The organism is Kitasatospora sp. NPDC057965 (assembly GCF_042887135.1).
Taxonomy (GTDB): Bacteria; Actinomycetota; Actinomycetes; order Streptomycetales; family Streptomycetaceae; genus Kitasatospora.
The window spans coordinates 169,914-277,930 of the sequence record NZ_JBHVPZ010000009.1 but is presented as its reverse complement, the minus strand read 5'-3'; the positions used below and the strand labels follow the sequence as shown (position 1 = coordinate 277,930).

Sequence of the window (108,017 nt, the reverse complement as noted above, 5' to 3'; positions counted from 1 at the left end):
CGGCGAGGAGCAGTTCGGCCCAGGTGGCGCGGGCGGTGGCGGCGGCGCGCTCCTGGCGGTCGCGGGTTCCGGCGGGCAGCTGGGCGGTGAGGCGCAGGGGGGCCTGGGTGCCCGGCGCGGGCGGCGGCGGGGTCGGGGCGGGCGGCGGGGCCTGCTCCGCGGTCGGCGCGGGCGCCTGGTCGGCGGCCGGCGCCGGGGCGGGAGCGGGGGTCGGGGCGGGCGTACCGGGCAGGGTGAGCACCATGCCCGGCGCCACGACGTCCGGATCGGTGAGCCGCTCGCCGTCCGGCGCCTGGGCGCCCTTGTTGGCCTCGAACAGCTGCGGCCAGGCCTCGGCGTCCCCCATCGCCCGCTCGGCGATGGCCGAGAGGCTGTCGCCCTCCTTGACGGTGACGGTGCCGCCGCCCTGGGCCGCACCGCCGGCACCGCCGGACGCACCGGTCTGCGGCGTCCCGGCCGGGGCCTGGGCCGGTGCGGGCGCGGGGGCCGGGGCCGCGTCGGGCTTGGCGTCCGCCGGCATCAGCAGCTTCCACCCGGGATGGATCGGCCGGTCCGCGTCGAACCGGGTTCCCGAATCGTCCATCGTCCGGCCGTCGTTGAGCTTGGCGATCTCCGTCCACCGCTCCCCGGAGCCCAGTTGGCGCTCGGCGATGGACCAGAGGCTGTCGGCGGGCCGGCTGTCGCGCACCGTGTAGCTCGCCTGCGCGTCGGCGGCGGGCGCGATCGACGGCGCGTCCTGCGCGGCCGTCAGCGCGGCGCGCTGCACACCGGCGGTCACCTGGGCCGTCGCGGCGGTGGCCGACGGCACGTGCTCGGCGGTGGCCGCGAAGGCCCCGCCGGCCACCGGCAGCAGGGCGATCACCGCGCCGACCAGACCGGCCGCGGCCCGCTGGCTCCAGCCGAAGGCCGGGATCCGCCGGGCCACCCGGCCGCGCAGCTGCGCCGGGATCTCCAGCAGCACGGAGAGCGCGAAGCAGGCCCAGCCGATCCAGCCGACCACGACCAGCAGCCACAGGAACAGCCGCCCGTCGTCGGGGCTGGTCAGCAGCGAGCCGACGCCGTCGGGGGCGATCGGGCCCATGTCGGCCACCGCCCCGGTGCCGTACAGCAGCAGCGCGGGGACGCCGACGAGCAGGCCGAGCAGGGTGATCAGGGCCGCGAGCGCGGCGAGCACGGCGCCGCCCCGGCCGCGCCCGCCGCCGCCCCGGCCACCGCCGCCCGCCCGATGGGACGGCCGCGACGCCGGCCGCCGGCCGGACGCGGGGGTGGTGGGCACACCCCGGGCCGGACGCCCGGCACGGGTCTGGTCCTTGACGCGTGGCGCGGCCATCAGTCGGTCTCCGCTTCCTTGACTCCGTGGACGAGGGTGGCTCTCCCCTTGCCCGTGACCTTCCGCTTCGCGAGCTCGCCCAGCATGACGGGGCGGAACTCGGCCTGCACCGTGATCTCGACGGTGGCGCCGCCGTCCAGGAAATCCACCTTGGAGGTGCTCAGGCCGTACAGCTTGAGGTAGCCGTTGGCCGCCTCCTCGACGTACGCCCGCTTCACCTTGTACCCCTGGCCCTGCAACAGGGCCGCCTCGTCGAGCTGTTGACCACCCACCCGGGCGGCCTCCTGGGCGTAGCCGTCCACCTGCTCCGCCAGCCGCAGCTTGCCGCCGGCGTCGATGACCAGCGCGATGACCAGCACCACGTAGCCCGCGCACATGGCGACGAAGATCGACAGCGCGCCCCGGTCGTCACGCCCGCCGAGCGGCCCGCCGAGCCGGGCGCGGCGGAACCGCCGCACCGCGCGTCCGCGTGCCATGGCGTTCCCTCCCCACCGGTCCGTCCGCCCTCCCCCGGGCGCCCTCCGCATGCGTCTCCCCCGCCCGACGGCTCCCCAACCCCCGTCCGGCCCGCTCGTGCTCACGACCCCGTCACCACCCGACCCACGACCTGACACATCTCCACCCCGTCCACGCCTCACTGGCCCCGGTACCGGTCGACCACCGAGACGAACCAGCCGGTGAGCGTCTTCGTCAGCGGCACGTCCGGCCCGCCGATCAGATCGCCCAGGCCGACCTCGCACCGCACCGTCACCTCGACCGTCGCCAAGGTCGCCCCGTGGCTGACCAGTTCACCGTGCCGGACCTCCACCTTGCTGGTCCGGCAGTGCACGCCCTGCTGCTCCATGGCGTGCTCGGCGGCGGCCTTCGCCGCGCCGTCCATCCCGTCGACGCTGCGCGCCAGCGACGCCGTCCGGGCGGCGGAGCGCGCCGCCGCCTCCACCGTGCCGCCGGCGGTCTGCACCCGGCCCGCCGCGACCGCGACCAGGATCAGCGCGACCACGGCGGGCGCGATGATCGCCGCTTCGACGGCGGTGCTCCCGCCGTCGCTCCGGCGCGCCGCCCGGGTGGGGCGGCGGACGGTGAACCGCCGCACCCACCCGGCCGGCCGCCCTGCCGAGCGCGCGGCCCGGTACCGCACCCGGGCGCTCACGGCTTCCCCTCCGTCGGCGGGACGAAGCGCTCGCGCGGCGCCTCGGCGAACTGGGTCACGGTCGGAGGAGTGATGAACGGCACGATCACCGGCGCCTTCACCTCCACGGTGACCCGGATCAGCACCGGCGAACTGCCGTCCGTGACGACCCGGTGGTCCGTGTCCCCCTGCCGGTCGAGGAAGTCCCCGGCCTGCCGACGCGCGGCCTCGTTCTTCTGCTCGTCGGTCCGGTTCCCCTGGATCCGCCCGGCGTCCACGCCCTCGCGGGCGGCGCTCAGCGCGAGCTGGCGGTGGTACCACCACAGCCCGGTCTGGGCGACGGCCAGGACCAGGATCAGGACGACCGGGAAGACGATGGCCAGACTCAGGCTCATCGACCCTCGGTCGGAACGGCGGAGGCGACGGCGGAGGATCATCAGGTGGCCGCACCACCGTGCGGGTAGTTCGGGTTCTCCTCGACCTTCTTGACGACGTTGTCCTTCAGGTTGACCAGCGCGACCGTCACCAGGCCCGCGATGAACACCAGGGCGATGACGGCCAGCGCGAGCTCGATGCTGATCGCGCCCTTGTCACCGCGCGCCCGGGCGGCCTTGGCACGGCCCATCCGGAAGTGGAACAGCATCAGGGCGAACTGGAACGGCAGCAGCATGGTGCCCGCCAATCGTCCGGCCAGTGACTTGAGGTGATGGTTCATCGGGTTCTCCCAGGGTGAGGTGTGGTGACGGAGGCGCTGACCTCCGCGACGGGACGGGACGGTTCAGTTGAGCATCTTGTAGAGCGCGGGGAAGATGATCAGAAGGGTCATCAGCAGGGTCAGGGCGGAGCCCGGCGCGACCATCCGCTCGCTGTCGGCGTTGGCCCTGGCGAGGTCCTCGGCCATCAGCTCGCCGCGCAGGCCCTTGGCGCGGGCCCGCAGCGTGTCGTAGACGGCGGCCCCGTCGGTGCCCGAGATCCGCATGATGTCGGCCAGGTCCTGGAGCGGGGTGAGGCCCAGTTCCACGGCCAGCGTGTCCAGTCCGGCCCACGGCGGCAGCCGGTCGGTGGCGGCCCGGTCCAGCGCGTCGCGGATCCGGCGGAACACCGCGCCCCGCCCGACCGCGGCGGCCCGGCGCAGCGCCTCGGCCGGGCCGAGGTCGGCGGCCCGTTCCATCGCGACCAGTTCCAGGTAGGCGGCGATGCCGTGCAGGTACTCGACCCGCGCCTCCTTGGCCTCGCCGCGCACGATCGCGTCCGGGACGAACCAGAGCATCGCGGCCAGCAGCGGCCCGACCAGCAGCGGCAGCGCGAACGGCAGGCTCAGGTCCATCAGCAGGGCCGCCACCACCAGGTACGGCGGCAGCACCAGCCCGAGCAGGGCGAACAGCAGCTTGTGCGCCATGAACCGGGCCGGGGTACGGCCGATCAGGGCGAGTTCCCGCTCGGGTACGCGCACCCAGCGCAGGCCGATCGAGCGCTCGCCGATCCGGTCGAACCAGCGCGGCCGCTCGTCAGGGTCGACCGGGCGCTCGGCCGGGGTGCGGTGCAGCCGGTCCAGCGCCTGGCCCAGGTCGGGCGGCGCGGGCCGGAGTTCGGCGATCAGCATGGCGACGCCGCCGGCCGCCACGGCACCGGCCAGTACGGACCACGGGGAGATCATCGCGCCTCCCCGAACAGTCGCACGCCGCCGTCGGCCCCGGTCACCGCGCCGGGCTCGGAGCCCGTGCCCGCGCCGTCCGCGCCGAGGGCGGCCGGGCCGCCCTCGGCGCGGCGGCGCAGCAGCCGCCGGTCGGTCCGGCTGCGCCGGTCCGCCTCCAGCAGCCGCGGCACCGGCGGGTACGAGGCCAGCGCCCGCATCCAGGCGATCACCCCGACGAACAGCGCGCAGACGATGCCGAGCACGATCTGCCCGAGCACGGTGCTGTACGGGCGGGTGTACTCGGTGTTGAACGAGCCCACCACCACGACCAGCAGGATGATGCCGACCAGCCAGCGGATGGTGGTGCGGTGCTTGGCCCGGTCGGCCTCGATGGTGCGCCGCTGGCGGACCTCCTCGCGCACCGACTCGGCCATGTCGGCCAGCGCCCGGGCCAGACCCGGTCCGCTGTCCCCGGCCCGCAGCAGCAGCGCGGCGAGCACCTTGTCGGCGGTGGCGTCGGCCATCGCGTCGGCGAACAGGCGCAGCGCCTCCTCCGGCCGCCAGCGGGCCTGCAGCCGGGCGGCCAGCTCGCCGACCTCGGCCTCGATCGCGGCGGGCGCGGTGCGCCGGCTGGTGACGATCGCCTGGTTGAGGCCGACGCCGAGCAGCAGCACGTCGGCGATCCGCTGGGTCCACTCGGAGAGCGCCTCCAGCCGCTCGATCCGGTCGGTGTCCGAGCGGGTGGCGTCGAACAGCCAGGGCAGCCCGAACACCGCCAGCGGCACCAGCAGCACGCTCAGCGGGATGCCGGTGAACAGCCAGCCGAGCGGCGCCCCGATCAGCGCGATCGGCAGCTGGATGCGGCGGATCCGGGCGACCCGGTGCGAGGCGGTGCCGGGCGCTCCGTACCAGAACACGTGCAGCCGGGAGGCCAGCGGGTTGAGCTCCGCCGCCTCCTCCGCCCCCTCCTCGGCCGGCTCGCCGCCGCGTGCCCAGAGCACCAGGACGACCAGGCCGGCCGCGAGGGCCAGTCCGCAGAGCACGAAGAGCGGCATCATCGGGCCCCACCGCCGATCCGCAGGTGCAGCGGGGCGGCCCAGGCGCCGTACCGGGAGCCGAGCAGCGCGGCGTCGAAGCCGGCCCGGCGCAGGTCGTCCAGGCACTGCGGCGGGGTGTGCGGGACGGCGCGCGGCTCGCCGAGGTCGGGGCGCGGCCCGAACACGGTGTTCAGCGCCGGCCGGCCGCTCTCGCCGAGGCCGGCGACCTCCAGGACGTGCGAGACGAAGCGGTGCCGGCGGCCGCCGACGGCCGTCTCGTCGACCATCGCCACGTGCACGATGAGGTCGACCGCGTTGGCGGTGAGCCGGTAGGCGAGCGCGTCGGTCATGTGCGAGCCGTACTCCAGGCAGAGTTCCGCGATGCGGTCGACGACCATGTGCGGGCCGCGCGCGTGCAGGGTGCACATCGAACCGCCCTCGCCGTTGGTCATGACACGCAGCATGGGGACGACCTCGCCGGAGCGGACCTCGCCGACGATGATCCGCGAGAGCGTCATCCGCAGCGCGGCCGGGATGAGGTCGCCGATGGTCAGTTCGCCCGCCGAACGCCCGTCCACCCGTTCGCCGTTGCCCTCACGGGCCTCCATCGGGACGACCTGGCGCAGGTGGCCGAGGGTGTGCAGCCAGAGCTCGAACTCCGACTCCAGGGTGCCGATCCGCTCGTCCGGCGGGATCTCGGCCGCCATCGCGCGCAGCAGGCTGGTCTTGCCGACGCCCTGGGTGCCGGTGATCATCACGTTCTTGCGGGCCCGGATGGCCGAGGCCAGGAACTCGGCCAGGGTGGTGTCCAGGGTGCCGAGCCGGACCATCTCGGGCAGCGTCGCCGAGGCCACCCGGTGCCGGCGGATCGCCACGTACGGGCGGGGGGTGACCTCGGTGAGCGCCTGGAGGCGCATGCCGCCCTCCAGGCGCAGGGCGAGGGTCGGGCTGGCGGTGGACAGGGTGCGCTCGCCGCCGCCGTGCTGGCGGGCGAGGTCCTGGAGCAGCTCGACGAGTTCGGCGTCGCTGTCGGCGACCGGCGGGACCTGGCGCAGCGGCTGGTGCACCCGGGAGATCCAGACGTCGTCGCAGCCGTTGATCAGGATGTTCTCGATCTCCGGGTCGTCGAGGTAGGGCTGGAGCCGCCCGGCCCGGAACAGCAGGTCGAAGACGGCCTCGGCGAGCGCGCGGTCCTGGTCCCGGGTCGGCGGGATGCCGTGGGTCTGCGCGTAGGCGTCGGACCAGCGGGCGACGGCCTCCTCGATCAGCGCGCGGCCGCGCTGGCGGCGGGTGGCGCGGTCCGGCTCGGTGCCGGAACCGGCGGTCAGCCGGGTGATCTGCTGGTGCAGTTCGGCGGCCACCTGGCGCTTGATCTCGCGCGCGACCTGCGGGTCGACGGCCGCCCGGGTGCCGGCGCCGCGCAGGTCGAGCGAGGGCAGCTGGGAGGGGACGGCGGTGGGGCCCTGGGGCTGTGCCTGGGTCTGTGCCTGGGTCTGGGCCTGTACGTGGGCCGCGGCGGCCTGCGGCTGCGGCTGTGCCGGTGGCTGGCCGGACGGGGTGACCCGGCCGGGTGTCAGCGGTTGGACCGGGCCGGGCAGCGGCGTCGTCCAGGGCAGCGCCGCAGGGTCGGTGGCGGGCTGCTGGTGCAGCGGGCTACCGCGCACGGAGCACCTCCCCGTCGACGGGCTCGTGGTGGTGGGGCTGGGCCGCCGGGGACGGCTGCTGTCCCGGGTACGCCTGCGCGTTCGGGTACGGCTGCGGGCCCGGGTGCGCGTTCGGGTACGGCTGGGCGGCGGCGTCCGCGCCCGGGTGCGGCGGCGCGCCGTGCCCGGGGAACGGCGCCGGGGCGGCCGGCTGCGGCGCCAGGCCGGCGAGCGGCGCCACCGGCCCGGTGGTGATCACCGGCGGCACCGGGCCGTAGGGCTGCTGCTGCGGCTGTTGGTGCTGCGGCTGCGGCTGTTGCTGTGGCTGATGCTGCGGCTGCGGCTGGGGCTGGTACTGGTACGACGGCCCGGACGGCGCCGCGGGCTGCGTCGGCCCGACCGGCCCGACCGGCCCCGGGTGGGCGTAGTCGTACCCGGCGGCGGCCGGGACGGCCGGTCCCGGCGCCGGGGCCGGCGGCGTCGCCGTGAGCTGGGCGGGCTGCGCCTGGGCGGGCGCGAGCCGCTGCCGCCGCCGGCGGACCGTCAACTGGATCTCGTCCGCCGCCGAACGTGCCGTCCGCATCAGCTCCGAGCGGATGAACCGCCGGTCGGTGACGTCCCCGCCGTCCGACAGCACCCGGGCCGTGCGCTGCGCGTGCGGCAGCGTCCCCAGCACCGGCAGCCCGAGCTCCCGGGACACCTCGGCCCCCGAGTACGGCCCCTCGGTGATCAGCAGCAGGCCCAGCGCGTCCGAGCCGGTGCCCGCCGTGGCGAGGTCCTCGGCCAGCGCGGCCAGCCGGGGCCGGACGGCGCTCAGCCCGCGCAGGGTGGTGCGCACCGTGGCGGCGACCACGTCCGCCCGGCGGGCCAGCACCGCGCTGGTGCCGCTCGCGCCGGAGCGGCCGAGGTCGAGGATCACGTCGTAGCCCTGCGGCTCCAGCCCGCGCAGCACCTCCACCAGCGGCTCCCAGGTGTAGGCGAGGCCGGGGGCCTGGACCGGGTCGGTGAGGCCGGGCAGCAGCAGGCGCTCGGCGTTGCCGTCCGGCGAGATGTCGATCAGTTGCTCCCAGAGGGCCTGGGCGAGCAGCCCGCGCCGGTCGGCCACCGCGAGGTTGCGCAGCCCGTAGACCGCCTCGACCCGGCCCTCCAGGGCACCGGCCAGGACGGCACCGCCGTCCGGGTCGCACTCGACGAGCAGGATGCGGCGGCCGGGCTGCAGCGGCCAGGCCAGCAGCAGCGCCAGCGCCGTCGTGGTCGCGCCGGGTGCCCCCGGAGCGCCGACCACCGCGATGACGGCCATGTCAGTTCCCACCCGCCCCGGTCGGGGCACCGGCCGCCGGCGTCGCGGGACGGCCGGCGGCGGGGACCCCGGAGGCCGGGGCACCGGCGGCGGCGGCCGACGGCGTACCGGCGGCCGGGGCGCCGGAGGCCGCGGCCCCGGTGGCCGGTGCGCCCGTTGCCGGTGTGCCCGTGGCGGGAGCGCCCGCCGAAGGAGCGCCGGCCGCGGGAGCCGGCGCGCCGGCCGCCGCACGCGGCGCCACCACCACCTGGATCCGCCCGGTGGCCACCCACGCGGCGAGCTTGCCGGCGTCCGCCTGGTCGACCACGGCGTCGAAGACCTGGCTGCCGTCGGTGTCCACCCGGCCCACGGTGTAGACGGTGGCGGCCAGCGTCTCGGCCCGCGAGCCGTCCGGGGTGTAGACGATGATCACCGGCTGGCCCGACTGGAGCCGGGTGGCCGGCAGCTGGGTGCGCCGGGCCGAGACGCCGACCAGCAGCTGCCCGGGGTTGAGGACGAGCGACTGCGCTAGGTCGGACTTGGTCAGCAGCCCGCCCCGGTGGAGGTCGGTGGTGGCCCGCATCCCGATCGCCTTGGTCCGGTCGGCGGCGTCCAGCGGCTTGAGTGCCGGATCGCTCGCGATCCGGACGACCACCAGGTCGGACTCGCTCAGCACCTGCCCCCACGGCACGTCGCGGGCGAGCGCCAGCACCGCGACCCGCTGACCGGTGCTGTTGTACAGCACCGCGCCGCCGAGCCCGCCGGCCGCTATCAGCGCCACCGCCATCGCCAGCACGGCGGGGCGCCGGCGCCGCGCGCCGAGCGTCCGCCCGGGCGTGCGCGGCGCCCCGCGCCGCTGCTCCGGCACGGCCGCCGGGGCGGTCGCGGCGGTGGCCGCGGTCGCCGTGGCGGACGCGCCGGGGCCGGGCGTGGCAACTGTACGGTTCTCCACCGGGCTTCGGCCTTCCTCGGATCGTTCGTCGGGGTGTGTTGTGCGTGCCGCCGTGTCCGGCGGGCTAGTTGAGGACCTGGACCTCGGCGACCCGGTAGCTGACGTTCCGCACGTAGACCCGGATCTCGATCGGATTGATCTTCGTACCGTCGGACACCGTCACGTCGTTCATCCACACGACCTCGACGTCGCCGGTGAACAGGCCGTTCTTCTTGGTGCCCGAACCGGTCTTGAAGACGTGGCCGCAGGTGGGCGACGGGCCGGCTCCGTACTTGACGTCGTACGGGGTGCCGACCGCGGCGGCGCCCTTGCAGGTCACGCTGGTCCCGTCGCCGAGGTCCCACTTCACCGAGGCCACCCGGGGGGTGACCGTCACCGTGAGGCTGCCGGCATGGAGCGGTTCCGTGGCCGGCTTCTTCGGGTCCGCCAGCCAGAGCCAGACGTTCCCGCCCACCACCGGGTCCTTCTTGGGGGCGACCCCCAGCTCCGGAGGTTTGAACTCCAGCCTGTCCTTGACGTACGCGGCGGCCATCGCCTTCGGGTCCGGCGGCGCGGGCACGGGCGCCTGGGCGAGGAACCTCGCGGCGGGCGCACCGATCGTGCCGTCGGCGAAGCGGCAGGTCACGTTGTAGACCGCCCCGTCCTCGGGCTTGTGGTTCTCCCAGCGCGCGTCCCCGGCCTCGGGCTGCGGGTTGAGGAGCCGGTAGTAGCAGCCGTCGCCGGCGCTGAACCAGCCCAGCTCCGGGTCGCTGCAGGCGAAGACCTGGTCGTTCCAGCTGCAGAGCTGCGGCCCCGAGGCGCCGCCGCCTCCCCCTCCTCCGCCGCCGCCCGAAGGAGGCGGGGTGCTGCCGCCGTGGCCGCCACCCGTGCAGATGACGGTGATCTCGCAGTGGGTGGCGCCCCCCGTGTCCGCGGGGGTGGGATCGGCCGCCGCAGGACCCGCCGGCGCCAGGAGCAATCCGGCGAACAGCGGCGTGCCGATGACCAATCGCCGTACCGGTTTCAGCATGTGCGTCCCACCTCCCGCTTGAACTCGTTGATCAGCCAGCGCGTCTGGAACAGTCGCAGGGAAACGGTCGCCACGTACCGGTTGAGCCGGTCGGGCGGATCCTTCACCGCGAGCGTGACGGCGTCCGCCTGGTGCCACCCGGACACGTCCAGGCAGTCCTCGATCACGGCGGTGTTCGGATCTGCGGTCAGGTCGACGGACTTCACCACCGCGGAAGTCCGCGGTTCACCCGTCATCACGAGTTTGGCTTCGTGCAACTGACGGAGATTCACCAGAGCCTCGGTCAGCGCCTTCCCGGAGGCGAAGGTGCCGAATCCGGAGCCGTCCGAGTCGGCCTGTCCGAACGCCTCCGCCTGAGCCCGCCACCAGTCCTGATAGGTACTCAGAGCGGATCTGGCGGCGGCCCCTTCAGGGCCGTCGGTCGGCGCGTTCCCGACGTTTGCGGAACCACCCGAAGGAGGGAGCGCGCTCACCCCCGCCACCGTGGGCGCATTCGTCCCCAGACGATCGGTGGAACCATCGGCCCCGCTGCTCGCACAACCGCCCAGCAGCAACGCCAGAACCAGCCCTCCGGCCCCAACGGCCCCAGGGCGCAACACAATTCCGCGCTGCCGCATCGCCCCACCTCGTCGCAGCCGACCCCGGGTGTGGACCGGGGCCGCCAGAAGAATTCCGCCGTACCGCCGGTGTTCCCCCGCGGGGATCGATTCTTCGCCAAACCGGGCCTTCACGGCAACACCTGAGGCCTCCTGACCTTACGCGGAAGGCGGATCCGTCGGCGCACTTTCCCGCCACAGAAGGGCCAACAGTTCCTCGGAAAGCGACAATCCGGCCAATGCCCCCCGAACCGCCGCCCGATTGCGCATCAGAAGGCGCCCGCCCTCCGGCGGTACGAGCAGGCGCACACCCGGCGCGTCGGGCTGGTTCGACGGCGCACCGGCGCCACCCGCGTCGTGCGGGGCGCCGCCGTCGAGCAGCGCGCCGACGGCCGGCTGCAGTTCGTGCGGTCCGACCGCCGCGGGCGCTCCCGGCACGCCCTGGCGCAGCACCGTGGTGAGCGACCGGCTGAACGAGCCGGGGCCGCCCGGCAGGACGGCGTCCCGGCCGCGCCGGCCCGGGGTGTAGCGGCCGGGCGCGTGCCGGCCGATCCGGCCCCAGAGCGGGACGCGCGAGTAGCTGAGCAGTTCGCCCGCGCCGTCCTCGCCGCCGCCGCGCTCCAGCGCCGCCCAGGTGTCCTTGTCCGCCACCGCGTCGACCAGCAGCAGCGCCTCCTCCTGGTCGCCGTGCACCATCGCGCTGACCACCCAGTCCCAGGCCAGCCCGCGCCGGTAGGCGTTGTCGGCGGTGGAGCCCGCCGTGACCAGGGCGAGCCGGCGCCCGCGCGGGTCGGCCACCAACTGGCCCACCAGGCAGACCAGCAGCCAGCGGCCCGGACGGGCGGCGGCCTCCCGGACGGCGGTGAGCATGGTGTTGGCGTCCGCGCCGGGGTCGACGACCGCGACCCGGCTGCCGGCCGCGCCGGCGTCGAAGCACATCCCCGGCAGCACATCGGCCAGTGCGCGGGCGCCCTCGGCCGCCTGCGCGGACCCGCCGAACGCGCGGTCCGGCCCGCCGTCCGCCCCGATGACCACCAGATCGAAGCCGCTAACCACCCGCACCGCCCCCTCCTGCCCGGCCCCGGTCTTCCGGGGCCGCCGAACCGTTCCGCCATCCGCCGCGCCGTCCGCAGCGTCGTTCGCTCCGGCCCTGCCCCGCGCGCCGTCCGGCCTTCTCGGGCGGCGCCGTTCAGTTCCCGGCACGCCCGGCGTGCCCCGGTGCCACCGCCGGGCAGGCTACCGTCCCGCGCCGTCGCCGTCGGGCCCTCCGGCGGCGTTCCGGGGCCGGGTCCCACGTCCGGCCGCCGTCCGGCCGCCGTCCGATCGGCTTCCGGCCGCTCCCCGGGGCCCTCCCGCGCGGTCCTCCGCGACCCCTCCGCCGGTGCCCAGGGACGGCCGCAAGGCCCTGTCGCACAGGGACCATGGGCCCTGTCGGAGCGCGCCCGGACGCGGGACCATCGGACCCATGGACCGTGACGATCCCCTGGAGGAGCTCGGCGCGGACACGTGCCTGCGCCTGCTCAGCACCGTGCCCGTCGGACGCGTGGTGTACACCGAGCACGCGCTGCCGGCCGTACTGCCGGTCTCCTTCGAGGTCGCGCCGGACGGGCGCCTGTTGCTGGCCGTGCGCCGGGGCAGTGCGACCGCGCGCGGCCTGGACGGCACCGTGGTCGCCTTCCAGGCCGACCAGGTGGACCCGGTCACCCGGACCGGCTGGAGCGTGCTGGTGCACGGCCGGGCGGACGTCCTGCGCGACCCGGAGCTGGTCAGCCGCGCCCTGCGCTCGGGTCTGCGGCCCTGGGTCGGCGATCCGGACCCGATGTTCGTCTCACTGGTGCCCGAGCTGATCAGCGGCCGCCGGCTGACCGCGGCCGGCCGCCCCGTCCCGCACTCCTGAGCCACGCGTCCGGTCCCCGCGCCCGGGCCCGGCTCCTGGACCGCGCACCCGGACGGCGCTCCCCGACGGCGCTCCCGAACCGTACGCGTGAACCCCGCCGGCCGCCCCGGGGAACGCCGGTTCGAGGACCGTCGGCCGTTCCCGGGCCGTTCCGGGGAAGCCCCTGACAGGTGACCGACGAGTAGGCATACTCTGCGGAGTTCGCAGCAGCACCCGCACCGCCGACCGTCCCGCCTGCCCCAGGAGTGCCCCCGTGACGACCTTCGCCTCCCTCGCCGAGCTGACCGCCGCCGTCGGCACCGAGCTGGGCACCAGCCGGTGGCACACCGTCGAACAGGCCCGGATCGACCTGTTCGCCGAGGCGACCGGCGACCACCAGTGGATCCACGTCGACCCGCAGCGGGCGAAGGAGAGCCAGTTCGGCTCGACCATCGCGCACGGCTACCTCACGATGTCGATGATCCCGGTGCTGGCCAAGGAGTGCTACGGCGTCGAGGGCGTGCGGATGGCCCTCAACTACGGATCGGAGAAGGTCCGCTTCCCCGCCCCGCTGCCGGTCGGCACCGCGATCCGGGCGAAGGCCGAGCTGGTCTCCGCCACCGAGGTGCCCGGGGGCGTGCAGGCGGTGGTCCGGTTCACCATCACCAGCGCGGAGAGCGCCAAGCCGCACTGCGTCGCGGAGACGATCACCCGTTTCTACGCCTGATCACGGGGGAAGGCCCCTGGTCGGCGGAGGGCGGCCGCCGCTCGCCGGGTCCGGAGAGCCGACCGCGAGTAATCTCCGACGAGATGGTCGTCGTACCGAACCGGCGTTCTGGTCGGCACGGTCCGCGCCCCGGCATGCCAGGTATCCGTTGCCGTCCTTGGAGGTGCCGTGCCCCGCCCAGCCGCCGCCCCCCGCCCAGCCGCCCCGTGGTACTCCCGCGCCCTCGGCGTGACCTCGACCCTGGCCTCCGCGGCGACGTCCGCCGCGGCCTCGGCCGCGGCCTCGGCGACCTCCGCCCTGGGCGCGTCCGCCGAGCTGGCCGGACTGCCCCGGGCGGCCTGGCACCGGGTCCGGACGGACGCCTTCGGCGCCGAGCCGCGCGGTGAACGGCTGGCCCGGATCCGCCGCTCGCCCCAGTTCACCGACGGCGCCTTCCGCAACCCGGTACCGACCCGCCGGCTGGTCTCCACGCGCAGCCCGCTGGAGATCGCCCGCGCCCAGCTGGCGGCTGACCGCACCCGGCGCACGCCCGCCGGCGCCGTGCCGCTGCACCGGCTGCTCCCGGCCGACCTCGCCGAACCGCCCGCCTCCGGCCTGCGGCTCACCTGGCTCGGGCACGCCACGGTGCTCGCCGAGATCGGCGGCCGACGGGTGCTGTTCGACCCGGTCTGGGGCGAGCGCTGTTCCCCGTTCTCCTGGACCGGCCCCAAACGCCTCCACCCGGTGCCGCTGCCGCTCGCCGAACTCGGCCCGGTCGACGTGGTGGTCGTCTCCCACGACCACTACGACCACCTCGACATGGCCACCGTCCGGGCCCTGATCGGCACCGGCGCGGCCTTCGCCGTCCCGCTCGGCGTCGGGGCGCACCTGGAGCACTGGGGGGTGCCGGCCGAGCGGATCGTCGAGCTCGACTGGTGGGAGTCGGCCGATGTGGCCGGCCTCACCCTGACCGCCACGCCCGCCCGCCACTACTGCAGCCGCGGCCCGCGCACCAGCCCGCTCTTCCTGTGGGCGTCCTGGGTGGTGGCCGGGGGCGGGCGCACCGTCTTCCACAGCGGGGACACCGGCTACTTCGCCGGTTTCACCGAGATCGGCCGCCGGCTCGGCCCGTTCGACGCGACGATGATGCAGGTCGGCGCCTACAGCGACTTCTGGCCCGACGTCCACATGACGCCCGAGGAGGGCGTACGGGCCCACCTCGACCTGCGCGGCGACGTGCTGCTGCCGATCCACTGGTGCACCTTCAACCTCGCCCCGCACCCGTGGGAGGAGCCCGCCGAACGGGTGGTCGCCGCCGCGCGGGCGCAGGGCGCGCGGCCGGCGGTGCCGCGTCCCGGCAAGCCCTTCGAGCCGGCCGAGCCGCCCGCGCTGCGGCGCTGGTGGCGGGCGGTGGCCGCGCCGCCCCGGGAGGGCGCGGCGCTGGTGGTGCCGGACGGCCCGACCGGCGCGGCCGACGGGTCGCGGCCCCGGGCGGCGGCCGAGGGCGACGGCGTGCCGGTCTGAGCGGGCCGCGCCCTCGCGCTGCCGTTCAGGCGGATCCGCGGTCCGCGGCGGCCTGGCGGCGGATGCGCCGCCAGGCGCCCTGCTGCACCAGCAGCGTGAGCACCCCGGCCAGCACGATCCCCGCCATGTTCAGCAGCAGCTGGAGGCTGGAGCCCCAGAACTGCCGGAAGTCCCCGTACCCGAGGGCGACCGCCGCGTTGGCGGCGGCGGGCACCGTCGTCACCGAGATCGCCACGCCGACCAGCATGCCCGCCTTGGACGAGGTCAGGGAGAGCAGACCGGCGATGCCCGCGAGGAAGGCCACCACGAACGAGGTGGCATCGGGCTGCCAGATGAACGAGGTGTTGGGCCGCGCCCCGTCGAACCTCCCCTGGCTGAACAGCCCCAGGCCGTCCATCAGCAGCGAGAACGCCACGGTCAGCGCCATCGCCACCGCGAAACCGGCGACCAGCGCGTTCAGCGAGCGCAGCGCCGGGCGCGCGCGCCGCTGCACCAGCGCCACGCACAGCCCGGCGAGCGGCCCGAACTCGGGCCCCACCGCCATCGCCCCGACCACCAGGATCGCGCTGTCCAGCACCGCGCCGCAGGCGGCCAGCATCGTCGCCACGGTGAGGAAGGCCAGGTAGACACCGGTGAGGGTGGACTCCTCGTGGGTGATCTCGGCGACCGACTCCCACACCAGCGCGTCGGCGCCCTCGCCGGGCGCGAGCCGCTCGGCCTCGTCGGCGGCGGCCGAGAGCGTCAGCCCGACCTCCTGGACGTCGATCGCGCCCCGCTCGGTCAGCCCCGTCGCCCGCAGCCCCGCCAGCACCTCGTCCGCCGACTCGCGGGCCACGTCGCAGAGCACCACGTCCCCGGCGGGCCGGACGGCCGCGTCGGGCAGCAGGACCACATGGGTCACGCCGACGCAGTCGTCCAGGCAGGTCAGCACGGTGTCGCGCAGGTCGACGGGGACGATCAGACGCAGGTGCAGCACGGGTGCTCCGGACGGGCGAGGCGGTGGGGGGTTCCGCTCACCCTAGACGGACGGACCGCCCCGTCAGGCGGCGGGCCGCTTGGCGTGCTCGACGAGGTCGACGGTGGCGCGCGGGTCGTCGACCTCCACGATCAGCCGGCTGTAGCGCTCGTCGGCGAGTTCTATCACCACGGCCTTGGCGGGGTTCTTGACGTCCCAGAAGACCCACTCGCCGCCCGAGCGGAAGGTGCCGGCGGTGATCAGCCCCGGGAAGTGGGTGCCGCCGACCTTGATCCCCTTGGGCTCCCGGAGGATCCCGGGGTCGACGGTCGCGCCCCGGACGTTGGCGAGCGGGATCTCGATGCGGCTGCGGATCGCCCAGAGCCGGTCGAGGCCCTCGATCTCGACGACGAGGTTCTGGTCGGTGGTGCTGACACGGGCCATGGAACTGTTTCCTCCCACTGATGGATGATCTGCTTCTGATCGGCGCCGGCCGAAGGTCAGCCGACGCGTTCGGCGAAGGCCAGGACCGCGTCGGGGGACGGTCCGGCGAGGCCGGCACGGGCCCGCAGCCGCAGGCCGAGGACGGTCGCGGCGAGCACCCCGGCGGTGGAGGCCGGGGTGCCGGTGGAGGTGCCGGCGGGGGTGCCGGCGGCCCGCTCGACCGCGTCGTCGAGCGCGGCCAGCCCCTCGCCGACCAGCGCGCCGACCTCCGGATCGCTCCCGGCCCGCTCCACGGCGGCCGACAGCAGCAGCCCGGCGGCCGGCCCGCCGTCGAACGCGGCCACCGCCTGCGCCAGCAGCGCACCGAGCCCGTCCGCCTCCCGCAGCGCCGCCGCGAGCGGCAGCACCTCCTCGTCGAGGTGCCGGCGCAGCGCGGCGAGGTACAGCCCTCGCTTGCTCCCGAACACCTTGTAGAGGCTCCCCCGGTGCACCCCGAGCCCGGTGACGAGATCGTCCACCGAGGTCCCTTCGTACCCGCGGACGGCGAACAACTCCGCCGCCGCCCGCACAGCCTGTTCCTCGTCGAAGGCGCGTGGTCTTCCCATGCCGAGGACTCTACGAGTTTGAGAACGTCCGGTCAAGAACGACCGTTCTCAAACTCGTCCCGCTGCGGTGTCGGGGGGAGGCGGCGGTATTGGTGGTGCGTCAGGAGCGCAGATGCCGCCGGTGGGCGAACGGGCGAGCAGTGGGCCGGCGGCGAAGCCGGGCGCGAGCAGGCGCCGACGGAGCGCAAGCGGGTCAGGGGGTGGCGAGGAGGTCGCGGAGGGTGCGGGACTCCTTCACGAGGCGGCTGGTGCCGGGGCGGGCGGCGGTGGCGGTGACCTCGGGGATCGGGCCGCGGGCGGCGCTGCGGCGGGCGGTGTCGGCGGCGAGGGCGAGGAGGTCCGCTGCACCGCGCGGCGGCTCGCCGCCGAGCAGGGACGGCAGGGCGGCGGCCAGCACGGACCAGACGGTGGCGTGGGCGCCGGTGTCGGCGGCGGCGGTCAGGGCCTGGGCGAGACGGTTGGGCTTCACGGTGCCGAGCGTCACCAGTTCGCCCAGTTCACGCCCGAGCAGGGCACCGTCCAGGTCGCCGCGGGCGGCCAGGACGAGCAGGGCGTCGACGGCGGCGGCGCGGTCCTCGGGGTGGCGGGCGCCCAGGCCGTAGGAGAGGGCGAGGTGGAGGGCGAGCCCGGCCGTGCCGCCGGCCTCGGCGAGCACGACCAGCATCCCGACGGTGCCGCGCCGGTCGCGGTCGGCGCAGTCGGCGAACCGGTCGAGCCAGCGGGCGGCCAGCTCCTCCCGGTGGTGCGGCAGCATCGCGGCCCAGTGCACGGTGGGCTCCCTGAGCCACTCGTCCGCCCGCCGCACCCGGGCCACACTGGGCTCGGTGCCCTCCAGCAGCACCCGGAACTCGGCGGCGAGCCGCTCGCGGGCCGGGCCGGCCGGGCCGGCGGTGCCGCGCTGGGTGACCACGATCCGCCGGAGCCCCTCCCACCAGCGGTCCCAGTAGCGCCGCTTGCGCTCGTACCCGGCGCCGGGCGCGAAGAGCACCCGCTCCGAGACCTGGACCGGCAGGCCGCCGTCGCGCAGCCAGGCGGCCGCCCACCGCCCGGCCGCCGAGGTCAGCCGGTCGGCCGCCGCCAGCACGGACGGGTCCGCCGTCGGGGCGGTCCGCAGCAGCGCGGCGCTGAGGTCCGCCGGGCCGGCCGTGACGCCCGCCGCCTCGTACCCGGCGAGGCGCTCCACCAGGACGGCCGCGGTGATCGCGCCGGTGGTGTCGGTCGGCGTGGCGAGCAGGTACGGCGGGACATCGGTGGTGACCCGCTCGGCGGCCTCGCCGATCCGGGCGGCCAGTGCGTTGCCGTACTCGGTGTTGTGCGTGCCGCGCAGCGGGTTGCGGCCCTTGCTCCGGAAGACGGAGCCGGGCCGGTGCGGGTCGGCCTTCCCGGCGACCACCACGGCGAGGAACAGCGCGTCACCCGGGCCGCAGTCCCGCCAGCGGCCGACCTCCTGCCACTGGTTCACCCGCAGCACCGGCTCCAGCGCCCGCGCGAGCGCCGCCCGGTCGCGGTGGGCGTGCCGGACCAGGCCGTCCAGGACGCGCTCGAAGACGGCGACGTCGGACCGCCGACCGGCCAGCAGCACCGCCAGCTCCTCGGCGACCTCCACCGGGTCGGCGAGGGGTTCGCCGAGCGGGGCCGGCACCGGGACCGGCGGCAGCAGTTCGGCCCAGGCGGTGTCGTCGTCCTCCGCCGCGCCGCCGACGGGTGCGCCGAACAGCTCGCCGGCCCGGGCGTGGTGGGCGGGGTTGAGCGCCTCGGCGGCGAGCAGCAGCTCCGGCAGCACGGCCTCGCCGGCGACCTTGAGCCGGCGGGCGACCAGGTTGAGCGCCCGTTCCTGGAGGGCGCTGTCGGGGTGGCCGAAGGCCCCGGCGGCGGCCAGCACCACCGGTCCCGACCGCTCGGGCGTGCGCTTCGCGGCCTGCTCCAGCCAGGAGAGCTGGGCGCGCACCAGCTTCTTCTCGCTGCGGAACAGCACCACCGCCGAGGCCTCGCCGAGCACCTCCGCTTCGATCAGCCCGGCCTCGTCCAGCCCGGTGAGCACCTGCTGGGCGTGGCCCGCCAGCGCCGAGGGCCCGTCGAGCAGCACCAGCAGGTCGCGGACCCGGGCCGCGTACTCCTGCGGGGTGGGCGCGAAGGCGGTCAGCACGGCGAGGAACGAGCGCTGGTCGGCGGTCTTTCCGCCGCGCACCAGCCGGGCGAGGCAGAGGTCGATCAGTTCCTCGCGACCGAAGTGCCCGGACTCGGCGAGTCCGGCGATGGCCGCCGGCCAGTTGTCACCCGATCGGGTGGTGTACGTGTTGTCGAGCGGCCAGGAGACGTCGTCGAGTTCGAACAGCCGGGGGAGCATCACGGGGGTGAAGGTGTCCGTCCGCAGCCGCTCCAGCAGGGTGGTGGCGGTGCCGCGCGGGCCGCGGTCCGCGCCGGCCGCCGAGCGCAGCCACTCGGTGACGAAGTCGTCGGAGGCCGGCACCGTGCAGCCGGTGCGCCGCACCACGCGCTCGATCAGCGGGTAGAGGTCCCAGCTCCAGCCGCTGCCGCGCTTGGCGGCGAGCCGGGCAACCACCTCGGTCTGCCACTCCACGGGCTGGGCCTCGACGACGTCGGCGAGGGCGGGGTGGCGGGCCCAGGAGCGGCCGGTGAAGTCCCGGGCGCCGATCCAGGTGGCGGCGCCCGCCGGACCGGGGTGGCAGCCGGCGCCGGCCACCAGCAGCGCGCCCATCCGTCGGTTGGCCTCCTTGGACCAGTCGCCGCGGCTGGTCCGGCGCAGTTCCTTGAGGGCCGGGAGGCAGGAGCGCCGCTCGGCCGGCCCGAGGGCGGTGAGCAGCCCCGGCACCTCGCCCGTCCGGCCCTCGCGGACCGCCGCCAGCAGGGCCTCCACCGCGTCCGTCGCGGCGGCCGCCGCCACCGTGTCCGCGCTCTTCGCCGTTGCGGTGCTCATCGCGCCGTCCCTTCCCGAAGTCCGTCTTCCCGAAGTCCGTCGACCGCCGCGCCCCGCGCCCGCGCCCCGCGGACCATGTCCACCGCCAGCACGTGCTTGCACGGCCCGCGCCCGCCCCGGTACTTCGCCCACCACAGGCAGGTGCAGCCGACCGCGCCGGCCGCGTCCGTCCGCACCCGCTGGACGTGGTCGTCCACCGTGACGACGGCCGTCGCGCCGCCCTCCTCCAGCCGCACCGCCGCGGCCTCGACCAGCGCCCGGGCCGCCTTCAGCCGCGGGTTGGCCGCCTCCGCGCGCCCCGCGTCGTACGGGAGCTGCCGGTGGAAGTACGCGGCCTCGGCGACGTCGTAGCCGATCTGTCCGGCGGTGCCGAGCCGGGTCAGCGCGGCCCGCACCCGGGGCGCGGTGAGCCCGGACTGCTCGGCGAGTTCGGCGATCTCGATCCGCGGCTCCCAGGCGAGCAGCGCCGCGACCAGGTCGGCGTCCTGCTCGGCGGCGCCGGTGGCGAGCGCGCCGAGCACCCCGCCCTCGCCGCTGAAGCCCCGTGAGGCGTCCGGCGAGAGGGTGAGGGTCAGCCGCATCCCGGGCAGCTCGACCTCCCAGGCGGAGGCCGCCGGGCCGCCCCCGGCGACCGGCGGGCCGTAGACCCGCAGCGCCCGGGCGTGCCGCAGCACCCGCTGCAGGGCGGCCAGCCGCTCGGGCCCGGGCAGGCAGACCGCGCCGGGCACCGGCCGGGTGGTGGGCCGCAGCGTGCGCCCGGCCGGCACCACCCACCGCGCGACACGCGCACCGGCCCGCCCGCCGCGCGGCAGCGAGCGCAGGAAGCGGACCGCCTCGACGGCGGGCAGCTCGGCGCGCAGGTCGAACCCGGCGGCGGTGACCTGGGTCTCCGCGAAGCCGCGCAGCCAGCGCTCCGGCAGCGGGACCTTCTTCTCGACGACCGGCCCGTCGAAGGTGGTGACCTCCAGGGCGTCCGGGCCGACGGCGAGGTGCAGCGGCTCGGCGGGGCCGATCCGGGTGAGCGCCTCGCGCAGCGGGTTGTTGACGTCGACGTTGGTGGTGCCGTGGCCGATCTCGTCGCCGTCCAGGCCCGCGGCGAGCACGTCGAGGCGGGCGTAGACGCCGCAGCAGCCGGAGAAGGACTCGAAGCGGAGCCGGTCGCCGTTGGCGGTGACCACCGGATCGAGCGAGGCGCGCAGCTGGGGCTGGTAGTAGCGGGCGGCGGCGACGTCGGCGACGGCGAGCAGCGCGGCGGCGGCCGGCGCGGGCTCGGCCAGGAAACCCGCGAAGAAGCGCGGATGGGCGGCCGCCCCGAGCGGGGTGGTGCCGCCGGAGGTCTCCAGGGCGAGGCGCCGGCCGGCCTCGCCGTCGAGGACGGCGGACGGGCGCAGATAGGCGTACGCGTGTGCGGATTGCGACATGCCGAGCACGTTAGGTCAGGGGACTGACAGTCGGCCTCGGAGTACCCCCAGGTCTTCGAATAGTGGAACACGTTCTAGCAAGCATGTTCGGCTCCGAGGTTGTCCAGGTCACACCGGCGCACGGCCCGCGTCTGCCAGTATGGGCCTGTGACAGAGCTGACCGAACAGGACAGACGAGCCACCGGCACGGTCGGCCCGTTCGCCGAACTGCTGCGGATCGAGCGCCTCGACGAGAACACGTTCCGTGGCTACTGCCACGCCGGTGCGCCGATGCGCGCGTTCGGCGGGCACGTCGCCGCGCAGGCCCTGGCGGCGGCCGGACGGACGATCGGGGCGGACCGCTCGGTGCACTCGCTGCACGGCTACTTCCTGACCCCGGGCGACCCGGACCGCCCCATCGAGTACCGGGTCGACCGGGTGCGCCAGGGCACCTCCTACGCCACCCGGCAGGTGACGGCGGTCCAGCGCGGCGAGGCGGTCTTCAGCCTCTCCGCCTCCTTCAAGCGCCCCGAGCCCGCCGCCGACCGGCACCGCGAGGTGCCGCGGCTGCCCGGCCCCGAGGAGCTGCCGGACGTCTTCTCGGCCTGGGACGACGAGGCCCGCGCCGCGCTGACCGAGAGCGGCTTCGGCGACCTGGAGATGCGGTTCGTCCCGCCGGACGCGCCGGGGGTGCCGCCGGCCGTGCCCGGCATGCCGCAGCAGTTCGTCTGGCTGCGCACCGGCTCGCCGCTGCCCGCCGACGACCCGCTGCTGCACGTCTGCGCGCTCGCCTACCTCTCGGACCTCACGCTCGCCTCGACGGCCGGACTGCACGTCCAGCCGAACTTCTTCCAGCGCACCGAGCCGCCCCGGCTGCTGATGACCTCGCTGGACCACGCGATGTGGTTCCACCGCCCCTTCCGGGCCGACGAATGGCTGCTGTTCGCGCAGCGCAGCCCCTCCTCCTCGGACGGCCGCGGGCTGGCGCTGGGCGAGTTCTACGACCGCGAGGGCCGGCTGGTGGCCTCCGCCGTCCAGGAGGCGCTGATCCGCGAACGCCTGGTCGCACCGCGCTGACCACGGCCGACCGGCCTTCCGCCGGTCGCCCGCCGGCCCCCTCCACCACCCGGTGGCCGGGGGGCGAACGGCGGGCGGCCGGTCGGCGTCATATTCCTGAGCGGCCCCGGCCCGTATCATGGTGCGGGTGACCAAGGTTGACCTGTCACCACGACCGGTGGAGGCGATGTCTCCGCGTCAGCTCGAACGCCGCGAAAGCCTGATCGCGACCGCGCTCGCCCTGGTGAACGAGATCGGCGTCGAACGGCTGCAGATGAAACAGGTCTGCGAGCGGTCCGGAGTCGCCCTGGGGACGGCGTACCGCTACTTCTCCTCCAAGGACCACCTGCTGGCGGCGGCGATCGCCGAATGGCACCGGCTGCTGCTGGCCGACCTGGTGGCGGAGCTGCGCGGACCGCGCGCCGGCCTGGGCGCCACGGACCGGGTGGTGCGGTTCGTCCGCGGCGGCATGCGGGCCTACCAGCGCCAGCCCGAACTGGCCCGGCTGCGGGTGGCCGTCGCCGCCTCCACCGACCCCTTCGCCAGCGAGGCCCTGCAGGGCATGGCCCGGGCCGACAGCGCGGCGCTCCGGGCGGTGATGGCCGACGAGGTGCCGGCCGCCGCGAGCGACCTGGTGCGGCACATCGTCGGCCACGCCTGGCAGGGCGAGCTGACGGCCTGGGTGACCGGCCGCACCACCCTCGGGGACGCCCGCCGGCGGCTGGAGGACGTGGTGCGGCTGGTGCTGACCCCGTACGAGACCGCCTACCCGGCCCCGTACGACGTCCCGTCCAAGGCCTGACGGCGGGCGGGTCCGCGGGCGGGTGACCGGGTGACCGGGGTCGTGGCGCTCCCCGGGCTTGACCTTGACACCGATGTGAAGTCCTACCGTGCGGAGCGGGTCGACCACGGCCCGATCCCCGCACCCCCGGACCCCCGGACCCCCGTCCGCCCAGGAGGACCCCCATGGCCACGCCCCCCGCCCCCGCGCCGCTCGCCCGGACCGTCCGGGGCACCGGCCCCGGGCTGCTGCTCGCCCACGGCGCGGGCGGCAGCGTCCACGACAACTGGGGCCCGCTGCTCGACGACCTCGCCGCCCACCGCACCGTCGTCGCCCCCGACTACCCGGGCTCCGGCGACAGCCCCGACGAGCCCGGCGCGCAGCACTCGCTCGACGAACTGGCCGACCGTCTGGTGGCCGCCGCCGACGCGGCCGGCCTCGCCGACTTCGACCTCGCCGGCTACTCGCTCGGCGCCGCCGTCGCCGTCCGGATCGCCACCCGCCACCCCGGCCGGGTCCGCTCGCTGCTGCTGCTCGCCGGGCTGGCCGGCGGCTCGCAACGGTTCCGGCTGCTCGCCGACCAGGCCGTCGCCCTCACCGCGCACCCCGCCCTGTGGGCCGACCACTCGGTGGCCACCGTCTTCGGCCGCAGCTGGGTGGACGCCCTGCCCGCCGCGCGCTTCGCCGAGCTGCGCGCCGGCCTGGCCGCCGAACCGGTCCCGGCGGGCTTCCGCTGGCAGTTCGAACTCGCCGCCCGCACCGACGTCCGGGCCGAGCTGGACCGGGTCGACGTGCCGACGCTGGTCGTATCCACCACCGAGGACGACCTGGTGCCGCCGGAGCAGCACCGGGCGCTGGCACTGGGCATCCCCGGCGCCCGGCTGACCGAGCTGACGTCGGGCCACCTGCCGATGGTGGAGCGGCTGCCCGAGCTGCGGGACCTGCTGGTCGGCTTCCTCACGGACACCGCCGCCCGATCGGCCGCCGCCGGATCCTGACGGCCCGCCGACCCGCGTGCTCGGCCTTCCCGCCCGCGGGTGCCGCCGAGGGGAACACCCTGTCGGGCGGGCGCGTTCGTCCGATCATGCGCATCGGAGAACTCGCCCGCCTCACCGGGGTGTCCACCCGTCTGCTGCGGTACTACGAGGAGCAGGGCCTGCTCGAACCCACCCGCTCGGCCGGCGGCTACCGCGAGTACGGTGAGGGCGACACCGTCCGGGTCCGCCAGATCCGCAGCCTGCTCGCGGCCGGCCTGCCCACCCGGGTGATCGCGCAGATCCTCCCCTGCGCGACCGGGCCGGTCCCCGCCCTGGAGGCCTGCCCGGATCTGCTCGGCGCCCTCCGCGGCGAACTGGCCGACCTCGACGCGCGCATCACCGAGCTGACCCGCAGCCGGCGGGCCCTGGCCGGGTACCTGGACGCCGCCGTGCCGCCGTCCCGCCCGTACGCGGCCGCCTGACGCCTGGCGCCCGCCCAGGTCGCGCCTCCCCGGCGCGCCCTGCCGCCTCTCCCGGCGAGAACTGGACATAGTGCGACATGTATCCCTATTTCAATCATGTCGTCGACACCTGCACACCGTCGGCCCGCCAGTTCGCCGCGAGAGGTACCCCATGACCAGTCAGCCGCCCGGGCCGCCGGACGAGCCCGCCGCCACCCTCCCCGTCGACCGGGTGGTGTTCGGGGTCGGCGCCGTCGCGGTGCTCGGGGTCGTCGCGTGGGGCGTCTTCGCCGAGGACTCCCTCGGCCGGACGTCCAGCACCGCCCTCGGCTGGGTCCTGCACAACTTCGGCTGGCTCTTCGTCGTCGCCGCCGACGTCTTCCTCGTCCTCACCGTCCTGCTCGCCTTCAGCCGGTTCGGCCGGATCCGGCTCGGGCGCGACGACGACGAACCGGAGTTCTCCACCACCGCCTGGGTCGCCATGATGTTCAGCGCGGGCATGGGCATCGGCCTGATGTTCTACGGCGTCGGCGAACCGCTCCAGCTGTTCGCCGCCCCGCAGCCCGGCTCCGGCCTCGAACCCGAGTCCGCGGCCGCCGCCCGGCAGGCCCTGGAGTTCTCGCTCTTCCACTGGACCCTGCACCCCTGGGCGATCTACGCGGTCGGCGGCCTCGCGCTCGCCTACACCACCTTCCGCAAGGGCCGGGGCAACCGGATCTCCGCCGCCTTCGTCCCGCTGATCGGCGAGCGCGGCGCCAACGGCTGGAAGGGCCGGGCGATCGACCTGCTCGCGGTGTTCGCGACCGTCTTCGGCTCCGCCACCAGCCTCGGCCTCGGCGCCCTCCAGGTGGCCGACGGGCTCGGCTACATCTCCGACATCGGCAACAGCGAGCGCACCCAGCTGGTGATCATCGGCGCGCTGAGCGCCGCCTTCGTGGTCTCCGCCTTCTCCGGCGTGCACCGGGGCGTCAAGTGGCTCTCCACCGCCAACGTCGTGCTGGCCTCGCTGATCATGGTCTTCGTGTTCCTCGTCGGCCCCACCGTCTTCGTGCTGGACACCATCCCCTCCACCGTCGGCGGCTACCTCTCCAACCTGACCGTGATGTCCACCCAGACCGGCGCCTTCACCGACGAGGACTGGCTCGGCACCTGGACCATCTTCTACTGGGCCTGGTGGCTCTCCTGGGCCCCGTTCGTCGGCACCTTCATCGCCCGCATCTCGCGCGGCCGCACCGTGCGGCAGTTCCTGCTCGGCGTGCTGCTGGTACCCAGCGGGGCCACCGTGATCTGGTTCTGCGTGATGGGCGGCACCGCGATCCGGCTGGACAGCACCGGCGCCGCCGACCTCGTAGCGACCATCCCGCGGGGCGCCGAGGCCTCGCTCTTCGAGATGCTGCGCGCGCTCCCGGCCGGCGCGGTGACCAGTGTGGTCGCGGTGCTGCTGGTGATGACCTTCTTCATCACCAGCGCCGACTCCGCCTCCCTCGTGCTCGGCTCGCTCTCCAGCCGCGGCTCACTGCACCCGCGCACCTGGCTGGTGGTGGTCTGGGGCGTGCTGATGGGCGGCGTCGCGGCCGCGCTGCTGCTGGCCGGCGGCCTCACCGCGCTGCAGAACGCCACCATCCTGGTCGCGCTGCCGTTCGTCGTGGTGATGCTGCTGCTGTGCGTCGCCCTGGTGAAGGAACTGCGCTCCGACCCCTCCGCCGGACCGCCCCGCTTCCACCCCGCCCACGGCCTGCGGGACGCCGTCCGGGTCGCCGTCGGCGAGGCCCTGGCCGATGTCCGACGGGGCAACCAGCGCCCCCCGACCGGGTGAAGAATCCCGGCCCCGGGGGGTCATGACCTGCGATGTTGCACATATCGCCCAAAGCGACGCCCACCTCCCATCCGGACTTCACCCGCACGTAGCGATCGTTCACACCGGCCTGGAAACCTCCGTGGCATGAACGCCAACCTCACGGCGACCCTCCAGGAACCGCGCTTCCCCATGCCCCAGCGCCACCGCCGCTTCCTGGCCTGCGCCGCCGTCCTCGCCTCCATCGCCCTCGGCACCCTCGGCGTCGGCGCCACCGTCGAGACCGTTCAGCACGGCACCATCGCCACGGCCACGGCCACCGTGCAGAAGTAGCCCCCGCGCCGCCCGCGCCCGCCGGGCACGAGCGAAGACGCGGCGGCCGAAATCGCGGGCCCGAGCCCGGCCGGCCTCGGGCCGACCCGCCGCGACCGGCCCACTCAGCGGCAAGGTCGGACGAGCCGGCCGCCTCTGGCGGACGCGAGGGCGGGGTGAAGATGCCGGCCTTCGGGCCACAACGAGCCCTGGCGACGTCAGGCGGGCCGGCCGGCTCCGGCAGAACACGGAGGCCGGGGTAGTGACCTGCGGGCTGCGCCCGGCACGCCAACCGGGGCCACGACGACGAGCCCAGACACCGAGCCGGCCGGGCAGCCAACGGGACGCAAACCGCGGCAGCAACGCTCGGGCCACGGCGGAAACGGGGGAGCCGAGCTCGTGACGGTGGCTCCTCGGCTCCGGCCCGGGACCGTGGCCGCCACGGCGCGGCGCACCCGCCCGGCGGCAAGGTCGGACGAGCCGGCCTGCGCGCTCGGGGGACGCGGGGCCGGGAGCGGGGCCGGACGGCGGTGGGGATCAGGCAGGCCGGCCGTGTCCGGCCGGACGCAGGGGCGAAGACGGCAGCCCTCGGCCATTGGGTGACCGGCGCAGGCCGGCGGGACACGGGGCCGAGGGCCGGACGGCGGGTGGGGTCAGGCGGCCTGGGCAGCTCAGGGGACGCAGGGCCGGACGGCGGCGGGGGTCACGCGGGCCGGCCCGGTCCGGCGGGACGTCGGGCGGGGGTGGCGGCGTTCGGGTCGCAGAGCGCCAGCGGTCTCGGGCGGCCGGGTGGCGGTCAGGCGGGTTGGCCGGCTCGGGGGGTGGTGGGGGCCGGGATGGTGAAGTCCGGGGTGGGGCGGGAGTGGCGGCCGGTGCCCGGGGTGGGGAGGAGGTCGGGGGCCGGGGCGTAGCGGGCGGCGGGGGCGCGCAGGAGCCAGCCCGCGGGGCGGGTGGCGATCAGGCCCATGCGGTGGAGCAGGTCGAGGGCGTCGCGGCGCAGGGCGGTGCGGTCGGCGAGGTAGTCACGGCGCCAGCCCGCCGGGAGGCCGTACTCGTCGGCGATGTCGCCGAGCACGCCGTCTATCAGCGCGTCCGGGACGGGCACGTCGGCGCCGGTGGTCTCGCCGGGCAGCGGACGGACCTCCTCGACCAGGCGCTCGACCAGCAGCAGCGCCGCCTGGGCGGCCGTCCCGACGCCGGACAGGGCGAGGTCGGTGAGTTCCTCCGCCGGGTCGAGGAGGGCGACGCCCTCGGCCCGCTGCTCCGCCTCCAGGCCGAGGAAGTCGGCGAGCGCGGCGGGGCCGGAGTGCCGGTGGTCACGCAGCCAGGCGCGCTGGTCCTCGGGCAGGTCGGCGGCCAGGACTGCGGGGGTCTCGGCGAGGCGGCGGCGGACGGCGGTGCCGGGCTCGGCCTCGGCGGCGCGGCGGATGAGGTCGGCGGCGTCGGCGGCGAGTGCGGGCGGGCCGGCCGGGACTGCGCGGGCGAGCTCCCGGTCGACCGTCAGCACGTCCGAGGCGTCACCGAGACCGGTGACGAGGCCGGCGGGAAGGTCGGCCGGAAGGTCGGTGAGCACCTGCCAGTCGGCGAGCACGGCGAACGCCATGGCGAGGTCGGCGGGCCCGGTCGACGGGCCGGGACCGATGCCGGGGTCGGCGGCGTCCATCGCGGCCAGCAGGCGGCCGAGCGGCAGGCGTTCGGGCGCGTCCACCAGCAGGGCCAGCGCGAGGGCGAGCCGGGCGTAGCCGCCGGGGGTGAACGGGGCGCCGGTGGCGGGGTGTTCGAGGCGGCGGACGGCGCCGGGGCCGGGGCCGGCCTTGTGCAGACGTGCGTGCCAGGGGCCGACCACCAGGGGGTAGCCGAGCAGGGTGTCGAAGCGCTCGGTGAGCCAGTCGCGGTGACGGCGGATCAGCGGGAAGCCGTCGGCGTGCGGTCCGGAGGCGGTGACCAGCGGGTGGGCGAGCAGCAGCCGGGCGGCGATCCGGCGTTCGGAGGCGGTGGTGACGGCGGAACGATCCTGCGGTACGACGGCGGCGGCCCGGGACTGTTCGGGTTTGCGGTGCCGTCCGGGCCTGCCGGGTTTGGCACCGGAGAGGACGACGGGCAGTGCGGCAGCGTCGCGGCGGGCGCGACGCAGGCCGGGGGCGGTGCGCGGTTCGCGGGTGCGCAGCGGCGTGGGGGTGTGCGCGGTGGGGCCGTGCCACCAGCTGACCTCGGCGGCGGCGGACGGTTCCGCGGGATCGGAGGGATCTGAGGAATCAGTGGGACCGGCGGGTTCGGCGGGTTCGGCGGCGGACGGTTCGGCGGGGGCGCCGAAGTGACGGGCCGGGTAGAGGCCGAAGGAGGCGGCGCAGAGGTCGTCGGCGGTGCCGGGGTCGGCCTCCGCGAACCAGCGTGCGAGCCGGAGCAGCGCCGGGTCGGGCGAGAGTTCCCCGGGTGGCGCGGCCGGGGCGTCCGGGTCCTGCGGGGCGTCAGCTCCGGTCGCGGTGCCGGGTACGGGGCCGCGGGCGGGTTCGCGTACGGCGACGACGGCGTCGGTGGTGCTCCGCCCCGCCCCGCCCGTGCGTCCGTCCGACGTGCCACCGGCCGTCCGTGCGGCGCCGGTCGCGTACTCCTGCTGCTTCATGTCGGGGACCAGACTAGACGCTGGACGCGGCCCCCGCTGGCAGCCGCCCGACGCGCGGCGACATCCGGCCGGAGACGGGGAGGACGGCCGGAGGGCGGCGGGAGGAGGACGGAAGGACGGCGACCCGTCACCCCGGTGGCCCCGCCCGTCCTACGCGCGGGTAACAATCTCTTCCGAACCCCCGTCCCGTCCCCTATCGTGCCCGGCACGGGCCACCCGCCCCCACCACCCGCTCCCCCACCCGTCCGGAGGACACCGCCGTATGAGCATCCGTACGACCACCCGCACCGTTCTCGGCGGCCGGCTGCGCTCGGCCTCCGGCGCGCTCGCCGGCTTCGCCGCCACCTCGGCGGTCCACCTGGGGGCGCTGCTGACCGACACCCCGGCGCTGCGGCACGCCACCAAGCCGGCGCTGATGCCGTTGCTGGCCGCGCACAGCGTCGCCAGTGCCGCCGCGGCCGGCCGGAAGGCGCCGAAGCTGCTGGCGCCGGCGCTGCTGGCGAGCGCGGGCGGGGACGTGCTGCTCCAGTTCGGCCAGGACGCGACGTTCCTGGCCGGAATGGGCTCGTTCGCGGCGGCGCACGTCTGCTACGTGACGATGTTCGCCGACCAGGGCGCGCTGACCGACCGGCGCCGGACGCTGGTGGTCGCGGCCGCGTACGCGACGGCCTGGGCGTCGATGGTGGCGCTGCTCTGGCCGGACCTCGGGGACCTGCGGATCCCGGTGGCCGGGTACAGCCTGCTGCTGGCGTCGACGGCGGTGACCTCGGCGGGGCTGGGCGTGCGGACCGGGCTGGGCGGGGCGCTGTTCCTGCTCTCGGACACTCTGATCGCCACCAAGCTGGCCAACTGGCGGGAGCTGCCGGGCCACGAGTTCTGGATCATGGCCACGTACATCCTGGCGCAGTACCTGCTGGCGACGGGCGCGCTGCGGGCCGCCGAGGCCCAGGAGGACCGGGAGGACCGGGAGGCCCGGGAGGCCCGGGAAGGCCTGGAGGACGGGAAGGACCGTCGGGCGCGGGAGGCCCAGCAGACCGTCTGACCGCGCGAAGGTGCCGCCGGACGAACCGTCCGGCGGCACCCGCCCGCGGGCCGCACCCGCGGGCACGTTCCTTCACGCGGACCCTTCAGGCGGACCCGGCGCCCGCGCGGCGCCGCAGCAGCCAGAAGCCGCCGATCCCGCCCGCGACCAGCAGCGCGCCGCCCGCCAGCTCCACCGGGTTCGCCGCGATCGAGCCGCCCAGGCCGGTCTTCACCGCGCCGTGCGGGGCGACCTGCTGGCTGCCGGCGCCGGACTGCCCGAGGGAACCGGCCCACTCACCGGCCGCCTGGCTCCACCCGCCGATCCCCGAGGGCGCGGAACCGCCGGCCGCGCCGGACCCGCCGTGCGCACCGGACGCACCGGAGCCGGTGGACACCGAGACCGTGGTCACCGTGACGTTGGTGGCGAACGCGGCGCCGTCGGGGCAGGTGCCGTCGATCTTGCTGTCGCCGCCGTGCTTGTCCGCCAGCCGGGCGGAGCCGGTGTGCTTGCCGTCGGAGCCGAGCGTGAGGGTGGCCGGGCCGCCCTCGAAGGCCTGGGAGTTGGCGGTGATCGTCTTGGCGTTTGGCTTGTCGGACTTCTCACAGGCGACCGTGACCGTCACGGTCTGGCCCGGTGCGGCCTGGGACGGGCTGACCGAGGCGGCGCCGTCCTTGGCCAACGCGAGGGGGGCCGTCAGGCCGGTCAGCAGCGTCGCGCCGATCAGGGCGGCGGCGGCCGTACGCGTGGGGCGCATACCGGAACCTCCGGAATTCTCTCGGGCGCGGCCGGGGACTCCGACGTCCACGTGATCGATCAACCGCACCCGGTCACTCACCGACGGTAGGCACCCGTTGCACACCCGGCCACCGCTCTGGCCCGTTCGAGCGAGACCCGGGCACCCCGCACGACCCGCGAGCCGTCACCCGCCGGCCCTCACCCGGACCAGGCCGGAGGGCCAGGTCAGAGGTCCAGGTCGACGATGACCGGGGCGTGGTCCGAGGTGCCCTTGCCCTTGCGCGCCTCGCGGTCGACGTAACTGTCGGTGACGGCGTCCACGAAGGGCTTGTTGGCGTAGGTGAGGTCGATCCGCATGCCCCGGTTCTTCGGGAAGGCCAGCTGCCGGTAGTCCCAGTAGGTGTAGGGGCGGTCGTACTTCAGCGGGCGCGGCACCACGTCGTGCAGCCCGGCCGCGTCCAGGGCGGCGAGCGCGGCCCGCTCGGCGGGGGTGACGTGGGTGAGGCCCTCGAAGGCGGCGATGTCGAAGACGTCCTCGTCGCTCGGCGCGATGTTGAAGTCGCCGAGCACGGCGAAGGGGCGCTCGCCGGCCGCGTCCTCCAGCGAGGCGAGGCGCAGCGCCTCCAGCCACTCCAGCTTGTAGCGGTAGTGGGCGTGGTCGACCTCGCGGCCGTTGGGCACGTAGACCGACCAGACCCGGACCGGGCCGCAGGTGGCGGCGACGGCACGCGGCTCGACGTCGGGCAGCAGGGCGTCGTCGGCGAGGTAGCCGGGCTGCCCGGGCAGGTCGCGCACCACGTCGTCGAGGCCGATCCGGGAGAGGATCGCCACGCCGTTCCACCGGCCGGTGCCGTGCGCGGCGGTCTCGTAGCCGAGCTCGCGGACCGGCTCGTACGGGAAGGCGTCGGCGGCGCACTTGAGCTCCTGGAGGCAGAGCACGTCGGGCTTGGCGCTCTCCAGCCATTCGAGGAGCTTGGGCAGCCGCGCGGTGACGGAGTTGATGTTCCAGGTGGCAATGCGGACGGTCACGGCGGGCGGCCTTCCCGGTGGCGGTTCGGTACGGGGGTGGACGCCCGCGTGGACGGCCGGCCCGTGGGCGGCTGCCCCGGTGGACCGGCGGCCCGATGGACGCCCACCCCGAATCTACCGAACGGCACCGACAGTCCCGCCCGGCCTCACGGCGCGGGCCGGACCACCGCCGCCGAGCCGCCGCCGCGGCGCACCGGTTCGGCGGCGGCCCGCCAGCGCCCGTCCGGCAGCCGCTCGACGCCGGTCGCGGCGCCGATCTCCGGCGTGGCGGTGAACACATGGCCGAGCGTCTCCAGCCGGGCCCGTTCGAGCAGGGCCAGGAAGGCCGGCTCGGCCTGGGTGGCGGCGGTGTTGCGCTGGCTGGCGCGCGGCGCGGCGATCGCCTGCTCCAGACTCAGACCCCGGTCCAGGCGCCCGAGCAGCACCTGCAGGGTGGTGGTGATGATGGTGGCGCCGCCGGGCGAGCCGGCCGCCAGCAGGGGCTCGCCGTCGCGCAGCACGATGGTCGGCGACAGCGAGGAGCGCGGCCGCTTGCCGGGGCCGGGCAGGTTGGGGTCGGGCACCCCGGGGAACAGCGGGGTGAAGTTGAAGTCGGTCAGCTCGTTGTTGAGCAGGAAGCCGCGGCCGGGGACGGTGATGCCGCTGCCGCCGGTCTGCTCCAGGGTGAGGGTGTAGGAGACGACGTTGCCCCAGCGGTCGGCCACGGTGAGGTGGCTGGTGCTCAGGCCCTCGTAGGGCTCGGCGGCGGGCGCCGGGGCGGCGTCCGGGCAGCCGGCCGGGTTGCGCGGGTCGCCGGGGGCGACCGGGCTGGTGAGCGCGCGGTCGGGGCTGATCAGGCAGGCGCGGGAGGCCGCGTAGCGCGCGGACAGCAGTTCCGCGGTCGGCACGTCGTTGAACGCCGGGTCGCCGACCCAGCGGTTGCGGTCGGCGAAGGAGAGCCGGGAGGCCTCCAGGAAGTGGTGGTAGTACTGCGTGGCGTCGTAGTCGGCGACCTCGCCGTCCTCCAGGATGCCGAGTGCCTCGCCGACGGTGGTGCCGCCGGAGCTGGAGGGGGCGATCGAGTAGAGGTCGTAGTCCCGGTAGGCGACGTGGGTGGGCTGCTGGCGGCGGACCCGGTACGCGGCCAGGTCGGCGGCGTCGACCTGGCCGGGGCGGGCGGTCCGGCCGGAGGCGGGCTCGACCGGCGGGTGCTGCACGGTGCGGACGATGTCCTCGCCGATCGCGCCCTGGTAGAGCGCCCCGGTGCCCTCCTTGCCGAGCTGGCGGTAGGTGGCGGCGAGGTCGGGGTTGCGGAAGGTGGAGCCGACGGCGGGCAGCGCACCACCGGGCAGGAAGAGCTTGGCGGTGTCGGGGAAGTCCTTGAACCGGGCCTGGTTGAGCGCGGTCTGGTCCTGGAAGGTCTGGTCGACGGTGAAGCCCTGTTCGGCGATCCGCTGGGCGGGCTTCAGCGCCTCGGCGAAGCTGCGCCGGCCCCAGAGCTCGACGGCGGTCTCCCAGGTGGCCGGGGAGCCGGGCACGCCGACCGACAGGCCGCTGGTGACGGCGTCGGCGAACGGCAGCGGTGCGCCGTTCTCCAGGAAGAGCGACGTGTCGGCCTTGCGGGAGGCGGTCTCCCGGCCGTCGATGGTGTGCACCCGGCCGGTGGCGTGGTCGTAGTAGACGAAGTATCCGCCGCCGCCGATGCCGGCCGAGTACGGCTCGGTGACGCCCAGCGCGGCCGCGACCGCGACCGCCGCGTCCACGGCGTTGCCACCCTTGCGCAGCACCTCGATGCCGGCCGCCGTGGCGTCGGCGTCCACGCTGGCCACCGCCCCGCCCCAGCCGACCGCCTCGGGCACCTTGGCCGGCGGCGCTGCCGCCCCGGCGGGTCCGGCGGTGGACCACACCAGGGCGGTGGTGAGCAGGAGCGGCGGGGCGATGCGGGCCAGTGCTCTCATCCGATACTCCTCTGAGTAGACGTCAACTCCGTTGTTTCACAGGAGGCATGGCCCCGACAACCGCGCCGCGTCACTACCAACGGGTAGTTGACAACTCCCGGGGAGGAGCCGTCGAACAGCCGATCACATGGTGGATTCAACTGGTCGTCGCAACACCTCGATTGTGGAGGTGTCGGTGGGGCGGCCTGCGGGATGGACGACGAAGGTGACGGGGCGTCCGGCGATGCGATCGCCGGGTCGGCCGCCGGTGCGTCGGGACGTGGAGCGCGCGTTCTGGTTGAAGATCGCCGAAGGACTCACGAGCGAGGATGCCGCGCTGGCGTGCGGCGTGTCCGGGCCGGTCGGTTCGCGGTGGTTCCGCGATCGTGGCGGGATGCCTTCGATCCAGCTCAGTCCGTTGTCAGGTCGGTATCTGTCGTTTGCCGAGCGCGAGGAGATCGCCCTGCTGAGGGCCCAGGACACTGGCGTGAGGGAGATAGCCCGCAGGCTGGGGCGCTCACCGTCGACGATCTCTCGGGAGCTACGGCGCAACGCAGCCACGAGGTGCGGGAGGCTCGACTACCGGGCCTCGATCGCGCAGTGGAAGGCCGAGCTGGCGGCAGGTCGGCCGAAGACCGCGAAGCTCGCGGCCGACGAGCGGCTGCGCGAGTACGTGCAGGACCGGTTGGCCGGCTTGATCCAGGCTCCCGACGGAAGGCCGGCGCCGGGTCCGGCGACCCAGGAGTGGAAGGGGCGGAACAAGCCCCGCCGTCAGGACCGGCGCTGGGCGACGGCGTGGAGTCCGGAGCAGATAGCCAAGCGGTTGCCGGTCGACTATCCGGACGACGAATCCATGCGGATCTCGCACGAGGCGATCTACCAGGCCCTCTACGTCCAGGGCCGCGGCGCGCTCGAGCGTGAGCTGGTTACGTGCCTGCGGACCGGGCGTGCCCTTCGGGTTCCGCGCTCGCGCGCCCGCCGGAAGGCGGCCGGTCACGTCACGCCCGACGTGATGATCAGCGAGCGTCCCGCCGAGGTCGAGACCCGGGCCGTCGCGGGCCACTGGGAAGGCGATCTGATCATCGGGACGAACCGGTCCGCCATCGGCACGCTCGTGGAGCGCACGACCAGGTTCACGATCCTGGTCCACCTTCCGCGGATGGAAGGCTACGGCGTCGAGCCGAGGGTGAAGAACGGCCCCGCGCTGGCCGGCTACGGCGCCGAGGCGATGCGCAAGGCCCTCACAGCCCAAATGGCCAACATCCCACAACAGTTGCGCAGATCGCTGACCTGGGATCGAGGTAAGGAGCTTGCCCAGCACGCCCAGTTGAAGGCCGACACCGGCATCGCCGTCTACTTTGCCGACCCGCACAGCCCCTGGCAGCGGGGCACGAACGAGAACACGAACGGGCTGCTGCGGCAGTACTTCCCGAAGGGCACGGACCTGGCCCGCTGGACCGCCCGCGACCTCGAAGCCGTCGCAGGCGCGCTCAATACTCGGCCGCGGAAAACACTCGGCTGGAGAACTCCTGCGGAGGCTCTCGGCGATCAGCTACTCTCGCTCCAAACCAGCGGTGTTGCAACGACCCCTTGAGCCCGGTCATTTCAAACCCGAACGAGTGAAGAAATGATCAGCTACTCATGCGGGCGATAGCTTGTGCTCGCACCGCATGCTTTCCGCCCACGCCGACGCCCACGCCGGTCCCGACCGAGCCGCCGGCGCCCGCTCCTGCGCCGGTCGAGACGCCGGCCCCGGCGGCGGCGCCCACGCAGTCGGCGGTCGAGCCGCCCGCGCCGGTGACCCCGACCCGGGCCCCGGCGGCCCCCACCTCGAAGCCGGCACCCAAGCCCACCCCGGCGGCACCCAACAGCAACCCGGCCGGCGGCTCGGCCACCGGCGGTGACGGCTCGACGGGCGGGACCTCGACCACCGGCGGTTCGACTACCGGCGGTTCGAGCACCGGCGGTTCCAGCAGCGGAGGCGGGACCGTCCACCCGGGCTCGTACTGCTCCCCCGCCGGCGCGACCGGCGTGACCAACGCGGGCACCCCGATGGTCTGCGGTCTGAGCTCGGACGGCCGCAGCCACTGGAAGTCGGCCGGCTGACAACTGACAGCTGACAACTTTCAGCTGACGGATAACAGCTGACAGATAACGTCATCTGTTATCTGTCAGCTGTTATCCGTCACTCGCCGGCTGTCATCCACCCCGCCGCTACGGCACGGCGCGCTCCACCCGCCGCCGCTTGATGGTGCGAAAGCGCCGGGCGACCTGGCGGGCCAGGTCCGCGGCGCCGACCAGCCCGGCCTCATTGCCGAGCGCGGCGTGCACGATGGCCGCCTCGGGCCGGAAGCCGCGGCCGGTGAGGGTGCGGCGGAAGGTGTCCCGGGCCGGGCCGAGCAGCAGGTCGCCGGCCTCGGAGACGCCGCCGCCGATGACGAAGCGGCCCGGGTCGAGGGCGGCGGCCAGGTTGGCGATGCCGACGCCGAGCCAGGTGCCGACCTCGTAGAGCAGCTCGGTGGCGGTCGGGTCGCCGGCCCGGGCGGCCTCGGTGACCAGCGGGCCGGTGATGCCCTCGACGGCGCCCCCGGCCCGGGCCAGCAGCGGCTGGACCACCGGGGACTCCTCGGCGACCAGCTCGCGGGCGTCGCGCACCAGCGCGTTGCCGGAGGAGTACTGCTCCCAGCAGCCGCGGTTGCCGCACGGGCAGCGGTGGCCGCCGGGCACCACCTGCATGTGCCCGAACTCGCCGGCCAGCCCGTACTTGCCCCGGTCCACGTAGCCGTCGCGGACGACGGCGCCGCCGATGCCGGTGCCGAGGGTCAGCATCACCATGTGCTCCTCGCCCCGGCCGGCGCCGAAGCGCCACTCGGCCCAGGCGGCGGCGTTGGCGTCGTTCTCGACGATCACCGGGAACCGCAGCCGGGCACTGAGCGCCTCCCTCAGCGGTTCGCCGCGCCAGTTGAGGTGCGGGGCGAAGAGCACGGTGGAGCGCTCGGCGTCGACCCAGCCGGCCGCGCCGATGCCGACGGCGTGCACGTCGTGCCGGTCGGCGAGCTCCAGCACCAGCTCGACGATGACGTCCTCGACCACCTTGGGGCTCTTGGACTTGTGGGGCGTGTCGGTGCGCAGCTTCTCCAGCACCTTGCCCTCGCCGTCGACCACGCCCGCGACGACCTTGGTGCCGCCGATGTCGACGCCGATGGTCGGCAGCCGCAGCACGCCGGCGGGCAGCGCCCGGCGGCGGCGCTCGGCGCGCGGGCCGAGGCCGAGCAGGGTGGGCAGGACCGGCGGCCGGTTGCCGCCGTGGGGGCTGGTCACGGCTGCGGACGCTCCTTGCCGGGATCGGTGGTCGGGCCGGCGGTCGGGTCGACGGGGCCGGCGGTCGGATCGGCGCCGCCGGGACCGGGGACGTCGGCCCGCGACAGCTCGTGGGAGAGCTCGGCAAGGTCGGAGCCGCCGGCCATCTCGGTGGTGAGCTGTTCGAGGCCGATCTCCGCCCTGGGGTGACTGCCGGCCATCCGGCCGCGCTTGAGCAGGGTGAAGTGGTCCCCGACCAGGTACGCGTGGTGCGGGTTGTGGGTGATCAGCACCACGCCGAGGCCCGCGTCCCGGGCGGCGGTGACGTACTTGAGCACCACCCCGGACTGCTTGACGCCGAGCGCGGCGGTCGGCTCGTCCAGGACGAGCACCTTGGCACCGAAGTGCACGGCGCGGGCGATGGCCACGCACTGGCGCTGGCCACCGGACAGGGTGCCGATCGGGCGGTCGACGTCGGGCAGGTCGATGCCCATGTCGGCGAGCGCCCGGCGGGTGGTGGCGCGCATGCCGTCGGCGTCGATCCGCAGCCCGCCCCAGCGCTTGTACCCCTGCTCGGAGCCGAGGAAGAAGTTGCGCCAGACCGGCATCAGCGGCACCACGGCGAGGTCCTGGTAGACGGTGGCGATGCCGCGGTCCAGGGCCTGGCGCGGGGAGTCCAGGCGGACCTCCTCGCCGCCCACCGTGAAGGTGCCCTCGTCGTGCCGGTGCAGCCCGGCGATGATCTTGATGAGGGTGGACTTGCCGGCGCCGTTGTCGCCGAGCACGCAGCTGATCTCACCGGCCCGCAGGGTCAGCGAGACGTCCTCCAGGGCGCGCACGGTGCCGTAGGTCTTGCCGACGCCGGTGAGCGCGAGCAGCTCGGCGGGCGGGGTCGGCGCGGCGGGCGGGGCCGGCTCCACGGGCGAGGTCGGCTCGATGGGCGAGGTCATCGGGGCCCCCGTTCGGCGCGGCGCTTGACCAGGGAGTTCAGCAGGGCGGCCAGCAGCAGCATCGCACCCAGGAAGAACTTGAACCAGTCGGGGTTCCACTGGGCGTAGATGATGCCCTTGCTGACCATGCCGAAGATCAGCGCGCCCAGCGCGGAGCCGACCACCGAGCCGTAGCCGCCGGTGATCAGACAGCCGCCGATGACGGCCGCGACGATGTAGATCAGCTCGTTGCCGACGCCCTCGCCGGACTGCACGGTGTCGAAGGAGAACAGCAGGTGCTGTCCCAGCACCCAGGCTCCGAAGCCGACGAACAGGTAGAGCACGGTCTTCGTCCGGGCGACCGGGACACCCACCGCGCGGGCCGCGGCCGCGTCCCCGCCGACCGCGAAGATCCAGTTGCCGAAGCGGGTGCGCAGCAGCACCCAGCTGCCGGCCAGCAGGAGGCCCAGCCACCACCAGACGGTCGCCTTGATCGTCAGCCCGCCGACGGTGACCTCGGAGGCGAACAGCCAGCGGCAGGAGGCGAAGCCCTGCATGTCGGAGATCGGCTTGGTGGAGACGGTGCCGGAGACCAGCTTGGTGACGCCGAGGTTGGCGCCGGTCAGCATCAGGAAGGTGCCGAGGGTGACGATGAAGCTGGGCAGCTTGGTGCGCGCCAGCATCCAGCCGTTGAACAGGCCGACCGCCAGCGTGACGGCCAGCGAGACCAGCACGCCCACCCAGGTCACCGCGGTGAGCTGGTAGGAGACCATCGAGGAGGTCAGCGCGGCGGTGGTGACCAGCACGCCGGCCGACAGGTCGAACTCGCCGCCGATCATCAGCAGCGCCACCGGCACGGCCATGATCCCGATGGTGGAGGCCGCGTACAGCACGGTGCCCAGCGAGGAGACCCGCAGGAACGGCTCGGCGACGGCGGAGAAGACCAGGAAGACCGCGGCGGCGGCGATCAGCGCGCCCAGTTCCGGCCGGCCGGCCAGTCGGCGCAGCGCGGCCGGGCGCTCCCGGCGCTCGGCGGCCAGGACGTCGGTGCTGCTCACCTGGTCCCCCTCGCGACGTACTCGGCGAGGGCGTCCGCGTTCTCCTTGGTGAGGATCTGCGGGCCGGTGGCCACCGGCTGGCCGCCGCCGAGCATGTTGAGGTTGAAGCGGTAGAGCCAGATCAGGTCGACGCCCTCGTAGCCCTGGAGGTAGGGCTGCTGGTCGACGGCGAAGCCGACGGTGCCCGCCTTCAGGCCCGCCACCACCTGGGTGCCCAGGTCGAAGGTGTCGAGCTCGACCGGGCGACGGGCGTCCTGGATCGCCTGCAGACCGGTGGCGGCCATCGGGCCGGAGAGGGTCAGCACGGTGTCGATCGCCGGGTCGGCCTGCAGCTTGGCGGAGATCGCCGCGCGGGCGTCGGGCATGTTGACGCCGTCGACGTACAGCACCTGGAAGGCGCCGCCGGCGGTGCTCTGCGCGCCGGAGCAGCGCTGCTCCTGGCCGACGTTGCCCTGCTCGTGGATCACGCAGAGCACGTTCTTGCGGCCGCGCTCGGACAGCGCGCCGCCGGCGGCCCGGCCGGCGGTGGCCTCGTCCTGGCCGATGTGGGTGAGCGCGCCGAACTTCGCGGAGAACTCCTGGCCGGAGTTGATGGTGATCACCGGGATGCCGGCGGCCTTGGCCTTGGCCAGCACGTCGGCCATCGCGTCGCCCTTGGCGAGGGTGACCAGCAGGCCGTCGACCTTCTGGTCGATGGCGGCCTGGACGAGCTGGACCTGGTTCTGGGTCTGCGCGTCGTTGGAGTACAGGAAGGTGATGTTGTCCTTGGCGGCGGCCTGCTCGGCGCCCTTGCGCACGGTGTCCCAGAAGGCGTCGCCGGCGCCCGCGTGGGTCACCATCGCGACCTTCCAGCGGGGGGTGGTGACGGCGCCGCCGGCGGCGGCCGCGGCCTTCGCGCGGGCCTCCTCGGCGCGTCTGCCTCCGGTGCTGCTGCAGCCGGCGACGGCGACCGTGAGGGCCAGGACGGCCAGCGCGGCGGCGGCGGGCCTCAGCCGGCGGACGGGACTCATGCGCGTTGTGCTCATCCCCATAGTCTCGCTTCCCCGCGGACGCGCGTTCGCACCGCCTCGCCCGGCGGGCCGATCCGTCCGGACGGTATCGTGCCCAGCGGGGGGATTCCTGGGAGTCCGCTGAGTACGGCGTCCGGGTGGAGCCCGTCAGGATGGCAGACTAGGGCGGACCCGAAAAGGGGGGCTTCGCGTGAACGTGATGTTCCTCTCAGGTTCCGCACAGATTCCGACGGCAACCGATCCCCGTTTCTGGCCGTCTGATGCCATTGAGGTGGCGGTCCGGGCGAGTGGGGCCCGGGCGGCTTCGAACCCGGATACGAGAACTTCATGCAACTGACAGGTACGCCATTCTTCATCTGCACGGTCGTTCTCGTGCCGATCTCCATCGCGGTGGCGATGTGGTTCTGGGGCCGCGTCAAGGGCCCCGAGCCGGTGCGCGTCCTGTCCAGGCTCGCCATGCTGGTGTTCTGCCAGGTCACCGCGGTGATCATGGTGTTCGTCATGGTCAACAACGCCAACCTCATCTACGGCAACTGGGACGACCTGCTCGGCACCGGCAACCACGTGCGGGCGGTGCCCTCCGTCCCGCCGCAGGAGCCGGCCGCGGCCGGCCAGGGCGCGGCCCCGGCGGGCGGCGGCGGCGGTGCGCCGGCGGGCGACGCGGCCCACCCGGCGGCCAACAAGGTCCAGCAGTCCTTCCGCGGCGTGGACGACCCGAAGGTGCCGGGCGACGTCCAGAAGACCGACCTCAAGGGCCAGCTGTCCGGCGTCGACGGCGAGGTGCTGGTCTGGCTGCCGCCGCAGTACAACGACCCGGCGTTCAAGGACAAGAAGTTCCCGGTGGTCGAGCTGATCCCCGGCTACCCGGGCTCCTCCTCCACCTGGTACGGCACGCTCAAGGTCTCCGAGCAGCTGAAGCCGCTGATGCAGCAGGGCAAGGTGGCGCCGTTCATCCTGGTCTCCCCGCGCACCCTGCTGCTGGGCAACCACACCGACGCGGGCTGCACCGACGTGCCGGGCAAGGTCAACGCGGACACCTGGCTGACCCGGGACGTGCCGCAGATGATCCTGGACAACTTCCGGGCCGACCCGTCCGCCGACCGCTGGGGCATCGCCGGCTACTCGGCGGGGGCCCACTGCGCCGCCAAGCTCTCGCTGGCCCACCCGAACCGCTACCGGGCCGGCGTCAGCCTCTCCGGCTACAACGACCCGGCGACCGAGAAGGACTCGCTGGTCGGCAAGGACGCCAAGCTGCGCGAGGCCAACAACCCGGTCAACATCCTGAAGGGCTCCGCCCAGCCGCCGAAGGTCTCGCTGTACGTCTCCGGCAACAAGGGCGACGGCTACGAGGACGGCCAGGCGATCGCCGCCGCCGCCAAGGCGCCCACCACCGTGCAGGTGGTCGAGACCACCGGCCCGCACTCCAGCGACGTGTGGAAGGACATGGTGCCGGGCGTCTTCGAGTGGCTGACCGGCGTCATCCCGGTCCAGTAGCCCGGTCGACGCGTTCGACACGTAGCGGCCCCGAAGCGGCCCCGGAGCGTCCTCGCGCTCCGGGGCCGCCGTCGTTCCCGCCCCGGCCGTCCACCGGCCGCGGGCCTACTGGGCCAGTTCCAGTGCCAGGTAGAAGTCCACCCGGTCCTCCAGACGGGACAGGTCGCGGCCGGTCAACTCCTCGATGCGGCCGATCCGGTAGCGCAGCGTGTTGACGTGGACGTGCAGCTGGGCGGCGCACCTGGTCCACGAGCCGTCCGAGCGCAGGAACGCCTCCAGGGTGCGGACGAGGTCCCCCTGGTGCTCCAGGTCGTAGGCGATCACGGTGTCCAGCAGCCGGCTGCGGAAGGCACGGCGGACCTCGTCCGGCACGGCCGCCAGCAGCAGCACGTGCGAGGCCAGCTCCTCCGGCCCGGCCACCCGGACCCGGCCGACCCGGGAGGCGGCGATCCGGCCGGCGTGCCGGGCCTCCTCCAGCGCGCCGCGCAGACCGGCCGCCTCGCGGGCGGGGGCGGAGACGCCGAGGGTGATCCGGCCCTCCGCGCCGAGCCCGGCCTCCAGCGGGGCCAGCAGCTCGCGCAGCGCCTCGGCGGCCACCGGGCCGTCCTGCGGCGCGGGCATCACCACCACCGCGCCGGTCCCGGCGCCGGCGACCAACGCGTGGTCGGCGGCACCGTCCAGCGCCTCCTCCAGGACGGCCCGCACCGCGCCCTCGGGCAGGCCGGTGCCCTCGGCGCTGAGCACCAGCCAGGCGCCGGCCGCCGCCGTCGCCCCGGAGCCGGGGCCCTCGTCGCGGGCGGTCATCGCCGAGGACGCGAACAGGGCGCGGCCGATCTCGGCCGGCTCGGCGTCGCGCCGCAGCAGGGCGAGCAGCTCGTCGGCGAGACGGCGGCGCAGCCGGCGGCCCTCGTCGCGGCGGTGGCGCTCGGCGGCGACCAGCCGGGCGAGGTTCTCGGCGAGCTGCTGGCGCTTGGCGGTCCACTCGGTGACGTCGCCGGCGACCACGAGCACCCAGTCGGCGAGCGGGGACGGGGCCGGCGTGGACGGCGCCGGTGCGGCGGCGGGCGCGGGCAGCAGCGAGTAGGTGCCGGCCGCCAGGCGCACCCGGTGCGGGGGGCGGCGGTGCTGGCGCCGGGCGGTGAGGTGGGCGCGCACCAGCTGGTCGCGGTCCCCGGCGGGCAGCCGGTCGGCGGGGCCGGCGATCACCGCGCCGGTCGGACCGAGCACCCAGCAGTCGAGGTCGAGGTCGCCGCCGAGCAGGTCGAGCACGGCGTCCAGGCCCCCGCCGCCGGCCGCCGAGACCAGCAGCCGGTGCCGGTCGACCAGGGCGGCCAGGTCGGCGGCCCGGTCCGCGGAGACCTGGCGGCCGACGAACTCGGTGACGGTGCCGAAGGCGATGTCGTCGGGCACGGCGAGCAGCGGCATCCGGTGCCGGCGGCAGGCCTCGACGAGGTCCTCGGGCACCGGCCCGACCTCCGCCTCGCCGGCCGCCAGGGCGACCGCGCCGCCGGCGGCCAGGGTGCGCACGAAGCGCTCGGAGTCCGCCGGGGCGGTGCGCCAGAGCATGCCGGTGAGGACCAGCTCGCCGCCGTGCAGGTACCGCCCGGGGTCGTGGAGGTCGGTCGTCATCACACCGCTGACCTGCCGGTCCAGCTCCTCCTCGGCCGCGAGCAGGCGCAGGCGCGGGGCGCCGGGGGCGAGCAGGTCACGGACGCGCATCCGCGGGCTCCTTAGGGCAAGGGGGTGGAGTGGGGGGTGGTCCGAGCGCTCGGTCCGCGGTCACAGTCTGCCCGAACATCCGTGCTCGGCGTGACGTCCGCGGGGTGCCCGGGTCGCGGGCCGTGGCCGGGGAATCACGGGCGGATCACGGTCGTAGGTGGGACCGGGAGCGGCCCGGCCGCGGCGCCGTCCCGCGCACGGGCCCCTTGGAGGAACGTACAGGATGCCGGACGGCGCGGCCGCCGGGGATTCATGCCATCGGTGACTGCCCCCGGCGGAGGTCACCGGGTTCACTGGCCGGACAGTGCCGCGAAGTGCCGGAGACGCCCCGCGACCGGATCCCGGCCGGGCCTGGACGGGCCTGGACGGGACGAGCCGGGACGGGACGGGCCGGGACGGGATGGGACGGGCCTGGACGGGCCTGGACGGGACGACGTGAGGAGGCATCCGGATGGAGTTCCTTCGCCCCTCCGACTGGGCCGGGGCGCTCGCGGCGAAGGCCGAGCACCCGGCCGCGCTGCCCGTCGCCGGCGGCACCGACGTCATGGTCGAGCTGAACTTCGGCCTGCGCCGGCCGCCCGCGGTCCTCGACCTGAACCGCGTCGCCGAGCTCGCCGAGTGGTCACGGGACGGCGCGGTGGTCCGGCTCGGCGCCGCCGTCCCGTACAGCCGGATCATCGGCGAGCTGTCCGGGCCGCTGCCCGGCCTGGCGCTGGCCGCCCGCACCGTCGGCTCCCCGCAGATCCGCAACCGGGGCAGCGTCGGCGGCAACCTGGGCGCCGCCTCGCCGGCCGGCGACGCGCACCCGCCGCTGCTGGCGGCCGGACGGGACGTGCTCGTCGAGGCGGCCTCGGTGCGCGGCACCCGGCTGATCCCGATCGACGACTTCTACCTCGGGGTGAAGCGCAACGCCCTGGAGCCCGACGAGCTGATCCGCGCCGTGCGGATCCCGGTCGCCGACGGCCCGCAGCAGTTCTCCAAGGTCGGCACCCGCAACGCGATGGTGATCGCGGTCTGCGCGTTCGGCCTCGCGCTGCACCCGCGCACCCGCACCGTCGGCACCGGCCTCGGCTCGGCCGCCCCCACCCCGCGGCGCGCCGTCGAGGCCGAGGAGTACCTGCGGGAGGTGCTCGCCGAGCGCGGCCGGTGGGACAGCGGCGAGCCGCCGGGCGCCGAGGAGCTGCGGCGGTTCGGCGAGCTGGTGGGCGCCGCCGCCGCCCCGATCGACGACGTCCGGGGCAGCGCCGACTACCGGCGCCACGCGCTCGCCGTGATGGCGCGGCGCACGCTCACCTGGGCCTGGAACGACTACCGCGAACAGATCGGGAGCGCGGCATGGGCATGAGGGTCACGTTCACCGCCAACGGCAGGCCGGTCGAGGCCGACGACGTGTGGGAGGGCGAGAGCCTGCTCCACGTGCTGCGCGAGCGGCTCGGCCTGCCCGGCTCGAAGAACGCCTGCGAGCAGGGCGAGTGCGGCTCCTGCACGGTCTACCTGGACGGCCTGCCGGTCTGCGCCTGCCTGGTCGCGGCCGGCCAGGCCCAGGACCGCGAGGTGCGCACCGTCGAGGGCCTCGGCACGCCGGACGGCGGGCTGGGCGTCGTCCAGCAGGCGTTCCTGGACGCCGGCGCCGTCCAGTGCGGCTTCTGCACACCCGGCCTGCTGGTGCAGACCGACGCGCTGCTGGCCCGGGACCCGCGGCCCTGCGACGCGGACATCCGCGAGGCGCTGTCGGGCAACCTGTGCCGGTGCACCGGCTACGAGAAGATCATGGACGCGGTGCGGCTGGCCGCCGCCCGCACCCGCGCGGGCCGAGGGGCCGGGGCGGACGGGGCGGACGCGGCCGATGCGGCAGACGGGACGGTGACCGGATGAGCGCGCGGACCGTGCAGGGCGAGAAGAACCTCCAGGACATCCGGCAGAGCAGCCCGCACGGTGTCGGCGGCTCACCGCTGCGCCCGGACGGCACGCTGAAGGTGCGCGGCGAGTTCGCGTACTCCTCCGACCTGTGGCACGAGTCGATGCTCTGGGGCACGACGCTGCGCTCGCCGCACGCCCGGGCGAACGTCCGCTCCGTCGACGTCTCCGGGGCGCTCGCCGTGCCCGGCGTGTTCGCGGTGCTCACCCACGAGGACATCCCCGGCGAGAAGTACTACGGGCTGGACGTCCCCGACCAGCCGGCCCTGGCGATCGACCGGATCCGCTACCACGGCGAGCCCGTCGCACTGGTCGCCGCCGACCACCCGGAGACCGCCCGGCGCGCGGCCCGGAACATCAGGGTCGACTACGAGGTGCTCACCCCGATCGTCACCGAGGAGCAGTGCCTCGACCCGCGGACGTACGGCTATGTGCACGAGCCGCACGAGTACCGCTCGCACGCCCACGGCAACATCTGCCACGAGCAGCGGCTGGTCCACGGCCTGGGCGTCACCGACGAGGTGCGGGCGCTGGCCGACGTGGTGGTCCGCGGCAGCTACGAGGTCGGCATGCAGGACCAGGCCTTCCTCGGCCCGGAGTCCGGGCTGGCGGTGCCGGCCGAGGACGGCGGCGTCGACCTCTACGTCGCCACCCAGTGGCTGCACGCGGACCGCCGGCAGATGGCGCCGGTGCTCGGGCTGCCCGAGGAGAAGGTCCGGCTCACCCTGGCCGGCGTCGGCGGGGCGTTCGGCGGCCGCGAGGACCTCTCGATGCAGATCCACGCGTGCCTGCTGGCGCTGCGCACCGGCCGACCGGTCAAGATCGTCTACTCCCGGGACGAGTCGTTCCTCGGCCACGTCCACCGCCACCCCGCGCGGATGACCTACGAGCACGGCGCCACCCGGGACGGCAGGCTGGTCTACTCCGACGCCCGGATCGTGCTGGACGGCGGCGCGTACGCCTCCACCTCGCCCGCCGTGGTCGGCAACGCGGCCTCGCTGGGCAACGGCCCGTACGTGATCCCGAACGTGCGGATGCACGCGCTCGCGCTGTACAGCAACAACCCGTCCTGCGGGGCGATGCGCGGCTTCGGCGCGGTGCAGGCGGCGTTCGGCTACGAGAGCCAGATGGACCGGCTGGCCGCCGAACTGGGCATGGACCCGGTCGAGTTCCGGCAGCTCAACGCCGTGCGGCAGGGCGACCGGATGCCCACCGGCCAGGAGATCGACGCACCCGCGCCGGTCGCCGAACTGCTGCGGCGGGTCAAGGAGATGCCGCTGCCCCGGCCGCTGGAGACGCGCGACCCCGACCTGCGGCAACTGCCCGGCGGGCTGTCCAACACCTCGCACGGCGAGGGCGTCGTGCGAGGCGTCGGCTACTCGGTCGGCATCAAGAACGTCGGCTTCTCCGAGGGCTTCGACGACTACTCCACCGCGCGGGTGCGGCTGGAGGTGATCGGCGGCGAGCCGGTCGCCCTGGTGCACACCGCGATGGCCGAGGTCGGCCAGGGCGGTGTCACCGTGCACGCGCAGATCGCCCGCACCGAGCTGGGCGTCGAGCAGGTGACCATCCAGCCCGCCGACACCCGGATCGGCTCGGCCGGCTCCACCTCCGCCTCCCGGCAGACCTACATGACCGGCGGCGCGGTCAAGCTGGCCGCCGAGGCCGTGCGTCGGGAGCTGATCGAGCGGGGCCGGCGCCGCTACGGCTGGACCGGGGACGACCTCACGCTCGCCGACGGCAAGGTCGTCTCCGCGTCGGCCGGGCCGCTGGCCGCCATCGCCGACCTGCTCGGCGACGAGGCGATCGACCTGACCCGCGAGCACCGCCACCGCCCCACCGCCCCGTTCGACCCGCAGACCGGGCAGGGCTTCGGCCACGTCCAGTACTCCTTCTGCGCCAACCGCGCGGTGGTCGACGTGGACGTCGAACTGGGGCTGGTCAAGGTGGTCGAACTGAGCGCCGTCCAGGACGTCGGGCGGGCGGTCAACCCGCTCGCGGTGGTCGGCCAGATCCAGGGCGCCTGCACCCAGGCGCTCGGGCTCGCGGTGATGGAGGAGATCGTCGTGCGGGACGGGAAGGTGCGCAACGCCTCCTTCACCGACTACCTCGTCCCGACCATCCTGGACACCCCGCCGATCCCGGTCGAGATCCTCGAACTGCCCGACCCGCACGCCCCGTACGGGCTGCGCGGGGTGGGCGAAGCGCCGACCGTCTCGGCCACGCCGTCGATCGTGGCGGCCGTCCGCGCGGCCACCGGGCTGGCGCTGAACCGGATCCCGGTGCGGCCCGAGCACCTGACCACCGAACGGCCCGGGACGGCGTAGGGCCGGGACGGCGCAGGCGCGGAGAGGCTGCGGGCACCGGAGAGGCTGCGGCCACCGGAGAGGCTGCGGGCACCGGAGAGGCTGCGGGCACCGGAGAGGCTGCGGTCTCCGGGGAGGCTGCGGGCTCCGGGGAGGCCGGCGCAGGCGCGGGGAGGCCGTGGGCGCCGGGCCGGCCGGTGCCGGGACGGTGCGACCTGGCCGCCCGGGTGCCCGCCGCCGTACGGGATCGTTCTCCCGTACGGCGGCGGTGCCCCCGGTGGCCCGGTCCGCCCACCCTCGACAGCGCGAAGGAGCTCCCGTCATGCAGGACATCGCCGAGCAGTTGCTGGCCTGGCACGCGGCCGGCCGCTCCTTCGCCGTGGCCACCGTCGTCGGGATCACCGGCAGCGCCCCGCGCGACCCGGGCGCCGCGCTCGCCGTCGACACGCACGGCGAGGCCGTCGGCAGCGTCTCCGGCGGCTGCGTCGAGGGGGCCGTCTACGAGCTGTGCCGGGCCGCCCTCGCCTCCGGCGAACCGGTGCTGGAACGGTTCGGCTACAGCGACGAGGACGCCTTCGCCGTCGGCCTGACCTGCGGCGGCGCCCTGGACGTCTTCGTCCAGCCGGTCGTGCCCGGCGCGGACCCGGCGCTGGACACCGGCATCGCGCTCATCGCCGCCGGCACCCCCGTGGCACTCGCCCGGGTCGTCGCCGGGCCGGCCGGACTGCTCGGCGCCACCCTCGCCGTCACCGCCGACGGCCACCACGGCGCCCTCGCGCCCGCCCCCGCGGTGTCGACGACGCTGGAGCGGGCCGCCGTCACCGAGGCGCGCGCCCTGCTCGACGCCGGTCGCACCGGACGGCTCGTCCTCGGCCTCGACGGGCGCCCCTGCGACGAGCGCGGGCCGGGCACCGTCACCCTGTTCGTCGAGTCGTACGTGCCCGCGCCGCGGATGCTGGTGTTCGGCGCGATCGACTTCGCCGCGGCGGTGGTGCGGATCGGCCGGTTCCTCGGCTACCACGTCACCGTCTGCGACGCCCGGCCCGTCTTCGCCACCGAACGTCGCTTCCCCGAGGCCGACCGGGTCGTCGTCGACTGGCCGCACCGCTACCTGGACTCCCAGCTGGACCGGCTGGACGGCCGCACGGTGCTCTGCGTGCTCACCCACGACGCCAAGTTCGACCTCCCGCTGCTGGAGCGCGCGCTGCGGCTGCCGCTCGGCTTCGTCGGGGCGATGGGCTCGCGCCGCACCCACCGCGAGCGGGAGGCGAAACTGCGCGAGGCCGGGCTGACCGACGCCGAACTCGCCCGGCTGCACTCCCCCATCGGCCTCGACCTCGGCGCCCGTACCCCCGAGGAGACGGCCGTCTCGGTCGCCGCCGAGATCGTCGCGCACCGGCGGGGCGGCGGCTGCCTGCCGCTCAGCGCCGGGGACGGGCCGATCCACCACGACCGGCGGGTGGTGGTGGGCGGTCCGGCGGAGGACCGGGCTGAGGGCCGGGTGGAGAGTCGGGCGGAGGGCCGGGCGGAGGGCCCCGGTGAGCCGCACGCCGCCTGAGCGGTGCGGCGTCAGCTCACGATGTTGTAGGCCTCGCAGATCAGCGGCGCGGCCGTCGGCACACCGACCTCGCGAAGGATCGGCATCAGCACCGCCGCGAAGTGCTCGTACGCCTCCCGCGACTCCCAGACGTCGGTGACGTGCCAGCCCTCGCCGTCCTCCGTCGGACCGGCCGCGTGCAGCAGCAGGCCGCGCACCGGCCAGTCCTCGGGCCGGTTCAGACCGGCGCCGCCGGTCAGCCGGTCCACCGCCTCCTCGTACTGCTCCAGGGTCACCCCGGGGAGGTCGAGCACCGCGATGATCGCCATGGGGCGGCTCCTGTTCCTGCCGGCGGCCCGACGGTCCGTCGCCGCTCGGTGCCTCCCAGTGCAGCCCGCCCGCCGCCGCGTCGGCCAACCCGGTACCGCCGAACGGGTGAATTGCGGGCCCCGCGCGGCGGCGGGAGGCTGGAAACGAGGACTCACCCGAGCCCGGGAAGGGGCACCGCCATGCGCGTGCTGCTGGAGATCGAACTCGACACCCAGACCGCCAACCGGGCCGTCGCCGACGGCGCCGTCGCGGAGAAGTTCGGCCGGATCATGTCCGACCTCAAGCCCGAGGCCGCCTACGCCTTCCCCCGCCACGGCCGGCGCTGTCAGATCATCGTCGTGGACGTGCCCGACGAGGCCGCCGTGGTGGCGGTCTGCGAGCCCTTCTGGCTGGAGTTCAACGCCCATGTCGACATGCACATCTGCATGGACCCGGAGCAGTTGACCGAGGGCCTGCGGCGACTGGGCCGCTGAGCGCCGCGGGCTCCCGTTCCGTTGCAGGAGCCCGTCCCGTCGCGTCCCGTCGCGTCCCGTCGCGTCAGTCGGAGACCGCGAGCTTCACGCCGAACCCGACCACCACCACACCGGTCACCCGGTCCATCGCCCGGCGCGCCGCCGGACGGCGCAGCCAGCCGCGCAGCACCCGGGCGAAGCCCACCAGCACCAGCGACCAGAGCAGTCCCTCCACCACGTGCACGCAGGTCAGCGCCACCCCGGCGGCGAAGTGCGGGACCCCCGCCGGAATGAACTGCGGCAGCACGGCCACGTAGAAGACGCCCACCTTGGGGTTCAGCAGATTGGTGAGCAGGCCGCGCCGCCAGCCGGACGCCAGTCCGCCCGCCGGGGCCTTCTCCTCGGCCTCCCCCTGCGCCTGCGCGTCCCCGTCCGCGTCCCCGTCACCGTCCTTGGCCCGGGCGCGGATCATCCCGATCCCCATCCACACCAGGTACGCGGCGCCCGCCCAGCGCAGCACCTCGTAGCCGACCCGGGAGGCGGTGAGCAGCGCCGTCACCCCGGCGGAGGTGAGCGTCCCCCAGAGCAGCGTGCCGGTCTGGATGCCCAGCACCACGCCCCAGGCCTGCCGCCGGTGGCCCAGGGCCGACGTCCGCAGGATCAGGGCGGTGTCCAGCCCCGGGGTGAGCGTCAGCAGCCCCACGACGAGAGCGAAGGACCAGAGAGCAGTCGTCATTTCCATGGACCCTCATCGTACGGGGGAACGGATCGTCGGCCGCACCGGTTTTTGACCTGCGGATTCCCAGAAACGGGGGTCGATCAGGCCGACCGGCGGACCCGCTCGGCGACCCGGCGACCCTCCTGCTCGGTCGGGTCGTACTCCACCCGCTGGCCCTCGGTCAGCACCCGGTCACCGTCACCGCCGCCGGCCGTCAGGATCGAGTCGAAGTACACGTACAGCGGCGGGCCGTCGTCGTCGGGGGTGATCAGACCGTACCCGTGGTTCGCGTGGTAGGACTGCACGGTGCCGGTGGCCATCGGGTCTCCTCGGGTCCGGTGCTGGGCGCGTGGGCCCGCACACCCCCCGGCCATCCATGATCGGTGCTGAACCGGCCGGGCGCGCGCCCCGGCCCCGAACGGGAGGACGGCCCGCCGATGCGCACCGCCCGGGCGATCTCGCTGCTCCTGCTGCTCCAGGCGCGCCGCAGCATGACCGGCGCCGAACTCGCCGCCGAACTGGAGGTCTCCGAGCGCACCGTGCAGCGCGACGTGCTGGCCCTGGCCGAGGCCGGCGTCCCGGTGTACGCCGACCGCGGGCGGGCCGGCGGCTACCGGCTGCTCGACGGCTACCGCACCCGGCTGACCGGCCTCGACCGCGCCGAGGCGGAGGTGCTGCTGCTGGCCGGACTGCCCGGGCCGCTCGGGGACATGGGCCTCGCCGATCCGGCGCTGGCCGCCCGGCTCAAGGTGGCCGGCGAACTCGGCGAGGCACCGGCCGCCGGGGCCCGGCGGTTCCACCTGGACGCGCCCGGGTGGTTCCGCGACGCGCCCGTTCCGTCGCTGCTGGCCGAGGTCGCGCGGGCGGTGTGGGGCGGGCGGCTGCTGCGGGTGGGCTACCCGCGGCGTTCCGGGGTCGGATCCGGGCCCGGCCCGGCTGTGGAGGCGATCACGGTCGAGCGGCTGCGGGTGCTGCGGCCGTACGGGCTGGTGCTGAAGGCGGGCACCTGGTACCTGGTCGCCCGGCCCGACGACGACGAGGCCGCCGCCCACCGGGTCTACCGGGTCGACCGGCTGGCCGCCGCCGAAGCGCTGGCCGACCGGCCGTTCCGGCGCGACGAGGCGTTCGACCTCGCCGCGTTCTGGGACGCCAAGGCCGCCGAGTTCGCCCGCTCACTGCTGCGGGAGCGGGTGACCGTCCGGCTCAGCCCGCACGGCCTCGACCGGCTGCCGCACCTGCTCGAACCGGTCGCCGTCCAGGAGGCGCTGGCCACCGTCGGACCACCCGACGCGCACGGCTGGGTGACGGTCCGCCTCCCCGTGGAGTCGCTGGACGTCGGCTACGAGGAGCTGCTGCGGCTCGGGCCGGAGGCCGAGGTCCTCGAACCGCCGGAGCTGCGGCGGCGGCTGGCAGAGGCCGCGGCCCGCGCCGCCGCCCGCTACGGCCCGCCTCAGCGGTAGCCGGCCGGGTCGACGGGACCGTCCGCCGCCTCCACGTCCACCAGGTAGCGCCAGGAGTCCGGCCGGCTGCCGTCCAGATCGGTGAAGCCGTACTCCAGTGCCAGCCCGCCGCTGGAGAACGAGCCGCCGTTGAACCGTGCCACCTCCGGGTCGGCGGCCAGCGCCACCACCGCGCGCCCGACGTACGCCGGGGACTCCGAGATGCCGAACTGCGGCTCGGCCGCCGTCGCCTCGCGCCAGGTCGCCTCGGTGACGCCGAAGTGCTCCAGCATCATCTCCGAACGCATCCACCCCGGTGTCAGCGCCACCGCCGTCGCCCCGCGCGGGCCCAGCTCATGCCCCAGCGCGAAGGCCATCCGCAACACGGCCGCCTTGGCGACGTCGTAGAAGAAGGAGTTCCGGTAGCGGGTCGCGTTGTACTCGGCGGTGCCGTCGGTCATCTCCACCACCAGCCCGCCGGGGCGGCGCAGCAGCAGCGGCAGCAGGTGGTGGCTGGTGACCGCGTGCGTCTCGACGGCCAGCCGCAGCAGCCGCAGTCCCTTGTCCAGGTCGTGCTCCCAGACCGGCTCCTCCCACCCGAACAGGTGCTCGCCGCCCCAGATGTCGTTCACCAGGACGTCCAGCCCGCCCTGCTCTGCCTCGATCCGCGCGGCCACCGCCGCGACGTCGGCGGGCACCAGGTGGTCGGCGCGCACCGCGATGCCGTGCCCGCCGGCCGCCGTGACCAGCTCGGCCGTCTCCTCCAGGGTCTCCGCGCGCCCGTACTCGCCCCGGTGCCCGCCTGCGCTGCGCCCCGTCCCGTACACCGTCGCCCCGGCGGCCCCCAGCGCCACCGCGATCCCCCGCCCGGCTCCCCGGGTGGCCCCCGCCACCAACGCGACCTTGCCCTTCAGCGGCTGCTCCGTCATCCCTCGCCCTTCCTCGCGGCCGGTGGTGTCTCCACCCGTCACCACCGATGCTCCCCCGGAATCCCGACACCTCCTGTCGGGATTCCTGGAGTGATCCACGATCCACCGAAGCCCCGGGACGTATGGCAGCGGCACCATAGGCATATGGCTCTCAAGCGCACGACCGTCTACGTCGAAGCCGAGGATCTCGCCGTGATCAAGGAGGCGGCGGCCCGGGAGGGGATAGCGGAGGCCGAGATCATCCGGGAGGGGATCCACCTCGCGGCGATGTCCAGGCGCACCTGGGACGAACCGTTCTTCAGCCGGACCCACCAGCCGATCGGTGAGGCCACCGAGGACGACGTCTGGGCGGACAAGGCGGCAGCCTACGAGCGGACGAAGCAGGCCCCCGTCCCGCCCGGGCAAGAGCGGGGCTCTGCGTGATCGTCGTGGTGGCGGACACGTCGGGCCTGCTCGCCGCCCTCGACGAAAGCCACCCGACCGGCCCCGCCGCACGCGAGGTCCTGGACCGCTCGGGCCTCCTGGTCGATTCCCCCGTGCTGCTGAGCGAACTCGATCATCTCGCCCGGCGGATCCTGGGAGTCGGCGCCGCACTCGGCTCGGTGAACGACGTCCTGCGACGGGTTCGGTCCGGACGAGCGGTGATGCCCGAGATCACCGCCGAGATTCTGGAAGCGGCGCAGGCCGTTCGGGCCCGGCATCTCGGCCTGCGCCTCGACCTGACGGACGCCGTCAACGTCGCCCTGGCCGCGCAATTCCGGACGGATGCGATCCTGACGCTCGATCAACGGGACTTCCGCGCCCTCCGCCCCCTGACGACCGAGCACAAGGCCTTCCGGATCCTGCCCTTCGACCTGTGAGTCGCCCTTCACCGCCCCCGGGTACGCGGTGTCACGCCGCGCCCCGGGTCTCGTCACCTCCACTCAGGTGACGTTGAGGCGGGCGGCGAGGCGCAGCAGGCCCGGGGCGAGGCGGCTGAGGAAGCGGGCGGCCTTGGCCTCGGGGGTGACGGGGACGACGGCCTTGCCGGAGCGGACGGCGGCGAGGACGGCGGCGGCGACCTTCTCGGGCGGGAAGCCCCGGCGGGCGTAGAGGCGGGCGGCGCGGGCCTGCTTGGCGGCCTGTTCGTCGGCGGTGGTGGCGGAGAAGGTGGAGGTGCGGGTGATGTTGGTGTTGACGATGCCGGGGCAGATGGTGGAGACGCCGATGCCGTGGCCGGCGAGTTCGGCGCGCAGGCAGTCGGAGAGCATGAAGACGGCGGCCTTGCTGGTCGCGTAGGCGGTGAGCGCCTTGGACGGCAGGTAGGCGGCGGCCGAGGCGAGGTTGACGATGTGGCCGCCCTCGTCGCGTTCGGCCATCAGGGTGCCGAAGGCGCGGCAGCCGTGGATGACGCCCCAGAGGTTGACGTCCAGGACCCGCTGCCACTCCTTCTCGGTGGTCTCCAGGAAGGTGCCGGAGTGACCGATGCCCGCGTTGTTGACGACCACGTCGGGCACGCCGTGCTCGGCGGCCACCTGCTGGGCGAAGGCGTCGACGGCGGCGCCGTCGCTGACGTCGACGCGGTAGGCGTGCGCGGTCGGGCCGAGCAGGTCGGCGAGTTCGGCGGTGCGGCGGGCCGCGTCGAGGTCGAGGTCGCAGACCACCACGCGGGCTCCCTCCTCGGCGAAGGCGAGCGCGGTGGCCCGGCCGATGCCACTGCCGCCTCCGGTGATGACGACCAGCCGGCCGTCCTCGGCGGTGGACGCGGTGGACGCGGCCGTGTCACCGGCCTCGGTGCGGGTGACGTGCTCGCGGACCATGGCGGCCACGGTGCCTCCCTTCTCCAGCAGCGCGGACCAGTGGGTGGCGCGCAGGGTGCGGCGGGTGAGCCTGGGCACCCAGCGCTCCAGGCCCTCGAAGAGACAACCGCCGACGTAGTGGTCCTCGGTGAGGGTGATCAGCTGGACCGGCACCTCGGTGGGGCGTTCGCGCGGGTTGCGCAGGGTGGGGCGCATGTTGGCCCGGTAGAGCTCGATGCCGCGCACCGCGTCGCGCCGCAGGGTGGGCTGCGGGTGACCGGGGCGCGGGGTGACGCCCTCCAGGTCGCGCAGCACCCGCGGCCAGGCGCGGGCGAGGCCGAGCCGCCAGACGCCGGGGGCGAGGAAGGGCAGGTGGAAGGCGGTGATGTACCAGGAGTGGGCGCCCTGGGCGAGCAGTTGCCTCAGGTGGCGCGGGGTGGGGCGGCGCAGGCGCTCGCGCAGCCAGAAGCCCGTGTGGTCCAGGCAGGGGCCGGACATGGTGGTGTAGGAGGCGAGGCGGCGTTCGGCGCCGGGGGCGGTGACGGCCTCCCAGGACTGCAGCGAGCCCCAGTCGTGGGCGACGAGGTGCACCGGGCGGTCGGGGCTGACGGCGTCGGCGACGGCGAACAGGTCGGCGGCCAGCTGTTCGAGGCGGTAGCCGGCCCGGTCGGCGGGGACGCCGGAGGCGCCGGCGCCGCGCACGTCGTAGCGGACCACGTGGTGGTCGCGGGCGAGGTCGGCGGCGACGTCGTCCCAGACTGCGTGGGTGTCGGGGTAGCCGTGGACCAGCAGGACGGTGGGCGCGGCCGGGTCGCCCTGCTCGTGGACGGCGAGCGGCAGGCCTCCGGAGTGGACCGTGCGGCGGCGGGTGGGCGTGCTCATCGGACGGCTCCCTCGGGGGCGGCGGTGGGCTCGGTCGGGTCGGTGCCGGTCGGGCCGGTCCCGGCCGGGTCGGTCGCGACCGTTCCGGTGCCGGTCGGGCCGGTGGTCCCGGTCGGTCCGGTCCCGGTCGCGGTGGGGGCAGTATTCCAGCGGCGGACGTGCGGGAGGTCGTCGTCGAGCCAGTAGGCGTCGTCCTCCGTCACCACCAGCAGCTCCTCGAACTTGATGCCGACCTCGCGGAAACCGATGTGCGGCTCCACCGCCCACAGGCCCGGGGTGGGCGCGTGCCGGGAGGAGCGGCCGTCCGCCCAGAGCGGCGAACGGCCGTGCAGGCGCTCGCTGACGAGTTCGCGGCCGAGCGTCTGGAGGGTGCGCACGCCGAAGCCGAGGACGTTCACCCCGGCCGGGCCGCGGGCCGTGGTCCGGGTGACCTGGTGGCCGATCACCCGGCCCGGGTAGACGCGGTGGCGGTTGTCGTAGCCGTGCGCCTCGATCTGCGCGTCGACGGCCGCGTACACCTCGGCGAGCGGCCTGCGGGCGCGGACCTCGGCGAGGATCAGCTCGCGGTAGACCCGGAGGTCGGCGGCGAGGCGGTCCCAGACGCGGTTCTCGCCGACCTTGCCGCCGTAGCCGATGTCGGCGGTGTAGCCGTCGACGACGGGCGCGCAGTCCAGCACGTACGGCATGCCTTCCTGGAGGCGGCGGTTGCCGGCGAAGAACTGCAAGGGGGTGTGGAAGTGGCGGAACGCCGTCCGGTCGCCGAACCAGGCGAACGGGACGTGGAAGAAGTCCTGGACCCCGGCGACGACCAGACGGCGGCGCAGTTCGGCGGTGGCCTGGCGTTCGGTGACGCCGGGTTCGATCCAGGCGGCGACCTGCTCGGCGCAGTCGTAGGCGAGCTGCTGGGTCTCGCGGAAGCGGGCGAGGTCGCGCTCGGTGAACGGGAAGGCGGGGGTGGCGGGGGTGGCGGGGGTGCGCGGCACGGCGGGGTTCCCTTCTAGACGTCGAGCACGAGGGTCTCGCCCCCGGCTGCGCGGGAGACGCAGGGCAGCAGGGCGCCGGCGGCGCGCTGGTCGGGGGTGAGGCGGCGGTCGCGGTGGTCGGGGGTGCCGGCCAGCAGGCGGACCTCGCAGGTGCCGCAGAAGCCCTGCTTGCAGGAGTAGGCGAGGCCGGGGCGGACCTCGCGGAGCACGTCCAGGGCGGAACGGTCGGCGGGGACGGCAAGCTCGGGGCCGTCGGTGCCGAGGCGGACGGTGAACGGCTCGCCGCCGATGACCGGGGCGGCACCGAAGCGTTCGAAGTGCAGGGAGGCTGCGGGCGAGGCGTCGAGGGCCTGCTGCACGGCGGCGAGCATCGGGGCCGGGCCGCAGCAGTAGACGGCGGCGCCGCGCGGCGCGTGGGCGAGCAGTTCCGCGCCGGTGGGCGGGGCGCCGTGTTCCTCGTCGGTGCGCAGGTGGACCCGGCGGGGGTCGAGGGCGCGCAGCTCGGCGGCGAACGGGAGGGTGTCGGCACTGCGGCCGGCGTGGACCAACTGCCAGTCCAGGCCGTGCCGCTGGGCCTCGCGGGCCATCGGGAGCAGCGGGGTGACGCCGATGCCGCCGGCCAGCAGCAGCACGGCCGGCTCGGCGCAGAAGGCGAAGCCGTTGCGCGGGCGGCGGACGGTCAGCCGGGTGCCGGGGTGCACGCTGTCGTGGATCTCGACGGAGCCGCCGCCACCGTCGGGCAGGCGGCGCACGGCGATCCGGTAGGCGGAGCGGTCGGCGGGGTCGCCGCAGAGCGAGTAGTGGCGCTGGCGGCCGGAGGGGAGCGTGAGGCCCAGGTGGGCGCCGGGCTGCCAGGCCGGGAGGAGGCCGCCGGAGGAATCGGCGAGGGTCAGCTCGACGGCGTCGGCGGCGACGGCCCGGCGGGCGGTGACGACCAGGTGGAGCGCCGGGGCCGGGCGGCCGAGGGGGCGTCGGGGGTTGCGGCGCAGGAGCGGGCCGCCGAGGGCGGGGCTGTAGCGGTCGCCGAACGCGGTGAGGAAGCGGAAGAAGGTGTCGGCCCGGGGACGGCCGTAGAGGTCGGGGGGCGGGGTGCGCAGGTCCATCCGGCGGGGTCCTTGGGGGCTCGGGTGGTACGGGCTCGGGTCCTGGGGGCTGGGGGTGGGGGCTGGGGCTTGGGGGCCTGACAGTTGACGGCTGACGACTGACAGCTGACAGATTTCAGCTGACAGATAACGTCAGCTGTTATCTGTCAGCTGTCAGCTGTTATCCGTCAGTCGTCAGCCGTTCTCCGTCGGAGCTCGACCGTCGGCTCCGGCGCTCAGCGGCCGGCGGCGGCTCGGGCGGCCGGGGAGGTCGCGAGGTAGCCGAGGGCCTGGCTGGAGGAGCCCTCCTGGGTGGGGTGGTAGCCGGGGCGCAGGTAGCGCAGGCCGGAGCGGAGCGACCGGACCGGGTCGGGCAGCAGGCCGCGCCTGGCGATCCGGCCGGCCTCTCGCCAGGTGGGCTTGAGCCGGCCGTCGAGGGTGGGGTCGGCGGCGAGCAGGAAGCGGGCACCGCGCACCCAGAGGTGGACCAGCAGCGGCCCGGAGACGAGCATGCCGCGGATCCGGCGCGCGTAGCCCGGGTCGAGGTGGACCATCAGGTCGAAGGCCACGCTGCGGTGCTCGACCTCCTCGGCGCCGTGCCAGCGCAGCAGGTCGAGCATGGTCGGGTCGGCCTTGGCGCGGTCCAGGCCCGGCGAGTTGAGCGCCCAGTTGCCGAGGAAGGCGGTGAAGTGCTCGATCGCCGCGACAAAGGCGACCCGCTCGATGAGGTTCTCGCGCTGCCGCGCGGCGGACAGGCCGGGCTTGTCGCCGAGCACCCGCTGGAACAGCCAGGCGATCTGGCGCACATAGGGGCGCGGGTCGAGGCCCTGGCCGAGCAGGTGGTCGAGGACCTCCTGGTGCGCCTCGGCATGGATGGCCTCCTGGCCGATGAACCCCAGGACCTCGTCCCGCAGTTGCTCGTCGCGGACCATCGGCAGGGCTTCCTTGAAGACCTTGACGAACCAGCGCTCACCCTCGGGCAGGAGCAGGTGCAGGACGTTGATGACGTGGGTGGCCATCGGCTCGTCGGGGATCCAGTGCAACGGCAGACCGGCCCAGTCGAAGCGGACGTCGCGCGGTTCCAGGACGAGGCCCTCGTGCACCCGGGCGGCGGGTGCGGCGAGGGCCGGGACGGGGGTGGGGCTGGGCATGGGAGGGCCCTCCTGACCTGCGGGTGGCGGCTCGACCCGGCACAACGTACTCGCGGGTAGCCATCGCCACAAGGGTTTCGGCGCGCCTTATCGACATCGAGTCTAATAAGTTCCGCCCAACACGGAACCTCACCCGGCCGCCCGGCGAACCGACCCCCGGAAACACGAGGACCCCGCCGGAGCGGGGTCCCTGGGCACGCGGTCCGGTCAGACCGCCATCGCGAGCATCAGCGGCGCGGCGCGGGCGGCGAGCAGTTCGGCCGCCGCCTTCAGCCGGTGCACGTTGTCCACCGGCATCGAGGTGGCGAGGCAGCCGACCGTGCTGCCGGCGGTCACCGGCACGGCCGCGCAGACCGTGCCGAGGGCGTACTCCTGAATGTCCAGCACCGGCACGGTGGCCGGCTGGCGCTCCAGCCGGTGCATCAGCTGGTCGGCGTCGGTGACCGTCCGCGAGGTGAGCCGGGCCACCGGATGGCGGGACAGGTGGTCGCGGCGCGCGTCGTGGTCGAGCTGGCTGAGCAGGCACTTGCCGATCGCGCTCGCGTGCGCGGTGGCACGGAAGTCCACCCACTCCTGCACCGCCGGTGCGCCGTCCGACGCCGAGACCGCCTCGACCGACAACTCCCCCTCGTGGTACCGACTGAAGTACACTGCGGCACCCAACTCGTCCCGCAGCTCGGCGAGTTTGCTGTCCAGCCGGGCGCGGACCAACTGCTCCCGGTTGTGCTGGCCGAGAAGGGCGAACGTCCCGCCGAGCACCCAACCGCCGTCCTGGCAGGCCAGGTAGCCCTCGATCTCCAGGATCTCCGCGAGCCGGCGAACCGTCGGCAGCCCCAGGGACGTCTCCCTCGCCAGGGTGACCAGGGTGGCACCGCCGGGGTGCCGGTCGACCGCCTCCAACAGTCTGAGGGCGTGCTGCAGGGAGGCGAACGAACCGGGCACGCCCTGCTCCGGTACGGCGTGACGGCCCGGGGCTGGTGTCGACATGTCGTCCCCTTCCGATGTCCCCCCGCGGCGTGACCGGCGGGTAGGGTCCAGCCTATCGACCGGCGGACGCCGCCATCGCCTCCTCGCGGGATATTCGGGCAGGCCCGGTGGAACACTTGACTGGCATATGCCCCACCGCGCCCCCTCGTACCCCCTTGCGGTCACGGGTGATCAGCAGCGCGGCACCACCGGGTCGTTGCTGCCCGTACCGGTCCGGGCGACCGAACCCGCGAGGTCGCGGAAGCCGAAGCCCGACCCGCCGGAGCGCCGCCCGGCCACTCGTAGAGCGTCACCGTGTCCCAGATCGCGCCGACGCCCTATCGCCCGTCGACCGCCGGGCCGCCGGGCCGGAAGCTGACCGACAGCCCGGTGTTGTACGGGAAGGCCGTCAAGCGCCTGCCGGACCAGGCAACCTCCAGGCGCCCGCCGCAGAAGCCGACCGCAGGTGGCCCATGACCGCCACCCCAGCCGGTGCGGACGATCGTCGCCGACAGCACCTGAGCCGACTCGCCCCGGCCACGGTCGCGGTCACCCGCACGGGGCCGAGGCGGAACCGGGGCGTTGGAGCTGGACGCCGAAGGGCTCGCCGGCGACGTCCACCACGCGGCCGCGCAGCCAGGTGGTGCGCACGGCACCGGCGAACGTGCGGCCCGCGTACGGGGTCACCGGGTGGCGGTGGTGCAACTCGGCGGCACGGACCGCGAACTCGCCGTCCGGGTCGAAGGCGACCAGATCGGCGTCGTGCCCGACCGCTATGGCGCCCTTCCGCCCGTCGAGGCCGGCCAGCCGGGCCGGTCCTGCGGACATCCAGCGGACCACGTCGGCGAGGGTGTGGCCGCGCCGTCGGGCCTCGGTCCAGACGGCCCGCAGGCCCAGTTGGAGCGAGGCGATGCCGCCCCAGGCCGCCGCGAAGTCCCCGCTGCCGCCGTGCGCGGGAAGTAACTTGAGGCCGGGCGTGGACGGCGAGTGGTCGGACACCACCGCGGCGAGCTCCCCCGCCGCCAGAGCCGCCCAGAGCGCCTCGCGGTTGGCCTCGTCGCGGATCGGCGGGCAGCACTTGAACGCGGTGCCGCCGTCCGGGACCGCTTCGGCGGCCAGGGTCAGATAGTGCGGGCAGGTCTCGGCGGAAACCTCGACGCCCTCCGCGCGGGCCCGGCGCAACAGTGGCAGCACCGCCGCCGAGGAGACGTGCAGGACGTGCACCCGGGCGTCGGTACGGCGGGCCGCCGCCAGCAGCCGGGCGACGGCGGCGGTCTCCGCGGCGGCGGGGCGGGAGGCGAGGAAGTCCCGGTAGCGGACACCGGGTTGTAACGGTGCCGCGGCCAGCACGGCCGGGTCCTCGGCGTGGACGACCGCCAGCGCGCCGAGCCGGGCCTGCTCGGCGAGCACGGCCTCCAGTCCGGCCGCGTCCAGGTGCGGGAACTCCTCGACACCGCTCGGCGCGAGGAAGGACTTGAAGCCGAACACGCCCGCGCGGTGCAGGGGTTCGAGATCGGCCAGATTGCCGGGGACGGCCCCGCCCCAGAATCCGAGGTCCACCCAGGCCCGACCCTCGGCGGCCTTCCGCTTGGCCGCCAGGCCGGCGGTCGTGGTGGTGGGGGGAACCGCGTTGAGCGGCATGTCGACGAGCGTGGTGACGCCGCCGGCCGCGGCGGCCCGGGTGGCGGTGGCGAAGCCCTCCCACTCGGTGCGACCGGGCTCGTTGACGTGCACGTGGGTGTCGACCAGACCGGGCAGCAGGGCGGTCCCGCCCAGGTCGGCCGTCGGGGCGCCATCGGCCGGGACGGAGCCGTGTGCGGCGATCCGCGCGATCCTCCCGTCGCGGACCAGCACGTCCGCGGGGCGTTCGCCGTCCGGTAGGACCACCCGACGGGAGCGGATCACCACGGTTTCACCCAGGGGCACGGGGACCTCCGAAGCCTGGACGAGGGCGGGTGGATCGAAGGACGGCCCGGAGCCTAGGCCCGCCTTCGGCAGACCGTCAATGGACCGGGCGGCGGTTCCGCGACTTCAGTGCCGTCATCCGGCGACGGGATCCAAGTCATGGACCAGGAAGTGGAGTTGCACGTCGTCGGTGGAATCCGCCCACAGCCCTTCCGCGTCGAGTACGGATGCCGCGACCATCCGGGCCTCGGCGACGAGTTCGGGGTGGTAGTCGAAGCCGGGCCACGGCAGGACGGGGTGACCGTTCTCCTCCCCGAACCGCCGAACCCGCTCGATCTCCCCCAGGGCCGCCGGCGGAAGCGACTCATTCGCCCACGACCACAGCCACGACTGCCGGGGGATGCTGACGCTGCCGATCACCGTGAGCCTGCCGGCGAGGAAGACCTTGCCGGCGCGCGACCACGTGATCCGCGCGTCATCCATCGACCACTCGTACCGCACGTCACCCGACAGTCCGAAGCGTTCGATCATGACGGCCTGCCGAGTGCGGGCGCGTTCGCGAGCCGCTAGCACGACCTCCTCCCATGCGGAGTGGTCGTGATGCGGTCGGTCGTCCACTGTGGTGTCCCCTCGTGCCAGAACGGTCGGCCAGATCCTCCCATTCGGCCCGACGGCCCAGGTCGGCGGGCCCGGATGTCGAACGCCGAGCTAGGCGCGCAGCAGCAGGGCCGCCGCCAGTCGCTCCCCCGCGACCTCGGCCAGCTCCCCGGCCCTGGTCAGGCTGTCGGCGGGGCCGTCACCCATCTCGCTCAGCGCGTAGACGGCGACGAAGCCGGCCGCCCGCCACTCGCGCTCGGACAGCTCCACCCGCCCCGCCACGGCGGCCACCGGCACCCCTGCCCTGGCCGCTGCCGCCGCGACTCCGGCGGGGGCCTTGCCGTGGAGCGTCTGCGCGTCCAGGCAGCCCTCGCCGGTGACGACGAGGCGCGCCCCGCGCACCGCCTCGTCGAAACCGAGCAGGTCGAGCAGGAACTCGATGCCGGGTCGCACGGTGGCGCCGAGCAGGGCCAGCGCGGCGAATCCGACCCCGCCCGCGGCGCCGGCACCGGGGGCGTCGCGGACGTCCCGGCCGACCGTGGTGCCGACCACCTCGGCGAACCGGGTCAGGCCGTCCTCCAGCACCACCAGGTCCTCGCGGCTCGCGCCCTTCTGTGGTCCGTAGACGGCCGCGGCGCCGCGCGGGCCGAGCAGCGGATTGTCGACGTCGCAGGCCACGACGACCTCGACGCCCGCCAGGGTGCGGGCCAGCGGGCCGGGGTCGATTCGCGCCAACCGGCGCAACGCGGCGCCGCCGGAGGGAAGTTCGGCGCCGTCGGCGTCCAGCAGGGAGACGCCCAGCGCCTGGAGCAGACCGGCCCCGCCGTCGGTGCTCGCGCTGCCGCCGAGCCCGAGCACGACCCGCCGGGCCCCATCACCGACGACCCGGGCGATCAGCTGGCCGACCCCGTAGGAGCCGGCCGTCAGCGGGGCGGTCCGGCCGCCGGGGAGCCGGGCCAGGCCCGCGGCCTGGGCGAGTTCGACGACGGCGGTGGTACCACGGACGGCGAGCGCGGCGTCCACCGGCAGGCCGGTCGGGCCGGCCACCTCGACGGGGACCCGGGCGAAGCCGGCCGCGAGAGCGGCGGCCAGGGTGCCCTCGCCGCCATCGGCGACGGGCAGTTCGCGCACCTCGGTGCCGGGCACCGCGCGACGGATGCCGGCGGCGATCCGGGCGGCCGCCTCGGCGCCCTCCAGGGTTCCCTTGAACTTGTCGGGAGCGAGGACCACATGGCCCTGATGGGGGGTGGCGGGCATGGTGTGGGCCTCACTTCCGAACCGGTCCGGCGATGGTTCACCAAGCATGAGCCCCGGCAGCCCCGGTCGACGCCTTGGGGCGGCTGACGGCTGACGGCTGACAGATTTCAGATAACAGATTGCAGATAACAGATTCTGTCAGCTGTCACCGCATGTCCTCCGGGCCGCCCAACGCCCGAGCCCCCGTGAAGCGAAGCACCGCCCCGGCCCGTGATCGCTAGAGTGAGCGGGTGCGATTGATGGTGGAGTTCACAACAGAACCGTTCCAACTGGACACGTTCCCGCCACACGCCGTGGCGGCCCGCCGGGCGGTCGACGAGGCCGGACTGGCCGTCTCGGTCGGCCCGTTCGGCACCGGCGCCGAGGGCGGGGCCGAGCAGGTCCTGGCCGCCGTGACCGCGCTGCTCCGGGAGAGCCTGGACGCCGGCGCGACCCGGATCTCGCTCCAGGTCAGCGTCCTCGGCCGGCCCGACGGCCGCCGGCCCGACGACGACGCGGCCTCCGGCGGCAAGCCGTGACCGAGCAGCCGCAACACCCGCTCGCCGCAGCACTCAAGCCGCTGCTGGACGCGGTCGGCGCGACGCCCGTCCCGCTGGGCGAGGCGAAGCCCGAGGACATCGTCCTGGAGTGGGAGGGCGAGCGGGCGCTGGCCGTCCGGCTTCCGCACCTCAGCAACGCACTGGACCGCCTGCTGGCCGAGATGACCCGCCGGTTCGACGGCCGGCCGCTGGCCGAACTGGACCGTGCGGAGAAGCAGCGCGTGGTCGCCCAGTTGGAGGAGCACGGCGCGTTCACCGTCCGCCACGGCGTGGAAACGGTCGCCACCGCGCTCGGTGTCAGCCGCTTCACCGTCTACAACTACCTCAACCGCCAGGACAGTTCGAAATCGGGCTGACCCGGAGCCGATCCGGTCCGCACGTCGCCGCGAACGGGTGCGCGCCGCGACACGCACCACCAACTGTTCAACAGAGTGTTGACGACCCGATCCCTCGGATCTAGCTTGTGCGGGTGGCACCACTCCCCGGAGGTCCATCCGTGACCGACCGTCCCCTCACGTTTGACTCCCTGGCGGCCACCGACGCCGGCGAACTGCGGAGGATCCTGCTGGACGTCTGCGCCAGCCCCGCCTGGGCCGACGCCGTCGCGGCGACCCGCCCCTGGCGGGACCGCCGGGCCCTGCTGGACGCCAACGCCGAGGCGATGGCGGCCCTCTCCATCACCGATCTGCACGAGGCGATGGCCGGCCACCCCCGGATCGGCGCACCGGAGCCGGGCCATGACGCCTCCCGGCGGGAGCAGGCCGCGGTCCGCGGGGCCGACGAGGCCCTGCTCGACGAGCTGCGCCGGGCGAACGCCGCGTACGAGGCCAAGTTCGGCCACGTGTTCCTGATCTGCGCGACCGGCCGCACCTCGGCCGCCATGCTCGCCGCCCTGCGCGAGCGCCACCCCAACGAACCCGCCACCGAGACGGAGATCGCCCGGGGTGAGCTGCGGAAGATCAACGACATCCGTATCACCCGCCTGCTCGACGGCGACTGACGCTCCATCATCTCCGACGTACCGCTGCCACCAGTTAGGCCACGTCCCCCATGACCGGCATCTCCACCCACGTGCTCGACACCAGCCTCGGCCGCCCGGCCCGTGGCGTCCCGGTCGAGCTCGCACTGCGCACCGAGGGCGGCTGGACGGTGCTCGGCACGTCCGCCACGGACGCCGACGGCCGGACCGCCGGTCTGCCGTCCGTCGAGGCGGGCTCGGTCGTCCGGCTGGTCTTCGACACCGCCGCGTACTTCGCGCGGACCACCGAGGACCCGCCGTTCTTCCCCGAGGTCTCGATCGTCTTCACGGTCGCTCCCGCACAGCACCACTACCACGTGCCACTGCTGCTGAACCCGTTCGGCTACTCGGTCTACCGCGGAAGCTAGACCGATCGATTGACAGGGGAACCGGGTCATGGCCCACGTGCTCGGTCAGAACCAGTACGGCAAGGCAGAGAACCGCATCGTCCGCGTCCAGCGGGGCTCCGGCCGCCACGAGATCAAGGACCTGAACGTCTCGATCTCCCTCTCCGGCGAGTTCGAGGACGTCCACCGCACCGGGTCCAACGCCAACTGTCTGCCCACCGACTCCGCCAAGAACACCGTCTACGCCTTCGCCAAGCAGTACGGCATCGAATCCGCCGAGGCCTTCGGCATCCTGCTGGCCCGGCACTTCGTGGAGGACATCGAACGCGGCGTCGTCCACCGGGCCCGGATCCGGATCGAGGAGTACGCCTGGGAACGGATCCCCGGCCCCGGCCCCGGCCCCGGCTCCGGCCCCGAGCAAGCCGGTCACAAAGGCCACGAAGGCCACGACCACTCCTTCGTCCGCACCGGCCAGGAGGTCCGCACCAGCGAGATCGTCTACGACGGCCGCTCCGTCCAGGTGGTCTCCGGCCTCAAGGACCTGGTCGTGCTGAACTCCACCGGCTCCGAGTTCCGGGGCTACCTCAAGGACGGGTACACCACCCTCCAGGAGGCGAACGACCGGATCCTCGCCACCCGGATCACCGCCCGCTGGAAGTACGGCTTCACCGGTCAGGGCGGCGAGTCCCAGCCCCCGTGGGACGACTGTTACGCCCAGGTGAGACGGCACCTGCTGGAGGCCTTCGCCGGCACCTACTCCTACTCGCTGCAGCAGACCCTGCACGCCATGGGCACCCGTGTCCTCGACCACCGCACCGAGGTCGACGAGATCCGCCTCGAACTCCCCAACAGGCACCACTTCCTGGTTGACCTGAAGCCGTTCGGCCTCGACAACGACAACGAGGTCTACTACGCCGCCGACCGGATGTACGGCCTCATCGAGGGCACCGTGCACCGCGAGGGCGTCGTCCCGGTCATCCCGGTCGCCTGACCCGCGGACGCCCCGTGCCCGCCCGGCCTCCCCCTGGAGTCACCATGGCAGTCCAGCACCCGCCCGCCGGCCGACGGATCGTCATCGAGAACGCGGCGATCGCCACCGTCGACGCCCACGACACCGAGCACTCCCGCGGACACGTGGTCGTCCGCGGCAACCGGATCGAGTCGGTCGGCGACGGCCCCGCCCCGGCCCGGCCGGACGGCGTGGCGCGCCGGATCGACGCCGAGGGCCACCTCCTCACCCCCGGCCTGGTCAACACCCACCACCACTTCTACCAGTGGATCACCCGCGGCCTCGCCCAGGACGCCAACCTCTTCGACTGGCTGGTCGCCCTCTACCCGACCTGGGCCCGGATCGACGACCGGTTGGTGCACGCCGCCGCCCAGGGCTCCGCCGCCGCGCTGCTCAAGTCCGGCTGCACCACCGCCGCCGACCACCACTACGTCTTCCCCCGGCAGGGCGGCGACATCCTCGGCGCCGAGATCGAGGCCGTCCGCGAACTCGGCCTGCGCTTCACCGCGCTGCGCGGTTCGATGGACCGCGGCGAGAGGGACGGCGGCCTGCCCCCGGACCACGCCGTCGAGGAGCTCGACGCCATCCTCGCCGCCTCCGAGGAGGCCGTCGACCGCCACCACGACGCCTCCCCCGACTCGATGCTGCGGATCGCCCTCGCCCCCTGCTCCCCGTTCTCGGCCTCCACCCGGCTGATGCGGGAGTCTGCCGAACTCGCCCGCCGCAAGGGCGTTCGGCTGCACACCCACGGCTCCGAGACGGCCCAGGAGGAGGCCTTCTGCCGGGAGCTGTTCGGCATGGGCCCCACCGACTACTTCGAGTCGGTCGGCTGGCTCGGCGAGGACGTCTGGATGGCACACGGCGTCCACATGAACGACGCCGACATCGCCAAGTTCGCCGAGACCGGGACCGGCGTGGCGCACTGCCCGTCCTCCAACGCCCGGCTGGCCGCCGGGATGGCGCGGGTGCCCGCCATGCTGGCGGCCGGCGTCCCGGTCGGCCTCGGCGTCGACGGCACCGCCTCCAACGAGTCCGGCGAACTGGGCACCGAACTGCGCAACGCCCTGCTGATCAACCGCCTGCACGGCTCGCCGCGGGCGCTCACCGCCCGCCGGGTGCTGCGGCTGGGCACCATGGGCGGCGCCCGGGTGCTCGGACGGCAGGAGGAGATCGGCTCGATCGAGGCCGGCAAGCTCGCCGACCTCGCGCTGTGGAAGGTCGACGGCCTGATGCACTCCTCGATCGCCGACCCGGTCGCCGCGCTCGCCCTCGGCGCGCTGCCGCCGCTGGCGCTGCTGCTGGTCGACGGCAAGTCCGTCGTCGAACGGGGGCATCTGACCACGGTGGACGAGGACCGGATCGCGCGGGCCTGCGCCCGCGCCGCCAGGGATCTCGCCGCGCGGAGGAACTGACGGGCGAACAGGCCCGCCAGCACCACCCAGCCGACCGCCCCGTGATCCACCGCCGTGAGCGTGACCACCAGCGGCCCGATCACGTGCGCGCCCACCCCAGGCAGCCGGCCGCCAGCAGCAGCGCCCCGCGCACACAGGCCCGCGCCGCCGAGAGACGTCCGTGACGCCCCGGCTCGCCCGCACCTGGAACAGCACCACCAGCGGGCAGTTGACCACGTTCACCGCCGCCACCGTCACCGCCGGAGCCTCGGTGCCGAGCACGGTCCACAGCGGCAACCCCACCGTCAGCACGGCAAATTGAAGCTCCAGGACGGCGTGCAGCGCGGTGACCGCAGATACCGCCGGTCCCGCAGCGCCGTCCGGCGCGCGCCCGGGCGGGTCAGCCCAGCAGCGGCAGCGCGGGCACGGTCAGGAAGTCCTCGAACTCCTCGCCCACGGCGACCTGTTCGAAGAGCCGCGCGGCCTCCTCCCAGCGCCCGGCGGCGTAGGCCCGGTCCCCGAGTTCGGCCCGCAGCGAGGTCAGCTCCTCGGCGACCAGTCGGCGGACCAGTTCGGCGGTCACCTTCTCCCCGGTGTCGGCGAGGACGACGTCGTTGTGCACCCACTGCCAGGCCTGCGAGCGGGAGATCTCGGCGGTGGCCGCGTCCTCCATCATGTGGAAGATCGCGACCGCGCCGAGACCGCGCAGCCAGGCCTCGACGTAGCGCACACCGACCTGGACGGCGTTGTGCAGCCCGGCGCGGGTGCAGCTTCCGCCGGCCCCCGCGACGTCGAGCAGCTGCCCGGCGGTGACCGCTCCGGCCGGCCCGGCATTGTCCTTCTGGCGCGGACGCTCGCCGAGAACGGCGTCGAAGCAGGCATGGGCGACCGGGACCAGGTCCGGGTGGGCGACTCCCAGGTCGGGGAAGTGGCGTCCTCGAAGTCGGCCAGCCACACCCGGGCACCGGAGTTGAGGGCGTTGATCACCGTCTTCCGGTCCGTGGGACCGGTGATCTCCACCCGCCGGTCCCACAGCGCCCTCGGCGCCTCGGCGACCCGCCAGTCCCCGGCCCGCACGGCGGCCGTCTCCGCCAGGAAGTCCAGGGTGCCGGTCCGGGCGATCTCGGCACGACGCTCGCGGCGGCGGGCGAGCAGTTCGCGGCGCCGGCCGTCGAAGGCACGGTGCAGACCGGCCGCGAACGCGACCGCCTCCGGCGTGAGCACCTCCTCGGCCCGCTCGACATGCGGACCCCTGACTGTGACGACCGGAGCGGCTGCGGGGGCTGCGGATCCGTGCTCTTCGGCCATCGGCAGGACTCCTCGATGGAGGGATCGATTCTGTAAGGTGGAGACTAGTTTCCGCGATACAGAATTCCAACGGGTGTGTTGAGAGGATCGCCGGGACCGTACTCCTCCCCCACAGCGAAGGGAACCGCCGGTGGCCCCGACCTCCGACAGCATCGAGAGAACGACCCCGGACCGCGCGAGCGGCGGCGTACAGTCCGTCGAGCGGGCCTTCCAGCTGCTGGAGGCGCTCGCCGACTCCGGCGGCGTGGCGACGCTCAGCGAACTCTCCACCTCCTCCGGCCTGCCGATGCCGACCATCCACCGCCTCGTTCGCACCCTCCTCCAGCAGGGCTATGTCCGCCAGGACACCGCCCGCCGCTACACCCTCGGCCCCCGGCTGATCCGGCTCGGCGAGACCGCCGGCCGGCTGCTCGGCAGCTGGGCCCGCCCCTACCTGGCGGAGCTGATGGAGGCCACCGGCGAGACCGCCAACCTGGCGGTGCTGGAGGGCGGCGAGGTGGTGTACGTCGGCCAGGTGCAGTCACGGCGTTCGATGCGGATGTTCACCGAGGTCGGCCGGCGGGTGCAGCCGCACTGCACCGGCGTCGGCAAGGCGTTGCTGGCGCAGCTGCCGGAGGAGGAGGCGCGCGCCGTCCTCGGCCCCGACCCGCTGCCCGCGCTCACCCCGCACACGGTGACCGACCCGCGGGAGCTGATGCGCCAGCTCGCCGAGGCGCGCGAGCGCGGCTACGTCGTCGACGACCAGGAGCAGGAGATCGGGGTGCGCTGCATCGCGCTCGCCGTCCCGGGCGCGCCCACTCCGACGGCGCTGTCGGTCTCCGGCCCCGAGGCTCGCGTCCGGGCCCTGGAGGAGCAGGCCGGGGCGGCGCCCCTGGTGCCCGTGATGCAGGGGATCGCGACCCGGCTCGGGCAGGTCCTGGCGCCCTGACGGCCCTGCGGCCGCTCGGAGGCCCCGGTGGGCCGGGCGGGCCAGGCGGGATGGGCGGGCTGGGCGGGCCGTGGCAGCCGTCGCGCGACTCGCACCGCTTCGCCCACGGACGGACAACTGTCGGTCAACGGTCGGGCGGGATGGATCAGTTGATCCGCCGCACGCCCCGGCGGGCGCCGGGCCGGCCGGGGGAACGGGGCCGCGGGGGTGTCCGGCGTGGCGGGTCCGGCGGGGAAAGTGCGCCGCGGGGGCGGGGTGGTCGGATAGGTTGGAGCTCCGTCCGCGCCGCCCGACAAGGAGATCCGCCCCACCATGACCGCGTCCCTGCCCGCCTTCGCCGGCCGCACCTACCTGTTCCGGGTCGACAACGGCGCGGCCTTCCGCAACGCCTACTCGGCCGACGGCAAGCGGCTGCGCTGGGAGGGGCTCGGCGAGTCGGCGGGCCAGTGGGAGGACGTGACCCTGCACGTCGCCGAGGTCGGCCCGCAGCTGTACTTCGTGAGCTGGACCGAGGTGAGCGGCATCACCGTCAGCCACGTCATGGACCTGGCCCGGATGACGGTCCGCGCGTTCTGGACCTACGAGGGCGAGGGCGGCCGGGTCGGCGAGCTGCACACCGGCACGCTGGAGCAGGTGGCCTGAGCCCTCGGCCGTGTGCCGGGACCGGTTCGGTTCCGGTCCCCCGGCGGTCCCGCGGCGGTCCTGCGGTGCCTCCGAGGTGCTTCCTTGCCGGTCCTGGGCCGGTACCGGGACCGGCCCAGGCCGGTCAGGCCGACTGGCCGGTGGCCGGGACGGACAGGTGCTGGGAGATCCACTCCAGTGAGGACGGGAGCAGCCTGCTCCAGGTCTCGAAGTTGTGGCCACCGGTCTCCAGCATGCTGTAGGAGACCTTCATCGGGCTGTGCGCGGCGGCCACGAACGCCTCGGTCTCGCGCCGGTAGTCGCCGTCGCCCTCCTTGGTGCCGGCCAGCAGCACCGCGATCTTCGGCTGCGGGAGGTTCTTGAGCCGCCACATGAGGTCGGCCTCGTCGCGCCGCTGGGCGCTGCCCTTGAAGAGGTCACCGGTGGTCGGGTCCTCGGCGGCCCGGTAGTAGCCGGAGAGCGAGACGGCGGTCGGGAAGACCTCGGGGTGGCGCATCGCCAGCTTGAGGGCGCAGTAGCCGCCGGTCGAGTTGCCCATGAACGCCCAGGCCTGCGGGTCGGCCGCCACCCGGAAGCTCGCCTGGACCGCCGAGGGCACGTCCTTGGTGAAGTAGGTCTCGGACTGCGCGCCGCCCGGGATGTCCTCGCACTCGGTGTCCTGCGGCAGCGCCGGCGAGGGGCGCACCAGCACCATCACGGTCGGCTGCATGCGGCCCTCCTGGAGCAGCTTGAGCGCCGCGCCCGGGTAGTTGAGCCGGGTGACGAGGTTCTTCGCGAGGCCCGGGAAGCCGGTGCTGACGATCAGCACCGGGAACTGCTTCTGCGCGTACTCCGGCTGGAAGTACTGCGGTGGCAGGTAGACGTAGCCCTCGGTGGAGAGCCGGGTGGTGGCGCCGTCGATCCGGACCTCGCGGATCTCGCCGGACTTCCCGGGGTCACGGCCGAGCGCTCCGCCGCCCTGCACCTCGGCGTGGCCGATGGTCTCGACGCGCAGCCGGCCGGAGGCGTCCACCTTGTTCTGGATGACCACCGGTCCGCTGTCGCCGGTGCCCAGCAGGTCGTCCCAACTGCTGTAGAACGCGAAGTAGTTGTTGGCCACCAGGCCGAGCGCGGCGAGTACCGTCAGCTGGGTGGCGAGCAGCGCGCCGATCCGGCCGAGGACCGCCTGCCAGCTGCGCTTCGACAGTCTCGGCCACAGCCAGACCGTCCCGGCCATCGCCGCGACGGCGATCAGGACGGTCAACGCCAGCACCTTGTGGCTCGTCAGACCCATGTCTTGTTTGCTCCCACGCCTCGTACTCCCCCACCCCCGGGGGAAGGACACCCGGGAGGGCCGCCCCGGTTCCCCCGTCCGCAGCAGGTTCGTCGCCCGGGCGCGACCACTCAGCCTAACGCCCGCGCGGACCCCGTCGCCCCCGCCGACCAGCGGTGACGGGCTCGACCCGGAGGACGAAGCCCCGCGCCGGCCGGCCACCCCGTCAGCCGAGGCGGCTCCAGAGGCCGAGACCCCCGGTGAGTTCGTGCACGCAGCGGGCGCCGAGCTCGCGGGGCGAACCCGGTCCGGTGGGCGGGGCGCCGGAGAACGCCCACTCCTCCAGGGCGACCCGGATAGCGGCGGTGGCGGCGGCAGCGGCGAGCCGGATCTCCAGGGCGTCGGTGCCGGGCGGGCAGCGGTCGGCGATCGCCGCCCGCAGTCGCTCCTCGGAGTCGGCGTGCACGCGCTGCCAGACCGAGGCGAGGCGGGGGTCCCGCAGCAGTTCGCGGGTCCAGCGCATGGCCTCGCCGTCCTGCGCGTCGGCCGGGCTCAACGACTCGGCCGCCGAGCGCTCCAGCGCCTCGCGGACAGGCAGGTCGGACGCGCTCTCGGCGAACAGTCGCACCCAGCGCTCGCCGCCGGCCGCGAGCAGCGGGGCGACGGCGTCCTCCTTCTCCGAGAAGTAGCGGTAGAAGGTGCGCAACGAGATGCCCGAGGCGTTGGCGATCTCTTCGGCGGTGGTGGCCTCGGCCCCGCGCGCGGCGAACAGTTCCGCCGCCGCCCGGGCGATCTCCAGCCGGGTGCTCTCGCGGCGGCGCTGGGTCAGGGTCGGGCGTCCGGTCACGGGCTCAGCGTACGCGAGTCGACACGTCGAGACTTTTTGGCACAACGTGTCACTTAGGCGTACCGTGCCAGTGAGGTTGCTGGACCACGAACGAGACCTCGACCACGAACGAAACGGAGCACCACCATGGAGCGCTTCACCGGGCGCAACGTCCTGATCACCGGCGGCGGCTCGGGCATCGGCCAGGCCACCGTCCACCGGATCCTCGCCGAGGGCGGGCGGGTCGTCGCCGTCGACGTCAGCGAGGACGGCCTGAAGGCCACCCTGGACCGCGCCACCGCCGACGGCACCGCCGACCGCCTCACCACGACGGTGCTGGACGTGTCGGACGAGGCCGCCGTCCGGGCCGGCGTCGCCGAGGCCGTGGCCGGGCTCGGCGGCCTGGACGTGCTGGTCAACGCGGCCGGCATCCTGCGCTCCGCGCACACCCACGAGACCAGCCTGGACTTCTGGAACAAGGTGATCGCGGTCAACCTGACCGGCACCTTCCTGATGACCCGCGAGGCGCTGCCCGCGCTGCTCGCGGGCGGCAGGGGCGTGGTGGTGAACTTCAGCTCCACCTCCGCGACCTTCGCCCACCCCTACATGGCCGCGTACGCCGCGACCAAGGGCGGCATCCAGTCGTTCACGCACGCGATCGCCGCCGAGTACGCCAAGCAGGGGCTGCGCGCGGTCTGCGTCGCGCCGGGCAGCATCGACAGCGGCATGACCAGCAACCCGGGCCTGCCGGCGGACGCCGACTTCAGCCTGCTCGCCAAGCTCTCCCCCGCGATCGGGCAGGGCTTCGCCGGACCGGAGACCGTGGCCGGCGTGATCGCCATGCTCGCCTCGGACGACGGCGCGTTCGTCACCGGGACCGAGCTGCGGATCGACGGCGGCACCCACATGTGAGGCCCGCGCTTCGCCGGACCTGGTCTTCGTCAGGTCCGGCCCTCACCGGGTCCGGTAGTCGCCGAATCTGGTAGTCGCCGCCCGGGCCGCCGGGCCGGGCGGCGGCGAAGACCCGGCCGGGGCTGACAGCTGACAGCTGACAGCTGACAAATGACAGATTTCAGATGACAGCTAACAGATTTCAGATTCTGTCATCTGAAATCTGTTAGCTGTCATCTGTCAATTGTCAGCCGTCGGTCGACGACCGCGCGCCGTCGGACGCCGCCCGCCACTCGGTCGCGAAGGCCCGGGCCGGGTTGGTGGTGAGGAGGCGGTGCGGGAGGTCTGGGCCGAACTCACGGGCCAAGCGGGGGCCGAGGGCGGTGAGGAGATGGGTGGGGCCGGGGGCGTGGCGGGCGGTGCGAGTGGTGGTGTCGCCGCCGAGAAGCAGGCGGTCGGCGTGCCCGGCCTCGACAAGAGCGGCCACCGTGTCGAAGAGGTGGTGGTCGGTCGCGTGGTGCGCGCGGGAGGGGCCGTCCAGGGCCAGGAAGGCACCAGCGGCGGCGAGTTCGCGGTGCAGGCGGAGATCCGGGTGCCGGTTGAGGTGCCCGAGGATCACCCGTCGCGGCGGGACGCCGTGCCGCTCGCAGAGCAGATCGAGGACGTCCGGCGCGGCGGTGCCGAGCTCGTGGTGGACGGCGATCGGCGCGCCGGTGGCGTGGTGCGCCTCGGCGGCGGCCGCCATGACCCACCGGGTGTGGGCGTCCAGGCCGTGGTAGTCGCCGGCCACCTTGATCAGTCCGGCCCGCACGCCCTCAGGTGCGCCGTGCAGCGCGGTGGTGAGCTCGGCGGTGAAGAACCCGGCGAGTCCGGCGTAGCGCCGATCGAGGTCCGCCGGATCGTAGTGGACGGCCTGGTGGAGCCCGGTGGCGGCGATCAGGTGGACCCCGGTGGCGCGGGACAACGCCGGCAGCGCGTCGGCCCACCGCCCCATCCCGGCGGGCGTCCACTGGACGAACGCCCCGCCGCCGGCCGCCGCGAAGGCGCGCAGCACCTCCTCGGCGGCGGCCGGGTCGTCGAGTTCCTCGCCCGGCAGCCTGGGGCTGCGCAGGAAGAGGTGGTCGTGGGCGTCGCAGACGCCGAGTTCGGCGGGGTCGAGATCGCCGAGGACGGTCCGGACGGCGCCCGTGGCGGTGTGGGTGCTCATGCACTCTCCGCGAAGGTCGCGGCGGCGATCCGGAGCCCGGCCAGCGCCTTGGGGACGCCGACATAGGGCGCGAGGTGGACCAGCACCTCGGTGATCTCCTCCCTGGTCAGGCCGATCCGCAGGCTGTTGCGGACGTGGTCGGCGAGTTGCGGTTCCACCCCGCCGAGCGCGGTGAGCGCGGCCAGGTTGGCCACCTGGCGGTCGCGCAGGGCGAGTCCGGGCCGCTGGTAGGTACCGCCGAAGAGCGCGGTGACGATCCAGTCGGCGAATCCGGGGGCGAGTTCGTCGAGGGGGCCCAGGGTGTCGGCCCGGGTCCCCGGCCCGGCGAGTTCGGCGAGCAGGGCGTAACCCGCGGCCCGGTCGAGCGGGGCGGGGGCAAGGCTCGCGGCATCGGGACCTGCGACGCCGGGGCCCTCGTCGTTGGGGCCCGCGTCGACGGGGCTCGCGTCGGTGTGCCTGCCGGGTCCGGGGGTTGCGGCCGGGTTCATGGGTCGGGGCGGTCCTTTCACCAGTGACGGCCGGCGGGAAGCCGGTCGAGTTCGGGACTGGAGAGGTGGTGCACGCGGTACCGGGTGCCGGGCACCGCGGCCGGGGCAGCCTCGCGCCAGAGGGCGAAGCGCAGCAGTTCCCAGCGGTCCGGGTCAACGGCGACGGCGGCGGTGTGCAGGTCGGGGTGGTCGGGCAGTTCGGCGAGGGCGTGTTCGACGGCCTCGGCCGGGTCGGTGCCCTCCGGGAGGAGGACGGCCTGACGGGTGGCGATGGCCGGTGCGCCCGCGGCAGGACCGCGGCGCAGACCCGCACCGAGCCAGTGGCGCACGACGGGACGGCCGAAGTCCGCGCCGACCCCGCGGAAGCCCGGCCCCCAGAGGAAGGCGTTCATGCCCTCGGCGGTGCGCCAGAGGTAGAAGGGGGCGTACTGGTTGACGGGCGACCCGTCGAGACCGCGTTCGCGCACCAGGTAGGCCTTGAGGCCGAGGCCGGGGTGGCCGTCGAGCAGGTGGCCCCGGGTGGCGATCCGCCGGTGGATGATGCCCATGTCGTAATCGGCGGGAAGCGTGATCTCGTACTGCATGGCGTGCACGGCGGGCTCCGGAAGGGGGTTGGGCCGACGGCCCGGTCCGCGCGACGGCTCGGCCGGTACGGCGACTCGGCCGGCGCGGGCCCGGTCGGCGATCGCTCAGTCGGTGCGGTGGGCGGCGAGCAGGGCGAGGGCGCCGCGGACGGCCTGCTCGAACGGTTCGGCGCTGTCGGCGGCGCGGGCGAGCACGTAGCCGCCCTGCACCACGGCGACCACGGCGGCGGCGAGGTCGGCGGGCTCGGCACCCGGCCGCAGGTCGCCGGCCATCTGCCCCTCGGCGATCACCCCGGCGAGCCGGCCGCGCAGCCAGTCGAAGGTCTCCTCGACGGGCGCCCGCAGCCGGGGATCGGCGACCACCTCCGGGTCCTGGGCCATCCGCCCGATCCGGCAGCCGCGCAGCACGTCGCGCTCGCGCCGCAGATAGGCGGCGACCCGGTCGTGGGCGGTGCCGGGGCCGGCGAGGTCGGCCTCGGCGACGGCGCGCATCTGCTCGGCGCTGCGGCGCAGGGCGGCGGCGGCGAGGTCCGGCTTCCCGTCGAAGTGGTGGTACATGCTGCCCTGGCCGACGCCGGCGCGCTGCTGGATGGCCTTCGGGCTGGTGCCGACGTAGCCCCGCTCCCACAGCAGTTCCTGGGTGCTCTCGATGAGACGGTCCTGGGTTGCCATGGCAAAGACTGTACCTACTGGTACAGCAGATGTACATACCAGTAGGTACAGTCGTCGCGGCGAGCCCGGGAAGGCCACGAGGCCGTGGGCCGCCCCCCGGCGGTCCACGGCCTCGTGTGATCGTCGTCCCCGCCCGCCCCGCGCGGCATTCCTCGACGGACGGTGGCACAGATCACCCCGGACGCCCACCGCCTGGCAGGATGGCCGCCATGACCTACCTCGCCGCGGATGACCGCTACACCTCGATGACCTACCGCCGGGCCGGCCGCAGTGGTGTGCTGCTCCCCGCCGTCTCGCTGGGCCTGTGGCACAACTTCGGTGACGCCCAGCCGCTCGACGTCCAGCGAGCGGTGCTGCGCCGCGCCTTCGACCGGGGTGTCACCCACTTCGACCTGGCCAACAACTACGGCCCGCCGTACGGCAGCGCGGAGCGCAACTTCGGCTACCTCTTCGCGCAGGACTTCCGCCCGTACCGGGACGAGCTGTTCATCGCCTCCAAGGCCGGCTACGACATGTGGCCCGGCCCGTACGGCGTGGGCGGCAGCCGCAAGTACCTGCTGGCCAGCCTGGACCAGTCGCTGGGCCGGATGGGCCTCGACTACGTGGACGTCTTCTACTCGCACCGCTACGACCCGGACACCCCGCTCGAGGAGACCATGGGTGCGCTGGACTCGGCGGTCCGGGCGGGCAAGGCGCTGTACGCGGGTATCTCGAACTACCCTGCGGAGCAGCACCGGGAGGCGGTGGCGCTCCTGCGCGAGCTGGGCACGCCGATCCTGATGAACCAGTGCGCGTACTCCGTCCTCAACCGCTACGTCGAGGACGAGGGCGTGCTGGACGCGGTCGCCGACACGCAGACCAGCCTGATCGCCTACTCGCCGCTGGCCCAGGGCCTGCTGACCGACCGCTACCTGTCCGGGCAGGTGCCGGCCGGGTCGCGGATGTCGATCGGCAAGTTCCTGCGCGAGGAGGCGCTCACCGAGGCGAAGCTGGAGCAGCTGCGGGCGCTGAACAAGGTGGCGGAGCGGCGCGGACAGAGCCTCGCGCAGCTGGCGCTGAGCTGGGTGCTGCGGGACCCGCGGGTGGTGTCGGTGATCATCGGGGCCAGCAGTGTGGCGCAGCTGGACCAGAACCTCGACGCGCTGGCGGGCGCTCCGCTGACCGCCGAGGAGCTGGCCGAGATCGACGTTCTGAGCCGCTGAGCCCTGGGGCGACGCTACCGACGACGGTTCGGACGGCGGTTCGGGCTCCGCTTCGGGCGAGGGTTCGGGCGAGGGTTCGAGCGAGGGTTGGGGCCGGGGCTCGGGCAGGGCGTGCCACGGTGCCCGGCCGGTCGACGCGTGACCGGTCGGGCACCGCGCTCGTTGGACCGCGCGTACGGGACCGTCCGTACGCGTCCTTCGAGACCTCGGGAGCCCGTCGTGCGGACGTACCTCCTCCGGGCCGTCGCCCGTTTCGCCCGGCAGCTGGCGCTAACCTCGCCGCTGCCGTTCCCCGTCCTGCCGGGCGCCCTGCCGAGTGTTCTCGCGGGCGCCCTGCCGGGTGTGGTGCCGGGTGTCCTACCGCCGGGTGACGCCCAGCGCCGGTAGCACCGTCTCGGCGACCCGGTGGGCCTCCTCCAGCAGGGGGTTGCCGGAGAGGATGAAGGTGTCCACGCCGAGCGACTCGAACTCCTGGAGCCGCTCGATCACCTGGGCCGTCGAGCCGACCACGGCGGTGCCCGGGCCGGGACGGAACAGGCTCATCCCGGGCCAGAGGTTGGGGTACGCCTCCAACTCCCGCGCCCGGGCGGGCACCTTGCCGCCGTGCTGGCGGAACTGCCGCTGCCAGCCGACCCCGTCCTCCCCGCGCACGCCGCCGAGCTGACGGGCGTAGGTGGCCTCGCTGGTGACGTCGAGCAGCCGGTCGGCAGCGGCCCAGGCCTCGTCCTCGGTGTCGCGGACGATCAGGTGCAGCCGCAGTCCGATCCGCAGGCTGCGGCCGTGCGCGGCGGCCCGCTCACGGACCAGGTCGAGCTTCTCCTTCAGCTGCTGCGGCGGCTCGCCCCAGGTGAGGTAGACGTCGACGTGCTCGGCGGCCATCTCGATGCCGGCCGCCGAACTGCCGCCGAACCAGAGCGGGATGCCGCCCGGCTGCACCGGCGCGAGTTCGCGCAGGCTCGCCCCGGCGTTCCGCAGATCGTAGAACTCGCCCTTGTGGTCGAAGACTTCACCGGCCGTGAGGCGTTTGACGATCGACCAGTACTCGGCGCTGAGACGGTAGCGGTCGTCGTGCTCGACGTGCAGGCCGTACTCGCGCAGCTGCTCGGTGGAGCCGTTGACCACGTTGAAGCGCAGCCGTCCGCCGTGCAGGTGGTCGAAGCTGAGCGCCATCTTGGCCAGCAGGGTGGGCGCGATCAGCCCGGGGTGGACGGCCAGCAGCGGCTTGAACGCCGAGGTGGTGGCGGCCGCCAGGGCGTTGCCGAGGTCCCACACGTCGTAGAGGTCGGTCGCCAGCAGCGCGCCGGTGTAGCCCAGGCGCTCGACGCTGCCGGCGAGTTGCTGCAGGTAGCGGATGTCGACCGGGCGGCGTCCGGCCGGCTCCCAGGGGTAGTGGCCCTCGCGCGGGATGATGTACCAGAGGACTTCGGAGGCCATCGGTCAGACCGCCTCGGTGACGGTGCCGGCCGGAGCGGCGACGGCCACAGCCACGGCAGTGGCCACCGGCGCCTCCAGCGCGGGCAGGTGGGCGTCGGCGACCGTCACCGCGCGGTCGATGAACCCGACCCGGTGGAAGATGTCGGCCGCCTCCTGCTGCTCGGCGACAAACGCGGCGGTCGCCGGTTCCAGCCGCCACGGCAGCCCGGCCAGCGCCGTCCGCCAGTCCTCGGCGCTGCCGCCCAGGTCGTCGGCGGCGATCGCGGCGGCCTCCGACAGGTGCCCGGCCACCCAGGCGTCCGCGCGGCGCAGGGCGGTGGCGATCGCGGCGACGACCTCGGGTCGGTCGGCCGCGAAGCCCCGGCGGGTGAAGAAGACCGAGCGGTCGGTGATCACGTCACCGGTGCGGACGAGTTCGCGGAACCCGCCCTCCCGCCGGGCCGCGGCCAGCTCGGCCCCCTGGGCGATCCAGCCGACGATCTCGCCCTCGCGCAGCCGCCGCGCCTGGTCCTCGCCGGCAGCCGGGCGGACGGCGGTGACGTCGGTGGCGTAGGAGAGTCCCTCGGCGTGCAGGGCCTTGGCGAGCAGGTGGGTCTGCCAGGAGCCGATGGCGAGGACGACGGTGCCGCCCTTGAGGTCGGCGACCGTCCGCACCGGGCCGTCGGCGCGCACCAGCAGGGCTCCGTGGTCCGGGCGGGGCGCGGAGACCGCCGCGTAGACGAGGTCGTGGCCGGCGGCCTGGGCGGTGACCGGAGGGGTGGAGCCGGTGCCGCCGAAGTCGATGGTGCCGTCGGCGAGGAGCTCGCCGGTGCGGGTGCCGGCGCTGTAGTGGTGGAACGCTCCGGTCTCGCCGAGTGGGGCCAACTCCTCGGCCAGGTAGTCGAGTCGGGAGAGGTAGTAGAGCGAGGGGTTGCTGGCGTGGACGCCGAGGGTGATGGCCATGGGGATCAACTCCTGTGGTGCGGGCGGTCGGACGAATCGGGGGGGTCGGCTTGTCAGCGGGGCTTCGGGCGGTTCGCGGGGCTCGGGCGGTTCGCGGGGTGGCCGGTCGGAGGGGTCAGTGAACGCCGAGGTCGGCGAGCAGGCGGCGGCGCAGCTCGGCGAAGGCCGGATCGGCCGGGTCGCGCGGGCGTTCGACCGTGACGTGTTCGTCGCGCACCAGGGCGCCGTCCCGGAGCACGGCGACCCGGTCGGCGAGCCGCACGGCCTCGTCCACGTCGTGGGTGACCAGCAGGACGGCCGGCCGGTGGCGGCGGACCAGGTCGCCCACGAGGTCCTGCATGCGCAGCCGGGTGAGCGCGTCCAGTGCGGCGAACGGCTCGTCCAGCAGGAGCAGTTGGGGCTCGCGGACGAGTGCCCGGGCGAGCGCCGCCCGCTGCGCCTCGCCGCCGGACAGGGTCGCCGGCCAGGCGTCGGCGTGCCGGTCGAGGCCGACCTCGGCGAGTGCCTTGAGCCCGGTCTCCCGGGTGGCGGCGCCGCGCGGCAGGCCGACCGTGACGTTGGCGAGCACCCGCTTCGAGGGGACCAGCCGGGGCTCCTGGAAGACGACGGTACGCACCGGCGGCACCAGGACGGTGCCCGCGTCGGCCCGGTCCAGGGCGCCGAGGATGCGCAGCAGGGTGGTCTTGCCGGTGCCACTGGCGCCGAGCAGGGCGACGAACTCGCCCCGGTCGATGGAGAGGTCGACGCCGTCCAGGACGGCCCGGGTGCCGAACACCCGGCGCAGGCCGCGCAGATGGACGGCGGGTACGGGTGCGGGCACGGGGCTCCCGGACGTTTCCGGGGCACCGGGCGCCGAGGTGGCGGCGGGTGCGGTGACGGGCACGGCGGTGGATGCGGTGACGGGTGCGGTGTTCATCGGGCGCCTCCGTGGACGGCCTTGCGCCAGGGCATCAGGAAGCGCTCTAGGAGGCGGACGACGCCGTCGGCGGTGAGTCCCAGCAGTCCGTAGATCAGGATGCAGACGGCGAGGACGTCGGTGCGGGAGTAGTTCTGCGCCTGGGCCATCAAGTACCCGATGCCTTCCGTGGAGTTGATCTCCTCGGCGGCGATCAGCGCGATCACGCTGAGGGTCATGGACAGCCGCAGCCCGGAGAGCAGCGCCGGCAGGGCGCCGGGCAGGACCACGGTGCGCACGATCGCCCAGCGGCCGAGGCCGAAGCTGCGCATCGCCTCGATGAGCTTGCGGTCGGTGTTCCGGACGCCCCCGGAGGTCGACACGTACATCGGGAAGCTGGTGGCGACGCCGATCAGCGCGACCTTGGCGGTCTCGGTGATGCCGAACCAGACCATGAACAGCGGGACGAGCGCGAGGAAGGGAACGGTGCGCAGCACCTGCACGGCGGAGTCCAGCAGTTCCTCGCCGAGGCGGAAGAAGCCGGTCACGACCCCGAGCACCAGGCCGGCGGTGGCACCGATCAGCAGGCCGAGGCCGGCCCGGGTGAGCGAGACGGCGAGGGCGTCGGTGAGTTGGCCGTTGCCCCACAGTTCGCCGACCGCCTCGGCGACCTGGGTGGGCGAGGCCAGCACGTCCTGGGTGAGGGCGCCGGTCGCGGAGGCGAGGGCCCAGCCGCCGAGCAGGGCGAGCGGACCGAGGGTGCGCAGGGTGAGGGCGAGCGCCCTGGGGCGCGGGGCCTGGAGGCGGGTACGGGGTTCGACCAGGCCGGCCGCGTGGGCGGCGGCGGTGCCGCGGTCGGCTTCCTCCCCGGCGGCCGTGCTGCTCAAGGATTCGGTGGTGGTGCTCACTTGGCACCGGTCCCGAGCTTGTCGACGTCGATCAGGTAGGGCTTGACGTCGACCAGCTGCTTGGTGACCTTCTGGTCGGCGAAGAAGGCGGCGACGGTGCCGAACCGGGCGATGTCGGCCTCGCCAATGGGGCCGGCGGCGGCGCCCTGCCGGGAGACCTCGATCGCGACGCCCTTCTCGGCCGGCGTGACGGCGGTAGGGCCGGAGTCGGTGAAGACGTTCAGGTAGGCGGCCGGGTCGGCCTTCTCCTTGAGGCCGTTCTCGCGCAGGTAGTCGTAGAAGGCCCTGACCACCTCGGGGTGCTTGTCGGCGAAGGCGTTGCGCACGGCCCAGACGGCGTAGTTGTCGGAGCCGACCTCCTTGCCGTTGACCAGGAAGTGGGCGCCGGAGTTGGCGATCGACGGGGTGGAGAAGGTGTTCCAGGTCGCCCAGGCGTCGACCTGGCCGGAGTTGAACACGCCCGAGGTCTGGTCGGCCCGCAGGTAGACCCGCTCGACCTTGTCCGCCGGGACGCCGTTCTTCTCCAGGGCCTTGAGCAGCAGGTACTCGCTGGTGCCGCCCTGGCTGACGGCGACCTTGCGGCCGACGAGGTCCTGCACGCTCTTGATCGGCGAGTCGTTCTTCACCAGGATGCCCTCGCCGACGCCGTCGGGGGTGGTCTGGGCGAACAGCTTGAAGCCGGGCTTCTGGGCGAGCGCGGCGACGGCGGAGGTGATCGAGCCCTGGGCGACGTCGAGCTGGTCGGCGGAGAGCGCCTGGGCGGCGGGCGCGAACGGGCCGGCGCTGCCGGTCCAGGCGACCTTGGCGTGGACGGTGGCCAGTGCCCGGTCCAGCGAGCCGTCCTTCTTGCCGAGGGCGAGGAAGCCGTTGTTGCCGGGATCGGGCACCCGGAGCACCACCTCGGCCTTGCCACCGTCGGCGGAGGCCTTGGCCCCGTCGGCGGACGAGCCGCAGGCGGCCAGGGCGGTGGTGGCGAGCAGTGCGGTGGCGGCGAGGACGAGGCGGGAGGGGTTCACGGGGTCGACTCCTGAGGACGGCGGGACGGGGGTGGGCGCGGGGCGGGCGGATGACGGGTGACGGTTGACGGCTGACAGATTTCAGCTGACAGATAACAGATGATGAAATCTGTCAGCTGTTATCTGTCAGCCGCCGTGCGTCCGCCCTTCGGCGCGGCGGGCGGCGAGCAGGGCGCGGGCGGCACGCAGGGGTTCGGGGTCGGTCCAGGCGTGGACGTCGACCGGACCGGCCAGGAATCCGTGCCGCTCAAGGAAGCGTTCCTGCTGCTCCAGGAGGGCAAGCCGCTCCGCGGAGAGATCGAGGTGCAGAGTCCGGTGGCCGCCCCGGGCGTACGCGCCGGCGACGCCCTCCTCCCCCGCACCGGTCTCGGCGCTGAGGATGCGCGCGACCTCCGCCGGGCGCCCGGCGGCCCAGTCGGCGGCCTCCAGCAGGACGGCCAGGAAGCGGGCCACCAGCTCCGGGTGCTCGTCGAGCAACTGCTGGTGGACGGTGATCGGCCGGGGCGTGCCGTTGTTCACCCTGGCCCGCCGGTCCGGCGCCTCGTCCAGGTCGACGGCGATCTCCGCGCCGATCCGGCGGGCCGCCTCGACCGCGAGCGCGCCCTTGACATAGACCGCGTCCACGACGCCGTCGCGCAGCGCCGCCAGCTCCGCGGCCCACTGACCGCCGTCCGGCACGGCCGGCACGTCCACCAACTCGGCGTCGTCGAGCGTGAGTCCGGCGAGCGAGAGCGCGCCGTGCAGGCCGGCCAGGGCCATCGCCCGCCAGAAGTCGATCGCGATCCCATGTCGTGGGACGGCGAGCCTGCGGCCGCGCAGCTGTGCGGCGCCGGTGATACCGCTGCCCGCCCGAACCAGGACGACCTGGCGCTCCTCGATCCAGGTGAGCCCGATCAGCCTGGTCCGCTCGCCGCGCGAACGGGCCCAGAGCGCCGGAACGTTGCCGCCCTCGCGGAACAGCCCGGTCAGGGCGTGGGTGTAGTGGTGGTCGGCCGCCACCTCCGGCGGAACGTCCTGGAGCGAGCGGACGGCGATGCCGTCGGCGGCGAACTCCCGGCCGAGCCAGCCCCGGTCGGCCGCGATGCCGGTCGCGGTGGGGACCGGGCAGCGGGTGAACCAGAGGGTGTCGGGCGCCTCGGGGGCGGACGTGGTCGGCGCGGCGGCGGTGGGGCTGTCGTGGCTGGGCACGGTGGGCTGGTCCTCTGCGGCAGGGTGCGGGCGAACGCGGCGGGCGCGGCGCGGCACGGGTCACCAGTCGTGGTGGGGCGGGGAGTCCGAGGGTGGTCGGCGCGGACGGAAGCGGCGCGTCAGCGACAACAGACGCAGGGGGCGGGGCACCGGCGATTCGTCACGGCGCTGCTCCTTCCTGCGGTCGGGGCGCGATGGACGGGGCTCGTCCGGTGCGCTGGTCCGAGCGTTCCACGGCGGACCGGCGACGGACAAGGGTTTGCCACATCATGGGATCGGTTGTTCATGAACGGCATCCTTTTGCAACGCCGTTGACACATTCCCGCAGCACGCGCTGCCATAGTCTGGGAGCGACTCCGGTGAATCGGCCGGAGCCAAGGACAGAACGAGAGGTGCCATGGCCGAGGCCGTCACCGCCGTCCAGAGCCCGCCGGCCGGCGCCCAGGCCGTTCAGCGGGCCCTCGGGTTGCTGCACTGCTTCCACGACAACGGCCCCGATCTGAGCGCCTCGGACCTGGCCCGCCGGATGGGCCTGTCGGTCTCCACCGCGCACCGGCTGGCCCGCACCCTGGTCAGCGCCGGGTTCCTGGAGCAGGACGAGCACACGGCCCGCTACCGGCTCGGCCCCGCCGTCGCCGAGCTGGGCCAACTGAGCTTCCACCAGCGGGGCCTGCATCTGGCAGCGCCCGAGCTCGACCTGCTGTCGCGCCGCACCGGTGCCGCGGCCGACCTGGCGATCCGCAGCGGCCCGCACGCGGTGATCCTGGTCGGCGCCTCCGTCCGCCCGGACACCGGGCTGGGGCTGCGCCGCCCGCTGCACTCGACGGCGCTCGGCAAGGTGCTGCTGGCCTGGCCGCGACCGGGTGACGCCGGGGTCTCGACACTGGGTCCGCTGCCACCGTTCACCGACCGGACCATCACCGAACCGGAGCTCCTGGACGAGGAGTTGGAGCGGGTCAGGACGGCCGGCCACGCGCTGAACGACGGCGAGTCGGCGGCCGGCGTGCGCACGGTTGCGGTGCCGGTGCTGGACGGCGCCGGGCAGGCCCGTTTCGCGCTCGCCGTCCGCTCCACGCCCGCCCGCCTCACCGACGAGCGGCTGGACTGGTTCCTCGGGCACGCGCGGTCCTGCGCCGGCGCGCTCGCCGTCCTCCTGCTGCCGCCGGACCAGCGGATATGACGGTCAGCCAGACACGCGCGAAGGGCCGGGTGTTCAGAAGAACACCCGGCCCCGTGGGCGAGGATCAGGCGACCGGGGTGTACTTGTAGCCGACCCGACGGACCGTCACGATGCTGTCGCGGTAGGCCACTCCGAGCTTGCGGCGCAGCCGGGCCACGTGCACGTCGACGGTGCGGCCGTCGCCGACGTGGCCGTAGCCCCAGACGGCGGAGACCAGGTGGTCGCGGGTGTGCACCCGCTGCGGGTGCTCGGTCAGGTGGGCGAGCAGCTCGAACTCCAGGTAGGTGAGATCGAGCAGCCGCCCGTCCACGTAGGCGTTGCGGCGTTCCACGTCGACCGCGATGCCGCGGCCGGCGGGCCGCACCGGACGGACCGGAGCCCCCGCGCCGAACGGAGCGGCGCCGAGCGGACCCGGGGCGGACGGGCCGGGGACGGACGGGCCGGGGACGGACGGGCCGGTCGCGGCGGCCGGGACCGGGGTCGGGGTCGAAACCGGGGCCGCAGCCGAAGCCGAGGCCGGGGTCGCGATCGACGCGACCGGGAAGCCGGTCGGCGCCGTCCCGCCCGTCGGGGCGGCGCCGGCCTGGGCCGGGACCAGCACCAGGTAGCCGACCATCGGCTGCCCCGCCGAGGCACCGAACTGCGCCCCGTACTGGGCGAGCAGGGCCTGCGGCAGCGAGCCCTGCGGCAGCGCGGCGACGACCGCCGCGCCCTCCGGGAGCGCCGCGAGCAGCGTCTGCGGCGGGAGCGCCGGCACGGCCTGGGTCGCGCCGGGCAGCACCGGGGAGACGGCCGGACCCGCCGCGGCGGGCGGGACGGCTCCGGGCTGGCCGGCCGCCGGGCGCTGCGGGCCGGGCCCGCCGTGCCGGCGTTCGGGGTTCGAGGGGACGGAGCGGACCGCGCGCAGGTGCGGGGTCGCGGAGGGGAGGTGGAGGGTGGCGGTGGAAGGGGTGGACATGATGCCGCTCATTTCGCGCGTGACGGACGGGGTGGAGTCGTCTGCGCGTCGACCGGGCGTACTGCCGAGGACTGACCCTGGGTCAGCGGAGGGAGTGCCGGGACGCGCTGGGCGAACCGGGACATGTCTGATCGAACAGGTGCGGCTGCCGGGACGGCCAGAACGGCTCGAGGTCGACGTACCGACCTCTTCCTCCGTCCGCGGCGTGCTTCCCGCGCCGATCCGACCGGGTGGACCCCGCGCCGCCGCCGGTCGCCCCGACCGTCCCTGCCGTCCCGGTGGCGGCGCGGGCTGCGACGCCGACGGTGGCGGTGGTGGTGGCGGCCGGGTGACGGGTGGTGCTGGCGAGGTTCACTGGTGCTCTCCGCGAAGCGGGCAGGGACGACGGCGGCTCACTGGACGGCTGTCCGGTGCTGCCGGGTCGACGGTGCGAGGGGCCGCCGGTTTCCGCCGGGCCCGGACGGGCGATCCGGACGGACCGTACCGGCCGGGAGGGCTCCCCGGGCGGTGGGCGGCGGCGACGGTGACGTGGACGGCGAAGGGTGGCGACGTCAGCGACAGCAGGCGCTGCAGATGAGCGCGTGGTCGATGTACCGCCGAACGGTCAGCGCCGGGGTGACCGGGACGGGGAGAACCAGGGAGGCGGACACGGACACGGCACGTCGCTGCTCGACGGTCACGGTACGGTCCTCCCCCCACTGGTCTCGGTGCGCCGGCACGTCCCTGTGTCGTGCCGCGGCGCTCGTGCCCGACGCACTCGGTGCGCGGCACGTCGGAGGCACCCCGGCAACGGGCCGGGCGGCCTCCGTCCACAGAGCCTTCCACGCCGGGCCGGTCAAGGCAACCTGCCCGACACGGATCGTCCGGCATGTGAACACGAAAATGAGACGCTGACGCGGCGCCACCCACCGTGGCGGGGACCGGAGCCCGCTCCCGGCGGCCGGCCGAGCCGTCGGCTCAGACCGCGGCCGGCGCTCCCCGGCGGCGGTCGGCGGCGTGCTCGACCAGCGCCACCAGCAGCTCCTTGCCGTCCTCGCGCAGCCGGGCGTCGCAGAGGATCACCGGGATGCCCGGGTCCAGGTCGAGCGCGTCCCGGACCTCCTCCGGGGAGAAGACCTCGCTGCCGTCGAAGCAGTTCACGGCCACCAGGAAGGGGATGCCCCGCTGCTCGAAGAAGTCCACCGAGGGGAAGCAGTCCGCCAGCCGCCGGGTGTCGGCCAGCACCACCGCGCCGAGCGCGCCCCGGGCCAGCTCGTCCCAGACGAACCAGAACCGGTCCTGGCCGGGCGTGCCGAACAGGTAGAGGGCGAGGCCGGGCCGCACGTCGATCCGGCCGAAGTCCATCGCCACCGTGGTGGTGCGCTTGGCCTCCACGCCCGCCGTGTCGTCCACCGGCCGGCCCAGCTCGCTGAGCTCCTCCTCGGTGCGCAGCGGGCGGATCTCGCTGACCGCGCCGACCAGGGTGGTCTTGCCCGCGCCGAAGCCGCCGGCCACCAGGATCTTCACCGCGACGGCCGGGCCGCCCCGCCAGCGCGGGTCGTTGGCCCGGTCGCCGGCCCCGCCGCCGCCGGCCCGGTCGTGGGCGGGCGGCACCGGGGCGGCGGCGGTCGCGGTCGGGTCAGAGCGCACGGAGTCCATTGATCACGTCTCGCAGCAGGCGCTCGTCCGGCAGCTCGGCGAGCGGAACGGGTCGGGTGACGCTGATCAGATCGGCGTCGTAGAGGTCGCCGAGCAGGACGCGTACGACGCTGACCGGCAGGTCGGTGTAGGAGCCGAGCTCGGCCACGGAGATCGGCTCCCGGCGGCACCAGGCCAGGATGGTCTGGTGCTCCGGGTCGAGCACGTGGGCGGGCACGGCTCCCGTGACCGGCCCGGGGTCCTTGGCGGTGATCAGCGAGATCAGGTCGAACAGGCCGTCCTCGACCGGCCGGGTGCGGCCGCGGGTCATCGAGTACAGCCGCACCACCGGGCCGGCGTCGTCGTCGAACCAGCGGTCGTCGACCGGGGTCCGCGCCCGGAACAGGTCGACCTCGGGCCCGTCCGCGCCGGGCCCGTTCGCGCCGGAGGCGGCCCCGGCGGAGGCGTCGTCCGGCGCGCGGTCGTCCGGTCCCCGGCCCTCCGGTCCCGGTCCCGGTCCCGGATCCCGAGGCACCGGTATCGGCTCCTCGTCCGCCATCGGACCGCTCATCTGCCGGGCGGGGCCACGTCGGCGCGCGGCTCGGCGGCCAGGTGCTCGCCGACCCGCTTGACCAGCAGGGCCATCTCGTAGGCGATCTGGCCGATGTCCGCCTCGGCCTCGCTCAGCACCGCCAGGCAGCTGCCGTCGCCGGCCGCGGTGATGAACAGGAAGGCCTCGTCCAGCTCGACCATGGTCTGGCGCACGCCGCCGACCTTGAAGTGCCCGCCGGCGCCCTTCGCCAGGCTGTGGAAACCGGCCGCGACGGCGGCCAGGTGCTCGGCGTCCTCCCGGTCGAGGTCACGGGAGGCGCCGGTGGCCAGGCCGTCGCTGGAGAGGATCACCGCGTGCCGCAGCGCGGCGACGCGTCCGACCAGGTCGTCCAGGAGCCAGTTGAGGTCTCCGGGCGACTGCGTCGAAGTGGTCATGAGTCTGTTCCTTCCGCTGGAGCGGGTGGTGCGGGTCGTGCCGGTGGTGCGGGTGCTGCTCGGTCGTACGGGTGGTACGGGTCATGCCGGTGGTGCGGGTCGGACTCGGCCGACGGGGGCGAGCGGGTCAGACCGGTGGCGCGGGTGGTGCCGTGCCTTCGGACGGCCCGTCGGACAACGGACCAGCGGGTGCGCCCGGTTCCGCCGTGACGCGCGGAGCGCGGACGAACCTGGTCGGCGGCGGGACGGGCGCGCGGCGGGCCAGCGGCGCCGGTTCGCCCCCGGCGGGGCCGGGCAGCGCCGCCGGGGCGGGTGCCGGACTGATCGCGCGGCGCCCCGGGTCCGGCGGCTGCCAGCCGGGGACGGGCCGCGGCGCCCGCGACGGCCGGGGAGCCGGCGGGGAGCCGGTCGCACCCCGGCCTCGGGTGAAACCGCGCTGGAACGAGGCGAAGGTGGCCCGGGCCTCCTCCGGCGAACGCTCGCGCGCCGCCTCGGCGCCGCCGTCCGGACGGGCCCCGGCCGGCGTGGCGGCAGCGGCCTCGGCCGCCCGCTCGCGCAGCTGCGGGGCGAGGCTCGCCTGCCGGACCCGGCGCGGCAGGCCGCCCGACGAGGCGCCGGCACGCGAGCCACCGGTACCCGGCGCGGCGTCAGACGCGGGCGAGGGCGAGGGCGAGGGCGAGGCAGCGAACGAGGGCGAGGGAGCGGGAGCGATCGAGGGCGAGGAGCCGTCACGGGGCGCCGAGGCCTCCGCGGCGGCGTCCGCCACCGCCGTGCCCCGCGCCTCGGCGCGCCGGTGCCGCCCGGTGCCGGGCCCGGAGGGCTCGCCGGCCGGTGCCGGGACGAGCACCGGCCCGCCGCCGCCCCGCGACCGGCGCGGCAGTCCACCGGGGGTGCGCGCCGGTTCGGGCGCCGAGGGACGCGGCCCCCCGCTGCCCCGGTGCCGCCCGCCCTCGCCGTCGGAACCCGTCGAGCCGTTGGAGCCGTTGGAGCCGTTCGACCCACTCGTTCCGTCGGCCCCGCCGGAGGCCCGTGCGGCGCCCGGACCGCCGGCACCCGCCGCCCCGTCCGCGCCGAGCGCCGGCACCGCGACGAGGTCGCGCCGACCCGCCGCCGCCCGCCGTCCACCGGCCGCGCCCGCACCGGAACCCGCACCCGCACCCGCACGCGCACCGGAAGCGGCCCCGACGCCCGTACCCCCCGCAGGCGGCGGCTCCGGCAGCCCGTCCGGCGCCTCCGCCAGCAGCTCGCGCGGTATCAGCACCACCGCCGTGGTCCCGCCGTACGGCGAGGGCCGCAGGTGCACCCGGATGCCGTGCCGCCGGGCCAGCCGGCTGACCACGAACAGGCCCAGCCGGTCGGTGTCGGCGAGGTCGAACTCCTGTTCCACGGTGAGGCGTTCGTTGATCCCGGCGAGCGCCTGCTCGCTCAGCCCGAGCCCGCGGTCGTCGATCTCCAGCGCGAAGCCGTGCGCCACCACCTCGCCCTGGACGGTGACCTGGGTGGCCGGCGGCGAGTACACCGCCGCGTTCTCGACCAGTTCGGCGACCAGGTGGGTGACGTCCGCGACCGCGCTGCCGAGCAGTCCGGTGCCGGGGAACGGTCGGACGATCACCCGGGCGTAGTCCTCGACCTCGCCGACCGCCGCGCGGACCACGTCCACCATCCGCACCGGCTTGCGCCAGGCCCGGCCCGGCGAGCCGCCGGCCAGGATGATCAGGCCCTCGGCGTGCCGGCGCATGCGGGTGGTGAGGTGGTCGACCTTGAAGAGGTCCTCCAGCTCCGCCGAGTCCTCGGTGCGCCGCTCCATGGTGTCGAGCAGGGTCAGCTGGCGGTGCAGCAGCACCTGGCTGCGCCGCGCCAGGTTGACGAAGACCGCGGAGACGCCGCGCCGCAGTTCGGCCTGTTCGACGGCGGCCTCGACGGCGGCCCGCTGCACCGCGTTGATGGCCTGTCCGACCTGGCCGATCTCGGCCGGGCCGAACTCCAGCTCGGGCGCCTCGGTGGCGACGTCCACCGCTTCGCCCTTGCGCAGCCGCAGCATCACCGAGGGCAGGCGGGTGCCGGCCAGCTCGTTGGCGGCGTTGCGCAGGCCGATCAGCTCGCGGACCAGGCCGCGGCCGATCCGGTAGGAGATGAGGATCGAGAGCACCACCGCGACCAGGCCGATCACACCGGCGATGCCGCCGCGCCAGAGCAGGCCGATCGCGTACGAGTGGTCGCGGTCGTCGATGGTGCCGGCCAGCCGGGCGTTGATCGCCGCGAGGTCGCCGAGCGCGTGGTCGGCGGTCTTGCGCCAGTCGCCGCCGTTGATCGCCTGGACCACCCGCTCGGGGCCGCCCGCGCCGACGAAGTCCGCCTCGGCCCGGGCCAGCGAGGCCCAGGCCTCGCCGCCGCGCAGGGCGATGTAGTCGGCCTGGTCGACCGGGTCCAGCTCGGCGATGTAGACGGTGAACAGGGCCTGCTGGTTGTGCAGGGCGTCGAGCGCGACCTGGTACTGCTCGGGGGTGGGCCGGGAGGTCGCGGTGCGCAGGCCCTCCATCGCCGCGTCCTCCTGCGAGAGGTACTCGCGGGCGCGCACCAGCTCGGTCAGGATGGTCCCCTGCCGCGGGAGCTGGCCGCTCTGCCGGGCGACGAAGGCCGACCGGAAGGCGAAGGTGGGCTTGACCAGGTCGGTGTACTGGCCGAGCGCGAACTCCCAGTTGAGCGCGGCGCGGCCGACCTGCGCGCGCAGCGGGGGCAACTGGTCGGCGGCGGCGAGGATCTGCAGCAGCCGGCCGCGCTGGGACTCGTCGAGCCGGCCGCCGGCGCTGTCCTTCTTCTGCCGCAGCTGGGCGAGGTCCCGGTCGGTGGCGGCCTGGGCCTGCTCGAAGGCCTCGCGCGCGGTGCCCGAGGTCGGGTCGGCCAGCCGCTTGACGGCGGCCCGGCGTTCGTTCTGCAGGTCGTGCGCGTACTGGTCGACAGGGGTGCCGAACTCCTGGTACGTCCTGCTCAGGTCCAGTCGGCTCCAGACGTCTCCGGCGGTGGTGAGCGTCGCGTACGCCCAGAGGGCGGCGAGGGCGACGATGGGCACCAGGAGCAGCGCGATGATCTTCGCGCGGATCGAGCTGCTGCGCAGACGCATGGAGTCCTCGGTCGGGAAGTGCCAGGCGCGGACGGGGTGCGGGCGGCGGGGTCGGTGGGGGCATGGGGCGGCGCGGACGGACGGCGGGTTGGTACGGACCAGGCCCCGGTCCGGGGGTGGATCTCGGGACGGACCGGGATGCCCCGGCCGCGGGTCTGCGAGACTCTACTACGCCCTGACCACTCGTTCGAGGGTCGAACCCGGCCTCTCTTCGCCCCGGCCCGGATCGTGTCCGGATCGGCACCAAGATCACCGCTTTCACCCCGCCGCCGGGCCTCCGTCGCACACTCCGTCACGACCCGGTCACCGCGGTGATCGCCACCGCGAGCAGCGGCACGAACAGGGGCACGGACAGGGGCACGAACAGGGGCAGGCGCAGCGGCGCGAGCAGCGGCTCCGACGCGCACGGCACTTTCCGCACGAGCCGGTGCCGATCTCGTCGCGTCCCGGTCACAACCCCTGGGCAGTCGGCACGCTATCCGATAGTTTCGCTCCACCTGCAGGACGGATCGGGGGGATCGTGCGCGAGTTCACCACCCCCGCCCCGGCCGGCGGTCCGGCCGCCGGCGGGCTGGCCGACTCGCTCTACGACACCGCCGAGCGCTCCCCCGGACTGGTCCAGTTGGCCCGTCGCGGCGAACGCACCCGGTGCGCCCCCGACGGCGGCTGGCGGGACGTCACCGCGGCCGGCTTCCGCGACGAGGTGCTCGCCCTCGCCAAGGGCCTGCTCACCCGGGGCGTGCGCTACGGCGACCGGGTCGCCCTGATGTCCCGCACCCGCTACGAGTGGACGCTGTTCGACTACGCGCTCTGGTCCATCGGCGCGATCCCCGTCCCCGTCTACCCCACCGCCGCGGCCGAGCAGGTCCGCTGGATCCTCGCCGAGACCCAGGCGGTGGCCTGCCTGGTCGAGGACGAGGACCACGCCATGACCGTCGGCGCGGTCTGCGACGCGTTACCCGACCTGACCGGCATCTGGCAGCTGGACCGGGGCTGCGTCGCCGCGATCGTCGAGGACGGGCGCGGGGTCCCCGACTCGCTGGTGCACCGCCAACGGCTCGGTGTCGGCGCCGACACCGTCGCCACCGTCGTCTACACCTCCGGCGCCACCGGCCGTCCCAAGGGCTGCCTGATCACCCACGGCGCCCTCGCCGACGCGGCCGACGCGCTGCTCGCCTGCTGGGACGAGGCCCTGCGCGACACCGGCGGCCACCAGCCCTCCACCGTGCTGTTCCTGCCGCTGGCGCACGTCTACGGGCGGATGGTGCAGATCGCGGCGGTGCGCGGCGGCTTCCGGCTCGGTCACGTGTCCGAGATGTCCACCGACGCCCTGCTGCCCGTGCTCGCCGCGCTGCGGCCCACCTTCCTGCTCGTCGTCCCGTACGTGCTCGACAAGGTGTTCCAGCAGGCCCGGCGGGCCGCCGAGGAGGCCGGGCGCGGCGAACTGTTCGACCAGGCCCGGCAGGTGGCGGTCGACTGGGCGACCTGCCGGGAGAAGCGCGGCCTCGGGCGCGGCCCCGGTCCGGGCCCTGCGCTGCGGCTGCGCCACCTGGCCTACGAGCGGACGGTCTACCAGCGGCTGCGGGCCGTGTTCGGCGGCCGGCTGCGGACGCTGATGTGCGGCGGCTCGACGCTGGAGCGCGAACTCGGCCTCTTCTTCGCCGGGACCGGCATCCAGCTGTACGAGGGCTACGGGCTCACCGAGACCTCGGCGGCGATCACCGGCAACCCGCCCGGGCGCGCGAAGATCGGCACGGTCGGGCGGCCGGTGCCCGGCGCCACCGTGGCCATCGCCGACGACGGCGAGGTGTGGGTGCGCGGGCCCGGCGTCTTCGGCGGCTACCTCAACCATCCGCGCTGCACCGCCGAGTCGCTGTTCGACGGCTGGTTCGGCACCGGCGACCTCGGCAGCCTGGACGAGGACGGCTACCTCACCATCACCGGCCGCAAGAAGGACGTCATCGTCACCAGCAGCGGCAAGAACCTCGCCCCCGCCGCCCTGGAGCTCCGGGTCGAGACGCATCCGCTGGTCTCGCAGTGCCTGGTGGTGGGCGACGACCGCCCATACGTGGCCGCGCTGATCACCCTCGACCCGGGGGCGCTGGAGCACTGGCTCAAACGGCGCGGGCGCGGCCAGGCGGACCCCTGGGCGGTGCTCTCCGACGAGGAGCTGCACGCCGAGATCCAGCGCGCCGTCGCGGCGGCCAACACCGCGGTCTCGCGCGCCGAGTCGATCCGCGCGTTCCGGCTGCTGCCCCGGGAGTTCGGCGTCGAGCAGGGGTTCCTGACGCCCTCGCTGAAGCTGCGGCGGACGGCGATCACGGACTACTACGCGGCGGACATCGAGGAGCTCTACTCCCCCTGACGGCTCGTCTTGTCCCTTTTGCCGCAGGTACGGTGACCGGCCGGTCGGCCTCCGGTCCTTGACGATCCGAGTGGTCCAGTCCATTGTTTTGCTCCCGGTCCGAGTGCGGCGCGCCGACCGCTCCCGCCCCCTCCGGGAGCACCCCACATCCAGACATCCCCACATCCCCACATCCATGTCTCCGCGCGCCCGCCCCAACGGGCGCGTCCCCACGCAGGAGTCCCCACGTGTCCATCTCCTCGCGCATGTCCGCACGCCTGTCGGCCCTGGGCGCCTGCGCGGCGCTGCTGGCGGCCGGCCTCGCCGGCCCCGCCGCGGCCGCCGTGCCCGAGACCGCCGCCGCGTCCGACGCCGCTGCCGCCACCGCAACCACCGCCAACCCGGCCACCGTCAACCTGGCCACCAACCCCGGGTTCGAGATCCCCGCCTCCTCGCTCGCCGACTGGGGCAGCGTGCCCGGCTGGCGCTGTTCCGGCGGGCCCGCCGAGGCCTCCGTGACCACCGCCGCCCCGCACTCGGGCGGCTCCGCGCTGGCCGTCACCCCGGCCGGTGACGAGTCCACCGGCGAGTGCGCGCAGACCGTCTCGGTGCAGCCCGGCACCACCTACACCGCCTCCGCCTGGGTCCGCGGGAAGTTCGTCTTCCTCGGCGCCACCGACGGCACCGACCGCCCGACCGCGCCCGCCTGGACCGAGGACACCCATGGCGGCTGGCAGAGGCTCACCACCCGCTTCACCGCCGGGCCCACCGCCACCACCGTCCGCCTCGCCGTCCACGGCTGGTACCAGCAGGGTCCGTTCGCGGTCGACGACGTCCGGGTGGACGGCCCCGCACCCACCCCCGCCACGGCCGCCCCGTCGGTGCCGACCAGCGACAAGGTGGTCTTCTTCACCATCGACGACGGCTGGCAGACCAGCCCGGAGGCGGAGCGCTTCATCGCCGACCACCGGCTGCCGATCACCGCCTTCCCGCTGCCGATGGCCGCCGCCGCCAACCCCGGATACTTCCAGCGGGTCACCGCCGTGCCCGGCTCCTCCGTCCAGGACCACAGCGTCTCCCACCCGGACCTCACCAAGCTGTCGCCCGCCGAGCAGCAGGTGGAGATCTGCGACGCCCGGGACTCGCTGACCCGTCTCTTCGGCACCGCGCCGACCGTCTTCCGCCCGCCGTTCTTCAGCTGGAACACCGACACCCTGCAGGCCGCCGCCAACTGCGGGATGCGCACCGTGCTCACCGCCGACGCGGACTTCAGCTGGGGCGCCTCCAACATCTGGCACGAGGGGACCCTGTCGCCCGGGGACGTCGTGCTGATGCACTGGAGCGACACCCTCGCCGGCGACCTCCAGCGCGCCCTGGCCGCCGCCGAGACGGCCGGTCTCAAGCCCGCCGGGCTGACCTCCTACCTGCGCTGACGGGGCGGCGGCCCTGACGGCGGGCCCGGGCCCGCGCCCGCCGTCACACCGCCACGCACCACCCTGCACCGACACGCGCCACCGTGCACCACGCACCGATCGCCGCACCGCCACGCACCGCCACGCACCGCCGGTCCCCGCACGGGCCGGCGGTGCGCCCGTTCCGCGCCCTGCCCGTGGCCGGGACGAGACCCTCCGCCGTCAGACTCGTGCCCATGGGGAGACCGGGGGTACGAACCCGTTGCCGGGTGCCGCACAGCCGCCGCACACCGCGCGTCGCCGTCGCCGTCCTGACGGCCGTGCTACTGCCGGCGCTCGGCGGCTGCTCGGGACCGCGCCGCCACATCACCGGCGTGCAGGTCGAGAACGGCGAGCCGGTGGTGCTGCTGCGCGCCTGCCACCGCGCCGACTACGACCTCATCGAGATCTACGAGGCCGTCGGCCGCACCTGGGTCGCGCTGCGGCCACCGCCCGGCACCGGCGGGCCGCGCTCCTTCCCGCTGCACCACCCGCCCGCCGGCTGGACCTCCGACGGCGGCCCGCTCCCGCCGGCCGGCGACGGCCCGCGCAGCTACGGCGTCGACGTCCGAACCACCGAACCCGCCGCCTCCCGCGTCTCCTTCGGCACCGACGACCTCGCCCGCCTCTCCCCCGGCCAGGTGTGGGCGCACGCCCGGGTCTGGACCCTGGAGGAGTTCGACTCCTACGCGCGCACCGCATGCTGACCGCCCTGGACGCCCGGGTCGCGACACAGGCCCGCCCCGGCGCGCGCAACGAGGACTTCGTCCTGGCCGCCGCCGACGTGGTGGTCGTCCTGGACGGCGCGGGCCTGCCCGCCGCCCTGGACAGCGGCTGCGCGCACGGGGTGCCGTGGTTCGTGCGGACGCTCGGAACCGCGCTCCACCGCCGGGCCGCCGACCGGCGCACCGACCTGGCCGCGTGCCTGGCCGGGGCGATCCGCCAGACCGCGCGGGCCCACGCGGCCGGCTGCGACCTGGACAGTCCGCTCACTCCCTCGGCCACGGTCGCGGCGGTCCGGACCAACGCCGACCTGCTGGAGTGGCTGGTCCTCGCCGACTCCACGCTCGTCCTGCGGCTCGCCCCGGGCGGCCTGCGCACCGTCTCGGACCACCGCGTCTCGCACGTCACCACTGTCCAACGGACGGCCATGGCCGCCCAGGTGGACCGGCTCGCCCCCGCGGAACGGGCGGCCGCGCTCGCCCGCGCCCAGCGCCGGGTGATGAACACCGCCCGGGGCTACTGGGCGGCGGCGGCCGACCCGGCCGCGGCCGGAGAGGCCCTGACCGGCTCGGTGCCGCTCGCCGAGGTGCGGGCTGCGGCGCTGCTCACCGACGGGGCGGCGCGGGCGGTCGACGACTTCGGCGTCCGCGGCTGGCCCGAACTGCTGGAGGACCTCGAAACCCACGGGCCGCGCCACCTCATCGCCCGCACCCGGGAGTTGGAGCTCTCCGACCCCGACTGCCGCCGCTGGCCGCGCGCCAAGTGCCACGACGACGCGACGGCCGTCCTGCTCCTGCCCCGGCCGGCGGCCGGCTGACCCCTGGTCGGCAGGGCAGGGGCGGGGGCTGGGCGGAGTGCTGCGGGCGGGGTGCTCCGGGCGGGGTGCTGCGGGCGGGGTGCTGCGGGCGGGGTGCTGCGGATCGCTCGCCGCCGAACGGACGGGCCCGCCGGTCCCTCCCCCTGTGAGGGACCGGCGGGCCCGGGCCTGTTCAGACCCTGCGCGTCTCCGCTCAGACCTGGGCGGAGAAGACCGGGAGGTAGCCGCCCGACTGGCCGGCGGCCTTGGGGTGGTAGCTCTCGTCGACCGGCAGGGTGGTGCTGTTCAGCCAGGTGGTGCTGGAGCCGCAGATCTCGTGCTCGCGGAAGATCGTGCGGACGTCGCCGAAGGCGAAGCCCGCGTTGGCCGCCCGCTTGGCGAGGACATCGTCGAGCGTGTCGGCGGCGCCGTTGATGGCAGCCCGCTTGGTGTCGCCGATGCCGAGGATGCAGCTGCCGCCGACCTTGTACATGTGCGGGTAGCCGAGCACGACGACGCGGGCGTTCGGCGCCTTGGCGCGGATCGTCGAGTAGACCTTGTCGAGCTGGCCGGGCAGGGTGCTGGTGGCGTAGTTCTTCGCGGTGGCGACGGCGTTGAGGCAGGCGCTCTCGGAGTCCAGGACGCACGTCTGCATCGTGTCCGCGAAGCCCGCGTCGTTGCCGCCGATGGTGATGCTGACCAGCGTGGTGGTCGAGCTCAGGGCGGAGATCTGACTGTTGAGCACGTCGCCGGTTCTGGCTCCGGAGCAGGCGACGAACTTGAAGGACGTCGGTGCGTGGGCGTTCTTCCACAGGTACGCGTACGCGTTGGTGCTGCGCTTGCAGCTCCCGCTCTCGCTCGTGTAGCTGCCGGCACCGACACCGGCGGAGTAGGAGTCGCCCAGGGCGACGTAGTTGACACCGGCGGCGTGGGCCGTGCCGGCCGTCGCCAGCGTGGTGAGGGTGAGGAGGGCCGCCGTGATGGCGACGGACATGACTCGGGCAGGGCGCGACATGAGGTCTCCTGGTAGTGACGTGTGTCACGGAATTTGATACCAGGCAGTAGCTTTCATGTGAAGTTGTCATGCCAAGTCAATTGACGAACAGTCTGACAACGGCGGAGTGAACGCGCCTGTTTCTCACTACCGGCGACCGGGCGTACGCCGGTGGTGACCGGACGGCGCGTCATCCGACCGAGGAGGGGGTGGGGTGGGGTGAAGCGGGGTGAAGCGGGGTGGGGTGGGACGGGGTGGCGGCTACTCGGACTCGCCGTCGTGGACGACGATCTCCAGCTCGAAGCCCTGGCGGTCGATCAGATGGACCGTCTCACCGGTGTCCACCCGGACCGTCCAGCCGGCGGCGAGGGCGGCGGCCACCGCCGCCCGGTCGCCGTGCACGGCGAGGTGGTTGAGGCCGGCGCGCAGCCGCTGGTGACCGCCCGGCAGCAGCGCCGGCGACTGCTCGATCACCAAGTAGGCGTCCCCGAGGCGCCAGCTGCGACCGCTCGGCCAGTGCTGGAACGGCTCGCACCCGAGCGCGAGCAGCACCGGGCCCCACTGCTCCGTCGCGACCGCCAGGTCGTCCGTCCACAGCTCCACATGGTGGAACAGGCCCCTGGGGCGGGGCCGGCCGAAGGCGCTCAGCTGCCACCGGCCCGGTTCGACGGACGGTCCAGCGGATCGTTCCGCGGGTGGACTGACGAGCTGTTCGACGGAAGCTCCGAGGGACGGTCCGACGGGCGGCCCGGGTCGGCGGGGGCGCCCTGGGCCGTGCCCCGGACCACATCCTGGACGGCGCCGAGGGCGGCACCCCGGCCGGCGCCGGGTCCGGAACCGGGGCCGTCGCAGGGTCCGACACCGGGGAAGACCTCACAGCCGCCGAGGGGCAGCTCCTCGATCGTCTCGTTGGCCGCAGCGGGCACGCCGAGCCACCGGACGGCGGTCGTCACCGCCGCCCGGGCCTGGCGCAGGCCGGGCGTGCCCCAGCCGAGCAGCTCGACGGCGAGGCCCGGCGCCACCAGCAGCCGCCGGTAGTGCCGCCCGGACGCCGGGTCCGGCACGCTCGGACCGACCGCCCGCAGCGCGGCGGCCATCCGGACCCGGGCGCACTCGTGCCCGCCGTTGGCCGACCCGACCCGGTCGTAGAGGTACCCGAGGTAGTACGCCGCGCCGATCAGCGCCTGTGCCTCCTCGCCCGCCTCCCGGGCCAGCGCCGAGCCGGGATCGCCGGCGTCCTCCGGCTCCAGCGAACCGCCGGGCAGCGAGACGATGCCGTCCCTGGGGTTGACCAGCGTCAGCACCCGTCCGTCGGGGGCGAACAGCCACCCCCACGACTGCTTGACCGGAAGCCCAGGAGGCACCCGCTCGCCCGGCCGCCACGGCCACCCCGCGGTGGGACGCCGCCGTACCCTGCCGAGCAGTTCGGCGATCTCCGCGCTGTACTCGATCCGGCTCATGCGTCCCCCCTTTCGGTGTCGGGCTCGCCGGACCGACGGTGCGCGGGGACGGTTCGCGGTGCGCGGTTCGGGGCCGATCGGACGGGCACGGCGGCGTGGGGCACCGGCCGTTCCCACTGTTGATCTTCCCCGAAATCTTCCCCGAACAGGCGGTCGATGAACAGTCCCCAGCGCCGCTTGGTGGACACCGGAAGCCGAACGCCCTGGTCAGCCGCGGTCAGTCCAGGGGCTCACCACCCTCCTCCGGCGCGGGCGGCACCGGGAGGGGGAAACCCGGCAGCGGGACGGCGGCCGGCGGGAACGGCAGGCCGCGGCCGACGTCGTCGGCCAGCTCGTCCAGCACCTCCCGGGCGGTCATCGGCCGAAGCCGCCCGCCGCGCAGCGCCCAGCCCCGCACGGTGTGACCGCCGGGCGCCGCCGGATCCCCGTGCAGCACCATCGCCCCGGTGCCGCCGACGGCCAGCCCCGCCGCCAGCGTCACGCAGAACGCCTCCCCGTCCCGGCTGCCCACCGCGGACCGCCCCCGCTCCACCAGGACGTCGACCGCCGTGGTCAGCTCCTCGCCGTCCTCGGGGCCGTGGCAGCGCAGGGTCAGCAGGTGGAACCCGTCACCGGCGCCCGCCGCCACCACCGACCGGACCTCGATGGCGTGCCGCATCACCGCCACCAGCCGCCGCTCCCCCGGCGGCCCCTCGCCGACCGCCGCCAGCAGCGCCGCCGTCGCGATCGAGATCCGCACCCTGGCCCGGTGGTCGTCGGCCAACCGCGGCAGCAGCACCGCCGGCCGCTGCCCGGTGTAGACGAACGGCTCCCCGGCCAGCTCGGGGTCGGCCGCGTACGCGACCCCGGCCGCCGCGTCCCCGGGGTCGAAGCCGAACGCCTCGCAGTACTCCTCGTAGTCCGCCGGGTCCAGCACCCGCAGGTGGACCTCGAAACCGTGCCCGCCCAGCGCCCGGAGCTGGAGCGCCAGCCGCCGGAGGTAGGCCCGGTACGACAACCCGCCGAACAGCCCGTACCCCGCGAGCTCGGCGAAGTCGGCGGCGCGCACCACCACCGCGAGCGCCACCGGCTGCGGCGGCGGCGCCCCACGCGGCCGCCCCCACCGCCACCCGCGCGCGCCGGGCCCACCCGGGCCACCCGGTCCGCCCGGCCCGCCGCCCGGGGGCCGTCCACCCCGGCCCCGCGCCCCCGGCGCCCCCGGCCCGCCCGGCCCGGGCCGCCGCCGACCCGCGTGCCCGCTCCCACCACTCATTCCGTCCCGCACGGCCATGCTCCCCATTCCTCCCGCTGTCCGGACCTGCCGCACCTGTCACACCTGGCGCACCGGCCCCACGAGCCCCTCGGCTCCCGGCAAGCGCGAACATACACACGGTCACTGACAATCCACCCAGCGCGACCGGCGGGAAGGGGCCCGGAGGACCGGCGGGACGGGCGGGGAGGTCCGTTCCACGCCGGGTTGTCGGTGCCGCCCGTTATGGTCGGGGACCATGCGACTGCTGCATACCTCCGACTGGCACCTCGGGCGATCGTTCCACCGGGAGAGCCTGCACGACGCCCAGCGCGCGTTCCTGGACCACCTGGTGGCGGTGGTCCGGGACCGAGGCGTGGACGCCGTGCTGGTCGCCGGTGACGTGTACGACCGCGCGCTGCCCGGCCTGGAGGCGGTGGCACTCTTCGACGACGTGCTGCACCGGCTGGCCGACCTCGGCGTGCCGACGGTCTTCATCAGCGGCAACCACGACTCCGCCCGCCGCCTCGGCGTGGGCGCGGGACTCATCGGCCGGGCCGGCGTCCATCTGCGGACCGACCCGGGCGAGTGCGCCGAGCCCGTGCTGCTCGCCGACGAGCACGGTCCGGTCGCCGTCTACGGGCTGCCCTACCTGGAGCCGACGCTGGTCCGGGAGCGGTTCGGGCTGGCGCGCGGCGGCCACGCCGCGGTGCTCGGCGCGGCGATGGACCAGGTCCGAGCCGACCTCGCGGCCCGGCCGGCCGGTACCCGCGCGGTGGTGCTGGCCCACGCCTTCGTCACCGGCGGCGAGCCGAGCGACAGCGAGCGCGACATCGCGGTCGGCGGGGTCGCGGCCGTCCCCGCCGCCGTCTTCGACGGCGTGCACTACGCCGCGCTCGGCCATCTGCACGGCAGCCAGACGCTCGCCCCGCACCTGCGCTACAGCGGCTCACCGCTCGCCTACTCCTTCTCCGAGCACGAGCACCACAAGAGCATGTGGCTGGTCGACCTCGCCGCCGACGGCGCGGTCGCCGCCGAGCGGGTCCCGTGCCCGGTGCCGCGCCCGCTGGCCCGGCTGCGCGGCCGGCTGGAGGACCTGCTCACCGACGAGCAGTACACCGCCGACGAGCAGTCGTGGGTGCAGGCCACCCTCACCGACCCGAGCCGCCCGAGCGAGCCGATGGAGCGGCTGCGCCGGCGCTTCCCGCACACCCTCCAGCTGCTGTTCGATCCCGAGGAGACGACCGCCGAAGCCTCCGTCTCCTACGCCGCCCGGGTCGGCGGTCGGACGGACCTGGAGATCGCCGAGGGGTTCCTGCGGCACGTCCGCCCCGGCGCCGAGCCGGACGCCGACGAGCTGGACTGGCTGCGCGAGGGCTTCGAGCGCGTCCGGGAGACCACCGACCGGAAGGCGGAGCTGCCCCGATGAGACTCCACCGGCTGACCGTGACCGCGTTCGGCCCGTTCGCGGCGACCGAGACGGTCGACTTCGACGCGCTGGCCGCCGGCGGGCTGTTCCTGCTGCGCGGCGCCACCGGCGCGGGCAAGAGCAGCGTGCTGGACGCGGTCTGCTACGCCCTCTACGGCGAGGTGCCCGGCACCCGCCGGGCCAACCGGCTGCGCAGCGACCACGCCGAGCCGGACCGGCTGACCACCGTCCGGCTGGAGCTGACGCTGGGCGGGCGGCGGCTTGAGGTCACCCGTATCCCGGAGCAGCCGCGGCCGAAGAAGGTCGGCCGCGGCATGACGACCGAGCGCGCGCAGACCCTGCTGCGCGAGTGGTCGGCCGACGGCGCGGGGACCGGCGACGGCGCGCCGGGCTGGCGGGCGGTCAGCAAGTCGCACCAGGAGGCCGGGGAGGAGATCCACCGGCTGATCGGGATGAGCCGGGACCAGTTCTGCCAGGTGGTGCTGCTGCCGCAGGGCGACTTCGCGCGGTTCCTGCGGGCGGACTCGGAGGAGCGCGGCAAGCTGCTGCGCCGGCTGTTCGACACCGAGCGGTTCCAGTCCGTCGAGGCCTGGCTGGCCGAGCAGCGCCGGGCCCACGAGGCCGCCGTCCAGGCGGGGCGCCGCCGACTGCGGGACCTGGCGAGCAAGGCGGAGCAGGCGGCCGGTCCGGGCGCCGAACCGGCCGCGGGCCCGGTGCCCGTCGAGGAGGAGTCCGGTCCCGCGGGTGCTCCGGGGGGCTCCGACTTCACCGCCGGTGTGCTGGGCTGGGCGGCCGTGCTGCGGGTCGGCGCGGCCGAGCAGTTGACGGTCGCCGGGGCGGCACTGGCGGGCGCGGAGGAGTCGCACCGGGCGGCGCAGCGGGCGCGGGAGGCCGCCGAGCAGTTGGCCGACCGGCAGGAGCGGCACCGGCAGGCGGTGCGGGAGGCGGCCCGGCTGGCCGAGGACGAGCCGGCCCGGGCGGCGGACCGGCGGCGGCTGGTGGCGGCGCAGGCGGCGGTCGGCGTCGAGTCGGTGCTGCACCTGCGCGAGCGCGCGGCGCAGGCGTACCGGCGGGCCCGGGAGGCGGAGCACCGGCACCGCGCGGCGCTGGCCGAGGTCGCCGACGGCCCGGCGGGACGCGACGTCCTGGCGCGCGAGGACACCGCGGGCGCGGCGGGAACGCGCACGACGGGCAGCGGCACGGCGGACGGGGCCACGGCGGGCGCGGGCGCTGCGGGCGGCGGGCCGGCACTGGCACACGCCGAGGCCGCGGAGCTGGCCGCGGCCGAACAGCGGCTGCGGGCGGAGGTCGTCCGGCTGGAGGCGGCCCGCGAGGACGAGCGGCAGTGCGCCGAGCTGGCCGGCGCACGGGCGGCCCTGAGCGCCGACCTGCGGAGCGCCGAGGACCTCGCCGAGGAGGCGGGCGACTGGCTGGCCGACTTCGAGGCCCGGCTGGCCGCGCTCCAGGCGGCGGAGTCCGCCGCGCGGGACGCCGCCGGTCGCGTCGAGCGGCTGGACGCCCGGCGCACCGAGCTGGCCGCCCGGCTGGCCGCCGCCCGCGACCGGGACGCGCTGGACCTGGAGATCGACCACGCCCGGCCGCGCGTCCTCGCGCTGCGCGCCGAGGCGCTGGACGCCCGGCAGTACGGCCTGGACCTGCGCGAGCGCCGGCTGGCCGGGATGGCCGCCGAGCTGGCCGCACAGCTGAGCGCCGGGGAGCCGTGCCGGGTCTGCGGCTCACCGGAGCATCCCGACCCCGCCCGCGCGGTCGGCGAACCGGTCCGGGCCGAGGACGAGGAGCGCGCCCGGCAGGCCCAGACGGCCGCCGAGCAGGCCGCCGACGCGGCGGAGCGCAAGCTGTCCGGTCTCCAGGTGCGCCGGGCGGCGGCGGCCGGCGCGGCGGGTGAGGAGCCCGCCGACGCCCTCGCCGGAGCGCTCACCGGGCTGGAGCGCGAGCACCGCGAGGCGCTCCGGTCCGCGGAGGGGCTCGGCCCGGCGGGCCGGGCGATCGAGCGGCTCACCTCCGAGCAGGCCGTCCGGCGCACGGCGTTGGCCGAGGCCCGTGAGCGGAGCGCCGAGCTGTCCGCCCAGGCGCGGACCCTGCACGCCGAGCGGGAGAAGCTGAGCGCCCGGGTGGCGGCGGCCCGGGGTGACGCGCCGTCGGTGGCGGCGCGCTCGGCCGCCCTGGACCGGCTCGCCTCGGCCGTGGCGGAGCTGGCGGGCGCGGCACGGGCCACCACCGAGGCGGCGGACCAGCTCAAGCGGGCCGACGACGAACTGGCCGACGCCGCGGTGGCGGCCGGGTTCGCGAGTCCGCAGGACGCCGCTGCCGTCCTGCTGCCCCGGCCGGAGCGCGAGCGGCTGGAGCAGCGGCTGGACCGGCACCGGGCGGAGCTGGCGGCGGCCGAGCGGCGGCTCGCCGAACCGGAGTCGGCCGCGGCGGCGGCCCTCCCGCCCGCCGACCTGCCGAGCGCCCGGGCCGCGCTCGGCGCCGCCACCGACCGGCTGCGGGCCGCGCACGCCGCGCGGGACGCGGCCAGGGCGCGGTGCGAGGCGCTCGCGGCGATCGGGCGGCAGCTGGCCGAGCTGGCCCGCTCGCTCGCCCCGGAGCTGGACGGGTACGCGCGGATCAGCCGGCTGGCCGCGCTGGCGGCCGGCACCTCGGCCGACAACCGGCTCCGGATGCGCCTGGAGTCGTACGTCCTGGCGGCGCGGCTGGAGCAGGTGGCGGCGGCGGCCAGCGACCGACTGGTCCGGATGTCCGGCGGCCGCTACACCCTCGTCCACAGCGACGACCGGGGCGCGGGCAACAAGCGCTCGGGGCTGGCCCTGCGCGTGGTGGACGCCTGGACCGGCACCGAGCGCGACACCGCCACGCTCTCCGGCGGCGAGAGCTTCTTCGCCTCGCTGGCCCTGGCACTCGGTCTGGCCGACGTGGTCACCGACGAGGCCGGGGGCATGCCGCTGGACACGCTGTTCATCGACGAGGGCTTCGGCAGCCTGGACGAGCACACCCTGGAGGAGGTGATGGACGTCCTCGACGGTCTGCGCGAGCGGGACCGCGCGGTCGGCATCGTCAGCCACGTCGCCGATCTGCGCAGCCGGATCCCGGCCCAGCTCTTGGTCCGCAAGGGCCGGCACGGCTCGACCCTGGCCCTGGCGGGGCGGGAGGACGCCTGACGCCGAACGCCGGTCGCCCGGCGTCTGACGTCTGACGCCCGGCGAACGGCGCCGGTCGCAGCCGTGACAGGTCCGGGCCGGCCTGGCCCGGCCGGACCGGACCGCTTCAGCCGGAGCAGGCGATCCGCTGGGCCTGCTGCCAGGTGCAGACGGGGCAGAGGGTGCTGCCCGGGTGGTCGGCGGGCAGTTCGGTCGGCTCGCCGCACAGCACGCAGTCCGCGCGCGGGCCGGTGAGGTCCGGGTCGGGCAGCAGGGCCGCGACGGCGTCGCCGTCGCGGCCCTGCTGGGCGCAGACCTGGTCGGCCGCTGCGGTGCCGTCGCTGTCCGGCGTGCCGGTGGGGACCCTGTCGTTCACGGCTGTTTCGCTCATGGGGCCCTCTCTACTCCTCGACCGGGCCCCGTGCAAGGCGCTCCCGGACGGCGGATACGGTGGCCGCATGCCCGACTCGCCCGGCACCGGCACCGGCACCGGCGCCCGCACCGGTACCCGAACCGACGCCCGCCCCGACGCCCGTACGCGGCGCACCGCCCGGCCGTCGTCCGCCCTGGCGCGGCGGCTGTCGGCCGCCCGGGCCGCCGCGCCCAGCTACCCCGAGGTGGGCGCCACCCGGAACGCCCGGCTGCCGGAGGGCTACGCCCACCTGCGGCGGCGCGTGCACCTCGGGCACGGCCCGGACGTCCTGGCCCGGGCCGGGCGGTTCGTCCTCGGCTGGGGCTGCCAGCTGGGGACGGGCTTCGCCGTGTACCCGCACGCGCCCGTCGAGACGGGGGCGACCGTGCTGCTGCGCATCGCGCTGCCCGGTACCCGGTGGCCGCGGCTGGTGATCCCGTGCCGGGTGGTGTGGACGGTGGACGAGCCGGACCGGATCGGCTTCGCCTACGGAACGCTGCCGGGGCACCCGGAGCGCGGCGAGGAGGCGTTCACGGTGTCCATGGACGCGGCGGGCGAGGTGTGGTTCGAGGTGAGCGCCTTCGCCCGGATCGCCTCCTGGTACGCCCGGCTCGGCCGCCCGGTCGCCGCGCTCTGCCAGTACCTGGCGATCGAGCGGTACCTCGCGGCCGTCGCCGAGGCGAGCGTCATCGGGACGGCAGCCACCGATGCGGCCGTCGCCGGGCCGGCGGTCGCCGAGGCCCCGGCCACCGGAGCCGCGGGAGCCGACGACGCCGGAGAGGCTCCCGGGGGCGGGCCGGCGCGAGGCCGGTAGGGGCGGCCCCGGACCACCCCCGGGCGCCGGTCAGCCGAGGAAGGAGAGCCGGACCGTCCGCCGTGGGTTGTCGCCGTTGGTGTCGACGAGGACGACCGACTGCCAGACGCCCAGCGCGAGCCGCCCGCCGATCACCGGCAGGGTGGCGTGCGGGGCGACCAGGCCGGGGACGACGTGGTCGCGGCCGTGGCCCGCGCTGCCGTGCCGGTGCTGCCAGCGGTCGTCGGCGGGCAGCAGGTCGCGCAGGCTCGCGAGCAGGTCGGCGTCGCTGCCGGAGCCGGTCTCCAGGACGGCGATCCCGGCCGTCGCGTGCGGGACGAAGACGTTGAGCAGGCCGTCCCGGCCTGGGGCGTGCCCGTCGAGGAACCGGGCGCAGCGGTCGGTGATGTCGAGTGCGACCTCGCGGCTGCCGGTGGTGATCTCGAAGGTCTCGGTCCGGAAGGACGGGGAGTGGGGGGTGGTGTGCTTGTGGTCCGCCATGGCGCCATCCTCACCCACGTCCGGGGGCGGTCCGACCAGCCTCGCCGACTTCACGTGCCGGTGGGGCAAGTCGGCGTACGCTGAGAGGTTCAGACCAATCCAGGCGCCGCGGGAGGGCCCGGTTCCGGGCATGCCGAAGGCCCGACGGTCACAGGAATCCGTCGGGCCGGTGCGGATGCGTGCGGGAGGGGCTGCGGTGCGCCCCGAGGCCGGCCGGCCTCTCACCCGCGGCCGCGCCCGCCGAAGAGACCGCGGCGCAGCCGGCGCAGCGGCGCCAGCAGCCTGACCCGCGCGTGGCGGCGCGGCGGCGCGGTCGGGGCGCCGACACCGCGCGGCGTCAGCTCCCTTATCAACCCGAGCGCCTCGGCGGTGTCCACCGCCGGGAGTGCGGGCGCGCCGAGCACAGCCAGGTGCCGGTCGATCCGGCGGCCGGTGGTGCCGACGCCGCACTGGATCGCCGGCACGCGGGGCCGAGTCCGCACTTGCATGTGTTCCATCTGATTTCCCACCCCTACGAGGCGCCAGGGCCGTGAGGCGAAGACTATCCGCGACAGACGGTCTTCGCGCAACCGTCCCGGTGTTCTGCCACCGTACCGTGCGGCGTCAACTGACACCGCACCAGGGGCGGCCCGGGCGGTCACGACTAGGCATCAATGATGGTGCACGACCGG

At 74.9% G+C, this 108,017-nt stretch carries 104 protein-coding genes and 1 pseudogene; 40 read left to right on the top strand and 65 right to left on the bottom strand.

The annotated features are described in order from the left end of the window. The 13 genes from ACFVVU_RS14780 to ACFVVU_RS14720 form a co-directional block, all read right to left on the bottom strand. The coding region (locus ACFVVU_RS14780; protein WP_387790094.1) for a LysM peptidoglycan-binding domain-containing protein at positions 1-1,330 on the bottom strand (1,330 nt) is incomplete at its 3' end. Next, positions 1,330-1,806, bottom strand: coding sequence for a hypothetical protein (locus ACFVVU_RS14775; RefSeq protein ID WP_355366027.1), 477 nt, complete (start codon positions 1,804-1,806; stop codon positions 1,330-1,332). The genes ACFVVU_RS14775 and ACFVVU_RS14780, both read right to left, overlap by 1 nt. Before the next feature lie 158 nt (positions 1,807-1,964). Continuing rightward, positions 1,965-2,480 (bottom strand): TadE/TadG family type IV pilus assembly protein, encoded by a 516-nt coding sequence (locus ACFVVU_RS14770; protein WP_387790092.1) that lies wholly within the window; start codon positions 2,478-2,480, stop codon positions 1,965-1,967. Further along, entirely contained in the window at positions 2,477-2,854 is a 378-nt protein-coding gene (locus ACFVVU_RS14765) for a TadE/TadG family type IV pilus assembly protein (protein ID WP_380689072.1), read from the bottom strand. The genes ACFVVU_RS14770 and ACFVVU_RS14765 overlap by 4 nt, the downstream gene beginning before the upstream one ends. Positions 2,855-2,895: 41 nt before the next feature. Further along, positions 2,896-3,174 carry a hypothetical protein gene (locus ACFVVU_RS14760; protein WP_380689074.1) on the bottom strand — a complete coding sequence of 93 codons (279 nt, stop codon included), beginning with the start codon at positions 3,172-3,174 and terminating at the stop codon, positions 2,896-2,898. A gap of 63 nt (positions 3,175-3,237) precedes the next feature. Next, complete coding sequence (locus ACFVVU_RS14755) at positions 3,238-4,116, bottom strand: hypothetical protein (RefSeq protein WP_380689076.1); 879 nt, start codon at positions 4,114-4,116, stop codon at positions 3,238-3,240. Continuing rightward, entirely contained in the window at positions 4,113-5,153 is a 1,041-nt protein-coding gene (locus tag ACFVVU_RS14750) for a type II secretion system F family protein (RefSeq protein ID WP_380715054.1), read from the bottom strand. Before ACFVVU_RS14750 ends, ACFVVU_RS14755 begins: the two co-directional genes overlap by 4 nt. Continuing rightward, positions 5,150-6,796 (bottom strand): CpaF family protein, encoded by a 1,647-nt coding sequence (locus ACFVVU_RS14745; RefSeq protein ID WP_387790090.1) that lies wholly within the window; start codon positions 6,794-6,796, stop codon positions 5,150-5,152. Before ACFVVU_RS14745 ends, ACFVVU_RS14750 begins: the two co-directional genes overlap by 4 nt. Continuing rightward, on the bottom strand, positions 6,786-8,075 hold the full coding sequence (locus tag ACFVVU_RS14740) for a hypothetical protein (RefSeq protein WP_387790088.1): 1,290 nt from the start codon (positions 8,073-8,075) through the stop codon (positions 6,786-6,788). Before ACFVVU_RS14740 ends, ACFVVU_RS14745 begins: the two co-directional genes overlap by 11 nt. 1 nt (position 8,076) lies before the next feature. Next, on the bottom strand, positions 8,077-9,006 hold the full coding sequence (locus ACFVVU_RS14735; protein ID WP_387790087.1) for an SAF domain-containing protein: 930 nt from the start codon (positions 9,004-9,006) through the stop codon (positions 8,077-8,079). Positions 9,007-9,070: 64 nt separating this feature from the next. Next, entirely contained in the window at positions 9,071-10,015 is a 945-nt protein-coding gene (locus tag ACFVVU_RS14730) for a hypothetical protein (RefSeq protein ID WP_380688130.1), read from the bottom strand. Beyond that, the gene (locus ACFVVU_RS14725) at positions 10,009-10,488 is read right to left on the bottom strand and encodes a hypothetical protein (RefSeq protein WP_387790085.1); all 480 of its coding nucleotides are present in this window, start codon (positions 10,486-10,488) and stop codon (positions 10,009-10,011) included. Before ACFVVU_RS14725 ends, ACFVVU_RS14730 begins: the two co-directional genes overlap by 7 nt. 282 nt (positions 10,489-10,770) lie before the next feature. Then, positions 10,771-11,673 carry a hypothetical protein gene (locus ACFVVU_RS14720; protein ID WP_387790083.1) on the bottom strand — a complete coding sequence of 301 codons (903 nt, stop codon included), beginning with the start codon at positions 11,671-11,673 and terminating at the stop codon, positions 10,771-10,773. Between the two features lie 403 nt (positions 11,674-12,076). Between ACFVVU_RS14720 and ACFVVU_RS14715 the strand changes: the two genes are divergently transcribed. The 3 genes from ACFVVU_RS14715 (at position 12,077) to ACFVVU_RS14705 (ending at position 14,717) form a co-directional block, all read left to right on the top strand. Continuing rightward, positions 12,077-12,508: a pyridoxamine 5'-phosphate oxidase family protein gene (locus tag ACFVVU_RS14715; protein WP_387790081.1), complete on the top strand. Its 432-nt coding sequence runs from the start codon at positions 12,077-12,079 to the stop codon at positions 12,506-12,508. Between the two features lie 253 nt (positions 12,509-12,761). Continuing rightward, complete coding sequence (locus ACFVVU_RS14710) at positions 12,762-13,214, top strand: MaoC family dehydratase (protein ID WP_350564017.1); 453 nt, start codon at positions 12,762-12,764, stop codon at positions 13,212-13,214. Between the two features lie 315 nt (positions 13,215-13,529). Then, positions 13,530-14,717 carry an MBL fold metallo-hydrolase gene (locus ACFVVU_RS14705; protein WP_387790117.1) on the top strand — a complete coding sequence of 396 codons (1,188 nt, stop codon included), beginning with the start codon at positions 13,530-13,532 and terminating at the stop codon, positions 14,715-14,717. Positions 14,718-14,742: 25 nt separating this feature from the next. Here the strand turns inward: ACFVVU_RS14705 and ACFVVU_RS14700 are convergent, their stop codons facing one another. The 5 genes from ACFVVU_RS14700 to ACFVVU_RS14680 all read right to left on the bottom strand — a co-directional run bounded on the left by ACFVVU_RS14700 (position 14,743) and on the right by ACFVVU_RS14680 (position 21,080). After that, positions 14,743-15,693, bottom strand: coding sequence for a DUF389 domain-containing protein (locus tag ACFVVU_RS14700; protein ID WP_387790079.1), 951 nt, complete (start codon positions 15,691-15,693; stop codon positions 14,743-14,745). 63 nt (positions 15,694-15,756) lie between these two features. Then, positions 15,757-16,116 carry a hypothetical protein gene (locus ACFVVU_RS14695; RefSeq protein WP_380687108.1) on the bottom strand — a complete coding sequence of 120 codons (360 nt, stop codon included), beginning with the start codon at positions 16,114-16,116 and terminating at the stop codon, positions 15,757-15,759. A 56-nt stretch (positions 16,117-16,172) separates the two neighbouring features. Further along, complete coding sequence (locus ACFVVU_RS14690) at positions 16,173-16,721, bottom strand: TetR/AcrR family transcriptional regulator (RefSeq protein ID WP_387790077.1); 549 nt, start codon at positions 16,719-16,721, stop codon at positions 16,173-16,175. Positions 16,722-16,914: 193 nt separating this feature from the next. Next, positions 16,915-19,659: a DUF6493 family protein gene (locus ACFVVU_RS14685; protein WP_387790075.1), complete on the bottom strand. Its 2,745-nt coding sequence runs from the start codon at positions 19,657-19,659 to the stop codon at positions 16,915-16,917. Beyond that, entirely contained in the window at positions 19,656-21,080 is a 1,425-nt protein-coding gene (locus ACFVVU_RS14680; RefSeq protein ID WP_387790074.1) for an SWIM zinc finger family protein, read from the bottom strand. Before ACFVVU_RS14680 ends, ACFVVU_RS14685 begins: the two co-directional genes overlap by 4 nt. A 147-nt stretch (positions 21,081-21,227) precedes the next feature. Between ACFVVU_RS14680 and ACFVVU_RS14675 the strand changes: the two genes are divergently transcribed. From ACFVVU_RS14675 to ACFVVU_RS14650, 6 genes are all read left to right on the top strand, one after another. After that, entirely contained in the window at positions 21,228-22,136 is a 909-nt protein-coding gene (locus ACFVVU_RS14675) for an acyl-CoA thioesterase (protein ID WP_387790072.1), read from the top strand. Positions 22,137-22,263: 127 nt separating this feature from the next. After that, complete coding sequence (locus tag ACFVVU_RS14670; protein WP_380686636.1) at positions 22,264-22,917, top strand: TetR/AcrR family transcriptional regulator; 654 nt, start codon at positions 22,264-22,266, stop codon at positions 22,915-22,917. A gap of 164 nt (positions 22,918-23,081) precedes the next feature. After that, a complete protein-coding gene (locus tag ACFVVU_RS14665; protein ID WP_387790070.1) occupies positions 23,082-23,894 on the top strand; it encodes an alpha/beta fold hydrolase in 813 nt (270 codons plus the stop codon). 86 nt (positions 23,895-23,980) lie between these two features. After that, positions 23,981-24,355 (top strand): MerR family transcriptional regulator, encoded by a 375-nt coding sequence (locus ACFVVU_RS14660; RefSeq protein WP_380686640.1) that lies wholly within the window; start codon positions 23,981-23,983, stop codon positions 24,353-24,355. A gap of 151 nt (positions 24,356-24,506) precedes the next feature. Beyond that, entirely contained in the window at positions 24,507-26,150 is a 1,644-nt protein-coding gene (locus tag ACFVVU_RS14655; protein ID WP_387790069.1) for a BCCT family transporter, read from the top strand. A gap of 126 nt (positions 26,151-26,276) precedes the next feature. Further along, positions 26,277-26,462, top strand: a complete 186-nt coding sequence (locus ACFVVU_RS14650) for a hypothetical protein (RefSeq protein WP_380686644.1) — start codon at positions 26,277-26,279, stop codon at positions 26,460-26,462. Between the two features lie 775 nt (positions 26,463-27,237). Here the strand turns inward: ACFVVU_RS14650 and ACFVVU_RS14645 are convergent. Beyond that, a complete protein-coding gene (locus ACFVVU_RS14645; protein ID WP_387790067.1) occupies positions 27,238-29,064 on the bottom strand; it encodes a DUF2398 family protein in 1,827 nt (608 codons plus the stop codon). Positions 29,065-29,326: 262 nt separating this feature from the next. On the opposite strand from ACFVVU_RS14645, the gene ACFVVU_RS14640 reads away from it, so the two are divergent. After that, positions 29,327-30,106, top strand: coding sequence for a lysoplasmalogenase (locus ACFVVU_RS14640; RefSeq protein WP_387790066.1), 780 nt, complete (start codon positions 29,327-29,329; stop codon positions 30,104-30,106). An 85-nt stretch (positions 30,107-30,191) separates the two neighbouring features. Here ACFVVU_RS14640 and ACFVVU_RS14635 read toward each other — a convergent pair whose 3' ends face one another. The 3 genes from ACFVVU_RS14635 to ggt all read right to left on the bottom strand — a co-directional run bounded on the left by ACFVVU_RS14635 (position 30,192) and on the right by ggt (position 33,789). Then, entirely contained in the window at positions 30,192-30,842 is a 651-nt protein-coding gene (locus tag ACFVVU_RS14635; protein WP_380679221.1) for a hypothetical protein, read from the bottom strand. Positions 30,843-31,048: 206 nt separating this feature from the next. Beyond that, entirely contained in the window at positions 31,049-31,852 is an 804-nt protein-coding gene (locus tag ACFVVU_RS14630; RefSeq protein ID WP_387790064.1) for an exodeoxyribonuclease III, read from the bottom strand. A 146-nt stretch (positions 31,853-31,998) separates the two neighbouring features. Continuing rightward, complete coding sequence (gene ggt, locus ACFVVU_RS14625; protein WP_387790063.1) at positions 31,999-33,789, bottom strand: gamma-glutamyltransferase; 1,791 nt, start codon at positions 33,787-33,789, stop codon at positions 31,999-32,001. A 223-nt stretch (positions 33,790-34,012) separates the two neighbouring features. On the opposite strand from ggt, the gene ACFVVU_RS14620 reads away from it, so the two are divergent. Together ACFVVU_RS14620 and ACFVVU_RS14615 are read left to right on the top strand one after the other, a co-directional pair. Continuing rightward, complete coding sequence (locus ACFVVU_RS14620) at positions 34,013-35,362, top strand: IS30 family transposase (protein ID WP_387790115.1); 1,350 nt, start codon at positions 34,013-34,015, stop codon at positions 35,360-35,362. Between the two features lie 203 nt (positions 35,363-35,565). Next, positions 35,566-35,874 (top strand): hypothetical protein, encoded by a 309-nt coding sequence (locus ACFVVU_RS14615; RefSeq protein ID WP_387790061.1) that lies wholly within the window; start codon positions 35,566-35,568, stop codon positions 35,872-35,874. 108 nt (positions 35,875-35,982) lie between these two features. Here the strand turns inward: ACFVVU_RS14615 and ACFVVU_RS14610 are convergent, their stop codons facing one another. The 4 genes from ACFVVU_RS14610 to ACFVVU_RS14595 are packed head-to-tail and all read right to left on the bottom strand — an operon-like array spanning position 35,983 to position 40,065. Continuing rightward, entirely contained in the window at positions 35,983-37,089 is a 1,107-nt protein-coding gene (locus ACFVVU_RS14610; protein ID WP_387790060.1) for an ROK family glucokinase, read from the bottom strand. Then, positions 37,086-38,018 (bottom strand): ATP-binding cassette domain-containing protein, encoded by a 933-nt coding sequence (locus tag ACFVVU_RS14605; RefSeq protein ID WP_387790058.1) that lies wholly within the window; start codon positions 38,016-38,018, stop codon positions 37,086-37,088. The genes ACFVVU_RS14610 and ACFVVU_RS14605 overlap by 4 nt, the downstream gene beginning before the upstream one ends. Further along, entirely contained in the window at positions 38,015-39,055 is a 1,041-nt protein-coding gene (locus ACFVVU_RS14600; RefSeq protein WP_387790056.1) for an ABC transporter permease, read from the bottom strand. Before ACFVVU_RS14600 ends, ACFVVU_RS14605 begins: the two co-directional genes overlap by 4 nt. Then, entirely contained in the window at positions 39,052-40,065 is a 1,014-nt protein-coding gene (locus ACFVVU_RS14595; RefSeq protein ID WP_380679236.1) for a substrate-binding domain-containing protein, read from the bottom strand. The genes ACFVVU_RS14600 and ACFVVU_RS14595 overlap by 4 nt, the downstream gene beginning before the upstream one ends. Positions 40,066-40,437: 372 nt before the next feature. Between ACFVVU_RS14595 and ACFVVU_RS14590 the strand changes: the two genes are divergently transcribed. Continuing rightward, a complete protein-coding gene (locus ACFVVU_RS14590) occupies positions 40,438-41,559 on the top strand; it encodes an alpha/beta hydrolase (RefSeq protein WP_380679200.1) in 1,122 nt (373 codons plus the stop codon). Between the two features lie 105 nt (positions 41,560-41,664). On the opposite strand, the gene ACFVVU_RS14585 is transcribed toward ACFVVU_RS14590, so the two are convergent. Continuing rightward, positions 41,665-43,278, bottom strand: a complete 1,614-nt coding sequence (locus ACFVVU_RS14585; RefSeq protein ID WP_380679197.1) for a PucR family transcriptional regulator — start codon at positions 43,276-43,278, stop codon at positions 41,665-41,667. A 451-nt stretch (positions 43,279-43,729) separates the two neighbouring features. Between ACFVVU_RS14585 and ACFVVU_RS14580 the strand changes: the two genes are divergently transcribed. The 4 genes from ACFVVU_RS14580 to ACFVVU_RS14565 all read left to right on the top strand — a co-directional run bounded on the left by ACFVVU_RS14580 (position 43,730) and on the right by ACFVVU_RS14565 (position 49,059). Next, positions 43,730-44,623 carry an FAD binding domain-containing protein gene (locus tag ACFVVU_RS14580; protein ID WP_387790054.1) on the top strand — a complete coding sequence of 298 codons (894 nt, stop codon included), beginning with the start codon at positions 43,730-43,732 and terminating at the stop codon, positions 44,621-44,623. Then, positions 44,620-45,153 carry a (2Fe-2S)-binding protein gene (locus ACFVVU_RS14575; RefSeq protein ID WP_387790113.1) on the top strand — a complete coding sequence of 178 codons (534 nt, stop codon included), beginning with the start codon at positions 44,620-44,622 and terminating at the stop codon, positions 45,151-45,153. Before ACFVVU_RS14580 ends, ACFVVU_RS14575 begins: the two co-directional genes overlap by 4 nt. Beyond that, complete coding sequence (gene pucD / locus ACFVVU_RS14570) at positions 45,150-47,522, top strand: xanthine dehydrogenase subunit D (protein ID WP_380679191.1); 2,373 nt, start codon at positions 45,150-45,152, stop codon at positions 47,520-47,522. Before ACFVVU_RS14575 ends, pucD begins: the two co-directional genes overlap by 4 nt. Before the next feature lie 301 nt (positions 47,523-47,823). After that, on the top strand, positions 47,824-49,059 hold the full coding sequence (locus ACFVVU_RS14565; RefSeq protein ID WP_387790052.1) for an XdhC family protein: 1,236 nt from the start codon (positions 47,824-47,826) through the stop codon (positions 49,057-49,059). 11 nt (positions 49,060-49,070) lie between these two features. Here ACFVVU_RS14565 and ACFVVU_RS14560 read toward each other — a convergent pair whose 3' ends face one another. Continuing rightward, on the bottom strand, positions 49,071-49,367 hold the full coding sequence (locus tag ACFVVU_RS14560) for a hypothetical protein (RefSeq protein ID WP_387790051.1): 297 nt from the start codon (positions 49,365-49,367) through the stop codon (positions 49,071-49,073). A 180-nt stretch (positions 49,368-49,547) separates the two neighbouring features. On the opposite strand from ACFVVU_RS14560, the gene ACFVVU_RS14555 reads away from it, so the two are divergent. Then, on the top strand, positions 49,548-49,841 hold the full coding sequence (locus ACFVVU_RS14555; protein WP_380679182.1) for a hypothetical protein: 294 nt from the start codon (positions 49,548-49,550) through the stop codon (positions 49,839-49,841). A 64-nt stretch (positions 49,842-49,905) separates the two neighbouring features. On the opposite strand, the gene ACFVVU_RS14550 is transcribed toward ACFVVU_RS14555, so the two are convergent. Beyond that, a complete protein-coding gene (locus tag ACFVVU_RS14550; protein ID WP_387790049.1) occupies positions 49,906-50,562 on the bottom strand; it encodes a LysE family translocator in 657 nt (218 codons plus the stop codon). A 77-nt stretch (positions 50,563-50,639) separates the two neighbouring features. Beyond that, positions 50,640-50,858, bottom strand: coding sequence for a cold-shock protein (locus tag ACFVVU_RS14545; protein ID WP_380679176.1), 219 nt, complete (start codon positions 50,856-50,858; stop codon positions 50,640-50,642). 117 nt (positions 50,859-50,975) lie between these two features. Here ACFVVU_RS14545 and ACFVVU_RS14540 point away from each other — a divergent pair, with 117 nt between their 5' ends. Beyond that, entirely contained in the window at positions 50,976-51,998 is a 1,023-nt protein-coding gene (locus ACFVVU_RS14540) for a helix-turn-helix transcriptional regulator (RefSeq protein ID WP_387790112.1), read from the top strand. Here the strand turns inward: ACFVVU_RS14540 and ACFVVU_RS14535 are convergent. After that, on the bottom strand, positions 51,989-52,906 hold the full coding sequence (locus tag ACFVVU_RS14535) for an SDR family oxidoreductase (protein WP_387790047.1): 918 nt from the start codon (positions 52,904-52,906) through the stop codon (positions 51,989-51,991). The two genes, ACFVVU_RS14540 and ACFVVU_RS14535, sit on opposite strands and share 10 nt — an antisense overlap. Before the next feature lie 144 nt (positions 52,907-53,050). Between ACFVVU_RS14535 and ACFVVU_RS14530 the strand changes: the two genes are divergently transcribed. Both ACFVVU_RS14530 and ACFVVU_RS14525 read left to right on the top strand, forming a co-directional pair. Next, positions 53,051-53,329 carry a CopG family transcriptional regulator gene (locus tag ACFVVU_RS14530; RefSeq protein ID WP_387790046.1) on the top strand — a complete coding sequence of 93 codons (279 nt, stop codon included), beginning with the start codon at positions 53,051-53,053 and terminating at the stop codon, positions 53,327-53,329. Continuing rightward, positions 53,326-53,766, top strand: a complete 441-nt coding sequence (locus ACFVVU_RS14525) for a VapC toxin family PIN domain ribonuclease (protein WP_387790044.1) — start codon at positions 53,326-53,328, stop codon at positions 53,764-53,766. Before ACFVVU_RS14530 ends, ACFVVU_RS14525 begins: the two co-directional genes overlap by 4 nt. Before the next feature lie 63 nt (positions 53,767-53,829). Here the strand turns inward: ACFVVU_RS14525 and ACFVVU_RS14520 are convergent, their stop codons facing one another. The 8 genes from ACFVVU_RS14520 to ACFVVU_RS14485 form a co-directional block, all read right to left on the bottom strand. Then, positions 53,830-55,566: an SDR family oxidoreductase gene (locus ACFVVU_RS14520; RefSeq protein ID WP_387790042.1), complete on the bottom strand. Its 1,737-nt coding sequence runs from the start codon at positions 55,564-55,566 to the stop codon at positions 53,830-53,832. After that, complete coding sequence (locus tag ACFVVU_RS14515; protein ID WP_387790040.1) at positions 55,563-56,549, bottom strand: M24 family metallopeptidase; 987 nt, start codon at positions 56,547-56,549, stop codon at positions 55,563-55,565. Before ACFVVU_RS14515 ends, ACFVVU_RS14520 begins: the two co-directional genes overlap by 4 nt. A 14-nt stretch (positions 56,550-56,563) precedes the next feature. Then, entirely contained in the window at positions 56,564-57,652 is a 1,089-nt protein-coding gene (locus tag ACFVVU_RS14510) for a PDR/VanB family oxidoreductase (protein ID WP_387790039.1), read from the bottom strand. A gap of 215 nt (positions 57,653-57,867) precedes the next feature. Further along, a complete protein-coding gene (locus ACFVVU_RS14505) occupies positions 57,868-58,782 on the bottom strand; it encodes a metal-dependent hydrolase (RefSeq protein ID WP_380679155.1) in 915 nt (304 codons plus the stop codon). 207 nt (positions 58,783-58,989) lie between these two features. Further along, positions 58,990-59,769: an IclR family transcriptional regulator gene (locus ACFVVU_RS14500; protein ID WP_380679152.1), complete on the bottom strand. Its 780-nt coding sequence runs from the start codon at positions 59,767-59,769 to the stop codon at positions 58,990-58,992. Positions 59,770-60,297: 528 nt separating this feature from the next. Then, positions 60,298-61,668 carry an allantoinase AllB gene (gene allB, locus ACFVVU_RS14495; RefSeq protein WP_387790110.1) on the bottom strand — a complete coding sequence of 457 codons (1,371 nt, stop codon included), beginning with the start codon at positions 61,666-61,668 and terminating at the stop codon, positions 60,298-60,300. Between the two features lie 120 nt (positions 61,669-61,788). Continuing rightward, complete coding sequence (locus ACFVVU_RS14490; RefSeq protein ID WP_380715058.1) at positions 61,789-62,226, bottom strand: DUF6882 domain-containing protein; 438 nt, start codon at positions 62,224-62,226, stop codon at positions 61,789-61,791. 135 nt (positions 62,227-62,361) lie between these two features. Next, positions 62,362-63,507 (bottom strand): glycerate kinase, encoded by a 1,146-nt coding sequence (locus ACFVVU_RS14485; protein ID WP_387790037.1) that lies wholly within the window; start codon positions 63,505-63,507, stop codon positions 62,362-62,364. Between the two features lie 239 nt (positions 63,508-63,746). Here ACFVVU_RS14485 and ACFVVU_RS14480 point away from each other — a divergent pair, with 239 nt between their 5' ends. From ACFVVU_RS14480 to ACFVVU_RS14450, 7 genes are all read left to right on the top strand, one after another. Then, complete coding sequence (locus ACFVVU_RS14480; RefSeq protein ID WP_380679227.1) at positions 63,747-64,025, top strand: thiamine-binding protein; 279 nt, start codon at positions 63,747-63,749, stop codon at positions 64,023-64,025. After that, on the top strand, positions 64,022-64,402 hold the full coding sequence (locus ACFVVU_RS14475; protein WP_380679140.1) for a helix-turn-helix domain-containing protein: 381 nt from the start codon (positions 64,022-64,024) through the stop codon (positions 64,400-64,402). The genes ACFVVU_RS14480 and ACFVVU_RS14475 overlap by 4 nt, the downstream gene beginning before the upstream one ends. Positions 64,403-64,542: 140 nt before the next feature. Beyond that, on the top strand, positions 64,543-65,046 hold the full coding sequence (gene uraD, locus ACFVVU_RS14470; RefSeq protein ID WP_387790036.1) for a 2-oxo-4-hydroxy-4-carboxy-5-ureidoimidazoline decarboxylase: 504 nt from the start codon (positions 64,543-64,545) through the stop codon (positions 65,044-65,046). Positions 65,047-65,096: 50 nt separating this feature from the next. Beyond that, the gene (uraH, locus tag ACFVVU_RS14465; RefSeq protein WP_380679134.1) at positions 65,097-65,432 is read left to right on the top strand and encodes a hydroxyisourate hydrolase; all 336 of its coding nucleotides are present in this window, start codon (positions 65,097-65,099) and stop codon (positions 65,430-65,432) included. Positions 65,433-65,460: 28 nt separating this feature from the next. After that, positions 65,461-66,402, top strand: coding sequence for a factor-independent urate hydroxylase (gene pucL / locus ACFVVU_RS14460; RefSeq protein ID WP_387790034.1), 942 nt, complete (start codon positions 65,461-65,463; stop codon positions 66,400-66,402). Positions 66,403-66,446: 44 nt separating this feature from the next. Continuing rightward, a complete protein-coding gene (locus tag ACFVVU_RS14455; protein ID WP_380679128.1) occupies positions 66,447-67,832 on the top strand; it encodes an 8-oxoguanine deaminase in 1,386 nt (461 codons plus the stop codon). 160 nt (positions 67,833-67,992) lie between these two features. Further along, positions 67,993-68,133 carry a hypothetical protein gene (locus tag ACFVVU_RS14450; protein ID WP_387790033.1) on the top strand — a complete coding sequence of 47 codons (141 nt, stop codon included), beginning with the start codon at positions 67,993-67,995 and terminating at the stop codon, positions 68,131-68,133. 78 nt (positions 68,134-68,211) lie between these two features. Here ACFVVU_RS14450 and ACFVVU_RS14445 read toward each other — a convergent pair. Next, positions 68,212-69,119: pseudogene (locus ACFVVU_RS14445) on the bottom strand (hypothetical protein). Positions 69,120-69,249: 130 nt separating this feature from the next. Between ACFVVU_RS14445 and ACFVVU_RS14440 the strand changes: the two are divergent. Further along, the gene (locus tag ACFVVU_RS14440; RefSeq protein ID WP_380679123.1) at positions 69,250-70,047 is read left to right on the top strand and encodes an IclR family transcriptional regulator; all 798 of its coding nucleotides are present in this window, start codon (positions 69,250-69,252) and stop codon (positions 70,045-70,047) included. Positions 70,048-70,359: 312 nt separating this feature from the next. Next, positions 70,360-70,689, top strand: a complete 330-nt coding sequence (locus tag ACFVVU_RS14435) for a hypothetical protein (RefSeq protein ID WP_344337676.1) — start codon at positions 70,360-70,362, stop codon at positions 70,687-70,689. Positions 70,690-70,813: 124 nt separating this feature from the next. Here ACFVVU_RS14435 and ACFVVU_RS14430 read toward each other — a convergent pair whose 3' ends face one another. Continuing rightward, on the bottom strand, positions 70,814-71,962 hold the full coding sequence (locus ACFVVU_RS14430) for an alpha/beta hydrolase (protein ID WP_380679119.1): 1,149 nt from the start codon (positions 71,960-71,962) through the stop codon (positions 70,814-70,816). 205 nt (positions 71,963-72,167) lie between these two features. Next, positions 72,168-72,788 carry a TetR/AcrR family transcriptional regulator gene (locus ACFVVU_RS14425; RefSeq protein ID WP_380679116.1) on the bottom strand — a complete coding sequence of 207 codons (621 nt, stop codon included), beginning with the start codon at positions 72,786-72,788 and terminating at the stop codon, positions 72,168-72,170. Positions 72,789-72,914: 126 nt separating this feature from the next. On the opposite strand from ACFVVU_RS14425, the gene ACFVVU_RS14420 reads away from it, so the two are divergent. Continuing rightward, positions 72,915-73,679: an SDR family NAD(P)-dependent oxidoreductase gene (locus tag ACFVVU_RS14420; RefSeq protein ID WP_387790031.1), complete on the top strand. Its 765-nt coding sequence runs from the start codon at positions 72,915-72,917 to the stop codon at positions 73,677-73,679. Between the two features lie 226 nt (positions 73,680-73,905). Here ACFVVU_RS14420 and ACFVVU_RS14415 read toward each other — a convergent pair whose 3' ends face one another. The 4 genes from ACFVVU_RS14415 to ACFVVU_RS14400 form a co-directional block, all read right to left on the bottom strand. After that, a complete protein-coding gene (locus ACFVVU_RS14415; RefSeq protein ID WP_387790029.1) occupies positions 73,906-74,865 on the bottom strand; it encodes a phosphotriesterase in 960 nt (319 codons plus the stop codon). After that, the gene (locus tag ACFVVU_RS14410) at positions 74,862-75,353 is read right to left on the bottom strand and encodes a carboxymuconolactone decarboxylase family protein (protein WP_387790028.1); all 492 of its coding nucleotides are present in this window, start codon (positions 75,351-75,353) and stop codon (positions 74,862-74,864) included. Before ACFVVU_RS14410 ends, ACFVVU_RS14415 begins: the two co-directional genes overlap by 4 nt. Before the next feature lie 17 nt (positions 75,354-75,370). Next, on the bottom strand, positions 75,371-75,946 hold the full coding sequence (locus ACFVVU_RS14405) for a DUF4865 family protein (protein WP_380679104.1): 576 nt from the start codon (positions 75,944-75,946) through the stop codon (positions 75,371-75,373). 96 nt (positions 75,947-76,042) lie between these two features. After that, positions 76,043-76,609 (bottom strand): TetR/AcrR family transcriptional regulator, encoded by a 567-nt coding sequence (locus ACFVVU_RS14400; protein WP_387790027.1) that lies wholly within the window; start codon positions 76,607-76,609, stop codon positions 76,043-76,045. A gap of 209 nt (positions 76,610-76,818) precedes the next feature. On the opposite strand from ACFVVU_RS14400, the gene ACFVVU_RS14395 reads away from it, so the two are divergent. Beyond that, on the top strand, positions 76,819-77,811 hold the full coding sequence (locus ACFVVU_RS14395; RefSeq protein WP_380679098.1) for an aldo/keto reductase: 993 nt from the start codon (positions 76,819-76,821) through the stop codon (positions 77,809-77,811). A gap of 357 nt (positions 77,812-78,168) precedes the next feature. Here the strand turns inward: ACFVVU_RS14395 and ACFVVU_RS14390 are convergent, their stop codons facing one another. From ACFVVU_RS14390 to ACFVVU_RS14365, 6 genes are all read right to left on the bottom strand, one after another. Beyond that, positions 78,169-79,245 (bottom strand): LLM class flavin-dependent oxidoreductase, encoded by a 1,077-nt coding sequence (locus ACFVVU_RS14390; protein ID WP_387790025.1) that lies wholly within the window; start codon positions 79,243-79,245, stop codon positions 78,169-78,171. A 3-nt stretch (positions 79,246-79,248) separates the two neighbouring features. After that, on the bottom strand, positions 79,249-80,187 hold the full coding sequence (locus tag ACFVVU_RS14385; protein WP_387790023.1) for an ABC transporter substrate-binding protein: 939 nt from the start codon (positions 80,185-80,187) through the stop codon (positions 79,249-79,251). 115 nt (positions 80,188-80,302) lie between these two features. Next, on the bottom strand, positions 80,303-81,103 hold the full coding sequence (locus tag ACFVVU_RS14380; protein WP_387790022.1) for an ABC transporter ATP-binding protein: 801 nt from the start codon (positions 81,101-81,103) through the stop codon (positions 80,303-80,305). Then, the gene (locus tag ACFVVU_RS14375; RefSeq protein WP_387790020.1) at positions 81,100-81,969 is read right to left on the bottom strand and encodes an ABC transporter permease; all 870 of its coding nucleotides are present in this window, start codon (positions 81,967-81,969) and stop codon (positions 81,100-81,102) included. Before ACFVVU_RS14375 ends, ACFVVU_RS14380 begins: the two co-directional genes overlap by 4 nt. A gap of 17 nt (positions 81,970-81,986) precedes the next feature. Further along, on the bottom strand, positions 81,987-83,006 hold the full coding sequence (locus ACFVVU_RS14370; RefSeq protein WP_380679080.1) for an NrtA/SsuA/CpmA family ABC transporter substrate-binding protein: 1,020 nt from the start codon (positions 83,004-83,006) through the stop codon (positions 81,987-81,989). A 126-nt stretch (positions 83,007-83,132) separates the two neighbouring features. Beyond that, on the bottom strand, positions 83,133-84,194 hold the full coding sequence (locus ACFVVU_RS14365) for an ABC transporter substrate-binding protein (protein WP_387790018.1): 1,062 nt from the start codon (positions 84,192-84,194) through the stop codon (positions 83,133-83,135). Between the two features lie 397 nt (positions 84,195-84,591). Between ACFVVU_RS14365 and ACFVVU_RS14360 the strand changes: the two genes are divergently transcribed. Next, complete coding sequence (locus ACFVVU_RS14360) at positions 84,592-85,374, top strand: IclR family transcriptional regulator (protein WP_387790017.1); 783 nt, start codon at positions 84,592-84,594, stop codon at positions 85,372-85,374. Between the two features lie 64 nt (positions 85,375-85,438). On the opposite strand, the gene ACFVVU_RS14355 is transcribed toward ACFVVU_RS14360, so the two are convergent. The 6 genes from ACFVVU_RS14355 to ACFVVU_RS14330 all read right to left on the bottom strand — a co-directional run bounded on the left by ACFVVU_RS14355 (position 85,439) and on the right by ACFVVU_RS14330 (position 92,478). After that, complete coding sequence (locus ACFVVU_RS14355) at positions 85,439-86,332, bottom strand: winged helix-turn-helix domain-containing protein (protein ID WP_387790016.1); 894 nt, start codon at positions 86,330-86,332, stop codon at positions 85,439-85,441. Between the two features lie 957 nt (positions 86,333-87,289). Continuing rightward, positions 87,290-87,970: an ATP/GTP-binding protein gene (locus ACFVVU_RS14350; protein WP_387790014.1), complete on the bottom strand. Its 681-nt coding sequence runs from the start codon at positions 87,968-87,970 to the stop codon at positions 87,290-87,292. Further along, the gene (locus ACFVVU_RS14345) at positions 87,951-88,280 is read right to left on the bottom strand and encodes a DUF742 domain-containing protein (RefSeq protein ID WP_380679224.1); all 330 of its coding nucleotides are present in this window, start codon (positions 88,278-88,280) and stop codon (positions 87,951-87,953) included. Before ACFVVU_RS14345 ends, ACFVVU_RS14350 begins: the two co-directional genes overlap by 20 nt. Positions 88,281-88,516: 236 nt before the next feature. Then, complete coding sequence (locus ACFVVU_RS14340; protein WP_350542745.1) at positions 88,517-88,936, bottom strand: roadblock/LC7 domain-containing protein; 420 nt, start codon at positions 88,934-88,936, stop codon at positions 88,517-88,519. Positions 88,937-89,063: 127 nt separating this feature from the next. Next, positions 89,064-92,057, bottom strand: coding sequence for a nitrate- and nitrite sensing domain-containing protein (locus ACFVVU_RS14335; RefSeq protein WP_387790013.1), 2,994 nt, complete (start codon positions 92,055-92,057; stop codon positions 89,064-89,066). 292 nt (positions 92,058-92,349) lie between these two features. Next, on the bottom strand, positions 92,350-92,478 hold the full coding sequence (locus ACFVVU_RS14330) for a hypothetical protein (protein WP_387790011.1): 129 nt from the start codon (positions 92,476-92,478) through the stop codon (positions 92,350-92,352). A 99-nt stretch (positions 92,479-92,577) separates the two neighbouring features. Between ACFVVU_RS14330 and ACFVVU_RS14325 the strand changes: the two genes are divergently transcribed. From ACFVVU_RS14325 to ACFVVU_RS14310, 4 genes are all read left to right on the top strand, one after another. Then, positions 92,578-94,422: an AMP-dependent synthetase/ligase gene (locus ACFVVU_RS14325; protein ID WP_387790010.1), complete on the top strand. Its 1,845-nt coding sequence runs from the start codon at positions 92,578-92,580 to the stop codon at positions 94,420-94,422. Between the two features lie 227 nt (positions 94,423-94,649). After that, positions 94,650-95,834, top strand: a complete 1,185-nt coding sequence (locus tag ACFVVU_RS14320; protein WP_387790009.1) for a polysaccharide deacetylase family protein — start codon at positions 94,650-94,652, stop codon at positions 95,832-95,834. 248 nt (positions 95,835-96,082) lie between these two features. Next, entirely contained in the window at positions 96,083-96,559 is a 477-nt protein-coding gene (locus ACFVVU_RS14315; protein ID WP_387790007.1) for a hypothetical protein, read from the top strand. Beyond that, positions 96,553-97,392, top strand: coding sequence for a protein phosphatase 2C domain-containing protein (locus ACFVVU_RS14310; RefSeq protein ID WP_387790005.1), 840 nt, complete (start codon positions 96,553-96,555; stop codon positions 97,390-97,392). The genes ACFVVU_RS14315 and ACFVVU_RS14310 overlap by 7 nt, the downstream gene beginning before the upstream one ends. Before the next feature lie 193 nt (positions 97,393-97,585). Here ACFVVU_RS14310 and ACFVVU_RS14305 read toward each other — a convergent pair whose 3' ends face one another. From ACFVVU_RS14305 to ACFVVU_RS14290, 4 genes are all read right to left on the bottom strand, one after another. Continuing rightward, the gene (locus ACFVVU_RS14305; protein ID WP_380686513.1) at positions 97,586-98,386 is read right to left on the bottom strand and encodes an SGNH/GDSL hydrolase family protein; all 801 of its coding nucleotides are present in this window, start codon (positions 98,384-98,386) and stop codon (positions 97,586-97,588) included. A gap of 240 nt (positions 98,387-98,626) precedes the next feature. Continuing rightward, complete coding sequence (locus ACFVVU_RS14300) at positions 98,627-98,968, bottom strand: glyoxalase (protein ID WP_380686515.1); 342 nt, start codon at positions 98,966-98,968, stop codon at positions 98,627-98,629. Positions 98,969-99,009: 41 nt separating this feature from the next. After that, entirely contained in the window at positions 99,010-99,825 is an 816-nt protein-coding gene (locus ACFVVU_RS14295; RefSeq protein WP_380686517.1) for a hypothetical protein, read from the bottom strand. A gap of 217 nt (positions 99,826-100,042) precedes the next feature. Further along, positions 100,043-100,891 carry a hypothetical protein gene (locus ACFVVU_RS14290; RefSeq protein WP_387790003.1) on the bottom strand — a complete coding sequence of 283 codons (849 nt, stop codon included), beginning with the start codon at positions 100,889-100,891 and terminating at the stop codon, positions 100,043-100,045. 421 nt (positions 100,892-101,312) lie between these two features. Here ACFVVU_RS14290 and ACFVVU_RS14285 point away from each other — a divergent pair, with 421 nt between their 5' ends. Both ACFVVU_RS14285 and ACFVVU_RS14280 read left to right on the top strand, forming a co-directional pair. After that, positions 101,313-102,482: an exonuclease SbcCD subunit D gene (locus tag ACFVVU_RS14285; RefSeq protein ID WP_387790001.1), complete on the top strand. Its 1,170-nt coding sequence runs from the start codon at positions 101,313-101,315 to the stop codon at positions 102,480-102,482. Next, a complete protein-coding gene (locus tag ACFVVU_RS14280; protein WP_387789999.1) occupies positions 102,479-105,661 on the top strand; it encodes an AAA family ATPase in 3,183 nt (1,060 codons plus the stop codon). The genes ACFVVU_RS14285 and ACFVVU_RS14280 overlap by 4 nt, the downstream gene beginning before the upstream one ends. A gap of 106 nt (positions 105,662-105,767) precedes the next feature. Here the strand turns inward: ACFVVU_RS14280 and ACFVVU_RS14275 are convergent, their stop codons facing one another. Next, on the bottom strand, positions 105,768-106,031 hold the full coding sequence (locus tag ACFVVU_RS14275; RefSeq protein ID WP_387789998.1) for a hypothetical protein: 264 nt from the start codon (positions 106,029-106,031) through the stop codon (positions 105,768-105,770). 67 nt (positions 106,032-106,098) lie between these two features. Between ACFVVU_RS14275 and ACFVVU_RS14270 the strand changes: the two genes are divergently transcribed. Next, positions 106,099-106,866 carry a DUF1990 family protein gene (locus ACFVVU_RS14270; RefSeq protein WP_387789997.1) on the top strand — a complete coding sequence of 256 codons (768 nt, stop codon included), beginning with the start codon at positions 106,099-106,101 and terminating at the stop codon, positions 106,864-106,866. Between the two features lie 30 nt (positions 106,867-106,896). Here the strand turns inward: ACFVVU_RS14270 and ACFVVU_RS14265 are convergent, their stop codons facing one another. Then, the gene (locus ACFVVU_RS14265; RefSeq protein ID WP_355365762.1) at positions 106,897-107,346 is read right to left on the bottom strand and encodes a YjbQ family protein; all 450 of its coding nucleotides are present in this window, start codon (positions 107,344-107,346) and stop codon (positions 106,897-106,899) included. Between the two features lie 221 nt (positions 107,347-107,567). Continuing rightward, a complete protein-coding gene (locus ACFVVU_RS14260; protein WP_350542760.1) occupies positions 107,568-107,843 on the bottom strand; it encodes a hypothetical protein in 276 nt (91 codons plus the stop codon). Positions 107,844-108,017 lie beyond the last annotated feature (174 nt).

Bases quoted from the DNA above. Each gene is read 5' to 3' on its own strand.
- ACFVVU_RS14775 (WP_355366027.1), bottom strand. From the start codon at position 1,806: ATGGCACGCGGACGCGCGGTGCGGCGGTTCCGCCGCGCCCGGCTCGGC.
- ACFVVU_RS14765 (WP_380689072.1), bottom strand. From the start codon at position 2,854: ATGAGCCTGAGTCTGGCCATCGTCTTCCCGGTCGTCCTGATCCTGGTC.
- ACFVVU_RS14760 (WP_380689074.1), bottom strand. From the start codon at position 3,174: ATGAACCATCACCTCAAGTCACTGGCCGGACGATTGGCGGGCACCATG.
- ACFVVU_RS14755 (WP_380689076.1), bottom strand. From the start codon at position 4,116: ATGATCTCCCCGTGGTCCGTACTGGCCGGTGCCGTGGCGGCCGGCGGC.
- ACFVVU_RS14750 (WP_380715054.1), bottom strand. From the start codon at position 5,153: ATGATGCCGCTCTTCGTGCTCTGCGGACTGGCCCTCGCGGCCGGCCTG.
- ACFVVU_RS14740 (WP_387790088.1), bottom strand. From the start codon at position 8,075: ATGGCCGTCATCGCGGTGGTCGGCGCTCCGGGGGCACCCGGCGCGACC.
- ACFVVU_RS14730 (WP_380688130.1), bottom strand. From the start codon at position 10,015: ATGCTGAAACCGGTACGGCGATTGGTCATCGGCACGCCGCTGTTCGCC.
- ACFVVU_RS14715 (WP_387790081.1), top strand. From the start codon at position 12,077: ATGGACCGTGACGATCCCCTGGAGGAGCTCGGCGCGGACACGTGCCTG.
- ACFVVU_RS14695 (WP_380687108.1), bottom strand. From the start codon at position 16,116: ATGGCCCGTGTCAGCACCACCGACCAGAACCTCGTCGTCGAGATCGAG.
- ACFVVU_RS14690 (WP_387790077.1), bottom strand. From the start codon at position 16,721: ATGGGAAGACCACGCGCCTTCGACGAGGAACAGGCTGTGCGGGCGGCG.
- ACFVVU_RS14685 (WP_387790075.1), bottom strand. From the start codon at position 19,659: ATGAGCACCGCAACGGCGAAGAGCGCGGACACGGTGGCGGCGGCCGCC.
- ACFVVU_RS14680 (WP_387790074.1), bottom strand. From the start codon at position 21,080: ATGTCGCAATCCGCACACGCGTACGCCTATCTGCGCCCGTCCGCCGTC.
- ACFVVU_RS14665 (WP_387790070.1), top strand. From the start codon at position 23,082: ATGGCCACGCCCCCCGCCCCCGCGCCGCTCGCCCGGACCGTCCGGGGC.
- ACFVVU_RS14660 (WP_380686640.1), top strand. From the start codon at position 23,981: ATGCGCATCGGAGAACTCGCCCGCCTCACCGGGGTGTCCACCCGTCTG.
- ACFVVU_RS14655 (WP_387790069.1), top strand. From the start codon at position 24,507: ATGACCAGTCAGCCGCCCGGGCCGCCGGACGAGCCCGCCGCCACCCTC.
- ACFVVU_RS14650 (WP_380686644.1), top strand. From the start codon at position 26,277: ATGAACGCCAACCTCACGGCGACCCTCCAGGAACCGCGCTTCCCCATG.
- ACFVVU_RS14645 (WP_387790067.1), bottom strand. From the start codon at position 29,064: ATGAAGCAGCAGGAGTACGCGACCGGCGCCGCACGGACGGCCGGTGGC.
- ACFVVU_RS14640 (WP_387790066.1), top strand. From the start codon at position 29,327: ATGAGCATCCGTACGACCACCCGCACCGTTCTCGGCGGCCGGCTGCGC.
- ACFVVU_RS14635 (WP_380679221.1), bottom strand. From the start codon at position 30,842: ATGCGCCCCACGCGTACGGCCGCCGCCGCCCTGATCGGCGCGACGCTG.
- ggt (WP_387790063.1), bottom strand. From the start codon at position 33,789: ATGAGAGCACTGGCCCGCATCGCCCCGCCGCTCCTGCTCACCACCGCC.
- ACFVVU_RS14620 (WP_387790115.1), top strand. From the start codon at position 34,013: ATGCGATCGCCGGGTCGGCCGCCGGTGCGTCGGGACGTGGAGCGCGCG.
- ACFVVU_RS14605 (WP_387790058.1), bottom strand. From the start codon at position 38,018: ATGACCTCGCCCATCGAGCCGACCTCGCCCGTGGAGCCGGCCCCGCCC.
- ACFVVU_RS14595 (WP_380679236.1), bottom strand. From the start codon at position 40,065: ATGAGTCCCGTCCGCCGGCTGAGGCCCGCCGCCGCCGCGCTGGCCGTC.
- ACFVVU_RS14585 (WP_380679197.1), bottom strand. From the start codon at position 43,278: ATGCGCGTCCGTGACCTGCTCGCCCCCGGCGCCCCGCGCCTGCGCCTG.
- ACFVVU_RS14580 (WP_387790054.1), top strand. From the start codon at position 43,730: ATGGAGTTCCTTCGCCCCTCCGACTGGGCCGGGGCGCTCGCGGCGAAG.
- ACFVVU_RS14575 (WP_387790113.1), top strand. From the start codon at position 44,620: ATGAGGGTCACGTTCACCGCCAACGGCAGGCCGGTCGAGGCCGACGAC.
- pucD (WP_380679191.1), top strand. From the start codon at position 45,150: ATGAGCGCGCGGACCGTGCAGGGCGAGAAGAACCTCCAGGACATCCGG.
- ACFVVU_RS14565 (WP_387790052.1), top strand. From the start codon at position 47,824: ATGCAGGACATCGCCGAGCAGTTGCTGGCCTGGCACGCGGCCGGCCGC.
- ACFVVU_RS14560 (WP_387790051.1), bottom strand. From the start codon at position 49,367: ATGGCGATCATCGCGGTGCTCGACCTCCCCGGGGTGACCCTGGAGCAG.
- ACFVVU_RS14555 (WP_380679182.1), top strand. From the start codon at position 49,548: ATGCGCGTGCTGCTGGAGATCGAACTCGACACCCAGACCGCCAACCGG.
- ACFVVU_RS14550 (WP_387790049.1), bottom strand. From the start codon at position 50,562: ATGGAAATGACGACTGCTCTCTGGTCCTTCGCTCTCGTCGTGGGGCTG.
- ACFVVU_RS14545 (WP_380679176.1), bottom strand. From the start codon at position 50,858: ATGGCCACCGGCACCGTGCAGTCCTACCACGCGAACCACGGGTACGGT.
- ACFVVU_RS14540 (WP_387790112.1), top strand. From the start codon at position 50,976: ATGCGCACCGCCCGGGCGATCTCGCTGCTCCTGCTGCTCCAGGCGCGC.
- ACFVVU_RS14535 (WP_387790047.1), bottom strand. From the start codon at position 52,906: ATGACGGAGCAGCCGCTGAAGGGCAAGGTCGCGTTGGTGGCGGGGGCC.
- ACFVVU_RS14530 (WP_387790046.1), top strand. From the start codon at position 53,051: ATGGCTCTCAAGCGCACGACCGTCTACGTCGAAGCCGAGGATCTCGCC.
- ACFVVU_RS14520 (WP_387790042.1), bottom strand. From the start codon at position 55,566: ATGAGCACGCCCACCCGCCGCCGCACGGTCCACTCCGGAGGCCTGCCG.
- ACFVVU_RS14510 (WP_387790039.1), bottom strand. From the start codon at position 57,652: ATGGACCTGCGCACCCCGCCCCCCGACCTCTACGGCCGTCCCCGGGCC.
- ACFVVU_RS14505 (WP_380679155.1), bottom strand. From the start codon at position 58,782: ATGCCCAGCCCCACCCCCGTCCCGGCCCTCGCCGCACCCGCCGCCCGG.
- ACFVVU_RS14500 (WP_380679152.1), bottom strand. From the start codon at position 59,769: ATGTCGACACCAGCCCCGGGCCGTCACGCCGTACCGGAGCAGGGCGTG.
- ACFVVU_RS14485 (WP_387790037.1), bottom strand. From the start codon at position 63,507: ATGCCCGCCACCCCCCATCAGGGCCATGTGGTCCTCGCTCCCGACAAG.
- ACFVVU_RS14480 (WP_380679227.1), top strand. From the start codon at position 63,747: ATGGTGGAGTTCACAACAGAACCGTTCCAACTGGACACGTTCCCGCCA.
- uraH (WP_380679134.1), top strand. From the start codon at position 65,097: ATGACCGGCATCTCCACCCACGTGCTCGACACCAGCCTCGGCCGCCCG.
- pucL (WP_387790034.1), top strand. From the start codon at position 65,461: ATGGCCCACGTGCTCGGTCAGAACCAGTACGGCAAGGCAGAGAACCGC.
- ACFVVU_RS14455 (WP_380679128.1), top strand. From the start codon at position 66,447: ATGGCAGTCCAGCACCCGCCCGCCGGCCGACGGATCGTCATCGAGAAC.
- ACFVVU_RS14435 (WP_344337676.1), top strand. From the start codon at position 70,360: ATGACCGCGTCCCTGCCCGCCTTCGCCGGCCGCACCTACCTGTTCCGG.
- ACFVVU_RS14430 (WP_380679119.1), bottom strand. From the start codon at position 71,962: ATGGGTCTGACGAGCCACAAGGTGCTGGCGTTGACCGTCCTGATCGCC.
- ACFVVU_RS14420 (WP_387790031.1), top strand. From the start codon at position 72,915: ATGGAGCGCTTCACCGGGCGCAACGTCCTGATCACCGGCGGCGGCTCG.
- ACFVVU_RS14415 (WP_387790029.1), bottom strand. From the start codon at position 74,865: ATGAGCACCCACACCGCCACGGGCGCCGTCCGGACCGTCCTCGGCGAT.
- ACFVVU_RS14410 (WP_387790028.1), bottom strand. From the start codon at position 75,353: ATGAACCCGGCCGCAACCCCCGGACCCGGCAGGCACACCGACGCGAGC.
- ACFVVU_RS14400 (WP_387790027.1), bottom strand. From the start codon at position 76,609: ATGGCAACCCAGGACCGTCTCATCGAGAGCACCCAGGAACTGCTGTGG.
- ACFVVU_RS14395 (WP_380679098.1), top strand. From the start codon at position 76,819: ATGACCTACCTCGCCGCGGATGACCGCTACACCTCGATGACCTACCGC.
- ACFVVU_RS14390 (WP_387790025.1), bottom strand. From the start codon at position 79,245: ATGGCCTCCGAAGTCCTCTGGTACATCATCCCGCGCGAGGGCCACTAC.
- ACFVVU_RS14385 (WP_387790023.1), bottom strand. From the start codon at position 80,187: ATGGCCATCACCCTCGGCGTCCACGCCAGCAACCCCTCGCTCTACTAC.
- ACFVVU_RS14380 (WP_387790022.1), bottom strand. From the start codon at position 81,103: ATGAACACCGCACCCGTCACCGCATCCACCGCCGTGCCCGTCACCGCA.
- ACFVVU_RS14360 (WP_387790017.1), top strand. From the start codon at position 84,592: ATGGCCGAGGCCGTCACCGCCGTCCAGAGCCCGCCGGCCGGCGCCCAG.
- ACFVVU_RS14355 (WP_387790016.1), bottom strand. From the start codon at position 86,332: ATGTCCACCCCTTCCACCGCCACCCTCCACCTCCCCTCCGCGACCCCG.
- ACFVVU_RS14350 (WP_387790014.1), bottom strand. From the start codon at position 87,970: ATGGACTCCGTGCGCTCTGACCCGACCGCGACCGCCGCCGCCCCGGTG.
- ACFVVU_RS14345 (WP_380679224.1), bottom strand. From the start codon at position 88,280: ATGACCCGCGGCCGCACCCGGCCGGTCGAGGACGGCCTGTTCGACCTG.
- ACFVVU_RS14340 (WP_350542745.1), bottom strand. From the start codon at position 88,936: ATGACCACTTCGACGCAGTCGCCCGGAGACCTCAACTGGCTCCTGGAC.
- ACFVVU_RS14335 (WP_387790013.1), bottom strand. From the start codon at position 92,057: ATGCGTCTGCGCAGCAGCTCGATCCGCGCGAAGATCATCGCGCTGCTC.
- ACFVVU_RS14310 (WP_387790005.1), top strand. From the start codon at position 96,553: ATGCTGACCGCCCTGGACGCCCGGGTCGCGACACAGGCCCGCCCCGGC.
- ACFVVU_RS14305 (WP_380686513.1), bottom strand. From the start codon at position 98,386: ATGTCGCGCCCTGCCCGAGTCATGTCCGTCGCCATCACGGCGGCCCTC.
- ACFVVU_RS14295 (WP_380686517.1), bottom strand. From the start codon at position 99,825: ATGAGCCGGATCGAGTACAGCGCGGAGATCGCCGAACTGCTCGGCAGG.
- ACFVVU_RS14285 (WP_387790001.1), top strand. From the start codon at position 101,313: ATGCGACTGCTGCATACCTCCGACTGGCACCTCGGGCGATCGTTCCAC.
- ACFVVU_RS14280 (WP_387789999.1), top strand. From the start codon at position 102,479: ATGAGACTCCACCGGCTGACCGTGACCGCGTTCGGCCCGTTCGCGGCG.
- ACFVVU_RS14275 (WP_387789998.1), bottom strand. From the start codon at position 106,031: ATGAGCGAAACAGCCGTGAACGACAGGGTCCCCACCGGCACGCCGGAC.
- ACFVVU_RS14270 (WP_387789997.1), top strand. From the start codon at position 106,099: ATGCCCGACTCGCCCGGCACCGGCACCGGCACCGGCGCCCGCACCGGT.
- ACFVVU_RS14265 (WP_355365762.1), bottom strand. From the start codon at position 107,346: ATGGCGGACCACAAGCACACCACCCCCCACTCCCCGTCCTTCCGGACC.
- ACFVVU_RS14260 (WP_350542760.1), bottom strand. From the start codon at position 107,843: ATGGAACACATGCAAGTGCGGACTCGGCCCCGCGTGCCGGCGATCCAG.